The organism is Altibacter lentus, assembly GCF_000746845.1.
Taxonomy (GTDB): domain Bacteria; phylum Bacteroidota; class Bacteroidia; order Flavobacteriales; family Flavobacteriaceae; genus Altibacter; species Altibacter lentus.
In genome coordinates this window covers 2,933,531-3,048,873 of the sequence record NZ_KN050846.1, presented here as the reverse complement: position 1 = coordinate 3,048,873, position 115,343 = coordinate 2,933,531, and the positions used below count along the sequence as shown (strand labels likewise).

The 115,343-nt window shown below is 44.3% G+C and carries 112 protein-coding genes (2 of these 112 running past the window's edge); 39 read left to right on the top strand and 73 right to left on the bottom strand.

Annotated features, from left to right (window positions below):
* Positions 1-542, top strand: partial view of a thioredoxin family protein gene (locus JS40_RS14220; RefSeq protein ID WP_034261628.1) — the 3' portion only. It extends 16 nt beyond the left edge of the window; 542 of the gene's 558 nt are visible here — the last part of the coding sequence; its start codon lies beyond the left edge, outside the window; it ends in the stop codon at positions 540-542.
* 5 nt (positions 543-547) lie between these two features.
* Here the strand turns inward: JS40_RS14220 and JS40_RS14215 are convergent, their stop codons facing one another.
* From JS40_RS14215 to recQ, 3 genes are all read right to left on the bottom strand, one after another.
* Positions 548-1,084, bottom strand: coding sequence for a YfiT family bacillithiol transferase (locus JS40_RS14215; protein WP_034261626.1), 537 nt, complete (start codon positions 1,082-1,084; stop codon positions 548-550).
* Positions 1,085-1,167: 83 nt separating this feature from the next.
* Positions 1,168-2,106 (bottom strand): peptidylprolyl isomerase, encoded by a 939-nt coding sequence (locus JS40_RS14210; RefSeq protein ID WP_034261624.1) that lies wholly within the window; start codon positions 2,104-2,106, stop codon positions 1,168-1,170.
* Between the two features lie 101 nt (positions 2,107-2,207).
* Positions 2,208-4,400: a DNA helicase RecQ gene (gene recQ / locus JS40_RS14205; protein ID WP_034261621.1), complete on the bottom strand. Its 2,193-nt coding sequence runs from the start codon at positions 4,398-4,400 to the stop codon at positions 2,208-2,210.
* Positions 4,401-4,602: 202 nt separating this feature from the next.
* On the opposite strand from recQ, the gene JS40_RS14200 reads away from it, so the two are divergent.
* The 5 genes from JS40_RS14200 (at position 4,603) to JS40_RS14180 (ending at position 10,133) form a co-directional block, all read left to right on the top strand.
* Entirely contained in the window at positions 4,603-5,568 is a 966-nt protein-coding gene (locus JS40_RS14200; protein ID WP_034261618.1) for a KpsF/GutQ family sugar-phosphate isomerase, read from the top strand.
* 38 nt (positions 5,569-5,606) lie between these two features.
* Positions 5,607-6,413, top strand: coding sequence for a twin-arginine translocase subunit TatC (gene tatC, locus JS40_RS14195; RefSeq protein ID WP_034262611.1), 807 nt, complete (start codon positions 5,607-5,609; stop codon positions 6,411-6,413).
* Positions 6,403-6,756, top strand: a complete 354-nt coding sequence (locus tag JS40_RS14190) for a carboxymuconolactone decarboxylase family protein (protein WP_034261615.1) — start codon at positions 6,403-6,405, stop codon at positions 6,754-6,756. The genes tatC and JS40_RS14190 overlap by 11 nt, the downstream gene beginning before the upstream one ends.
* Positions 6,757-6,816: 60 nt before the next feature.
* Positions 6,817-7,557, top strand: a complete 741-nt coding sequence (lptB, locus tag JS40_RS14185) for an LPS export ABC transporter ATP-binding protein (protein ID WP_034261612.1) — start codon at positions 6,817-6,819, stop codon at positions 7,555-7,557.
* A gap of 308 nt (positions 7,558-7,865) precedes the next feature.
* Positions 7,866-10,133, top strand: coding sequence for a Periplasmic ligand-binding sensor domain-containing protein (locus tag JS40_RS14180; RefSeq protein WP_034261610.1), 2,268 nt, complete (start codon positions 7,866-7,868; stop codon positions 10,131-10,133).
* A 47-nt stretch (positions 10,134-10,180) separates the two neighbouring features.
* On the opposite strand, the gene JS40_RS14175 is transcribed toward JS40_RS14180, so the two are convergent.
* A complete protein-coding gene (locus JS40_RS14175) occupies positions 10,181-10,933 on the bottom strand; it encodes a CDP-alcohol phosphatidyltransferase family protein (protein ID WP_034261607.1) in 753 nt (250 codons plus the stop codon).
* Positions 10,934-11,058: 125 nt separating this feature from the next.
* Between JS40_RS14175 and JS40_RS14170 the strand changes: the two genes are divergently transcribed.
* Complete coding sequence (locus tag JS40_RS14170) at positions 11,059-12,126, top strand: putative type IX sorting system protein PorV2 (protein ID WP_034261604.1); 1,068 nt, start codon at positions 11,059-11,061, stop codon at positions 12,124-12,126.
* Positions 12,127-12,163: 37 nt separating this feature from the next.
* Positions 12,164-13,357 carry a lipoprotein N-acyltransferase Lnb domain-containing protein gene (locus JS40_RS14165; protein ID WP_034261602.1) on the top strand — a complete coding sequence of 398 codons (1,194 nt, stop codon included), beginning with the start codon at positions 12,164-12,166 and terminating at the stop codon, positions 13,355-13,357.
* Between the two features lie 30 nt (positions 13,358-13,387).
* Here the strand turns inward: JS40_RS14165 and JS40_RS14160 are convergent, their stop codons facing one another.
* From JS40_RS14160 to JS40_RS14060, 21 genes are all read right to left on the bottom strand, one after another.
* A complete protein-coding gene (locus JS40_RS14160; RefSeq protein WP_034261600.1) occupies positions 13,388-14,782 on the bottom strand; it encodes a sugar transferase in 1,395 nt (464 codons plus the stop codon).
* Positions 14,783-14,818: 36 nt separating this feature from the next.
* On the bottom strand, positions 14,819-15,838 hold the full coding sequence (locus tag JS40_RS14155) for a glycosyltransferase family 4 protein (RefSeq protein WP_034262609.1): 1,020 nt from the start codon (positions 15,836-15,838) through the stop codon (positions 14,819-14,821).
* On the bottom strand, positions 15,804-17,159 hold the full coding sequence (locus JS40_RS14150; RefSeq protein WP_034261598.1) for an O-antigen ligase family protein: 1,356 nt from the start codon (positions 17,157-17,159) through the stop codon (positions 15,804-15,806). The genes JS40_RS14155 and JS40_RS14150 overlap by 35 nt, the downstream gene beginning before the upstream one ends.
* Entirely contained in the window at positions 17,156-18,217 is a 1,062-nt protein-coding gene (locus JS40_RS14145) for a glycosyltransferase (RefSeq protein ID WP_034261595.1), read from the bottom strand. Before JS40_RS14145 ends, JS40_RS14150 begins: the two co-directional genes overlap by 4 nt.
* Positions 18,214-19,329: a glycosyltransferase family 4 protein gene (locus JS40_RS14140; protein ID WP_034261592.1), complete on the bottom strand. Its 1,116-nt coding sequence runs from the start codon at positions 19,327-19,329 to the stop codon at positions 18,214-18,216. Before JS40_RS14140 ends, JS40_RS14145 begins: the two co-directional genes overlap by 4 nt.
* Positions 19,326-20,456: a glycosyltransferase family 4 protein gene (locus JS40_RS14135; RefSeq protein ID WP_034261590.1), complete on the bottom strand. Its 1,131-nt coding sequence runs from the start codon at positions 20,454-20,456 to the stop codon at positions 19,326-19,328. The genes JS40_RS14140 and JS40_RS14135 overlap by 4 nt, the downstream gene beginning before the upstream one ends.
* Entirely contained in the window at positions 20,456-21,826 is a 1,371-nt protein-coding gene (locus tag JS40_RS14130; RefSeq protein ID WP_051957631.1) for a glycosyltransferase, read from the bottom strand. The genes JS40_RS14135 and JS40_RS14130 overlap by 1 nt, the downstream gene beginning before the upstream one ends.
* Positions 21,827-23,050, bottom strand: a complete 1,224-nt coding sequence (locus tag JS40_RS14125) for a hypothetical protein (RefSeq protein WP_152558197.1) — start codon at positions 23,048-23,050, stop codon at positions 21,827-21,829. It abuts the gene before it with no gap.
* Positions 23,040-24,158 carry a dTDP-4-amino-4,6-dideoxygalactose transaminase gene (rffA, locus tag JS40_RS14120; RefSeq protein WP_034261585.1) on the bottom strand — a complete coding sequence of 373 codons (1,119 nt, stop codon included), beginning with the start codon at positions 24,156-24,158 and terminating at the stop codon, positions 23,040-23,042. The genes JS40_RS14125 and rffA overlap by 11 nt, the downstream gene beginning before the upstream one ends.
* The gene (locus JS40_RS14115; RefSeq protein WP_051957630.1) at positions 24,155-25,027 is read right to left on the bottom strand and encodes a methionyl-tRNA formyltransferase; all 873 of its coding nucleotides are present in this window, start codon (positions 25,025-25,027) and stop codon (positions 24,155-24,157) included. Before JS40_RS14115 ends, rffA begins: the two co-directional genes overlap by 4 nt.
* Positions 25,024-25,950, bottom strand: coding sequence for a glycosyltransferase family 2 protein (locus JS40_RS14110; RefSeq protein ID WP_034261583.1), 927 nt, complete (start codon positions 25,948-25,950; stop codon positions 25,024-25,026). The genes JS40_RS14115 and JS40_RS14110 overlap by 4 nt, the downstream gene beginning before the upstream one ends.
* A gap of 3 nt (positions 25,951-25,953) precedes the next feature.
* Positions 25,954-26,652: an acylneuraminate cytidylyltransferase family protein gene (locus tag JS40_RS14105; RefSeq protein ID WP_034261580.1), complete on the bottom strand. Its 699-nt coding sequence runs from the start codon at positions 26,650-26,652 to the stop codon at positions 25,954-25,956.
* Positions 26,652-27,815, bottom strand: a complete 1,164-nt coding sequence (gene neuC, locus JS40_RS14100; RefSeq protein WP_034261578.1) for a UDP-N-acetylglucosamine 2-epimerase — start codon at positions 27,813-27,815, stop codon at positions 26,652-26,654. The genes JS40_RS14105 and neuC overlap by 1 nt, the downstream gene beginning before the upstream one ends.
* Positions 27,812-28,813 (bottom strand): N-acetylneuraminate synthase family protein, encoded by a 1,002-nt coding sequence (locus JS40_RS14095; protein WP_034262601.1) that lies wholly within the window; start codon positions 28,811-28,813, stop codon positions 27,812-27,814. The genes neuC and JS40_RS14095 overlap by 4 nt, the downstream gene beginning before the upstream one ends.
* Positions 28,814-28,886: 73 nt before the next feature.
* The gene (locus JS40_RS14090) at positions 28,887-29,909 is read right to left on the bottom strand and encodes a glycosyltransferase family A protein (RefSeq protein ID WP_034261576.1); all 1,023 of its coding nucleotides are present in this window, start codon (positions 29,907-29,909) and stop codon (positions 28,887-28,889) included.
* Between the two features lie 5 nt (positions 29,910-29,914).
* The gene (locus JS40_RS14085) at positions 29,915-30,811 is read right to left on the bottom strand and encodes a glycosyltransferase family 2 protein (protein ID WP_034261574.1); all 897 of its coding nucleotides are present in this window, start codon (positions 30,809-30,811) and stop codon (positions 29,915-29,917) included.
* On the bottom strand, positions 30,808-31,584 hold the full coding sequence (locus JS40_RS14080) for a glycosyltransferase family 2 protein (RefSeq protein WP_160172980.1): 777 nt from the start codon (positions 31,582-31,584) through the stop codon (positions 30,808-30,810). Before JS40_RS14080 ends, JS40_RS14085 begins: the two co-directional genes overlap by 4 nt.
* Position 31,585: 1 nt before the next feature.
* Complete coding sequence (locus tag JS40_RS14075; protein WP_034261572.1) at positions 31,586-32,500, bottom strand: class I SAM-dependent methyltransferase; 915 nt, start codon at positions 32,498-32,500, stop codon at positions 31,586-31,588.
* A complete protein-coding gene (locus tag JS40_RS14070) occupies positions 32,497-33,741 on the bottom strand; it encodes a glycosyltransferase (protein WP_034261570.1) in 1,245 nt (414 codons plus the stop codon). Before JS40_RS14070 ends, JS40_RS14075 begins: the two co-directional genes overlap by 4 nt.
* Positions 33,738-34,523 (bottom strand): glycosyltransferase, encoded by a 786-nt coding sequence (locus tag JS40_RS14935; RefSeq protein ID WP_051957625.1) that lies wholly within the window; start codon positions 34,521-34,523, stop codon positions 33,738-33,740. The genes JS40_RS14070 and JS40_RS14935 overlap by 4 nt, the downstream gene beginning before the upstream one ends.
* Complete coding sequence (locus JS40_RS14060) at positions 34,513-35,337, bottom strand: glycosyltransferase family 2 protein (protein WP_051957624.1); 825 nt, start codon at positions 35,335-35,337, stop codon at positions 34,513-34,515. The genes JS40_RS14935 and JS40_RS14060 overlap by 11 nt, the downstream gene beginning before the upstream one ends.
* 102 nt (positions 35,338-35,439) lie before the next feature.
* Here JS40_RS14060 and JS40_RS14055 point away from each other — a divergent pair, with 102 nt between their 5' ends.
* Complete coding sequence (locus JS40_RS14055; protein ID WP_034261568.1) at positions 35,440-36,114, top strand: sulfotransferase family 2 domain-containing protein; 675 nt, start codon at positions 35,440-35,442, stop codon at positions 36,112-36,114.
* Here the strand turns inward: JS40_RS14055 and JS40_RS14050 are convergent, their stop codons facing one another.
* From JS40_RS14050 to JS40_RS13960, 19 genes are all read right to left on the bottom strand, one after another.
* Positions 36,115-37,071, bottom strand: a complete 957-nt coding sequence (locus JS40_RS14050; protein ID WP_152558196.1) for a hypothetical protein — start codon at positions 37,069-37,071, stop codon at positions 36,115-36,117.
* 44 nt (positions 37,072-37,115) lie between these two features.
* The gene (locus JS40_RS14045) at positions 37,116-38,009 is read right to left on the bottom strand and encodes a glycosyltransferase family 2 protein (protein WP_051957621.1); all 894 of its coding nucleotides are present in this window, start codon (positions 38,007-38,009) and stop codon (positions 37,116-37,118) included.
* Positions 38,009-39,079, bottom strand: a complete 1,071-nt coding sequence (locus JS40_RS14040; protein ID WP_034261566.1) for a glycosyltransferase WbsX family protein — start codon at positions 39,077-39,079, stop codon at positions 38,009-38,011. The genes JS40_RS14045 and JS40_RS14040 overlap by 1 nt, the downstream gene beginning before the upstream one ends.
* The gene (locus tag JS40_RS14035) at positions 39,076-39,858 is read right to left on the bottom strand and encodes a class I SAM-dependent methyltransferase (RefSeq protein WP_201770365.1); all 783 of its coding nucleotides are present in this window, start codon (positions 39,856-39,858) and stop codon (positions 39,076-39,078) included. Before JS40_RS14035 ends, JS40_RS14040 begins: the two co-directional genes overlap by 4 nt.
* Positions 39,859-39,877: 19 nt before the next feature.
* Positions 39,878-40,675, bottom strand: coding sequence for a glycosyltransferase family 2 protein (locus JS40_RS14030; RefSeq protein WP_051957620.1), 798 nt, complete (start codon positions 40,673-40,675; stop codon positions 39,878-39,880).
* A complete protein-coding gene (locus tag JS40_RS14025) occupies positions 40,672-41,454 on the bottom strand; it encodes a glycosyltransferase family 2 protein (RefSeq protein ID WP_051957619.1) in 783 nt (260 codons plus the stop codon). Before JS40_RS14025 ends, JS40_RS14030 begins: the two co-directional genes overlap by 4 nt.
* On the bottom strand, positions 41,454-42,203 hold the full coding sequence (locus tag JS40_RS14020) for an FkbM family methyltransferase (protein ID WP_034261564.1): 750 nt from the start codon (positions 42,201-42,203) through the stop codon (positions 41,454-41,456). Before JS40_RS14020 ends, JS40_RS14025 begins: the two co-directional genes overlap by 1 nt.
* Positions 42,200-43,138, bottom strand: a complete 939-nt coding sequence (locus JS40_RS14015) for a sulfotransferase family protein (RefSeq protein WP_034261562.1) — start codon at positions 43,136-43,138, stop codon at positions 42,200-42,202. Before JS40_RS14015 ends, JS40_RS14020 begins: the two co-directional genes overlap by 4 nt.
* Entirely contained in the window at positions 43,135-44,154 is a 1,020-nt protein-coding gene (locus tag JS40_RS14010; protein ID WP_034261560.1) for a glycosyltransferase, read from the bottom strand. Before JS40_RS14010 ends, JS40_RS14015 begins: the two co-directional genes overlap by 4 nt.
* On the bottom strand, positions 44,147-44,851 hold the full coding sequence (locus JS40_RS14005) for a methyltransferase (protein ID WP_152558195.1): 705 nt from the start codon (positions 44,849-44,851) through the stop codon (positions 44,147-44,149). The genes JS40_RS14010 and JS40_RS14005 overlap by 8 nt, the downstream gene beginning before the upstream one ends.
* Entirely contained in the window at positions 44,848-45,717 is an 870-nt protein-coding gene (locus JS40_RS14000) for a sulfotransferase family protein (RefSeq protein WP_034261556.1), read from the bottom strand. The genes JS40_RS14005 and JS40_RS14000 overlap by 4 nt, the downstream gene beginning before the upstream one ends.
* 1 nt (position 45,718) lies before the next feature.
* Positions 45,719-46,792 carry a DegT/DnrJ/EryC1/StrS family aminotransferase gene (locus JS40_RS13995; protein ID WP_034261554.1) on the bottom strand — a complete coding sequence of 358 codons (1,074 nt, stop codon included), beginning with the start codon at positions 46,790-46,792 and terminating at the stop codon, positions 45,719-45,721.
* Between the two features lie 11 nt (positions 46,793-46,803).
* Entirely contained in the window at positions 46,804-48,006 is a 1,203-nt protein-coding gene (locus JS40_RS13990; RefSeq protein WP_034261552.1) for an ABC transporter ATP-binding protein, read from the bottom strand.
* Between the two features lies 1 nt (position 48,007).
* On the bottom strand, positions 48,008-48,853 hold the full coding sequence (locus tag JS40_RS13985; RefSeq protein WP_034261550.1) for an ABC transporter permease: 846 nt from the start codon (positions 48,851-48,853) through the stop codon (positions 48,008-48,010).
* A 1,145-nt stretch (positions 48,854-49,998) separates the two neighbouring features.
* Positions 49,999-50,973 carry an SDR family oxidoreductase gene (locus JS40_RS13980; RefSeq protein WP_034261548.1) on the bottom strand — a complete coding sequence of 325 codons (975 nt, stop codon included), beginning with the start codon at positions 50,971-50,973 and terminating at the stop codon, positions 49,999-50,001.
* A 280-nt stretch (positions 50,974-51,253) separates the two neighbouring features.
* Positions 51,254-52,540 carry a nucleotide sugar dehydrogenase gene (locus JS40_RS13975; protein WP_034261546.1) on the bottom strand — a complete coding sequence of 429 codons (1,287 nt, stop codon included), beginning with the start codon at positions 52,538-52,540 and terminating at the stop codon, positions 51,254-51,256.
* 32 nt (positions 52,541-52,572) lie between these two features.
* Positions 52,573-53,175, bottom strand: coding sequence for a sugar transferase (locus tag JS40_RS13970; protein ID WP_034261544.1), 603 nt, complete (start codon positions 53,173-53,175; stop codon positions 52,573-52,575).
* 28 nt (positions 53,176-53,203) lie between these two features.
* Positions 53,204-55,675 (bottom strand): GumC family protein, encoded by a 2,472-nt coding sequence (locus tag JS40_RS13965; RefSeq protein ID WP_034261542.1) that lies wholly within the window; start codon positions 55,673-55,675, stop codon positions 53,204-53,206.
* On the bottom strand, positions 55,676-56,467 hold the full coding sequence (locus JS40_RS13960; protein WP_034261540.1) for a polysaccharide biosynthesis/export family protein: 792 nt from the start codon (positions 56,465-56,467) through the stop codon (positions 55,676-55,678).
* Between the two features lie 106 nt (positions 56,468-56,573).
* On the opposite strand from JS40_RS13960, the gene JS40_RS13955 reads away from it, so the two are divergent.
* From JS40_RS13955 to JS40_RS13910, 11 genes are all read left to right on the top strand, one after another.
* Complete coding sequence (locus tag JS40_RS13955; protein WP_034262578.1) at positions 56,574-58,445, top strand: ABC-F family ATP-binding cassette domain-containing protein; 1,872 nt, start codon at positions 56,574-56,576, stop codon at positions 58,443-58,445.
* 261 nt (positions 58,446-58,706) lie between these two features.
* Positions 58,707-59,519, top strand: a complete 813-nt coding sequence (locus tag JS40_RS13950; protein ID WP_051957688.1) for a class I SAM-dependent methyltransferase — start codon at positions 58,707-58,709, stop codon at positions 59,517-59,519.
* Between the two features lie 71 nt (positions 59,520-59,590).
* The gene (locus JS40_RS13945; protein WP_034261538.1) at positions 59,591-60,292 is read left to right on the top strand and encodes an ABC transporter ATP-binding protein; all 702 of its coding nucleotides are present in this window, start codon (positions 59,591-59,593) and stop codon (positions 60,290-60,292) included.
* A 90-nt stretch (positions 60,293-60,382) separates the two neighbouring features.
* A complete protein-coding gene (locus tag JS40_RS15495; protein WP_160172979.1) occupies positions 60,383-60,547 on the top strand; it encodes a hypothetical protein in 165 nt (54 codons plus the stop codon).
* A 111-nt stretch (positions 60,548-60,658) separates the two neighbouring features.
* Positions 60,659-61,231 carry a cob(I)yrinic acid a,c-diamide adenosyltransferase gene (locus JS40_RS13940; RefSeq protein WP_034261536.1) on the top strand — a complete coding sequence of 191 codons (573 nt, stop codon included), beginning with the start codon at positions 60,659-60,661 and terminating at the stop codon, positions 61,229-61,231.
* Positions 61,232-61,374: 143 nt separating this feature from the next.
* Positions 61,375-61,596 carry a DUF2795 domain-containing protein gene (locus JS40_RS13935; protein ID WP_008272287.1) on the top strand — a complete coding sequence of 74 codons (222 nt, stop codon included), beginning with the start codon at positions 61,375-61,377 and terminating at the stop codon, positions 61,594-61,596.
* Positions 61,597-61,794: 198 nt separating this feature from the next.
* Positions 61,795-65,148, top strand: a complete 3,354-nt coding sequence (gene secA / locus JS40_RS13930; RefSeq protein WP_034261532.1) for a preprotein translocase subunit SecA — start codon at positions 61,795-61,797, stop codon at positions 65,146-65,148.
* A 154-nt stretch (positions 65,149-65,302) separates the two neighbouring features.
* A complete protein-coding gene (locus JS40_RS13925) occupies positions 65,303-66,871 on the top strand; it encodes a helix-turn-helix domain-containing protein (protein ID WP_034261530.1) in 1,569 nt (522 codons plus the stop codon).
* An 85-nt stretch (positions 66,872-66,956) separates the two neighbouring features.
* Complete coding sequence (locus tag JS40_RS13920; RefSeq protein ID WP_160172978.1) at positions 66,957-67,985, top strand: tetratricopeptide repeat protein; 1,029 nt, start codon at positions 66,957-66,959, stop codon at positions 67,983-67,985.
* Positions 67,986-68,217: 232 nt separating this feature from the next.
* Positions 68,218-70,329: a T9SS type A sorting domain-containing protein gene (locus JS40_RS13915; RefSeq protein ID WP_034261526.1), complete on the top strand. Its 2,112-nt coding sequence runs from the start codon at positions 68,218-68,220 to the stop codon at positions 70,327-70,329.
* Between the two features lie 120 nt (positions 70,330-70,449).
* Positions 70,450-70,941, top strand: a complete 492-nt coding sequence (locus JS40_RS13910) for a DUF4199 domain-containing protein (RefSeq protein WP_034261524.1) — start codon at positions 70,450-70,452, stop codon at positions 70,939-70,941.
* Here JS40_RS13910 and JS40_RS13905 read toward each other — a convergent pair.
* Complete coding sequence (locus tag JS40_RS13905; protein WP_034261522.1) at positions 70,930-71,319, bottom strand: hypothetical protein; 390 nt, start codon at positions 71,317-71,319, stop codon at positions 70,930-70,932. The two genes, JS40_RS13910 and JS40_RS13905, sit on opposite strands and share 12 nt — an antisense overlap.
* Positions 71,303-71,890, bottom strand: coding sequence for an RNA polymerase sigma factor (locus JS40_RS13900; protein ID WP_034261520.1), 588 nt, complete (start codon positions 71,888-71,890; stop codon positions 71,303-71,305). Before JS40_RS13900 ends, JS40_RS13905 begins: the two co-directional genes overlap by 17 nt.
* Before the next feature lie 161 nt (positions 71,891-72,051).
* On the opposite strand from JS40_RS13900, the gene JS40_RS13895 reads away from it, so the two are divergent.
* Positions 72,052-72,402: a DUF6249 domain-containing protein gene (locus JS40_RS13895; RefSeq protein WP_034261518.1), complete on the top strand. Its 351-nt coding sequence runs from the start codon at positions 72,052-72,054 to the stop codon at positions 72,400-72,402.
* Between the two features lie 117 nt (positions 72,403-72,519).
* Here the strand turns inward: JS40_RS13895 and JS40_RS13890 are convergent, their stop codons facing one another.
* Genes JS40_RS13890 through JS40_RS13880 form a run of 3 tightly spaced genes read right to left on the bottom strand, consistent with a single transcriptional unit; the run spans position 72,520 to position 75,074 of the window.
* Positions 72,520-73,959: a YggN family protein gene (locus JS40_RS13890; RefSeq protein WP_034261516.1), complete on the bottom strand. Its 1,440-nt coding sequence runs from the start codon at positions 73,957-73,959 to the stop codon at positions 72,520-72,522.
* Complete coding sequence (locus JS40_RS13885; protein ID WP_034261514.1) at positions 73,931-74,545, bottom strand: hypothetical protein; 615 nt, start codon at positions 74,543-74,545, stop codon at positions 73,931-73,933. Before JS40_RS13885 ends, JS40_RS13890 begins: the two co-directional genes overlap by 29 nt.
* Positions 74,529-75,074: an RNA polymerase sigma factor gene (locus JS40_RS13880; RefSeq protein WP_034261512.1), complete on the bottom strand. Its 546-nt coding sequence runs from the start codon at positions 75,072-75,074 to the stop codon at positions 74,529-74,531. Before JS40_RS13880 ends, JS40_RS13885 begins: the two co-directional genes overlap by 17 nt.
* Positions 75,075-75,223: 149 nt before the next feature.
* Between JS40_RS13880 and JS40_RS14930 the strand changes: the two genes are divergently transcribed.
* Entirely contained in the window at positions 75,224-75,784 is a 561-nt protein-coding gene (locus JS40_RS14930) for a DUF2383 domain-containing protein (protein WP_051957618.1), read from the top strand.
* Between the two features lie 48 nt (positions 75,785-75,832).
* Here JS40_RS14930 and JS40_RS13870 read toward each other — a convergent pair whose 3' ends face one another.
* Positions 75,833-76,258 (bottom strand): organic hydroperoxide resistance protein, encoded by a 426-nt coding sequence (locus JS40_RS13870; protein WP_034262571.1) that lies wholly within the window; start codon positions 76,256-76,258, stop codon positions 75,833-75,835.
* Positions 76,259-76,349: 91 nt separating this feature from the next.
* On the opposite strand from JS40_RS13870, the gene meaB reads away from it, so the two are divergent.
* Complete coding sequence (gene meaB, locus JS40_RS13865) at positions 76,350-77,429, top strand: methylmalonyl Co-A mutase-associated GTPase MeaB (protein WP_034261510.1); 1,080 nt, start codon at positions 76,350-76,352, stop codon at positions 77,427-77,429.
* Positions 77,430-77,719: 290 nt separating this feature from the next.
* Here the strand turns inward: meaB and JS40_RS13860 are convergent, their stop codons facing one another.
* On the bottom strand, positions 77,720-78,658 hold the full coding sequence (locus tag JS40_RS13860; RefSeq protein ID WP_034261508.1) for an SDR family NAD(P)-dependent oxidoreductase: 939 nt from the start codon (positions 78,656-78,658) through the stop codon (positions 77,720-77,722).
* Between the two features lie 107 nt (positions 78,659-78,765).
* Here JS40_RS13860 and JS40_RS13855 point away from each other — a divergent pair, with 107 nt between their 5' ends.
* Genes JS40_RS13855 through JS40_RS13845 form a run of 3 tightly spaced genes read left to right on the top strand, consistent with a single transcriptional unit; the run spans position 78,766 to position 81,726 of the window.
* A complete protein-coding gene (locus JS40_RS13855) occupies positions 78,766-79,476 on the top strand; it encodes a glycosyltransferase family 2 protein (RefSeq protein WP_034261506.1) in 711 nt (236 codons plus the stop codon).
* Positions 79,473-80,105: a lipid-A-disaccharide synthase N-terminal domain-containing protein gene (locus JS40_RS13850; protein WP_034261504.1), complete on the top strand. Its 633-nt coding sequence runs from the start codon at positions 79,473-79,475 to the stop codon at positions 80,103-80,105. Before JS40_RS13855 ends, JS40_RS13850 begins: the two co-directional genes overlap by 4 nt.
* Positions 80,092-81,726 (top strand): ArnT family glycosyltransferase, encoded by a 1,635-nt coding sequence (locus JS40_RS13845; RefSeq protein ID WP_034261502.1) that lies wholly within the window; start codon positions 80,092-80,094, stop codon positions 81,724-81,726. The genes JS40_RS13850 and JS40_RS13845 overlap by 14 nt, the downstream gene beginning before the upstream one ends.
* On the opposite strand, the gene JS40_RS13840 is transcribed toward JS40_RS13845, so the two are convergent.
* The 3 genes from JS40_RS13840 to JS40_RS13830 are packed head-to-tail and all read right to left on the bottom strand — an operon-like array spanning position 81,710 to position 83,931.
* Positions 81,710-82,279 carry a phosphatase PAP2 family protein gene (locus JS40_RS13840; RefSeq protein WP_034261500.1) on the bottom strand — a complete coding sequence of 190 codons (570 nt, stop codon included), beginning with the start codon at positions 82,277-82,279 and terminating at the stop codon, positions 81,710-81,712. The two genes, JS40_RS13845 and JS40_RS13840, sit on opposite strands and share 17 nt — an antisense overlap.
* A gap of 5 nt (positions 82,280-82,284) precedes the next feature.
* A complete protein-coding gene (locus JS40_RS13835) occupies positions 82,285-82,515 on the bottom strand; it encodes a hypothetical protein (protein WP_034261498.1) in 231 nt (76 codons plus the stop codon).
* A gap of 9 nt (positions 82,516-82,524) precedes the next feature.
* Positions 82,525-83,931 carry an MATE family efflux transporter gene (locus JS40_RS13830; RefSeq protein WP_034261496.1) on the bottom strand — a complete coding sequence of 469 codons (1,407 nt, stop codon included), beginning with the start codon at positions 83,929-83,931 and terminating at the stop codon, positions 82,525-82,527.
* An 80-nt stretch (positions 83,932-84,011) separates the two neighbouring features.
* Here JS40_RS13830 and JS40_RS13825 point away from each other — a divergent pair, with 80 nt between their 5' ends.
* Complete coding sequence (locus JS40_RS13825) at positions 84,012-84,467, top strand: DUF1801 domain-containing protein (protein WP_034261494.1); 456 nt, start codon at positions 84,012-84,014, stop codon at positions 84,465-84,467.
* Here the strand turns inward: JS40_RS13825 and JS40_RS13820 are convergent.
* The 9 genes from JS40_RS13820 to JS40_RS13780 form a co-directional block, all read right to left on the bottom strand.
* Entirely contained in the window at positions 84,464-85,876 is a 1,413-nt protein-coding gene (locus JS40_RS13820) for a M20/M25/M40 family metallo-hydrolase (protein ID WP_034262569.1), read from the bottom strand. The two genes, JS40_RS13825 and JS40_RS13820, sit on opposite strands and share 4 nt — an antisense overlap.
* A 10-nt stretch (positions 85,877-85,886) precedes the next feature.
* Entirely contained in the window at positions 85,887-86,765 is an 879-nt protein-coding gene (locus tag JS40_RS13815; RefSeq protein ID WP_034261492.1) for a PPK2 family polyphosphate kinase, read from the bottom strand.
* Positions 86,766-86,770: 5 nt separating this feature from the next.
* A complete protein-coding gene (locus JS40_RS13810; protein WP_034261490.1) occupies positions 86,771-87,934 on the bottom strand; it encodes a sigma-54-dependent transcriptional regulator in 1,164 nt (387 codons plus the stop codon).
* 1 nt (position 87,935) lies between these two features.
* Positions 87,936-88,826: a DUF6268 family outer membrane beta-barrel protein gene (locus JS40_RS13805; protein ID WP_034262567.1), complete on the bottom strand. Its 891-nt coding sequence runs from the start codon at positions 88,824-88,826 to the stop codon at positions 87,936-87,938.
* 11 nt (positions 88,827-88,837) lie between these two features.
* A complete protein-coding gene (locus JS40_RS13800) occupies positions 88,838-89,764 on the bottom strand; it encodes a mechanosensitive ion channel family protein (RefSeq protein WP_034261488.1) in 927 nt (308 codons plus the stop codon).
* Between the two features lie 5 nt (positions 89,765-89,769).
* Positions 89,770-91,074, bottom strand: a complete 1,305-nt coding sequence (locus JS40_RS13795) for an ABC transporter permease (RefSeq protein ID WP_034261486.1) — start codon at positions 91,072-91,074, stop codon at positions 89,770-89,772.
* 8 nt (positions 91,075-91,082) lie between these two features.
* A complete protein-coding gene (locus tag JS40_RS13790; protein WP_034261484.1) occupies positions 91,083-92,009 on the bottom strand; it encodes an ABC transporter ATP-binding protein in 927 nt (308 codons plus the stop codon).
* Positions 92,010-92,260: 251 nt separating this feature from the next.
* Positions 92,261-93,376: a molecular chaperone DnaJ gene (gene dnaJ, locus JS40_RS13785; protein ID WP_034261482.1), complete on the bottom strand. Its 1,116-nt coding sequence runs from the start codon at positions 93,374-93,376 to the stop codon at positions 92,261-92,263.
* Between the two features lies 1 nt (position 93,377).
* A complete protein-coding gene (locus JS40_RS13780) occupies positions 93,378-93,941 on the bottom strand; it encodes a nucleotide exchange factor GrpE (protein WP_034261480.1) in 564 nt (187 codons plus the stop codon).
* 158 nt (positions 93,942-94,099) lie between these two features.
* Here JS40_RS13780 and JS40_RS13775 point away from each other — a divergent pair, with 158 nt between their 5' ends.
* Entirely contained in the window at positions 94,100-94,765 is a 666-nt protein-coding gene (locus JS40_RS13775) for a YceI family protein (RefSeq protein ID WP_034261479.1), read from the top strand.
* A 56-nt stretch (positions 94,766-94,821) separates the two neighbouring features.
* On the opposite strand, the gene JS40_RS13770 is transcribed toward JS40_RS13775, so the two are convergent.
* The 3 genes from JS40_RS13770 to JS40_RS13760 form a co-directional block, all read right to left on the bottom strand.
* Positions 94,822-95,724 carry a TIGR01777 family oxidoreductase gene (locus JS40_RS13770; RefSeq protein WP_034261477.1) on the bottom strand — a complete coding sequence of 301 codons (903 nt, stop codon included), beginning with the start codon at positions 95,722-95,724 and terminating at the stop codon, positions 94,822-94,824.
* Positions 95,725-95,977: 253 nt separating this feature from the next.
* Complete coding sequence (gene mnmD, locus JS40_RS13765; protein ID WP_034261475.1) at positions 95,978-96,646, bottom strand: tRNA (5-methylaminomethyl-2-thiouridine)(34)-methyltransferase MnmC2; 669 nt, start codon at positions 96,644-96,646, stop codon at positions 95,978-95,980.
* Positions 96,647-96,648: 2 nt separating this feature from the next.
* Positions 96,649-97,179, bottom strand: coding sequence for a DUF4920 domain-containing protein (locus JS40_RS13760; protein ID WP_034262564.1), 531 nt, complete (start codon positions 97,177-97,179; stop codon positions 96,649-96,651).
* Positions 97,180-97,289: 110 nt separating this feature from the next.
* Here JS40_RS13760 and JS40_RS13755 point away from each other — a divergent pair, with 110 nt between their 5' ends.
* Positions 97,290-98,357: a branched-chain amino acid aminotransferase gene (locus JS40_RS13755; RefSeq protein WP_034261473.1), complete on the top strand. Its 1,068-nt coding sequence runs from the start codon at positions 97,290-97,292 to the stop codon at positions 98,355-98,357.
* Between the two features lie 11 nt (positions 98,358-98,368).
* Here JS40_RS13755 and JS40_RS13750 read toward each other — a convergent pair whose 3' ends face one another.
* Positions 98,369-98,755 carry a pyrophosphohydrolase domain-containing protein gene (locus JS40_RS13750; protein WP_034261471.1) on the bottom strand — a complete coding sequence of 129 codons (387 nt, stop codon included), beginning with the start codon at positions 98,753-98,755 and terminating at the stop codon, positions 98,369-98,371.
* 473 nt (positions 98,756-99,228) lie between these two features.
* Here JS40_RS13750 and JS40_RS13740 point away from each other — a divergent pair, with 473 nt between their 5' ends.
* Together JS40_RS13740 and JS40_RS13735 are read left to right on the top strand one after the other, a co-directional pair.
* Positions 99,229-100,233, top strand: a complete 1,005-nt coding sequence (locus tag JS40_RS13740; RefSeq protein ID WP_034261467.1) for a hypothetical protein — start codon at positions 99,229-99,231, stop codon at positions 100,231-100,233.
* A 30-nt stretch (positions 100,234-100,263) separates the two neighbouring features.
* Positions 100,264-101,439 carry a hypothetical protein gene (locus JS40_RS13735; RefSeq protein ID WP_034261465.1) on the top strand — a complete coding sequence of 392 codons (1,176 nt, stop codon included), beginning with the start codon at positions 100,264-100,266 and terminating at the stop codon, positions 101,437-101,439.
* A 71-nt stretch (positions 101,440-101,510) separates the two neighbouring features.
* On the opposite strand, the gene JS40_RS13730 is transcribed toward JS40_RS13735, so the two are convergent.
* Entirely contained in the window at positions 101,511-103,550 is a 2,040-nt protein-coding gene (locus tag JS40_RS13730; RefSeq protein ID WP_034261463.1) for a dipeptidyl-peptidase 3 family protein, read from the bottom strand.
* A 92-nt stretch (positions 103,551-103,642) separates the two neighbouring features.
* Between JS40_RS13730 and JS40_RS13725 the strand changes: the two genes are divergently transcribed.
* Together JS40_RS13725 and crcB are read left to right on the top strand one after the other, a co-directional pair.
* Positions 103,643-104,710, top strand: coding sequence for an SRPBCC family protein (locus JS40_RS13725; protein WP_034261461.1), 1,068 nt, complete (start codon positions 103,643-103,645; stop codon positions 104,708-104,710).
* A complete protein-coding gene (crcB, locus tag JS40_RS13720; protein ID WP_034261459.1) occupies positions 104,711-105,082 on the top strand; it encodes a fluoride efflux transporter CrcB in 372 nt (123 codons plus the stop codon). It begins immediately after the preceding gene.
* Here the strand turns inward: crcB and JS40_RS13715 are convergent.
* Positions 105,079-105,687, bottom strand: a complete 609-nt coding sequence (locus JS40_RS13715; RefSeq protein ID WP_034261457.1) for a DUF1684 domain-containing protein — start codon at positions 105,685-105,687, stop codon at positions 105,079-105,081. The genes crcB and JS40_RS13715 overlap by 4 nt on opposite strands.
* A gap of 253 nt (positions 105,688-105,940) precedes the next feature.
* Between JS40_RS13715 and JS40_RS13710 the strand changes: the two genes are divergently transcribed.
* Positions 105,941-107,167 (top strand): MFS transporter, encoded by a 1,227-nt coding sequence (locus JS40_RS13710; protein WP_034261455.1) that lies wholly within the window; start codon positions 105,941-105,943, stop codon positions 107,165-107,167.
* A gap of 9 nt (positions 107,168-107,176) precedes the next feature.
* Positions 107,177-107,944, top strand: a complete 768-nt coding sequence (locus JS40_RS13705; RefSeq protein WP_034261454.1) for a DJ-1/PfpI family protein — start codon at positions 107,177-107,179, stop codon at positions 107,942-107,944.
* A 3-nt stretch (positions 107,945-107,947) separates the two neighbouring features.
* Here the strand turns inward: JS40_RS13705 and JS40_RS13700 are convergent, their stop codons facing one another.
* Entirely contained in the window at positions 107,948-108,160 is a 213-nt protein-coding gene (locus JS40_RS13700) for a DUF1328 domain-containing protein (protein WP_034261452.1), read from the bottom strand.
* A gap of 105 nt (positions 108,161-108,265) precedes the next feature.
* Positions 108,266-108,709, bottom strand: coding sequence for an Lrp/AsnC family transcriptional regulator (locus JS40_RS13695; protein WP_034261450.1), 444 nt, complete (start codon positions 108,707-108,709; stop codon positions 108,266-108,268).
* Between the two features lie 129 nt (positions 108,710-108,838).
* Here JS40_RS13695 and JS40_RS13690 point away from each other — a divergent pair, with 129 nt between their 5' ends.
* Entirely contained in the window at positions 108,839-109,234 is a 396-nt protein-coding gene (locus JS40_RS13690) for a hypothetical protein (protein ID WP_034261449.1), read from the top strand.
* A gap of 95 nt (positions 109,235-109,329) precedes the next feature.
* Here JS40_RS13690 and JS40_RS13685 read toward each other — a convergent pair whose 3' ends face one another.
* Complete coding sequence (locus JS40_RS13685) at positions 109,330-112,761, bottom strand: methylmalonyl-CoA mutase family protein (RefSeq protein ID WP_034261447.1); 3,432 nt, start codon at positions 112,759-112,761, stop codon at positions 109,330-109,332.
* Positions 112,762-112,925: 164 nt separating this feature from the next.
* Between JS40_RS13685 and JS40_RS13680 the strand changes: the two genes are divergently transcribed.
* The 3 genes from JS40_RS13680 to JS40_RS13670 all read left to right on the top strand — a co-directional run bounded on the left by JS40_RS13680 (position 112,926) and on the right by JS40_RS13670 (position 114,902).
* Complete coding sequence (locus JS40_RS13680; RefSeq protein ID WP_152558192.1) at positions 112,926-113,807, top strand: T9SS type A sorting domain-containing protein; 882 nt, start codon at positions 112,926-112,928, stop codon at positions 113,805-113,807.
* 76 nt (positions 113,808-113,883) lie between these two features.
* The gene (locus JS40_RS13675) at positions 113,884-114,597 is read left to right on the top strand and encodes a DUF4197 domain-containing protein (RefSeq protein WP_034261444.1); all 714 of its coding nucleotides are present in this window, start codon (positions 113,884-113,886) and stop codon (positions 114,595-114,597) included.
* Between the two features lie 125 nt (positions 114,598-114,722).
* On the top strand, positions 114,723-114,902 hold the full coding sequence (locus JS40_RS13670; RefSeq protein ID WP_034261442.1) for a Lacal_2735 family protein: 180 nt from the start codon (positions 114,723-114,725) through the stop codon (positions 114,900-114,902).
* Here JS40_RS13670 and JS40_RS13665 read toward each other — a convergent pair whose 3' ends face one another.
* A protein-coding gene (locus tag JS40_RS13665) for an ABC transporter substrate-binding protein (RefSeq protein ID WP_034261440.1) crosses the window boundary here: on the bottom strand, positions 114,903-115,343 show its 3' portion. The gene runs 333 nt beyond the window's last position; only the last 441 of its 774 coding nucleotides appear in the window; its start codon lies beyond the right edge, outside the window; its stop codon occupies positions 114,903-114,905. It abuts the gene before it with no gap.

Here is a 115,343-nt window from a genome sequence, read left to right as displayed (position 1 = left end):
CGAATATGCTCCCGCTAGGCACCCAAGCTCCGGACTTTACTCTTTTGAACACGGTAACAGCAAAACCGGTCCGATTGGCAGATGTTCGCGGAGAGAAAGGTACTGTGGTCATGTTCATCTGCAACCACTGTCCCTTTGTTAAGCACGTTAATGAGGAGATCGTTCGTGTCGCAAACGATTACCGGGTTACTGGCTTCGGATTTGTTGCGATTAGCAGTAACGACGTGGAAACTCATCCTCAGGACGGCCCCGCGGAAATGTGGCAAACAGCACGAAAATACAATTATCCCTTTCCATACCTGTACGACGATACGCAGGAGGTCGCTAAAGCCTATGATGCCGCTTGTACGCCCGATTTCTATTTATTTGACTCTGACTTAAAATTGATCTATCGCGGACAATTGGATAATTCGCGCCCCGGCAACGGTATCCCCGTAAATGGCAGGGACCTTAGGGAGGCTTTGGACAATGTCCTGAACAACAATCCGCAGCGAAAAGATCAAAAGCCCAGTATTGGCTGTAATATCAAATGGAAATCGTAGTGCGCCTACTTCCAACCTTCCCGCAACAACAGATTCTCTATATGAGCATAATGATGGTTGGAATGCCAGGCATAGATTCCTGTCGCTTCAGCTAAAGAAATATGCCTGTTCCCATCCGGATGTATAAACTCTTTTTGAAATTCAACATAGGAGAGTCCTTTCAGCAAAAAAACCAGTTTCGCATGTAAAGCAGTGAGCGCATCAAGAGATAAGGAAATGGGCGCCTGCTTATAATCGAACTGCTCTGCCCAGCGCTTTTCATCATAGGCTTTTATCAATGGAGTGTTCTCGGTAAGGGCCCAGCGAAAACGACTGTAACTGTTGTGATGACTGTCGTATACATGATGAATCACCTGTTTTACGGTCCAGCCCTCGGGACGATACGGGGTACTGAGTTGTTCTTCGGAAAGTGCCCGGACCAGATTCGACAACCGTGCCGGAAAATGCTCTAAAATAGAGATCCAAGCTTCTAATTTCTCGTGTGTAATATTCGACGGACAATCGAATTTGCCGATGGGATACCTTAGTTTTTCCAATTCCATCCTATAAAAATACAAAACGCCCCAATCTCTTGGAGCGTTATGCCTTGTTATTTTTTACTTTTCGTAAATGCTTCGGAAGGATTCTAAGAGCCCTTCACGTTCATGAGCTCCACATCAAATACAAGGGTTGCATTGGGAGGGATCACGCCTCCGGCACCTTGCTTTCCATACGCCAAATGCGACGGGATCACAAAACGGGCCTTGTCCCCTACCTGAAGCAGTTGAATTCCTTCATCCCAACCGGCAATCACATTTCCCATGCCAACAGGAAATTCAATTGGATTGCCACGCTTATAAGAGTTATCGAATTCACCGCCATCGGCAAACATTCCTTTATAGTGTACTGCCACGGTCTTTCCTTTTTCAGCTTTAGCACCATTCCCTTTTTGAATGATCTTATAGCGCAAACCGCTGTTTGTCTTTTCAAAACCTTCCGATAGCGAAGAAATGAGATCTTCCTGTGTTTTTTTGGCTGCAGCTTCCCGCTCGGCCTTTGCCCCTGTGAATTGTCTAAAGTGCTCTACCGCATTCCATTTTTTTGCTGCATCTCCTTCACGAAGGATCTCTACTTTTTGCATGGTGTCTCCCTGTTCAATGCTGTCGACCACATCCTGCCCTTCGATCACATGACCAAACACCGTGTGATTGTTATCGAGCCAAGGCGTGGGAACGTGCGTGATAAAGAACTGACTTCCGTTGGTTCCCTTTCCGGCATTCGCCATAGAGAGTACACCGGGTGTGTCGTGTTTTAGATCGGGGTGAAATTCATCATCAAAATTGTATCCGGGCCCACCGGAGCCGGTTCCGTTGGGATCACCTCCCTGAATCATAAAATCGGGGATCACCCTGTGAAATGTAAGTCCGTCGTAATAAGGTTGGCCTTGTGGTCGCGCCTGGTTCTCCAGATTGCCTTCGGCGAGTGCCACGAAGTTTCCAACAGTACCGGGGGTCTTGTCGTGAGTGAGCTTAATGAGGATCGTTCCTTTCTCGGTGGCGAATTTTGCGTAAATTCCGTCTTGCATGTTTGTTCTTTTTTGTGAAGGTGCAAAGGTACGTAATGTAGTTTAGTTACGAATAGAATACGACCTATTTTCAGAAGAAAGGAAACAAGAGATGGGAGTAATTAGTTGGCAACTTCACTAATGAACTTGATTCTATACAAACGCAGCTCCTCCACATCGTATTCTCCGTCAAACTCATCCATAGCATCTTCGATCTTGTCGGTTTCGGCCTCTAAGAAATAGTCGTGGATCTCTTCCTGCTGATCCTCATCCAGAATATCATCGATCCAGTAATCAATATTCAATTTTGTTCCACTGTACACAATGGCTTCCATCTCTTTGATGAAGTCGGCCATTTCCAGTCCTTTTGCTGAAGCAATATCATCCAAAGGCAGTTTGCGGTCTACATTCTGTATGATGTACAATTTTAAGGCGCTGTTCGTTCCGGTCGATTTTACAACAAAATCATCGGGCCGGATCACGTCGTTCTCTTCCACATACGTATTGATAAGTTTTACAAAGGAGGCTCCGTATTTCTTCGCTTTACCTTCACCAACACCATGTACATTGGAGAGTTCTTCAATAGTGACAGGATATTTTAAGGCCATATCCTCCAAAGAAGGATCTTGAAAGATCACAAATGGTGGTAGATCAAGCTTATCTGCAACTTTCTTGCGTTCCGCCTTTAGAAGTTTGAACAATTGCTCATCTGCCGTTCCACCGCCTTTTTTTGAAACGACAATGGTTTCGTCGTTGGCTTCATTAAAGGAATGGTCTTCCGTCATCATAAAGGAATGAGGTGAGCGTAGGAACTCCTTGCCTCGCTTGGTAAGGTGAATGATCCCATAGGTCTCGATCTCCTTCCGAAGATAACCTGCTACCAATAACTGTCGCAATAATGCCATCCAAAAGGAAGGCTCTTTATGCGATCCTATGCCAAAATAGTCCTGTGCATCGGTACGGTGGGATTTGATAAGGGCATTGACCTTGCCAACCAGCACGTGCACAATTTCTTTGCTTTTGTATTGCTCATTCGTCTTTTGGACCACACTTAATAAGGTCTTGGCTTCATCTTTCGCCTCGTGTTTCTTCTTGGGATGGCGCATGTTATCGTCCATATCGCCCCCTTCTCCGGTCTCATTGTCAAATTCCTCTCCGAAATAATGCAGTATGAACTTGCGTCGCGAGATGGAGCTTTCAGCGAATGCGACCACTTCCTGTAAAAGGGCATGCCCAATTTCCTGTTCGGCCACAGGTTTGCCGCTCATGAACTTTTCCAGCTTCTCTATATCCTTATAGCCATAGAATGCCAAACAATAGCCTTCTCCTCCGTCACGACCCGCCCGACCGGTTTCCTGATAATAGCTTTCGATACTTTTGGGCATGTCATTGTGAATAACGAAACGAACATCGGGTTTATCGATCCCCATACCAAAGGCAATGGTAGCTACTACAACATCCACATCTTCCATAAGGAACATGTCTTGATGTTTTACCCTTGTCTTGGCATCAAGTCCCGCATGATAGGGTACGGCCTTAATTCCATTTACCTGAAGGATCTGTGCGAGTTCTTCCACCCGCTTTCGGCTCAGGCAATAGATGATACCACTTTTCCCTTCGTATTTCTTTACAAAGCGTGTAATGTCCGAATCGATGTTCTTTGTCTTGGGTCTTATTTCGTAATAAAGATTAGGACGGTTAAAGGATGCTTTAAAGGTATTGGCTTGCTGTATACCTAAATTCTTTAAGATATCTTCCTGAACCTTGGGCGTGGCCGTGGCAGTGAGACCAATAATGGGAATGTTGTCGCCAATGCGTTTGATAATGCTTCGAAGGTTTCTGTATTCGGGGCGAAAGTCATGTCCCCATTCGCTAATACAATGTGCTTCATCGATCGCTACAAAGGAGATGTTGACCGAATTGAGAAAAGCCACATTCTCCTCTTTGGTCAGGGATTCGGGAGCCACATACAAGAGTTTTGTTACCCCGTTGGTGATGTCGCTCTTTACTTTTTTTACTTCAGATTTGTTGAGAGAGGAATTGAGAACGTGTGCGATCCCTTCTTCCGAAGATAAAGCGCGAAGTGCATCCACCTGATTCTTCATGAGAGCGATCAATGGGGAGACGACTATGGCCGTTCCATCTTTGATTAAGGCCGGAAGCTGATAACATAATGACTTGCCCCCACCGGTGGGCATGATAACAAAGGTATTGTCATCTTTCAGTACGCTTTTGATCACTTCCTCCTGGAGTCCTTTAAACTTAGTAAATCCAAAAAATTTCTTGAGGGCTGCGTATATGTCGATCTCGCTCACGCTGCTATGTTCTTTTATTTAATGTGTATAAGGTTTTCTTATTATAATTGTGAATACAGGGGAACAATTGTAATTTTGCAACCTATTTTATAAAACTGTATCTAAAATATGTTGCGAACCCTACAAATTGTAGTAATTTTCGGTTCGCTATCTAAATATACTAATTTCTGCAACAGTTGCAAACTAATAAAAGTGTAAAATTTTGAAGGAAGAAACCCGAATTATTTCCGTAGCAAAAGAAACCATTGAAACAGAAAGTAAAGCGATCCTTCACTTGGCCGAACTGGTGGATGAAGAATTCGCCCGGGCGGTACAATACATTTATCATTCCAAAGGGAGAGTGATCGTTACCGGAATTGGTAAAAGCGCTAACATAGCTACCAAGATCGTGGCTACTCTTAATTCCACAGGAACTCCTGCGATCTTTATGCATGCGGCCGACGCGATCCACGGCGACCTGGGAACCATTCAAGAGAACGATACGGTGATCTGTATCTCCAAGAGCGGAAATACTCCGGAGATCAAGGTATTGGTTCCGCTCATAAAGGCGATTGGCAATAAACTTATTGGAATTACCTCCCACAAGGAATCATTTCTGGGACAGCAAGCCGATTTTGTATTGAACGCTTATGTAGAAAAAGAGGCCTGCCCCAATAATTTGGCTCCCACAACCAGTACTACCGCTCAATTGGTGATAGGTGATGCGCTGGCTATGTGCTTGTTGGACCTGCGAGGCTTCTCCAGCAAAGATTTTGCAAAGTTCCATCCGGGCGGCTCTTTGGGTAAAAAATTATATCTTAGAGTTAGTGATCTCACTTCCTTGAACGAACAACCCAACGTACACCCCGATACCGATGTGAAAAAAGTGATCGTGGAGATCTCTGAAAAAATGCTGGGCGTGACTGCCGTAGTGGAAAATGACCGTATCGTTGGGATCATAACCGATGGAGACTTGCGTCGAATGCTCACACGCGTCGACAACTTTAGCGGCTTGACTGCCAAAGACATCATGTCCCGAAATCCTAAGATCATTTCCAACGATGCCATGGCCGTGGAGGCTATGGAATTGATGGACACTCACGGCATCACTCAACTCCTTGCCGAAACCAACGGTAAGTACAGCGGCGTAGTGCATATTCACAACCTTACTAAAGAAGGTATTATTTAATGGGACTCCGAAAAAAAATAAAAGGCGTAACTAGGGAAATGTCGTTCCTGGACCATTTGGAAGAACTCCGCTGGCACCTTATTCGTTCTACCATTGCGGTCACCGTGTTGGGAGGGATTGCTTTTCTGGCGAAGGATTTTATTTTTGATGTACTGCTATTCGGACCCAAGAAAGCCGATTTTCCTACCTACAAACTATTGTGCCGGGCGGCACAGTCCCTTGGTTTTGAAGATAGCTTTTGTTTTACGGAACTTCCTTTCCGAATCCAAAGTCGTACGATGGCAGGGCAGTTCTCTGCACATATTTGGACATCCATCACCGCCGGATTCGTGGTCGCATTTCCCTATGTCATCTGGGAATTCTGGCGTTTTGTAAGTCCGGGATTACACGATAACGAACGCAGCACCAGCCGGGGATTTATCATTATCGCATCGCTCCTCTTCTTTACCGGCGTGTTGTTTGGCTATTATGTGGTGACCCCGCTGTCCATCAACTTTCTTGGAAGCTATCAAGTGAGTGAGCAGGTATTCAACGATTTCGACCTTAGTAGTTATATCTCACTGGTGCGTGCTTCGGTATTGGCGAGCGGACTGATATTCGAGCTCCCTATTATTATTTATTTTTTAACCAAGATTGGTGTAGTCACGCCGCAAATGTTGCGAAAATACCGCAAATTCGCTTTAGTGATCGTATTGATCATCTCGGCGATCATCACACCCCCGGACATTGCCAGCCAGATCATCGTAGCCATTCCGGTACTTATATTATATGAGGTGAGCATCTTCATCTCAAAAGGGGTCATTAGAAGACAAAATAAAAAAGCAAAAAAACAACATGTCAAATAACATCGTAGACGAATTCAACGCCTATCGTTCCCGTATGAACGAAAAAATGCTGGAGGATAATAACAAGATCATTAAACGCATCTTCAATCTCGACACCAACGCCTATATGGAGGGAACCCTTCCGAAGAAAACCAAAGAACTCTTAGGGCTTGGTAATTCGCTGGTATTGCGTTGCGACGACTGTGTGCGCTACCATTTGGAAGAGTGCCATAAGCTTGGCATCACCAAAGAAGAGGCGGTGGAAGCCATGAGCATCTCCTTATTGATCGGCGGTACCATCGTGATCCCGCATTTACGCCGTGCCTTCGAATTTTGGGAAGCATTGGACCAAAAGAGCTCCTGATTTTTCAATCCTGAAATTATATAGTACTTTTAACGTTCCTGTTATCAAAGCATATCCTTCATGAAACTAAGAGCAGAAAATCTCATTAAATCGTACAAAGGCCGTAAAGTGGTGAAAGGGATCTCTGTGGAGGTAAATCAGGGAGAGATCGTCGGACTGCTGGGACCCAATGGCGCCGGAAAGACTACTTCCTTCTACATGATCGTGGGTCTTATAAAACCCAACGGGGGTCAAATATTCCTGGAAGGAAAGGAGATCACCAAGTACCCTATGTACAAAAGGGCGCAAAATGGTATTGGATATCTGGCACAGGAAGCTTCGGTATTCCGAAAGTTAAGTGTGGAAGACAACATTCTTAGTGTCCTTCAGCTCACTAAGCTTTCCAAGAAAGAACAGCGTGAAAAGATGGAGACCCTCATCGAGGAATTTGGACTGGGACATATTCGCACCAACCGCGGTGACCTGCTTAGTGGCGGGGAACGAAGACGTACCGAGATCGCACGCGCACTGGCCACCGACCCGCATTTCATCTTACTGGATGAACCTTTCGCAGGGGTCGATCCTGTCGCCGTTGAGGACATCCAGCGTATCGTGGCGCAATTGAAGAATAAGAACATCGGGATCCTTATCACAGACCATAACGTACAGGAAACACTGGCCATCACAGACCGCACCTACCTCATGTTTGAAGGCAGCATCTTAAAACACGGCGTCCCCGAAGAACTCGCTGCCGACGAAATGGTGCGAAAGGTATATCTGGGTCAGAATTTCGAACTTCGAAAGAAAAAGTTATTGTTTTAATTTTTGGGGGAATCCGCCAAAGGCGGACCGGGCTTTTGTGACTCGCTTTTTGCATTCCCAAAAGAGCTCAAACAATTCACGCAATCCCTTTCCCGAGATCTTCATACTAACGAATCTTTTACTTTCCCAAGGATCTTCAAGGTCTGCGATCAAATGGTCTCGTCTTCTTAAAAACAGCCCCCTCTTGACGCGTAACGTCGTTTTTTGTATCTTTAAAAAGAAGGACTTTACCACAATGTCTTTTAAAAAAGCGATTCCTAAGGTAGGGTCATTCCTTTCTGTTTTGTTATAATATAAACCTTACCGTCATGAAGAAAATAATACTCCTAAGCCTTTTTCTAATAATCACAAGCATAGTACAAGCACAAGATCCCAACTGGACTTACATTCGCCGTGATAACACCGGTGTTGGAGACCTTTCACATACCACCATCGTAGGAGATGCATTTGACAATGTCTGGACCGGGGGCTACTCTTCCACTCACGACGAAGGCAGTCTGGTTCGAATTAGAACCAACGACACCATATACACCAACTGGGGAACCTACAACGAGAACTATTTACCCAACGGCCTCATTCTCGATATCGAATTTGACAGCACCGGTATCATCTGGGTTGGAACCGAAGTAGGTCTGGCCACTTCCGAAGATGGATTGAACTGGAACCTTTACGACACTTCCAACTCACCCCTTTTGGCCCACCAGATAGAAGGTATTGGGATCGATACAAATGACGATGTATGGGTGGTGACCTCGGGAGACCCCTCCCAAGCAGGAGTAGGCTATTTAAATGCTTCCACTTGGGACTATTATACTACGGCCAATTCCGATCTTCCTGCCGGTGAACTCCGGGACATCGCCATAGATGCCAGCAATACGGTATGGATCGCTTCAGATACAGGCCTTATTCAATATGACGGAACTACTTGGACCCAACATACAACCGCCAATAGCGACCTCTCTTCCAACGATGTGCGAGAGGTTGAGATCGACGACCAGAACAGGATATGGGCATTGGTAGGCAATGCGATAGACATTTACGACGGCACCGCTTGGACACAGATCAATCAAAGTGACTGGCCTGCTTCAAATTTTACGGCCTATACCATGGATATTCGCGGAGACCGGGTACTCCTGGCCGGTAGCAATACGACCATTGTTTATTTTGATGGCTCCAACTGGCATGAAGAATATACCAGTTTCTCCATGTTCGACAGTTTTATAGACAGTGAAAACAATTACTGGGTTTCAGGATATGGGATCGTAGCACGATTCGATGGTACGGAATACACAAAATACACCCAATACAACACCGGACTTCCTACCGATTTCAACAACGATATCTTTATCGACAGTCAGGGCAGAAGATGGTTCGCCAACGGGAACGGAGGCATTCAAGTGTTCGATTGCCCCAACTGGGAAGTGTACGGCCCCAATAACGAAGGCCTTTATCCCAACCCCCAGCCACTCTTTCAGACAACCATCGGGACATCCACCACAGAGGATGGCGACGGCGATATCTGGTTCACGTACGATGGAACTTCCGGGTACGCCATTCAAATCCCCAACGGTGACTATCAGGACTATGATGCCTGGGTGATCTGGGACAATACCAATTCGCATCCCGCACTTCAGTTTCCTGAAGAGATTGAGGCCACTGCAGACGGGCACGTATTTATTAGAGGTTCTAATGTCAATACCTTCATGTACGACAAAGTGGATAATACATGGACCCTGTTCGACCTTTCCAATGGGTTGACAGGCGCCCCTAATTGTCTGTCGCGGCATGGGAATCAAATGTACCTGGGTCACTACCAAGGAATCGATATCTACGAAGATGGTAACTGGACCACCATTGATCTCACTCCGCAAGGTATCGAGCATGTTCGGGATATTAAGTTCGACAGCACCGATGCTATGTGGCTGGCAACAACCACAGGGCTTTGGAAATATGACGGCAGCACCTGGACCAGCTGGGACACCACCAACAGTAACATAGCCGCAGACTATGTAACCGCAATCGCTATAGACAGCAACGACAATATTTATATCAGTGCACATAATACACAGATCTGGCCGTATTATGGAGGCATTTCCTATTTTGACGGGACCGGAACGACCTTTACAACCTTCCTTGCAGCCGACTCCCCCTTGGCGCATAAGCAGGTGGAAGATATTGACGTGGATTCCTTCGGAAATATCTGGGCACTCACCCAAAGTGAAGGCTTCAGTATCTATAATCCGAACGGGATCGCCGGTTTCGAATGTGTGGACCGTTCTTTAGAACGTCTGTTGAGTGTCCAGGACCTAACGGCAACGGAAGAACTGCAAGGAATCAGTTTCCCAAATCCGTTCGAAAAGACAACTACACTTTCTTTTAGTGTCCCGGATGCAAGCCCGGTAACGATAGTGGTGTACGATATTTTAGGCCGAGAGATGCAACGTTTGGAACCCAAAGAGATCATTCCCGGGGAAAACAGCGTGATCTTGGACCTGTCAGGCAAAAGGAGCGGTATCTACTTTTGCACCATTACCTCCAATAAACGTAGTACGACCCTTAAACTGATAAAGGAATGATGAGACTCCGCGGTGTGCCTGCGCATCTTTGAAAAAGCGTTATGGATTTATTGGATTGCCCGAGGGTTTTTCCAAAGGAGCGACAGCAGAATATACCACAGTATGATCACCGGGATCGCAATAAACCGAAGCATTACTATCGCCAACAGACAACCCACCAGGAAAACGAGCCGAAGCGCATTCGATTTCAGGTCCCAAGTCTTGAATTTAAGAGCGAACAACGGCAATTCGGCATTCAATAAAAAGGAACTTACAATGGTAAGTCCAATGAGAAACCAAGAATTCAGGAGCACGGAAGCAACAGCTTCGGTGAATTGAAAATGAAGGATCAAAGGAATGCTTAAGATCAATAACGCATTAGCCGGAGTGGGCAATCCAATAAAACTTTCTGACTGCCGGGTATCTACATTGAATTTTGCCAGGCGGTAGGCCGATGCCACCGCAATAAGCAACCCCACAAAGGGCATATAGCTGCGTAAAGAACTGTTCCAGGCGGCATCATCGAACATCGAGTCTATGGAAAGTTCGGTGCCGAAATAAGACAAGTGTAACAGTTGGACCATAACAACAGCCGGAGCCACGCCACTGGTCACCACATCGGCCAGAGAATCGAGCTCCAGTCCTATCTTGCTTTGTGCTTTTAAGACTCGTGCGGCCAGACCATCGAAGAAATCAAAGAAAATTCCGAAGAAAACAAAGAAAGCTGCCGTAACCAAGTCGCCGGAAACCGCAAACAGGATAGCAACGCAACCACACAGCAAATTTAGCGATGTGATGATATTTGGGATCTGTTTTACCATAATTTTGATCAATACTGTAAAAATAGGAAAGTATTTGCGTCTAACCCTATAATTGTACAATATGTCGCCAAAAATATAGTTTAGTATTCTGTAAAATAGTGAGATATTTGCCCAAAATTAAACGCTTGAAAAAGAAGGCCCTTTTCATTTTATTTTTTATTTCGCTCTCCACGGTAGCTCAAACGGTTCGAAAGTATTCTAACGAGTTTATGAATATTGGGGTCGATGCGGCCGCCTTTGGAATGGCAAATGCCGTAGTGGCTTCTACCAAAGACGTGAATTCGGTCTATTGGAACCCTGCGGGACTTGTAAATTTAGAAGAAAAGGAACTTTCCCTCATGCATGCTTCTTATTTTGCCAATATCGCAAACTACGATTATGCGGGCTTCGCTATGCCCCTTGACAACGAAAGTGCCGTTGGCTTCTCTGTGATCCGCTTTGGGGTGGACGACATCCTGAATACCACACAATTGATCGATGAGCAGGGGAATATCGATTACAACCGAATAAGCCTCTTCTCTACGGCCGATTACGGGCTTACTTTTTCTTACGCCCGAAGGTTGCCGCTGGACGGTCTCAATTTTGGAGTGAATGCAAAGGTGATCCGCAGGATCATTGGCGACTTCGCCTCTTCCTGGGGATTTGGCCTTGATGCCGGGATACAGTTTGAGAAGAACGACTGGAAATTTGGCCTTATGGCAAGGGACATAACCACCACCTTCAACGCCTGGTCCATAGATGAAGAAAAATTCGCCGACATCGCCGGGGCGGTGGAAGGACAAAATCAGGAACTTCCTGAAAATACTGAGATCACTATTCCCAAACTACAGTTAGGGGTGGCGCGTACGTTCATTTTTCACTACGATTTCTCATTGTTAACGGAAGTAGACTTCAATTTCCGCTTTGCTGAAACCAATGACATTGTTTCTACCTCTTTTGCGAGTATCGATCCGGCCGTTGGGTTTGAGTTTGGGTATATCGACATGGTCTTTGTACGTGGCGGGGTTGGCAACTTTCAAAATATAACACAACTGGATGGAAGTGATTCGGTTGGGTTTCAACCCAATATTGGTGTGGGCTTCAAATACAAGGGAATACAAGTGGATTACGCCCTTACCGATATTGGCGATCAAAGTGCTGCCTTGTACAGCAATGTGTTTTCAGTAAAACTGGACTGGAGCATCTTTAGATGATCCCTTCCGAAGTAACCTAAAAAAGGCCTCTTCCTTTATGAAAAAACTCTACCTCCTCGCGCTTTGTTTGTGTCTGAAAAGTGCTGTATTCGCACAATCTTTTACCCTTTCTGAAGCAGCAGAAGTAAGTATTCTAACGATTGGCCCCGGAAAACAATTGTACGATAAGTTTGGCCATAGTGCCTTTCGTATCAACGATCCGGCCAACGGATTGGACATTGTCTATAATTACGGAGTTTACGACTTCGACACCCCGAATTTCTATACAAAATTCGCACGCGGGAAACTTCTTTATAAACTGGGGGTAAGCTATTATGAGCCGTTCCTCAACATGTATATCGCTCAAAACCGATGGGTGAAAGAACAGACGCTGGACCTGCCTTACGAACAGAAACGCGCTGTATTCAACTACCTTCAGGAAAACGCTCTCCCGGAGAATCAACATTACAAATACGATTTCTTTTATGATAATTGCGCGACGAAGATCAGGGATGTTCTGGTAGCATCTTTGGGAGACGCCATCACCTACCCCGATTCCTATGTGGACGAACCACATACCTTTCGTGAACTGATACAACAAAATGTGCACTGGAACAGTTGGGGGAGTCTGGGAATGGATGTAGCGATTGGTGCCGTGGTGGATGTGGAAGCTTCTCCCTGGGAACATCAGTTCCTTCCCGACTATATCTTTAAAGCCGCATCAGCCGCTACTATTAGTAATCCCGGCGGAATCCAACCGCTTGTGGCAGGAACTGAGACGCTTTTTCAAAATACCCCACAACAGGAAAGCACCGGTTTTTTTACGAGTCCGCTGTTTGTTTTTATCCTTATAGCCTTGTTCATTCTTATGATGACAGTGAAAGACATCCGCAAAAAATCACGTTGCAGAAGGCTGGATGCCATAGTATTCTTTAGTACAGGTTTAATAGGATTCTTCTTGCTGCTATTGTGGCTGGCAACAGATCACACGGCAACGGCAAACAATTATAATATGTTGTGGGCCTTTCCGGTAAATCTTCTGTTAGCTGTTTTTATAGCCAGAAAGAGCCCGCCTGTGTGGCTTCGTCGCTATATCATTTTTCTGTTATTGCTGCTGATCATGGTGGTGATACACTGGTTCACGGGTGTCCAGGAATTCGCCTACGCATTTATCCCGCTTTTTATCGCCATGGCTGTACGCTATGTATTCGTGATCGGCTATCTGAAGAGAGTACAGGAAGCGACAGAATAACCTCCGGGAATGCTTCATGTTTTTACGTCTCTACTGCCCCCTGTAGAAGATGATGGTACTCAGTGTTTTTATCACGATACTGATGTCCAGGAACAGACTTCGGCGTTTTATATAGTAGAGATCGTATTGCAGTTTTTCAAGAGCATCCTCCTGTGTCATCCCGTATTTCGCATTCACCTGAGCCCAACCGGTCACGCCGGGCTTAACTAAGTGTCTTACTTCATAGAAAGGGATCTTTTCAGAGAGTTCCTTGACAAACACAGGCCGCTCCGGTCGGGGACCTATCACACTCATATCCCCTTTTATCACGTTGATGAATTGTGGGATCTCATCGAAACGGGATCGGCGTAAGAAACGTCCGAATTTTGTGACCCGGGTATCCTTATGTTCTGCGAATTGCGCACCGTGCTTTTCGGCGTCACGCACCATACTGCGCAATTTATAGATCCTGAAATGCTTTCCGTTCCTCCCTACCCGCATTTGGGTGTAGAACAAAGGGCCCCTGTTTGCAAATATGTTTCCAACAAGAATGATGGGAAAGATCACCAGCCCGAAAACAAGTCCGATCACAGAGAAAAGAAGATCCAGGATCCGGTGAAAGAAGAGGTATAACTTGTTCTGATTGCTTCGACTGAAAGGAAAATAGCGATAGAAGTCCTTATCTACATGCTGCACGGGAACGCGGCGGTTGATCTCTTCGTATACCTGGGTGTACTCCCGTATGGCTACACCGTTCTCTAATAACAGGATCAACTGGTTGTAAAGTTCTACGGTCATCCCGGACGAATGCGGTGTGGCGACAACGATTTCAGAGATTCCCAGATCCGATAAGGTTTCAGCAACATTTAAAATTTGAATATCATGCAGGCCGGGGTATCTTTCAGAAACATAACGCGTCGAATCTGTGTTGATATACCCTATTACTTTATAGTTAGGGTCCGATCGTTGTAAGGACGTAATAATTGTGTCCAGTTCGCGTGCATTCCCGACCAGAACAACCTTTTTAAAGAATCGGGGTGCCGAGATCAATACGATGTACGCGTACCTCCAAAGAAATAACGACAGATTAATAGCTATATAGAAGTATATGATCTGTAATCGGTTCGCCGGTAAGGCAGGTGTGAAGAATGGTGTGAGCAAATAGAACAGTACGGTGACCGAAGAGGTAAGGATGATGTTTTGGACAACGACCTCAAACCTGCTGGCCTTTTGTAGGTTGTACAGCTCGAAAATAGTTGCAAATATGGTAAGATATACCGCCAGAACGATGGACCACACCCAATGGTCGGCGTTGATCTTAAAATAATCGAAATTGAACACCAGGCCCACCAGATACAGGGCAGACAGCACCGCTGTGATATCGAAGAGGCGGAGCAAGATCTTACGTTCGGAAATATCAAAATGGATATTCGACTTTTGGGACATGGGGTTGGGTTTAGCTCGATAAATGTAGCTATTTATTTACTGGTTTAAAAGAGTAACCCACGCTTGTTTAACAACTTGCCAGTCGAAGGCCGCTACTTTCTCTCTTCCGTTACGGGATAATTTAGATGCCAAAGTTGCGTCGCTAAGCAGCTGCACTATGGCATTGGTAAAGGCATTTGGATCCTTAGGTGGTACCAACAGTGCATCTTCACCCTGGGTGAGCAGGTGTGGTATCCCTCCTACATTTGTCGACACGACCGGCAGACCGAGTGCCATTGCCTCCAGAACGCTTACCGGGGTATTGTCGAAATTGGTGGTGTTTATGAAAACAGCATAATTCTTGGAGCGTGCGATCCATTCCTCTTTCTGCAATATCCCTGTAAAGATCACCGGCAGATCCTTATTGTTTGCTATGGCTTTGCACCGGTCCAGCGACCCGTCCTTATCCGGGCCTACCATACAAAGCTGTGCGTCATACCCTTTGGCAATTAATTGCTCTAATACGTCCAGGGCAAGCTTCGGATTATATATTTCTGAAAAAGAACGTACCCACAACAATCGGGGTCGTACCGCTTCCCGGAGTACAAAAGTGTACTTTTCCAGTTCGATGGTGTTCGGTATATACGTGAGGTTTTCGAATCCGGTAGCGTTAAAGGCTTTGAGGAGATAGGGTGACGGACAAACATTGGTCTTGGCAGCCCGAAAGAGATTCCTGGACAGGCGAGGGCTTTTTGCAAGGCGTTGTGGCAGATCGCCACCCCGCAAGATGGGAATATAGGGCACTTGCAATAAGCGGCACAAACGGGCAACCGCTACGGCATAATAAAAGTTCTGGGTACTGTAGGTATCGATCAAGACAACAGAAGATGTTTTTGCGTAACGTAAGGTTGTGAACAGCATATCCAGCATCCGAAGCATTTTATTAGATACCGAAGAGGCCGTTCGTACAACAAAACCTTCCTGTTCCAACAGGGTGCCCAGCGTCTCAATGGACGTTACCGTGCTGCCTTTTCGGGACAGTTTATTTCCTATGTAGAGCAGGTTTTTTCTTGACATCGATGATCGAGATTAGACATAGTCCGTAAATGAAGGCCGGCGCTGCTATTCGCATAGAGGAATGGTTGATGGTAAGGAACCAAAAAATAAAAAAAGCAAAGAAATACAGGTTCGTTCGGTTCCTGACCCGGAAAAGTAACGGAGTGAACACGAGGACCATGAGGGCAAACAACCCAAAGACACCATGTTCAGACAGGATACGACTCACCTCGCTGTGCGTTGCAACAATACGCCCTGTTTTCTCTTTTCGGAATTCACGTATCTTCCCAACGCCAATACCCGTAAAGGGGTGTTCTAAAAAGGTCTCCACCTCGCCGGTGACCAACTCTGCCCTTCCTGTGGTAACATCTTCTTTTTCACGGCCGGCCGCATCCTGATTGGCATAGCGTTTGTCGATGAGTCCAAAGGTGGAGATGGAAGTAAAGATCCAGGTCACGACAATGCACCCGGCAATTATCGCTACTTTAGGAAGTAAGGAAGTTCGTTGCCGGAGATCTGCTTTGTAAAAATAATAAATAAAGAAGATGAGCGCACACACGCCTGCCGTGATCACGCCTCCTCTGGAAAAAGTTACGATCCCTCTGTAACTAACAAAAATCAATAAACAGAGATCAATGATATTGACAACCCGGCTCTTTATCGTGAGCAGCCTGCTGAATAATATAAACATTCCCAATCCTAAGATGGTCGATACCTGATTGGGACCAAAGCCACCGGAGGCTTCAAAATTCGACTGGGTTCCGCTCAATACATCCCGGATGTTGGGTGTATAGACATACAGGTAGGCCGCCATAGCGATAATAGGCAACAAAGCGGCCAACAGGATCTGGTTGAGCCGTTCCGCCGGCATCTTCCGGTTGTAGCAATACAGTGCGGAGATCGCCAGACACAGCGGGCCGCTCAAATTGAAACTGATGGCGTTCATGAAATCGGTAGAATAGTTGAGATTGATCGCCGAAAAAAGAATGCCCGGTACCAGAAAAAGGATGTAGAAGACATAGGGCCAGGACCGTCTGGTGAATCCTTTAAGGAACATGCCAATGACCAAAAACCCGATCACGGCAAACTTGGCGAACTCATAGGTAAAAGCCCCGCCGGTCATTCTGGAAAACACCTCAAATCCCATGATATAGGCCGCGGCTAACAGTACCTCATCCTTCTTATTTCCGCTGGAAAAGATGCGTACCAGAAAATAGACCACCGCTGCGAAAAGAAAGAATTTGGACGTAGCCTCCACAAGGTAGATCGCAAACGCCATTCCAATATGCAATAAGAGCAACTGGATATACGTGATCTTCTTAATGGGTTTTATCTTTCTCATGTAGTGTAAATACGCAACAAGATAGGCAAGACTGCCTCAAAACTATAGGTTTTTTTTATATGATGCTGAAATTTCTCTGCAAGATCACGGCGCTTCTCCGGGTTACCCAAAAGCACGCGGATCCCTTCGGCCAATGCTTCAGGATCCCGGGGTGGTACTACAATACCACGGTCTGCTACCACCTCCTGGCATTGTCCTACGCGGGTACATACCACGGGAAGCCCCGCCATTCCGTACTCCAGTAATGCTACCGGAAGCCCTTCAGAACGTGAAGAGAGGATGCCCACATCGGCCATCCGAAGTAATGACAATACCTTGCCTTGTGATCCATAGAAATAGACACCGGTCAATCCGTTCGTTTCAATAGAGTGTTCCAGGGATCGTACATAGGATGCTTCTTGAGGAGCTCCTACCAGATGCAACGTGGCTTCTGGATAGTGTTCCAGCACACTCTTAAAAGCCTCTAATAGATTTATATGGTCCTTTTGCGAACGTAGATTGGCCAGACAGACTAATCGATACCCTGTCGGACCTTGTAAGCGGTCCTGTGAACTTTCCTGTACATCCGTTCCCGCAAAATTCTGTAGATAATAGACGTTTTTACAATGCAAGTGCTCCAGGGCCCATGTTTTCAAGACCTCATTCACCGATATGATGGCGTCAAAACGACGAGAACAGTATTTTAATACCTTGAACCTGCGTGCCGACAAGTGCTCACTGTCGCCATAGTGATCATGCCATATCAAGCGAACTTTGGGTAGTATTTTCTTTACAAGCGACGCAAAGAAGTAACTGCTGGAATGCGCATGGACCACTTCTATCTTGTGACGTTTTATAAAAGACACCAGTTTCTTTAAGGCTAGCACATCGTAAGCATTTCGCTTGTTGAGAAACAAATAGGCTACCCCGGGATCCAGTGTTTCCTTCAACAGTCCTTCTTTCCGGGTGGTACATAAAAAGGCTTCATGGGAGCTACGGTTCAAGGCATTGGCCAGTGTCACGGCCATACGTTCTGCACCTCCTGCATCTAAGGAATCGATCAACTGAAGTACTTTCATCCCACTATTTTTTTAAGTTCAGCTTCAAAGGCATCCAGGGTATATTGGTGCGACCATGCTTGGGCCTTTAACGACATTTCCTGTAGTGCCTCGGGATCGGATAAAAGGGTTCGCAACCGCTGGATATCGCTTTCCGGCTGCATCTCTAGGAGCAGCCCTCTCCTCCCCTCGCCGAGCATCCATGGAACACAGGAAACCCGTGATACTACCGGAACCACCCCCCAGAACATGGCTTCGGCCACAACCTTGGGCCATCCTTCAGAACGGGAAGGTAAGAGCAGCAGGTCACTTTGTTTGTAAGCGTTTTCCACCACAGTGGGCGGCTGATTCCCGTGGAGAAAGATCACGGCTGTAAGTTGATGCGAACTAATATAATCGATAATGCTGTTCCGTTCGGCCCCGCCCCCATAGATATCCAGACGACAGTCAACCCCGCTCGCTATAAGGGCTTCCACAAGTTTTACGGCATACAGCGGACGTTTCCCGTGGGTGAGTCCGCCTACGAACAGCAACCGATACGGTGGTTTGAAATGAGGAGTACGCAAGGACTCGATCTTTTGTTCGGGGTAGCTTGCCGTAAAGAACGGCTTTACATTGGAGGTCTGTCCGGGCCAGTCTCCATAGACCAGTACCTTCATGTTACGTGTAAGGAAGGTATGTTGTAATATCCATTTTTGAATGCGGTAGCTAAGCGGTTGTCTTGCCCGAGGATCCCAGTTGCCGGCATATTTTGCAGACTTCGGTCGCTTCGGGAAGAGCGGCTGCATCATGCATCCCACAAGGCCGATCGTCCCCGGACATCGCAAATGAATGTGATCTGCCTTTCGCATGGCCTGAAAGATCTTCCATTTTATAACCGGCAATCGGAGCAAGGCCAGCAATCCTTCAGAAAAAGAGATAAAGGAAATAGAGGGAATGTCATGAAGTGCTACATCCTGCGAGGTGTAAGCCTCATGTATGGTACCCGGCCCATCGTTATTTAATGGGGCTACAACTACTACCGCATCGGCTTGTTTGAACCACAGATTCATCTCCCGTACATAAGGTCCGTAGGCAAAGAGCTTGCCATCCTTCTTAAAATGCGGGGTATGTGTGATCACGACCAGCTTCATGATAGCAAGGTTGAATAAAACGAAAGGTTCTCCTCTAAAATAGTGTTCTTATTGTAGTGTTCCCGTACCCGTCGTGCGGCATTGCGCCCAAGTTCTCTGGCGGCATCGGGATGTTCGATACACCAAAGGATCTTTGCTGCTATATCGCCGGGGTCATAGACATCACATAACAATCCGGTATTGCCGTGGTCTATGGTTTCGGGGCCGGGACCGTATTGCGAAAAGACCACCGGCTTTCCCTGTGCCATGGCTTCCAGCGTCACCAGCCCCTGTGTCTCCATGTGTGAAGGAAAGACACAAACGGATGCTTCGGCATAGCGCGTATGTAATTCTTCACGCGGAATGCTTCCGTGAAAGGTCACTTGTTCAAAAAAGGAAGCGTCATAGGTCTCCTTCAAACGTGCTATATACGAATCGCCGTTGGGATAGTACCAGTCCCTTCCGAAGAGATCCAGCTGATAGTCGGGATAGCGTTGACGAACCAACGCAAACGCTTCTATAAGTTGCCGCACTCCCTTTTTCTCACAGATCGTACCGGCGAACAAAAGACTGTTCTTTTTAGAGCTGCCCCCGGGAACAGCAGAAGGAATATCTACCGGATGATTGATCACGGTTACGGGTTTATTGTGATAGCTGAGATATTTGGCCGTATGAGACTGTACGTAGTTTGAAACAGCAATAAAACCATCTGCCTTTCGAAAGGAGCGTTTTTCCAGCAATCCTTTACGCCAGTGGATACCTCGTTTTTCGGCTTCCGAAAAGAAGTGGTGCCCCCCGTGTAAACGGATCACTTTCTTGGCCGGATGATGGGCGTAGAGCAATGCCAGGCCCAGTTCGGCCGATTCGATGATGTCAATGGGTTCTTGGGCATGGATCGCTTTTAGTTTCTTATTGAGACGGATGCTGTTATGAAGGAATTCCGGCAACAGCCCTTTTTGTTGCTTCGGAAGGCGGTACAAATGCACTCCTTCATCCTCCAGATACACCTCGGTGAGTGCTGTCCCTGCACCTACCACAGTAACTCTGTGACCTCGTGCAACCAGGGCCCGTCCAAAGGTTTGCAGGAAGCTCCCAATGCCTCCGGCCGACCATAAAGGATATTCATGAGAAAGAAATACAATGTGCATTACAGTAACACTTTTCTAATTCGTTCGGAAGCGGTTTCAGGATAGGCAACGACTGTTTCGAACCACTCGTTGATCGCGGTCTCCGGCTGTTCCAGAGCCGTACGGACTACCGAAGCGATCTGCTCCCGATCATGGAGCCAAAATACGGCTTTTGGGGATGGCATGCTCCTAAAATGCTGATATTTATAGATGGTATCGACCGACCAGTTGGGATCCTTCACGGTGTCATAGTTGATATAGGCACAGGGTTTCCCGAACATCCCGAAGTCAAAAGCCATGGTTGACCCCACGTTTATAACAAGATCGGCATAATAGGCAAGACTTACCAGCAGCTTCACATCTTGGTAGGCCGGGTAGACCGCCGACCATCCTATGGCGCGTTGATGCCAGAGGGGAGGCATGGCTACAATAAGGCTCTTATATTTTGTAAGGACGGCATCGTAACGACCGGAAAGATCAACGGGACAACGTCTAAAAATAAGTTGGGTGGTAGCGGCCATACCGCTTTTTGTAAGTGCTTCGGCAATATCTTCCAGATACTGTGGATCGTGAGGTGACGTGCGTACATCATCTCCTGAAAAACATAGGAGTCGTTTCCCGGGATCCAGACCATATCTTCCATAGAATTCCTCCTTCGGAAGGATATTGGCGGCATCCCTGTAGAATTCGAACTGTGGGGTTCCCGTCACTTCGATCTGTTCGGAAGCGATCTCCGGATAGAATTGTTGTAATTCATTCTGCATGTGCTGTGACCATACCAGATAGCGATCGGCCCGTAAAGCAAGGCGAGCTTTCGGGATATTATCCCAGGAATAGATCACCGTAGTGGTGGGGATGCCCAGGTCCCTGGCCGCCGCGAAGATGGTAGGAGCGGGCAACGCTCGTTGATGGGTACAGAAGAGGAGGTCGGGTTTTTCCCGCTTCAGGATGGCTGCTATCGAATGGTAGTACGGGTTCTTCCGAAGGGCTTTTGCATATCGGGCTTCGAGCTTTAGGATACTGTTGTAAGAACGAACCAACCTAGCCGCACCTTTTACCAGGGTATAGAACATCTTTAACTTGAGACTTCGTACCGAAGTTCTAGAGAATTTTAAAATGGTGGGGTTGTTGGCCTGTTTTGCATTCCATTGGATGCGACTTAGATGTATAAGCTCTCGCAGAAACTTTTCCCGTACACTTTCTTTGTACGTTGGGATTCGTACTGTAGACGCAAGCGGAACGTGCTGTTCCAGTTCCGAAACCGTTTCGGGGTCGAAATTATGGAACAATACCAGAGAGGCTTCCCGGGTAGCGAACACCTTTGAATACAGATAATTCTTCACCCCGGTACCATCGGGAACCAGCAATATTATTTTTTTTGAAGCTGCCAATTAACTAAGTTTTTGATAGAAGCCGTACAATCCGTACAAACTTATAAGAATTATTACAAACGATTGCAAGGATACGATCATTCGTGGCAGCTCTCCTGCCTTCACGGCGCTGGTATAGGCCAGAATGGCGAGCAGGAACAAGGCGCCAAACCATCGCAGTTCGACAAATGAAATGATGATAAGCGCAAAGATAAGGATCATACAGGCGAGCAGCAGCGAAACGTACACCTGGGAGGTGACCGAACGGGTTCGTCTCCATTGGCGTATCCCCAGCAACAATAATATGGGTATCAGCAACCCTATTTGTCGTGTACTGAAACTAAGGATGTATAGTAGGTCCTTACCGAACTCTTTTATCGTGAGTAGCGGATCGAACGTCAGCCCCGAAAGGATTCCCTTGGGCAGTGCATCCGGCCCTTTGGTTTCCAGATAGGCGTCTGTTTCTTCCCAGCTTGGATGATTATGATCGGGCAACGTTCCTTCATTTACCTGAAGTTGTGCCAGATACTGCCGCTGCACCCAATTGGACTGGACCCCTTCCGGAGGAAGCTTTGCATCGAAAGAGAGCTGTGAACCGGCTTGCAAAGACGGAAGATTCAGTACGATAAAGACAAGGATCAAAACCGCAGGCAGCATAAAGCTACGCCACGCGATAAGATTCCGACGAACCAGTAAAAAGACGGACAACAGTACCACGGGCGTAAAGATGATAAGAAGTTCACGGGTGAAAAAGGCAACGATCAAGGCGGTCCCGCCTAAGGCAAAAGAGGCTCGCTGTCCGGAGGCGAGCCGGAAATACGTTTCAGAATAGAATACCACCATCGAAACAATGAACAGGGTGTCGTTCACCCCCAATAGAAAATAACCTACCGTTGCATAAAAGAACAAGACCAGGGCATAGAAATGAAGATCACGGATCTTCCGATAGCTATAGAAATACAAAAGAAGTAAAAGGAACAGTGCCACATTCACCAGTCGCAATGCCACATAACCCTCGAACAACTGCGCAAACGGCAGCACAAGCAGCATATACGGGATCGAGATCCCTTTGCGTACGGCAGCATTCCACCCCTCTTGTTCGATAAGTCGGAGGTCCTTTAAGAACAAGGCTTCATCGCCGGAACCTATAGGGAGCTGTGAAAAATAGAAGATCCCTACAAGGACATAGACAGCGATCACGCCGTACAAGGTCAGGGAAAGGTAGTGTGCATATTTAGGAGCCATAAGCGAGGAGGGCATTTATAACGGCTTTCGTATCCAGTTCGTAAAAAAGCGGCAACCGTACTAAGCAATTGGAATACCGGTCGCTTTCGGCTAAGGCATCTCCGCTGTACTTTGCTTTGAAATACGGACTCTTATGCAGGGACTGATAATGGAAGACGGCAAGGATACCGTGCTTCTTTAAGTGTTGCAGGAGCGCGGAGCGCTGTTCAATATCTTTACATATCAAATAGTACATATGCGCATTGTTGGTAGTATGATCAGGGAATGTGGGTTGCGCTATGCCCAGGGATGCGGCCCAGTCCTTAAGAGCAGTATGGTATTGCTCCCAGATGTCTTTCCGGCGGTCCTGTATATCCTGGATGCATTCCAATTGCGCGAAGAGGTATGCGGCATTCAGTTCACTGGGCAGAAATGACGAACCTATGTCCACCCAGCCGTATTTATCGACCTCCCCGCGAAAAAAAGCGCTTCTGTTGGTTCCCTTTTCCCAAAGGATCTCGGCACGCTCCATAAATCGGGTATCGTTGATCACTAGCAAGCCTCCTTCCCCACACTGAATATTCTTGGTCTCGTGAAAGGAAAAAGCACCCAGATGCCCTATACTTCCCAGCACACGACCTTTGTAATAACTGTCAATAGCCTGAGCGGCATCCTCTACTACGAACAGCTCATGTGCATCGGCCAACTGCATGACCATATCCATATCGCAGGCAACACCTGCATAATGGACCACGACGATGGCCTTGGTCTTTGCATTGATAAGCGGTGCTATCTGGGAGACATCCATGCCGGGATGATCGGTTTGAGAATCTACAAACCGGATCACCGCACCACGCAGTTCAAAGGCATTGGCCGTAGAGACAAACGTAAAGGAAGGCATGATCACCTCATCCCCCGGTTGTATATCGAGCAAGAGGGCAGCCATTTCCAATGCATCGGTACAACTGGTGGTGAGCAGGGCCTTCTTGAAACCATAAGTGTTGGTAAAGAACCGATGGCACTGCTTGGTATAAAAACCGTCGCCGGACAATTTACCCCGCGACAAGGCATCCTGAATATACATGAGTTCCTTTCCCGACAGATATGGTTTATTGAATGGGATCTTCATATTCCGAAACGTATTCTAAAGAGGGTTTCAAATACGAGAGGTTCAAAATCCATATAGGCAATTTGATCTAAACGCAATAGACCTTCTCCGCATACCACCACAGGTTTTCCATTGTCTTTGAACAGCACCTTACCAATGTCTCTGTTCACAACAGATACATCTGCAACCGCAGTGGCTTGTATCAATCGTATCTGTTTTCCGTTGGCCCATGTTTTAGCACCGTCATAAGGTGGTCCTACGGCATCGATCATTCGCTGTATCTTAGACGCAGGCCAGTCCCATTGAACAAAATAATCCTTTTCATCTCGCCATAGACTATAACTCGCTTCTGTCTCATCTTGAGGAACAGCCCGCAGCTCGTCTGCCAGCACTTTTTCTAACACGTGTTGCAACAGCGTTCCATAACACTGACTTATCTTATGAATCGCTTCCGCAATGGTTATTGGATAGGTAACGGAGATCTTTTCTACTGCAATAATAGCACCTGTATCATAGGCTTCCGCGCCTAAGATAGCGGTGACACCTATCTCGGTATCTCCTTCTATTAATGCGGTGACCAGAGGATTAAATCCTCTGTATTTGGGTAATAGTGAGTCATGTAATACAATGAGTTGTTGATGAGGCAGCGGATGGATCAGTCTTCGCCAACCCATGGCTATTAATACGTTGGACGAGTCCTTGGGGACATCATCATAGGTCGCATTTAAATGAGAGGCCTCGCAATAGGCTTCGATCTTTTTGGAGTGATCATCCTTGAGAGCAGGATCAGTTCCTATGACCACCGTATCGATCACCGCTCTGGAGTCTCCCTGAAGGGCCTTTAAAGCGCTATATCCCTTTTCTCCCAGTACGTAGCAAGTAACTTTCATAGTCGTTCTTTTACGATATAAGTGGGTCTGTCCTTTACATTTTCGAAGATCTTTCCAATATATAATCCCACTACCCCCAGGATCAGGATGATGATGCCCGAGAGGAACCATAGGGAAAGGATCAATGAGGTATAGCCCAGGACCTCGATCTCTCCCTGATACCATTTATACAATTGTACACAGGCGAATACCGACGCCAATACGGTGATGATAAGTCCGAGTTTAATAGTGAGCCGCAATGGCTTATCGGAATAGGACAGTATGATATCCAACGACAGATTGAACAATTTCCGTAAGGTATAACTGGAGCGCCCTTCTTCACGCTTCGCATGGGGAACGCCTATGGCGGTTTGCCTGTAACCTACCCATTTCACCATGGAAGGAAAGAACCGGTTCTTTTCGGGCAAGGTGTTGATGGTTGCGATCACCTTGGAATGGTAGATCCCAAAATTAGCAACGGAGGCATCATAGCGCGCTCCCGAAAGATAACTTAGGAAGCTGTAGAACAACCTGGAAAAGAACTTTTTAAAGAACCCATCCTGGCGCTGCTCGCGTTTGGCCAGCACCACGTCATATCCTTCCCGGGCCTTTTGTAATAAGGTCGGAATTGCTTCCGGCACATCCTGCAGATCACAATCCATAACGACCACCCAATCGCCTGTGGCCGCTGCCAAGCCCGCTGAGATGGCATAATGCTGACCGAAATTCCGGCTGAAATTGATGCCGCGCACCTTGGGATCTTCCTTGTGCAAGTGCTTGATCACCTCCCAGGAAGCATCAGGGCTGGCGTCGTTTACCAGCAACAGCTCATAATCGGCCCCCAGCGATTGGCATGTGGCGATCACCCGTTGTGTGAGTTCTCCAAGCGTATGCTCCCCGTAATACACGGGTACCACTACCGATATTTTCTCCAGGTGGTCCATAGGTTAAAAATACAGTTTTTTATAAAGCTGTTCTGCTTTCGCCCAGTCTTCTGGGGTATCGATGTTCACATGCCGTTCGGGGTCCAGTTCGATCCAGCCCATTCGGGAACCGTACAGGGAATCCTGCTCCAGGATCACCCGGGTCTTCGTAATGTATAAAGCTCCGTCCCGTACATAGGCATCCGGGAGTTCTTGTCTTCTTTTAATGATGGTGGTATCACCGGTGGCGATCTGTAGCTGTCCTGCTTCGGAAGGGGTAAAAACCCAATGCGGATTGTATTGATGCGGTACCTTCTGAACAGAAAGCAGGGTGTCTACCTTGTCATTCTTGAATTTTTCTATGGCCCGGTCAATATCTGAAGCAGTTCGAAACGGGGTGGTCACCTGAAGCAAACACACGGCATCATAGTGTTCGCCTTGCTCGGCTAAAGTGTGTAGGGCATGTTGCACGACGGCTAAAGAACCCGAATGGTCTTCGGCCAGATGGGCAGGACGCTCAAAAGGGACCTCGACACCCAGGGAACGTGCAAGTGCCCTGAGGGTTTCATCTTCCGAAGAGAAGATCACACGGTCCAGCGTACGCGCTTTCAATGCGGCCTCTGCGGTGTATTGCAACAGCGGTTTCCCGCCCAGTTCCTTACGGTTCTTGTTTGGGATCCCCTTACTCCCACCTCGCGCCGGTATGAGTCCCAAGATACGCATTAGTAGGTAATGGTTTTATGAAAACGCAGATCGATGGTCGCCAGCAGGTCGGCGATCTTCTGTCCGCTGTTCCCATTCCCGTAGACAGCGCTTCGGCTGTTGCGGGGGTTTTTCATTTGCGATCTTATGGCATCCTTGATGGACGCTTCATCATAGGCCACATCGATCACATTCGTGCCCCGCAATCTGCGGTTCTGCCGGGTACCGATATTCACGACCGGGACGCCCAAGAAGGAACACTCCCTGATGCCAACACTACTGTTGCCCACCAGCACATTGCTGTGGAGCAGTAACTTTAAGAAATCGACGGGTTCCATGTTTTTCAGGAACCGGATGTGCTGCGGATTGTATTTTTCACGGAAGGAGCGGATACCGTTCGAGGTCCCGTCCGATCCGGCATCTACGTTGGGCCAGAACCAGAACGTGGGGATCTCAAGTTCATGGATCACTCGCAGGGTCTTCAGCACGTCTTCCTTGGACTGATGGTATTCTGTGGTGACGGGATGTTGCATGACGACCAGATAATCCCCTGTGGCTTTTACCGGACCTCCCACCCCGCCATATTTGGTTACCGGATCGAAATCCATGGCAGGATCCTGAAGGACCCGGGCGGCAATGTCAATGGACGGACAGCCGGTATTAAAGACATAATCGGCGTCCTCCCCCATCTTCTCGACACGTGCTTTGGCATCCTGCGAGGTCACAAAATGGATATCAGCCAGTTTGGTATTGGCGTGGCGCACCTTTTCGTCTATGTTCCCGGTGACCTCCCCGCCTTGTAAATGCACTAACGGAATGTTTTGATAGGCTGCTGCGATCGAGGTGGCAATGGTCTCAAATCGGTCGGCGATGGTGATCACCGCATCCGGTTGCAGGTTGTAAAAGACATTGGCCAGTTCCATCACCCCCAATCCGGTGGTTTTGGCCATGGCGGTCTTGTTCTCCCCTTCCAGGACCATAAAAACTTTTTCATGGATGGTAAACCCATCCTTCTCTATAAAATGAACGGCGGTTCCGTAGCGATCCAGCAAGGCCGAACCGGCCACCACCAGTTGTAGTTCTAATTGAGGGTGCTCCTTGATCGCCTGTAGTGCGGTCTTTACCCTGCTGTACGAGGGTCGGGCGGTGATCACGGCACATATCTTTCGTGGGGTCTTGTTCATGAATCCAGATCTTCTTCGGTTAAAAAATCCCAGGCGGCAAGGTCCCGGGACAAACTGCGTCCCAACACCGCTTCAAATCCAGAAGCTTCCAGTCCGTATCCCTTGGGCTTCTTTGCTTCCAGGTCGTCGAAAGTAAGTCGGTGTCCTTTCGACAATGGTTTATTAACGGCCAGTGATTTCTCAAAGATGGTCTTTAGGTCCCGGAAAGCATCCACCTTGGTCTTATCGATGGGATGTGCCAAGGCTGTGGCCACAGCCTCCGCACCCTGCACCAGTTGTTTGGCTTCCTCGATGGTGATGGACGCAGCCACATCGGGTCCAAACTGCTCCTTATGGAAGACCACATGGAATTCCAGAAGGCTTGCCCCCAGGGCCACGGCCGCAATACCGGCAGCGATCGTCCCGGAATGGTCCGAGAATCCCACCGGCACCTCGTAGCGTGTTTTTAGCTCTTTGATCATATTTAGACCGTATTGTTTGGGTTGAGTAGGATAGCTTGTGGTACATTGTAAGAGCGAGAAGTTCGCCTTGTGTTGTTTCAGAAAAGCGACCGTAGTATCCAGTTCGTCCAGCGAACTCATCCCGCTGGAAACCAGAATGGGCTTCCCGGTAGCAATGATCTTCTTCAGTAATAACAGATTGGACACTTCCCCGCTTCCTACTTTATACTGTTCTACGCCGGCCTGTTCCAGGACGTCCACTGCGGCATTGCTAAAGGGACTGCTAATAAAGGTGAGTCCGGCCTTTTTACAATGGGCTCCAATGGCCACCCACTCTTGAGGGGTGAACTCCATTCGTTTCCAATAGTCGTAGCGGGTAGCATCCTGAGTGGAAAACCGAACCCGAAAGGGTTCATGGATACTGCTTTCGGCATGGGCGATATGGGTCTGGAACTTGATGGCACGTACGCCTGTCTTGGCTACCGCATCGATATACGCATGGAGCATTCCTAAACTGCCCTCGTGGGCCTGACCTATTTCGGCAATGGTGAAAATCAAAGGCGTATGGTTTGGTATTCTCAAAGGTAACATTTAAAAACTTCCGAAGAAATCTTCAGAAAAATATATCCATTTAATTCGCATAGCATTTGGCATCACTTTTAGACAGTCCTTTATGTTGTAAGAACCACGTCCAAAGTGGTTTTCGCTGCAGGAGTTTCTCCACCAGCCAGCGTCCCAAACGCATGCCTCTGCCACGCTGCGATGTGCGAAGTTCCGGCTCAGCAACTTCTTTCTTACTGTCGTCGGTCAATTGCCGCAGTCGTTCCTGCATCCAGGATTCTGCCACATTCCCCATGTGATAGGTATAATTGGTTTCGGTTGCCAGACGCCAGTAGCCTTGATCGGCTACGGGCTGGTCGAGGTACTGCCGTACACTCAGCCCTCCCAGTTTGAATTCTGAATAAGCCCCGCTCTGTTCGGTTAGTAAGTGCCCGCGATAGGTCGCTACAAAATGTCCGGCACCCAGCACTGCATGAGTCTCTTTCCCCTCCAGTCGCAGTACAAATGACTTATGACAGGGTTTAAAGAAGTCGGGCGTTCCAATACTTTCAGCAAAATGGGTCAGTGCCTCCGGGTCCCGGGGTGGAACGAACCGCAACTTACTCGAAAAAAGATACTGCCCCATAATGCCGGCGGTATGGTATTTTAAGAGCTTCGGATTGGGCGTGGTGGTGACACAACCCGTCTTGGGGAATTCCTCAAAAACGGCATAGGTGGCTTCCTGCCATCCATTTAAAAAAAGGACATCGGCATCGGTGATGGTCACCAATGGAAACCTGTGGCCTGTAAGCCCCTTGAATACGGCATTGATCTTCCCAATGTTGTGGGTGTGGATCAGTTCGTGGATCTGCTCTTGCCGGCGCAAGGTCTCCAGATACTCCGAAACCCCGTCATGACTCCCGTTATTGACCACCGTAATAAAAGTGTGTGCATGCGCCGTTCTAAACAGGGATTCCAGACAGTATTTCAGGATGGTCACACTGTGTTCAAAATAGCCCTCTTCATCCGGGATATACACTGGCACCACTACCTGATGGTAATAGCTTGCAGCTGCTTCTTGCTGATCTTTCACAGGATTGAGTCCTACACGCATGGGGTCTAGTTTCGTTTCTTCAAAAGTACTCTGACGAATACCTTGAGATTTCCAAATGTAAGAAACCAAAAAGGATCCAGCCTAAAGAGTCGCAGAAAACTTCCCCCGGGATGTTCCCGAAACCCTTTCAACTGCTTGATCACCAGCTGCCGCTTTAACTGCTTATATTGTGCCTTTGCAAGTAGACCTTCGGCGTATGCCCTGGTCACACAGGCCTGCAAATGGAGCGGTAATTCTATATACTGTTTTCTGTTCGTAACACTACTGCCGGTATGCTTCCGGTAATAGGCCAGTGATTCATCCAGATAGTAGAATAGGGTGTGGAAGGAGCAACGGGTCCAGTACTCGGTGTCCTCGCCGGCCTGCGCCATCTGTGTGTTGAAATAACCAACAGCGGCCACCACTTCCTTCCGAAGCAATACCGTAGGTGTCATCAGGGTCCACTGCCCGGCCATACGACCTTTAACATCCCCGTGTTTTACTTCGGGACTTCCGGGCCGACCAATAACGGCTCCCGTAGGGGTTCCCGCCGCATCGATCACGGTACAGTAGCCATGCACCAGACCATAGTCCGGATGGGTTTCCAATAGTGCGACCTGCTGTTCCAGCTTATGGGAAGGCCAAAGGTCGTCGTCATCCACAAAAGCGATGTAGGTGCCCTTGGCACGATCGATCCCTACGTTACGCGGATGCGCCGCACCACCGCTGTTTTCTATCTTTAGGTAGTGTACCTTCTTAAAGGGTGCACACACCTGTTCGTTCGCCTCACCCGGGGAGCCGTCGTCGATCACCCACACCTCATAGTCCGTAAAGCTTTGTGCCTCGATACTTTGCAAGGTAAGCGTGAGGAGTTCGGGACGCTTATAGGTGGGAATGATGATGCTAACCAGCGGACTGCTCATGATCTTCTAAGTTTTTTGAGGATCCTTTTGAACAGTCCTGCCACTGTATTCCGTTTGGCGCGATTGGCACGTTGTTCGGCAAGGACCATGGCTTTATAGTGATCGTACTGTTCCCCGTAATGCTTTCGGAAAAGTCGCTCGTCCTCTTCTTGCTTCTTTTTAACATGATCTGGATCATTACTGAGTCCCGAACGGTCGAACAAGGTGAGGAAGTAAGGAACGTGTGTAAAGAGCACATCCCCTCTCAGATAGCATCTTAAGTAGAATTCACGGTCGGCAGCGATCGTATAGGATTCATCATAGGTTCCCACCCTGTCAAAGACATTGCTTCGGAAGAGGGTGCTCTGATGCGGCAGGGAGGTCTTCATAAAATACCAGGGGGTCAACGTATCGGGATACCGCTTCTCGCCATCCTCAAAAAGATAATCGCCGTAGATGATATCGCCCTTAAAGGAGGGATGGGAAAGGAACTCCCGTAAGGCATGTGGAGAGGTCAAGACATCGCCGCTGTTCAAGAACAGCAGGTAATCTCCCTTCGCTTTCGCAATGCCTTTGTTCATGGCGTCGTAGATACCGCGGTCGGGTTCACTTACCCACTGGTCAATCCCGTCTGCTGCTCGTTCTATCACTGCGGTACTGCCGTCGGTGGAACCCCCGTCGATCACAATATATTCTATTGGCTCTAATTGCTGTTCACGTACCGATGCGATGGTCTTCTCAAGGCCTTTGGCATTGTTGTAGTTGATCGTGATAACGGAGACCGGATAGTTCATCTTAGTGCGCTGTTTTTTCGATCCACAGATTCCCGCCGGCATTCTGTTGTGCCAGTGGTAACGCACCAAAAAGATCCTTGTGGTGCGTATGCAGGTAATGCGAGAACAAGGTAATGCTGTACGTGTTATTATGCATCAGAAAGGCACGCAGCAGGTAATTCTCGTTCCAGTTCCTTCCGCCGTACACCCAGCCCTTGGGATATTCGAACGGATAGAAGATATCGTGAAAATGAATAAAGACCCCGGGAGCAAGCACCGGAAGGATGTCGAACAGGATGTAGTTCACATCGCTGCCGCACTTTGAAACATGCGTACTGTCTATAAAGAGGATGTCCCCTTTTTCAAGTGTTTGGAAAAAGGATACCGGCACCTCTTGTACCTTCTTTTCCAATAAAGTGATGTGCGACGCATCCTCCTTCGAGATGGTATCCAAGAGACGTTTGGGGTAAGGCTCAATGAAGGAAAGCTCCATTTCATTGGAAAAGAACAAGGCATTCACATCCAGCATAAGAGAGGAAGAGAAACCCGATTCTACTTCAATGACCCGCTTGGGTCTAAGGTGTCGTAGCATGCTGTACAGAAAGATCCCGTCGGTATAGGTATACATGGAGTTGTCGAAACGATACCGCAGCCCTTCTTGGGCAGACGACCCGTAGGGCATCTCTGCATAATACGGATAGAATGATTGGACCAGGGCCCGCTGGGCTTCGGTGTTCAATGCGATACCGGAAATACCGTCTGTTTGAAGTCCTTTCCATATCTCCGCTTCCCTGGCCTTCACCTCCGCCACCGATACAATAGGAGAATAATAATGCGCGGGGGGATAGCAGGCATTTTTTTTATAGGATGTTACCTGTGCGTGCAGGCCCCGAACGTATGGCAACCGGTTTAATACGTGTTGTAATGCTTTTTTCATGAGGCGCTCACTAGTTTTTGGTAGAGGTTATAATACCGTTGGCCTTGTTGCACCGGATCGAAATGTGCTTTGGCATACGCCTGAACGGTCTTAGCGTCATACCCATCGTGTTCCCCATACATTTTCTCGATCTCCTTGGCCAGGGACTTTGCCGACACCTTCTTAGCGCGCCGACCTGTACTTTTGTGGATCACATGTTCCTTCATTCCCCCTACGGCAAATGATATAACAGGAGTACCACATGCCATTGCTTCCAGTAGTACATTGGGCAGGTTGTCCTCGGTACTGGGCAACACAAAGACATTGGCGGCCCGGTAATAGTCACGTAGTGTTTCAGGAGACGAGATCATACCCAAAGAATGGACGGTATGGGCTTCATGGGTGAGCTCTAAGCTGCCTTTTCCTACGGTCAGTACCGTAAGCGACAGTTGTGGAAGTGCTTCCAGAGCATCTATGAATATTTGTATTCCTTTCCGCGGAATGTCCAGACTCCCCGCTACAAGCAATACTACGAATGCATCGGGGTCGATCCCCAGGGAATGTCGGGTGTCATCGGCCTTGCTTTCGGCGAAGAATAGCGGATCTACCGCATTGGCAATGCATTTTTGAAGGGGGATATGATCGAAGACGCCGCTGTCGTGTGCGGCTTCAAGCAGCCACTGCGAAGGTGCCACAATGGCTCCTTTCGCGATCTGCGCCACTGCCTTTCGCTTTTGGACCCGTACCCGTGCTTCCAGACGGGGAATGCGCGGCGCATTGAGGGTTTCATCTCTTTTATAGTGGAAGAGGCCGGAGAACGGATTGCGATCGTGCAGGGTCCACACAAGGGGCTTGGTATTGACCCCAAAGAAGCGCTCGTAGTCCAGGATCCCGGTCACCCAGTGCAAATTAAGGACATCGGCTTCCTGTACCAGCGGATGCTCCTGAAGCTCGAATTTTGAAAACGGCAGGCTTAGTTGTTCGTACTGCAGCAGCTGTTTTCGGTCCCGCAGGTTCGCTTCCAGCAGATGGCCTTCGGTAGGATACACCCAGTGCCCCAGCTTTCGCAGGATCCTTTTGCTCAGCGACGCACGGTGGTAGGCAAAGAAGGGATCGGCGACGGTCTCTCCTTCAAAGTTCACACAGGTATCCTTGGCCAGGAATGCCGATGCGATCCCCTGCGAACGCAAAGCAGTATGCAGGCGCCAGGCTGCGATCCCGGCCCCGCCTCGGGACGATGTGGTGATGTGCAAGACTTTCATGAGGACGATCTATGACGTAAACGGTGGTACAATTTGCGACTGAACTCCCGTCCGTACCGCTGAAAATAAGAAAAAGGATAGTCATACCCAAGGTAATCGGTGAGTACCATACTTAAATTCTTCAGCAGCCTTTGCGAGGATTCGTCCTTTTCCTTCGCCCAGGAGTGGTCCCAGAGGTGCACGGCAATGGTACGCGGACTAATAAAATCGGTGTAGGGTGCGTCCTTTTGCTCATAGGGTAAGGGATAGAACACCTCGGGTTCGAACAGTATTTCACGCTCCCTAAGTTGTTCGGTAGTGATGCGGTCCTTGAAGGCGTGTGTGATCACCGGCGGATGAAACGAATCGAAGCGCTTCTTACTATAGAAGTCGGTCATTGCGGCAAGGAACCGATGTCCGGGCACAGCCCCGAAGAACCCGTAGGCCACGCGGCCCGGTACTTCAAATCCGGAAAAGAAATCGTTGGATCGCAGGATCTCGGGAGATTGCAATAACAGCATATCCATATCCAGGTACATCCCGCCATGCTCGTACAAGGCTTGCACGCGAACGGCATCGGCCGCAAAGGCATACTGCTTTTTCCGCAAGGCATCCTTGACAAAAGGTTGCAGATAGGGCTTACTGCTGGTCTCGTTCCACTCTTTAAACTCGTAGTCGGGGCAATGGATGCGCCAGCTTTCCATACACTGCAGGGCCACCGCACTTTTGGGGTGTGGTCCGAACCAGCAATAATGTAGGATCTTTGGGATCATAGGAGTGGTTTCGAGTGTTTTACAGATCACTTGGTTTTTTACCGGTGAACAAAAATAACAGTACGGTTAAGACTGCGGAAACGATCTTTCTACCCGGACCTGATCGTTCCAGCGCAGTGAGCATCTTGAAACGATTCAATTGTAATTGGTCCAGTGCCCGGTAATCATCCAGAAATAATCCGTACGACTCCTTCAGCACCTTTCTGCGCTCCTGTTTCCGAAGATTGGTCCCTTTAGCGGTCGCACTCATGCCATCTAGATAATAGACACTTAAAATAGAATGTACGGCGGTATAACTGCACTGTTTACGAACAAGCGCATCTAAAAAGAACTTCCAGTCGGCGGCTATGGCAAGAGAAGTGTCGTACCCTCCAACAGCTTCCAGCAATTCTCTTTTTATAAATACCGATTGGTGCGCTAAGGTCTTGTGATAGAGATAGGAAAACTGAAGGTGGTCCGGATGTGCTTTTACATAATCGGTCGTTTCGCCCTTCACCTGTATATCAAAAGCGATCAGGTCTGTTTCTGTAAGAAAAGGCAAGGCTTCTTGAAGTACCTTATCATGATAGAAATGATCTCCACTGTTCAGGAATAGCACATAGGCTGCTGTGGCTTTTGCGATTCCCTTGTTCATGGCGTGATATACACCGGCATCGGGTTCACTTACCCAATACGTAATGTGTTCGCTATGCTTTTCCAAGAGGGCCACACTGCCATCGGTGGAACCTCCGTCAATGACGATAAATTCTATACCGCTGCATTGCTGGGCCACAACACTCTCGATGGTTCTTTGTAAGCCTGTAACATTGTTATAATTTACCGTAATTATAGATAATGCAGTCATAAGTATGGAAACCTAAATTAAATATTCAACAACTACGTATTGTCATAATTCAATTAGCTTTGTAAATATAGCCTTTTCAAAAATGGTTCTTAATCTATCTTTATGATTTCAAAAAAACATCAATGTGTGTTCATACACATTCCTAAAACCGCAGGTACCAGTATCGAAAAGAAATTAGGCCATTTTGAGGAATTGACATTTGGAGCACAGGATCATAGAACCTTACAGGAAATTAAAGAGAACACCAATAGAATTCTCCATTTGAAAAAATCCTTATATACTGCTAAAAGAGGGAATTATAATAGAATTATTCCGCACCTCAGGAATGCAATTGACCCGGAGATCACCGCTACACAATTCAAAACATATTACAAGTTCACGTTTGTCAGAAATTCCTGGACACGCGTATTTTCATATTACACCATGGTGATGAAAGATGATTTTTTTCACAAAAAAAAGTACCAAATGGATGTAACCCCATTATCATTCAAGGAATTTGTAAAACAAAAAATAGACGTGAAACATCTGTCACAACTTCGGTATATTGAAACCAACAGGGGAATGAACGATATTGATTTTATAGGTCGTTTTGAGAACCTGAAGGAGGATTTCGCGCATGTATGTGATACCCTTGGTATCCCGGACAGTACCTTACCTAAACTGAATTCGTACCCCTACCGGGATTACAGAGAAGTATACGATAAGGAAACCAAAGATCTGGTCTACAAACTTTTTAAAGAAGAGATCGATTATTTTAAGTTTGAGTTTGACACGTAATTATTTCCGGATTCTTAGCATCGCACCTATCTTCTTCCACAGCTTTTTCAATAACAATGTATAATCGATAGGTAAGTGTTGCCACTTCTCTGCCACGAATCGAATCTCATAACGGGGATCGACTTCCGGACTGCAGTCATCCAGTGCCTCAATATCGATCGCAGACAACTGTAATTGCGTAGGGCTTAGCCCGTCCATATTCTTGGTGTGGGTCGCTGCTTCGTTGAACCCTATATTGCTCACCAGGTTCACATTGGGCCTTATGGCATATTTCTCTTGCTTAAGGCAGGTATAGACCCATTGGTAGTCCCAGGTATCGATCTTACCGTTCAAGGTATTCTTAAAATGACCGCGCCACAAAGCATACCATTCCTCCAGCGGCCAGATAGTCTTGAGCTTTAAGGAGGCGAGCAAGGGAGAGCCATGCTTGAAATCGGACTTTAACGGCACGGCATCCCAGGATTCTTTCACCAGTATGTGAGTGCGTCGCCAGGTGGCCCATCCCCACATATTGAAGTATCGGGTGAGACCGTAGGGCTGTGTTTCGTTCTCATAACCTATGTTACAGCCATTGATGGAAAAGATATCGGTATCGTTCTCATGTTTGTGCAGCAGTCGCGTGGCATACGGGAAAAAAGAGGGATGCGGGATCACATCGTCTTCCAGGATAATGCCCATGGGTTCCGCATTAAAGAACCAGTCCAACGCCCCCTGTACCGCCTTGCGGCATCCCAGATTCTCTTCCCTGAACAAGGTCTTGACCTCACAATCCCAGTCGATATGGGTCAACACATGGTCCCGCACCTCCCGGCATACCGCCGCCTCCCCTGCTACGCTCTTGCGCGGACCGTCGGCGGCGATGTAGAGTTTTTTGGGTTGCACCTTCCGAAGCACCGCAAAGCTCTCCCTCGTTTCCGGGGGTCTGTTAAAGATCAAATAGAGGACGGGTGTTTGCAATGTTGTTTTCTTTTATTGAATATATCGGTTGTTCCGGGGCACCTTTATGAGCCTGCTCTTTTTAGTTTTCTTACGACCCTTCGGAATAGATTGATATAGAAATTCGGCTTAAAAGTATCATTTATTAATGTGAACAGCTCTTGCTTGATCGTTTCAGATAACGCAGAAGACCGTACCAGATCACTGTAAAACCGTATCGCCCTTGCATTATGGTGGTAATAATTCCCTAAGGCATGTATACATACTTTCGCTACGCTAACGGCTTCTCTGTAAAATACCTGATTATTGTACAGCCCTTCGGTCGTTGCACTTTGATGCTTCCTGTAAAAGGCCAGCGGTTCTTTTACGAAATACACATTGGCTTTGGTAAGGATATGATTCCACAGGGACCAGTCGCCGCAAATTTTAAAATCACATATTCGGTTCAATTGCTTCTTGCTGATGTATGTCTTATTGAACAGCACACAGTTGGCATTGATAAATAAATTACCGGTGATCATATCTGTACTAAGTAGCTGTGTCCCTTTATGAAAGCCTTCTTCCAGTGCTACATAGTCTGTACTCTTGTCATGTTCAACGATGGTCAGTCCTGAAAAGACGATACCCACATCCTTCTTAAGGAACGGGACCAGTCTTTCAAGGAATGTCGTGTCACTGTAATCATCACTCTCTGCGATCCATACACAATCGCTCTTCGCCAATTCTATTCCTTTCTTCCATTGTTTGAAGGGCCCCCCGGAATTCTCCTTATTGATGATCAGGTGAGACACCTGAGGCCTTTTTGCATATTCTTGTAAGATGGACACGCTGTTGTCTGTGGAGCAATCGTCCAAAAGGATCACTTCGAAATCGCGGTAGGTCTGGTCAAAAATAGAATCCAGACGCTTCCGCAGATACGGTTCATGATTGTAATTTGGGACTATAATGGAGACCATCATTAAGTATAATTTTCTAAAACACGCTTTGTCGCTTCCAAATAAGAGAGCCCGTACTTCCGGCAGGGCTCCAGGTGATTCCCTTCGGCCCATTCATTCATGGCATTGATAAAGATAAAGTTCTCATCATCACTGTATACTTCAGATCTTGAAAGCGCTTCTTTCAACCATTTTGTGTACAGCTCGGGACTGCTCCCTAAGGCTACCACCCCATTAACGCCCTTTCTTGCGGTATTGTCCCAGGCAGGTGTTACCGACCGGAAGAATTTATAATCGGGTTGCGCTCTTGAAATGGAGACCTTTACTCCCTTTTCAAAGTCCTTGAACGCTAGATTATGCTTTGGCTTTTTTAAGAAGGATCTCTTGTGCTTAGGAGTACAATCATATCCCAGTATAGCGTGGGCAGAAAACTCTACGGCGGCATCAAAACCAAAGGCAGTAGGATCGTCCTGTGTGTTAAAACTTTCTGTCATACACAGGTATAGACCCGGAAAACCGTATTCTTCAACGGCTGTGGTACGCCATAAGGCAAGGGTCGCTTGTATGTCCGGAAACAGACTATGACGATAGATCATAAAGACCGGAGCACCATTCACGGTGATATATCTTTTATCCGGGAACACATGTTCACATAACCATCGTATATGGGCTTCATCATCTTCTTCGGAGTAAGTTTGTTCAATGAGTATATCATGCTCTTGTCCATCCCATCGTCTGGTCCAGTTCTCGTTTGCCCAGCAGTACATAAAGGGCATATCAGGGGTTCCCAAACGCAGCATCTCGTCCAGCGGCTTATGCAGCAATCGTTTTCCGTTGAACCAGTAGTGATAGTAACAGAACCCATGGATATTATGCTCCTTTGCCAGGGTTGCCTGAGCTTCTCTTGCTTCGGGTAAACGCAGATCATAGAATCCAAGATCGGCCGGTAATTGTGGCTGGTAATGGCCTTCGAACAAAGGACGCGCCTTGGTCACATTGGTCCATTCGGTAAATCCTTTTCCCCACCACGCGTCATTTTCCGGTATAGGGTGAAATTGTGGCAACACAAAGGCTATGGCTCTTCGTTTACTCATTGTTCTGGTTTTTTGGCAACAATAATTTCTCTGAACTCTGCTCTGATCCCGTGATCCAGATCATCGTAATATACTATTTCACAAACTGCGCCCGTATGCTCTTTAATAAAATCGATAATATCATACCCCCAGTGCATGGTCACAGGAGATCCTTTTTTATCCACAGGATTCCCATGCCATTCGGGTTCGTAAAGGAATACAGGTTCTCCGTTTTCCCCTTTGGTCGCCCAGCGCTGCGTGGGTTTGAACCTGTTGATCAACGGTACCGAAAAAATATGCGCCCCCCCGGGTTTAAGGGTTCTATGGATCTCTTTAAAGGCTTTCTCGGGATCATAGATGTGCTCCATGACATCGGAGGTGATAACTAGGTCGAAACTTTCGTCGGGAAACGTTTGCTCCTCCAGATCTTCGTTGCGTACGCCCTTGATAATGGCTCCCGGGGTTTCACCGTAGAAAAACTGTGTTTCCAGATACTGCGATGCTTCTTTTTTAAGCAGCCGGCTATGTCCGCTGTTTCCCGGTGAGGATTCATGGATCGTTAGTTGTTTCCATTGCGGATACTGCGTCTTGATGGTGAGCATCAACGCGCGCTCTCTTGGAATAGAACCGCAATTATTGCACTTGAAAAAATCCCGCAACCATTGGTGACTTGCTATAAACAGCACATCCTGTTCACAACAGGGACAGTGTCCTTTTTGCTTGAAAAAGAAAGAACCTATACGATCCTCGTAGAGCGATCGTACTTTCTTTCGTATATATTTCTTTAGACGGTTCTTCAAATGGGATATAATTTACGGGTTATTTCTGTAACATCTTGCTAAAATAATAGCGCAAAGGCGCCTCGGCTCGTTGCTTTTTTTTGATATCGTGATAACATTCAAACAGGGGTGTATTTACCAGTTTATTGAACACACCTATGTTAAAATAGCGCAGGATATTATCGATCCTGTCCTTAGCGAACGCTTCATCGTTGCCATCGGTAGAAACGCCTCCTGCCGCAAAATACGCAATGGTCAGGTCTGCGTATTGAAAAGGGGATCTGGCCCGGCACCTCAAATTGAGATCCCAGTCCGATACTACGGTATAGCGTGTATTGAACAGACCGATCTCGTCCTTTATAAAAGCCGATCTGTACAGCATTGCCTGATGGCAAATATTCCTGTTGAGTAATTTTGGAAGGTCGAACGGACCATCATAGAGGGTTCCGTCCTTCGCCCAGCCGGTATTTCCTGCAATTTCTACATTTCCGTACACTACATGGGCTGTCGTTTGAGAAAGGGTTTCGTACAGTTTTTGAAGTATCTCGGGGCTGTGCAGTCGATCGTCACTTCCCATAAAATACAACCATGCGCCTTCGGCTTTAGCAATGCCTTTGTTCATGGCATCATAGATGCCTTCGTCTTCTTCACTGTATACGGTTAACTTCGGAAGGCTGTCTTTAAAGGCAGCGGCTACCGCTACGGTACCATCGGTGGAAGCACCGTCCATGATCAATACCTCAACATCCCTGAAGCGCTGCCCGGCAATACTCGCTAAGGAAAGGCCCAGGGTCTCTTCAGAATTATAGGTGGGTATGATGATGGAAAAAAAGGTCATGGATCTATATACGTTACAGGGGTGTTGTGATTAAAATGTGTACGGTACCATAAAGTTAGCTTTTTATAAAATGGTAGTGATGCATAATAACGATCCACACAGGCTTCGGCTTCTTTGCTGTATCGTTCGGCATTTGCGGATTGCTGTCCGGCTCGCACTCTAAAGGCACCCAGTTGTTGTCTTGTGGCGTGTAATGTTGCATGCTTAAAAAAACGCATCCACAATTCAAAATCATTGGCCAGAGTATATGTTTCACTCACATGCCCGCCCGCTTTCTCCCAAAGTGCTTTGGTCCAGAAGGTGGATTCCTGCTGAATATAACGGCCGTCCTCCAGAAACTTCTTTGTATAAAAATGTTCGGGGGACACCACCGGGTCTCTTTTATAGATCATTTCTCCGGTTTCATTGATCACCGTGGGATAGCCCTGAAGCCATTGCACATGTGTATGTTCGGTAAATAGCCTGGCTACATGGGTAAAACTTCCCTCCCAGAAAATATCGTCGCTGTTGATCCAGCACATTATATCTCCCGTGGCCACCGAAAATCCTTTGTTAATGGCATCATACATCCCCTTATCCGGCTCGCTTACAAAGTACGCTAGTTTGTGTTGGTACCGCGCAATGATATCAAGGGAGTGGTCTGTACTTCCGCCGTCTATAATGATGTATTCCAGGTTCGGGTACTTTTGGTCCAGGACCGAAGTGATCGTTCTCTCGAGAAAAGCGCCTAAATTATAATTAGGGGTCACGACTGATATTTTAGGGAAACCTGCTTGCATTAGCGGTATTTAGTATAACTGAAGATGGGATCCTCCTTCTTAATAAAAAAGATGTCCATTTGCCAAAAGGCGCGGTCTACTTCTCTGGCCATAAGATCCACGATCTCCAGCGGACGAAAACCCTGCTGTTCCATATACGCGCAAAGTTCCCAGAACCGAAGGCTGTGCGCCTCAATATTGAAATTGTACGCTTCAATAATGATCAGGTTGGCCTTTGAAATGACCTGCCTGGCACCTTCCAGTATGGGCACTTCAAAACCGTGGGTGTCCAGCTTTAGTAGAAAGGGCGGTTGTAAATTTCTTTTTTCTATTTCAGAATCCAAAGAAACGACAGGCACTTCTATGGAGTTTTCTTTAAAAGGCGTATCGGAAGCCACCCCGCCAAATAGTTCGCCGTTATTAAAATAGATCGTACCGTTTTCACTCCCGGCAGCGGCCAAGACAAACGAGGCATTCTTATGGGCGGCAACAAATGTTTGTAGCCCCGGCAAATGATCTTGCTGCGCCTCGACCAGAAAATAATGTGCCGACGGGTATGCGTCCATACAGTTCCCGGACCAGCGACCATCGGACGCCCCTACGTCAATAACAGTATTGATTTTTAAATTTCGGTTCTTACATCGAACCAAGGCATTTTGAGTGGTAAAAAAGTCGGAGCTTACCACAGGTTTTTTCGCACTGGGTTTCCTTTCAATTTTTGAAATCTTATAGCCCGCCTTTCTAAATAATTTTTTTACCAGCTTTCTCATAATCTGTTAAATAACCCCAAGAATTTCTTTTTTATTGGGGAGATCGCATCATGCTTCCAATGATGATCTTCATGTTGCAAGGTTTTGAAATTTTCAAAGGCTAAAGATCGTATCCTTTTGGTCTTTTTAACGTTTGTATAGCCGTATCTACCTAAAAAAGTACCGCCAAGAAAATCAAGATAGGCGTGTATAAAATTCATTTGTTTTTCTGAAAGTTGTTCTGCTGATTTTTGTGATGCTAATGCGGCATATGATGTTTTGCTGTTTTGATATGGATCCCCAAATACACCCTTTATTTTCGTATTTCTTTCGATATCAAGTACGTCTTTATGGTAAGGTATATTAAGCCAATTGTAAATGGCTTCGGTTTCAGTAGCTAAATTCTTTTTTAGATCTTCATACCTAACCTCCAACACATTCTGATTCTGGGAATGTGCATCAAGAAAATGTTGAAGCCTTTTTGGAGCAACTAACAGATCTCTGTGAAAACGACTAAGTTCTTTAACGCTATTTAACTGCCAGGTTCTCATCATAGAAGTGAGAACTGTCTCGGGGTTACGCTTAAGAACAATAATTTTGGCCTTGGGGAAGACATCCGGTATTTCATCAATAAGCTCCCAATATCGAGGTGTTTTATCAATAATATATTGATAGTCCTGGGCTAATGGTTTGTATAAAGAGAGAATATATTCCTTTTCAATTTTTTGAAAATCAAAGTTGGGAAAGCTCTTTTTATATTCATCATAAGCCCATTCGGTGAGTGTATTGCTAAACGTAGCATTCAGTAATTCTGGTTTTAAAATAGCAGCACAATGCAGTAATATCCATGGTTCACTGGTAGTATTTACATGGTTGTTATTGGATAACAAACGTTGCAGGAACGTTGAGCCCGCTCGTGGTTGTGAAATAATGAATATTAATTTTTCTTCACTCATGAAGCTTTCAATTTCCCTTTTAGTTTAGCCTTAAACTTTTTACTGTAATAAAACACAATCCATTTTAGTGAAGAGATCTTGCGATAAAAAGGAATATTGCGCTTAAACAGATCGTAATATAAAACTTTAAAAAAAGAATGCACAGTCCTTGGAAGATGGGTGAACATAGTTTTATAAAAACCAATGATCGTTTCGGTCGCTTCTTTATGATATTCATAACCATAAAATTTGTCTGCATAATCCCAGATCTCGATCCAGTTTTTGTAATGTTGGACCATGAATTTATTATAACCTAACTCTTTTAGACCAAGTTTAGATACTCCCGCATCTGTTTGTCGATAAACCGCCATTTCTTCATCTATAAAACCGAAGTTACCATATTTACCCAGTACAAAACTTAAGGGGACATCGGTAAAAGCTGCTTTTGAAAAATTATCTAAGATTTCAGAAGTATTAATAATATTACGAAACATTACCGTACGCGTTTTAACTCGCATTTTATTTTCAAAAATTGACTTTACATCTGCTTCGTACGGATAATATCCGTATCCATCTTTAGGGGCTTCTATTTCGGTATACCCATGTTCAGTTTCTATCGCTAGTTTTTGCCAGTGATGACAAGCTACCAATTGTGGATTGGCTTCTAATATATCTACTTGCTTTTGTAATTTGAGAGGATCAATCCAGTAGTCATCTCCATCTAATAATGCAATGTACTTGCCTTGGCAATTTTCTACTATATCAAGAAAATTAGTACGCACGGACGCATTTTTCTTTTTTCTCTTTAGCCAATAAGCTCCCCCTTTTGGCCTGTCCAAAATTCTTACAGTAATCTTTTCTGTATCCATGTAGGATTTTATAACTTCCAAAGTATTATCACTTGAGAAATCATCACCTACCACTATTTCAGCAGCAAAATCTGTTTTTTGCATTAAAATGCTTTCAATAGTTTTTTTTACAAATGGTTCGTTATTGTAAACCATTAATCGAATACTTACAAGTGGTTTTTCATTCATCCTTTTTTCCTATAACATAGAGAAGCTGACCCTCAAAAAATGTTTTTTCTATTTTCCCGGTTTCATAGTTCACATAGAGCGTCTTTAATAGATGTAACGAAGTGTTCTTCAAATATTCACTTATATCGAAAGGACTATGTATATAAACTTTAGTTCCAACATTTTTGTCGCCAATTGAGAACCAACCAACATCTTCCGTATTACTTCTTTCAGCTATCAAATTTTTCATCACATTCTCAGATCCGTAGTGAGCTATATTTAATCTATTATTAACATCGAATATTAGGATTCCTCTTTTTGTAAGCATTTTTTCAGCCTTCCTGAAGAATTCTAAGCGGTGTTTTTTAGAAGGAAAATGACCTATCACATTCCATAAACAGGTAATTAAATCGTATTTTTTATTTGTATTAAAATCAAAATAGGAAGTCTCATGTATTTTGACTTCTTTATCATCTAATAAATTCAACATTCCATCGCTATCATCTAATAACGAAAGTTCTGCGGTATTCAAGCTATTTGCTATTTTTAGAGCTCTTCTTCCATCACCTGAACCTATATCTAAATAATGTAAGTTAGAAGTATTCTTCATCGTTTCAATCACATGATCGTCTATAGCATTTAAATATGACAATCTTTCATTAGATTGCGCTTTATAGGTTTTTGAAATACTATTATAATATACCTTAGAATTCATCATATATAATTGTATTTTGACAAGGACTGATAAGCAATCCTATTAAATTCATTAATCTCATTTTGGGACAGCATATGAAGGTATTTACCAGCGTTATTTATATCAGGAGGTTGAACTAATTTTTCTTTCCAGTTAAAAAATTCCGCAGGCTCTATATCGTTTTTGTCTTTGAGATAGTATTCAAGTTGTGCCTTTTTCATTTCCAAACCTAAAGGGTCCAATATTTTTTGCAAGGTAGATTTAGGCGAGCTTAACAATTCCTCATATTTAATCTGTACATGCTGCTTTTCAGGAAACTTTTTTAAAAATTTTTCAATTGAAATATTATTAACATTCCAATTTTCAGCTACTTCAGCAATCTCATTTGGAAGTTTAGGAGCATAAGTGGTATTTATATTTTTTTTATATATTTCTTTATATGAACAAGCTACATCTCTTCCATCACGTATTAAATGAACAATAAATGCATTAGGATAGTACGCTTTAATTTTATCCAATTTCTCTATCCAAAGGCTATTTTTATCTCCCCAATAGCAGGGTTTCCTCGCCTCTTTAACAGCGTAAAATTTATAAATAAGACTTACTAAATATTCGTAGGTTTGCGGTGAATATCTATCTATGAAATTCTTTAGTTCGGTTCGGTCAAGTCCCCAAGTCTCGAACTTAGTTGAATTATATAAATCGTCTAGATAAGTTTCCAAGAGTTGACTATCCCAGTTTCTATACTTTCCTTCCAACCAAAGAAAAAAATGAGATTCTGGTGGAATACAAATTTCCGGATGACTATGAAGCATGATTCTTAATAGCGAAGTACCAGATCTTGGATTCCCTAAAATGAAAATAGGTTGATTCCACAAAAAATTAGACATTTTATGAGACTCTTTTATTTACTATTTCAATAATTTTTAGCTGTTCTGTTTCAGATAAGTCCATATAAACCGGCAAGCATAAAATACTGTTAGAAATTTGTTCTGAAATTTGCATTTCACTTCTTGCTACGTATTTTAAAGTATTTAGCGAAGGATAAAAATATCTTCTCGTGTTTATATTTTCATTTAATAAAGCTTTTACTAATTCCAACAATTCTGTTTCCGATTTTAAAATAATTGGATAATAACTATAATTCCATTTGCTTCCTTCACGGATCTTAATACTCTTGATATTCAGACCATCAAATGCCGTTCGGTACCTACTTATCACTGTTTGTCGCCCATCTATTATTTTGTTTAAATAAGGCAACACTGCTAACCCCATTGCTGCTTGAAGTTCGCTCATTTTTGCATTTATACCTACAGCGCTAAATTCACCCGGACCGTTGTGACCAAAATTGTGGTGGAAATACATAGAATCAAAATACTCCGGTTTACAAAATAATGCTCCACCTTCGCCAGTATGAAATATTTTGGTTGCGTGAAAACTACTTGTGCTCACATCTCCATATTCAAAAATACTTTTGCCTTTATAAGAAACCCCAAAGCAATGAGCTGCATCATAAATAACTTTTAAATTATGCTTGTAGGCAATCGCTTCAATTTCTTCTACCGCACACGGATTACCAAAGACGTGAGTTGCTAGTATTGCCGAAGTTTGGGAAGTTATGGCCGCTTCAATTTTGGTCTCATCAATAGTTAAATAATCAGGGTGTATATCGACAAAAACAGGTGTACAGCCCTCCCAGACGATACTACTTGTAGTGGCAACATAACTAAATGGAGTAGTGATGATCTCACCTGTTAAACCCAGAGCTTTAATAGCAATTTGGATTGGCAGAGTACCATTGGTCATCGCAATGATATTAGGGACATCGAGATATTCTATTAATTTTTTCTCAAGTTCTTTAACCAAAACACCTCGGTTGGTAATCCACCCTGTATCCCAGGCGCGTTTAAGAATAGCATTGTATTCTTCTTGCGGGGGTAAAAAGGTTTTGGTTACATTAATCATTACAAATTCTTTTACCTAACAATATCATAAGAGGTCTTTAATAAAAATGGCTGCCAATGTTGTTCATCATGGACTATTTGAAAAGTAGATAAATTATTAATACGTAATAATGGCTCTAAGTTTACTTGTTTTAGCACGGCAATACTTATAAAATATATCCCTTTAGATAGCTGCACATTTGGATGAGTAATTGTAAATTCAACTTCATTTTGTGCCTCAACGGTTCTCGATTCAAAGTACTTTCTTTCCAATATAGCAACAGGTCGCTGTTCTTTGTCCATAATAATAATATTGAACACGGGGATTTCCATTGATGCCTTTACTTTAAGCTTTAGTTGTAATCGAAGATCTTCTCCCCAATGCAATATTTTATTTTCAGAACTAGCCTTTTCATGAATCAAATTGACCTCCACCTTCTCTATACTTCCATCATCAAAAACTACGCTGCTTTCATTGTCTGAAAATCTTGAATAATATTTATCAATTGCTTTACCCACATCTGTTCCCTGAAAAACAGCCTCGCCTTGGTCCATTAATATAATTTGATTACAAATGCGCGAAACCATTGGCATACTATGGGACACAAAAACAATAGCTGTCTTTGGCAAGATCCTATCAATTTGTTTAAAGCATTTTAACACAAAACCCAAATCCCCAACCGCCAATACTTCATCAATAATAAGCACATCGGGTTCCATTTGGGCAGCCACAGCAAAACCCAGTCGTACCTTCATCCCGCTGCTGTAGTTCTGTACAGGCATATCAATGAACTCCCGTAATTCGGCAAAATCAATGATCTCTTCTACTTTGCCATCGATCTCTTTTTTTGAGAATCCCAGCACCGCCCCGTTGTTATAGATGTTCTCACGACCGCTCAGGATAGGATTGAATCCGGCACCCAGTTCGATAAGAGCACCCACACGACCCCGCATCGTGATCTTTCCCGCATCGGGATTGATAAGGCCGTTCAACATTTTTAATAAAGTGGACTTTCCGGCGCCGTTATGGCCTATAAGTCCCAGACATTCCCCGCGGCGCAGTTCGAAGTTGATATCCTTTACCGCCCAGAACTCCTTGTTGCGCAAGCTGCGTTCCGAGGTATTCCCGGACAGACTGTAGAACAGGTCTTTCACCCCGTACAACAGACTCGTCTTAAGATCCTTGCAGAACTTTTTCGACAATCCTTCTACTTGTACCAATACTTCCTCACTCATATCAGGCGCTTAATCGTTCAACAATGATTGGAATAGAGATGCGGTAGATCACCATGGCGATAAAGAACAAGGGGACACATACCGCCACCACAATAGAAAAATACAGCAAATAGTGAAAATCGCCGCCTACCAGCGCATCCCTCGCTACGGTCACGATGGGCGTGATGGGATTCAACTCCATGACCCACTTCAAAATACCATCCTTAGGCACGGCGTAGACCACCGGGGTGGCATACATTACAAACCGAAGCACAAAACCAATGGTACGGTTCACATCGGTATAAAGCATTCCCAAAGGAGTTAGAAAGAGTCCTATGGTGGTGCCGAACAATACAGCGGCCAGTAGGATCAACGGAAAAAGCAAGAGGGTCCAGTGAAAACCAACCCCAAAGGCGAAAACGAACACGAACAATAGCAGTACTTTAATGCCACTATTGAATAATAGTTTATACAAGCCTGTAATAATAAGGGCTTCCTTCGGAAAATTGATCTTGGACAGAATATTTCGTGCGCTGTTGGTATTGTTCATGGGCGCATTGATGGATTCGGTAATGATGGACCAAAGCAAGGTACCTGAAAAAGCAAAGACCGGATAAGGGATTCCGGTATCGGAGATACGCAGGGTTCCCGAACTGTTCAGAAAGATCCAGATGGCCGCTGTGGCAAGGGGTGTGATAAATGCCCAGATAAGACCCAGATACGATTGCCGGTATTGTCCTTTGATATCCCGTATGGCCAGTTGCTTGGCGAGGAACCGGGAAGCATACATATCACTTATACTCTCCCTTATTAACTTCCCTAGACGCAGGTTGTTCTCTTTTTGGTAAATTTTGGTTTGCAAAGCCATAGGCCAGGGATACGACTGGGGTTACGTTGTGGGGACTAAGATACTAATTATGAACCGATAGAAAAAGGTTTATGTTGTATTCTCATGTAGGGACGTAAGTCCTTGCACAGGGCCCTTCTAGACCTTCCGTTTTGTAATTATTTTATACCGCTACTACCTTCGGTTCCCCATACCCCAGGGCTTCTGCCGCTCAGGGTGGTTGCTGTTGTACCTCAGATTCAAAACGTCATCCCAGCACGCTTCGTATACAGCACTTCCGTTTTTGACCCTTTTCGACACAAAAAGGCACTTTTTGCTGAAATTGTCCGGTTTTGTCCAATTATGGCCATTTTATGTCACTTTATGTTCATTTGTGTCACTTTATGTCATTTTATGTTCCTTTGTGTCACTTTCTGTTTTACATACACTCTCCATACACTAGCCACTAAGTTACCACACTGTTACCAGCTAGTAACCTAGGCGTTCGTGACCAAGTGTTCTGGATTGGTTTTACCTCCTAAAAAAGTAAGAAAACTTCCCTAACATGTTAATATTCAAAATTTTATATAAAAAGAAGCGTTTATGTGCTATGCATGCATAATATATTGCGTTGTGAAAGGATAGGAAATAGGGGTTAGGAGTAAGCAAATTTCTATTCTAAATGCACGAAACGGTATCACGAGATTCCTCTCTGCGTTCGGAATGACAGTTGCCATGTCATTCAGAGCAAAGCGAAGAATCCAATCAACGCTTCTCGATACAATGCGCTTGCAGCGCATCACTCGAAGTGACACATGTTAGTAGTGATTGGTGAGTGGTGAATGGTGAGTGATGAATGGTGAATGGTGAATGGTGAGTGGTGAGTAGTGAAGAGTAAATAGCCAGTAATAGGATTTAGGACTTAGGAGTTAGTAATGAGTCAGCACTATAAAAGAGAAAGCCGCTTAGAATCAAAACACGGCCTCAGAAAACATCCCGTAAAATGCAAGAAGGTGCAGCGTTAAGCGCGTTACGCTGTCTGAGGGCTGCGCAAGCAGACCGAGTTCGGAACGTGTAGCGAACCGACGTAGCATTTAGGGATGGTTTCTGCAGCCTAGATTTTTTTGTTTCTTTTTTCATCAATGGAAAAAAGAAAAGAAGAGAAGAATAAAAAAAACAATCAATCACTAAAACTGCTTCCAGGTAACCTTCAACCCATCCGCTACTGAAAACCGGGGTTCGTAGCCCAGCAACCGTCGGGCCTTGTTGATATTGGCCAGGGAATCGCGTACATCCCCTTGCCGTGGCGGACCGTACACAGCAGGGAGCTCTTTTCCTGAAATGGCTTGTAGTTCTTTCCACAAGGTATTTAAGCTGATGCGTTCCCCATACGCTACATTGAAGACTTCATTTACCGCTGCTTCCGAAGCGAAGAAGGCTTTCACATTCGCCTGTACTGCATTCTCTACAAAGGTAAAATCGCGGGTCTGCTTGCCATCCCCGTTGATGGTGGGTGAGACCTCATCTTTCAAGGCTTGCATGAATAAAGGGATTACCGCCGCATACGCCCCTGTGGGACTCTGATTGGGCCCAAAGACATTGAAGTATCGCAGTCCGATGGTAGCGGTGTTATAGGTTTTAAAAAATACATCGGCATAGATCTCGTTCACCAGTTTGGTCACGGCATAGGGAGAGATCGGTTTCCCGATGACCCCTTCCTCTTTGGGAAGGGTCTTACTATCGCCATAGGTGGAACTGGAGGCGGCATAGACCATGCGTTTTACCGTTTCACTTTCTTTTTGTGCTACCAGCATATGGAGAAAACCGGACACATTCACGGCATTGGAGGTGATCGGGTCGTTGATGGAACGTGGCACTGACCCCAGCGCTGCCTGATGCGAGACGAAGTCCATCCCCTCCATGGCCTGTTTACAGGTCTCCGGATCCCGGATGTCGCCCTTGATAAACTCAAAAGCCGAATGGTCCTTAAAGGGAAGCAGATTGGTACGCTTTCCGGTGGAAAGGTCGTCCAGTACCCGCACCTTCTTCGCTCCGAACCGGAGCAGGTATTGTACGAGGTTGGAACCTATAAATCCGGCTCCTCCTGTTACCAGAAAGCTGTATTGGGAAAGATCTTCTTTATGATACGGTTTTGTGTACACCTTGCTATTGTTATTATAATTATTTTTTATTTATGAGATTCCTCACTACGTTCGGAATGACAGTTGCCATGTTATTCAGAGCAAAGCGAAGAATCCAGAGATTCCTCACTGCGTTCGGAATGACAGTTGCCATGTCATTCAGAGTAAAGCGAAGAATCCAGAGAATCCTCACTGCGTTCGGAATGACAGTTGGCATGTCATTCAGAGCAAAGCGAAGAATCCAATCAACGCTTCTCGATACAATGCGCTTGCAGCGCATCACTCGAAGTGACAATCCATCCTACAACCGCCCGTCGATGGTCTCTTTAGGCAAAAAGCTCTTCACATCGAATACCACGGCGTTTTCGGCCTTATAGTCTGCCAGTGAAAGCCCGCGGAACTTCTCGTGCGCCACCGTTAGGATGATGGCATCGTAGCTGCGCTCCAATTGGGACACATCGGTATGCAGTGTGATCCCGAATTCCTGTGCCACCTCATCGGCATTGGCCCAGGGATCGTAGACATCGATATTGAGATTGTACTTCTCCAGTTCACTGATCACATCGATCACCTTGCTGTTGCGAATATCGGGGCAGTTCTCCTTAAAGGTGATCCCAAGGATAAGCACCTTCCCGTTCTTCACCTTTACATCCTTCCGTATCATCAGTTTCACCACCTCATGGGCCACATAAGCGCCCATACCGTCGTTCATACGGCGTCCGGCCAGTATGATCTCCGGGTTATAGCCTTCTTCTTCCGCCTTTTGAGCCAGGTAATAGGGATCCACTCCAATACAGTGTCCTCCTACCAGACCCGGGGAGAACTTCAAAAAGTTCCATTTGGTCCCTGCTGCTTCCAGCACGGCCTGTGTATCGATATCCAGCAATCTAAAGATCTTGGAGAGTTCGTTCACAAAAGCGATGTTGATATCCCGCTGTGAGTTCTCTATGACCTTGGCTGCTTCCGCTACTTTGATGGAGGGAGCGAGATGCGTCCCTGCCGTGATCACGGAGCCGTATAGTCCATCGATATAGTGTGCGACCTTGGGGGTCGACCCGGAGGTGACCTTAAGGATCTTGGTCACTGTATGTTCTTTATCTCCCGGATTGATGCGTTCGGGCGAATACCCGGCATAGAAATGTGTGTTGAAGGTAAGTCCGGACACCTGTTCCAGTATGGGTACACAGGTCTCTTCGGTGACACCCGGATAGACGGTTGATTCGTAGATGACGATATTCCCTTCTGAAAGGACGTTCCCAACAGTTTCGCTGGCCTTGATGAGAGGGGTAAGCACGGGCTGATTGTATTTGTTGGTGGGTGTAGGCACGGTAACGATATAGATGTCTGCATCTGCCATGGCTTCCGCTTGATGACTGATGCGCAATCCCGTGCTCGCCGTACCCTGCAGTACCTTTTGCAAGTGGGGTGTCTCCACTTCCAGCGTATGGTCGGTACCTAATTGAAGCTCGGCAATACGTTTCTCATTGATATCGAAACCGATCACGCGATACTTTTCAGCAAAGGCTACCGCCAGGGGTAAGCCCACATATCCAAGTCCGATGATCGCAATGGTAGGTTGTTCTTTCATAGTTCGTTCCGCCGAAACGGGGTTTATAACGGTTATTTAAAAACGGAGACCCAAAGGTAATATATATCGCGCTTTAGGCTCCAGTTTTCAATGTATTGTTTATTGATGGCCACCTTATCCGGCCAGATCACCCGGTCATTATAATCAATTGGGTGCTCCTGTCGTGCCAGCAACTGGTCTTCGTCCCTGTATTTTAGTGTCGCAGGACCTGTGATCCCGGGACGTACCGTAAGAATGATACGGTCTTCCCCTTCCAGCCGATCGGCATAGCCTGCCACATCAGGCCGCGGCCCTACCAGGCTCATATCGCCTTTCAGCACATTGAAGAGCTGGGGGAGTTCATCCAACTTGCTTTTCCGAAGCCATCGTCCAAAACGAGTCTCACTTTGTTGTATGGCATAAATGTCAATATGGTATCGGCCCTTTAACGAGCGTATCTTATACAATGGGAAAAGGACACCGTCCTTCCCTACCCGTTGCTGAACGAACAGCCCCGGGGCACCCGTACTTATACGGGCCATACCAAGCAGCAAAATTAAAGGAATTATCACAAACGGCAGTACCAGAATGGAAATAGATAGATCGAACGTACGTTTTAGAAGCAACTGTCCTTTTGTGAGTGGCTGTAGGGTCATGATGCATTATTAAGAATGCGATGCAAGGCTACTGCTTGCGTTTAAAATACTGCTGAATGCGCTGTCGCAAAGTAGGTTTTCGGTCGTCTTCGTGATATCCGTTACCATAGCCTCCGTAGCCGTAGCCATACCCGTAACCGTAGCCATACCCATAGCCGTAGCCATACCCGTATTTTGCCTTGTCCTCGAAGAAGTTCATCACAAAACTGATGTTGGTGATCTCGCCTCGCTTGTACTTCTCATTTATCATTGCGAACATACCTCGCTTGGTGTAGTTCTGACGCACCATATAGAGCGTCGCATCGGCAAATTTGGATAGCGCCAGGGAGTCGGAAACCAGCCCCAGTGGAGGCGAATCCAGAATGATATAGTCGTAGGTTTCTTTCAGGGTTTCGATAAGTTCCACCATACGGTCGCTCATAAGGAGCTCGGATGGGTTTGGCGGAATGGGCCCCGAGGTGATCACATCCAGATGCGGTACCTGTGTCTTTTGAATGATACTATCAAGATCGCTGTCGTCAATGAGGTAGTTCACCACACCGCGGCTGTTGTCGATATTGAAATCGCCAAAGATCTTAGGTTTCCGAAGGTCTAGCCCAATAAGGATGGTTTTCCGTTCGCTTAAGGCAAATACCGAAGCAATGTTAATGGAGCAGAAGGTCTTCCCTTCCCCACTCACCGAGGAGGTGACCAGTACGGTCTTGGACCCTGTGAGCCCTTGTTTCTTATAGATGAACTGCAAGCTGGAACGCAATGCCCGGAAGGATTCGGAGATCGCCGATTTGGGCTTCTCTATCACCGCCAGGTTGTTCTCCAACCTGCTTTTACCGATCACGCCCAGTATAGGGATTTTAGAAAGCCGCTCGATATCCTTGACGGTATGGATCTTCGTATCGAAAAAGACCCGTAAGAAAACTAAAACAAACGGTAGGAGGAATCCGAAGAAAGCCGCCATCAAATAATTTAACTGCGTATTGGGACCTACCTTCCCTCCGCCCGTATCTTTCGCCCGGTCAATAACAAGTACATCACTCACATTGGCTGCCTTTACCAGTCCCGCCTCACTACGTTTGGCCAGGAACAGGTTGTAAGCCCCCTGGCTCAGGTTATACCGTCGTTCTATCTTTAATAGTTCCTGTTGTTCCTTCGGAAGTTTTCGGATCTCGTATTCATATTGCCCTATCTGCTGATCGAGGGATTGTAGTTCGCGTCGCTTCAGCCCTTTGGTGGAGAGGATATTCTCCAGCAACACCGACTTCACCGCATTGATCTGCCGGTCGATGTCTGCAAAGATGGGCGCTCCTTCCTTATAGGAGTACTGGAGCTTGTTTCGGTCTTCGGCAAGTGCCACGATACGTCCCACGCCGGAAACGATACTACTTTCAGAAATTCCGGCTACCGAGGGTGCCGGCACATTGCTGTAATCCGACCTGTTGATGAGGTATTCCTCCAGCGTCTCATAATAACTCAATTCCTTTTCGATGGCTTCTTTACGAAGATCAAGAGCGTTCAATTTATTATTGATCTCCTGTCCTTCCACACTTAAGTCGAAAATGGCGTTCTTATCCTTATAACGGTTCAATTCCTCCTCTACATCGCTCAGCTCTTCTCCCTTGATCGCAAGGCTGCTGTCAATAAATTTGATGGTCTTGGTAGCAAAGAGATTCTTCCGCTCCAGCATATCTTCGCTTAGCACTTCTACCGAAGTATTGAGGTAATCGACTAACTTGGTCTTGTTAAGACCTGTTAGCCGCAAGTTAAGCACCGAAGAGTTTTGGGATTCCGGTTGTACGCTAATACCGAGGTATTGCTTCACCGTGCCGTCAAAATTAGAGAAACGTATGTAATAGGGTTTTCCCGGTACCACGGTCATCTCCGGATTGGGATAAAGGGTGATCCCCACAAAAGGCAGATCGATCTTTTGACCCAGCTGATAATCTCTGGAGAAGTCCTGGGCCTCCATATAGACAGAAGAAAATTCCCGTGTACTGTAATTTTGTAGTTGTTTTGAACCGGCATCGAACTTTCTGCTTAAGCTAAAGTTCACCGAATCCTTGAAGACGATGGTGAGTTGTCTTCCTATAAGCTGTGGATGGGTGGTGTCCACTTCCACCACGAAGGGGGTTTGTCCGTAGGCATCCACCTGCTGGTATTCCCCGTCCTTCAAATAGGTAAGATAGTACCGGAGTCTGTCGACCACCTTCTCATTGTGCGACCGGGATTTCAAGGTAATTACTGCTGTATTCACCTTGTCGGTGGTCCCACCCCAGTTAAAGGTAAGGCTGGTGTTGGTGGTAAAGAAAGGGTTTTGATCGTCCTTGATGGAGATCATATTGCTCATCTGATAGACGGGTAGTTTGCGTACATTGATATAATAAGCGATCCCGAAACAGATGGCCAGTGAGATAAGGAACAAAGGCCAGTAGCTAAGAAGCTTGACCAAGAACCCTTTAAAGTCGAAGGTGGTGGAGACTTCCTGTATTTCGAATTCTTCGCTCATCTATAGTCGGATAAATAAAAGGATCACCGTGGTAAGGGCGGTGACCACACTTAAAATAGTGGTAAAAGACTGTAAGCCGGTGGTGCCGGTACCGATCGCCTTTTGAGGTAACGGATTGATTAAAATAAGGTCGTTCGGTTTTATCTGGTAATACGGTGAATGCATCGCATTGATGTTGGTAAGATCGATATGATGGACCTTTTGCCCTGCCGGGTACTGACGGATCACGATCACATCGGTAAGATCGCCAGTGATAGGCACCCCGCCACTGTTCGCGATGGCTTCCATAATCGTCACCTCATCCCTGTAAATGATATTGGAGCCGGAGCCGTTGATCTCGCCGGCAATGGTATAGCGTATCCCTGAAAGTTTTACCGTTACAAACACATTGGCCTCAGCCTTGAAGTAATCCCGTAACAAGCGCGCCTCAATATCTTTTCGAACTTCTTCCACGGTATGCCCCAGTACATTGATCTCTCCCAGAATAGGCACCCGAATATTCCCGTGAGGGTCTACCACAAAGCCATCGTAGTAAAGACGTTGCTCTCCTGTGGCATTGGCGTTGGTCTCACCCACCGGATTGAAAATATCCACCAGTTCCGGGTCCAGTGCCTTTACCCGAATGCTCAACAGATCATTGACCTGCAACCGATACGGTTCCTGTTTCTTTTGGATGGTGATAAGGCTATCCATTTGCGCGTCTTCCTGAAGGTAGGTGAGTTGTTTGGTCGATATACAGGAAGAAAGACATACCACAGCAAGCAATAGCAATAACAGGAAGGTAGATCTCATAGAAGGCAGGGTTGTAAGTGAACAAATATAACGCAACCAAATTAATAATAAAACATATTTTACGGGAAGTGATTAAAAACACTTTATTTTGCAAAAAAGTATCCCTGTGAACTACCTTTCAGTAGAAAATATTGCCAAATCGTATGGAGAGCGTGTTCTCTTCGAAGACCTTTCCTTTGGAATCAATGCCGGACAAAAGATAGGTTTTGTCGCCAAGAATGGAACCGGAAAGACCTCACTGCTCAATATCTTATCGGGTGCCGATGCCCCGGATACCGGATCGGTGATCTACAGAAAGAACCTGAAGGTCTCATTCCTGTCGCAGGAACCCGATCTCGATGGACGACTCACGGTGGAAGAGACCATCTTCGCATCAGACAATCCCATACTGAAGATCATCTCCAACTACGAAAAAGCGCTTGAAAACCCAACCGATACGGAAGCCTATCAGAAAGCCTTCGATACCATGGAAGCGCATCATGCCTGGGACTTTGAAACCCGTTATAAGCAGATCCTCTTTAAACTGAAGCTGGAAGACCTCTCTCAAAAGGTGGCCAATCTAAGCGGCGGACAAAAGAAGCGTCTGGCGTTGGCCAACGCGCTACTCACCCAACCCGACCTACTGGTCATGGATGAGCCAACCAACCATTTGGACCTGGAAATGATCGAATGGCTGGAACAACTCTTTGCCAAAGAGAACTTCACCCTCTTTATGGTCACCCACGACCGGTATTTCCTGGAACGGGTGTGTAATGAGATCGTAGAACTGGATGAAGGCAAATTGTATAGTTACAAAGGCAACTACAGCTATTATCTGGAGAAAAGAGACGCCCGTATCGAAGCACAGGCCAGTGAGACCGAAAAGGCGAAACAACTGTACAAATCGGAATTGGATTGGATGCGCCGGCAACCCAAGGCCCGAACCACCAAAAGCAAATCGCGCATCGACGATTTCCACGAGATCAAGGCACGTGCCAACCAACGCCGTAACGATCATGAAGTGCAGCTCGAACTGAACATGGAACGCCTGGGCACCAAAGTGGTGGAATTGCACAAAGTTTCTAAATCGTATGAAGACAAGGTGCTGCTGGACAAACTGGATTATAATTTCCTTCGCGGGGAACGTCTGGGGATCATTGGAAAGAACGGAACCGGAAAATCCACCTTCCTCAATATCATCACCGGAAGCGTACAACCCGATGCCGGAAAAGTGGTCATTGGAGATACGGTAAAATTCGGGTACTACACCCAAAAAGGGATCCACATTAAGGAAGGACAAAAAGTGATCGATGTGGTTCGTGAGTTTGGCGATTACATCCCTTTAAAAAAAGGACGACAGATCTCTGCACAACAACTGCTGGAACGTTTTCTCTTCGACCGAAAGAAACAATACGACTATGTTGAAAAGCTAAGCGGTGGGGAGCGAAAGCGATTGTATCTGTGCACGGTGCTTATAAAGAATCCTAATTTCCTTATCCTGGATGAGCCTACCAACGACCTTGACATCGTAACGCTCAATGTACTGGAAAGCTTTCTGCTGGACTTTCCGGGCTGTCTGCTGGTAGTGTCGCACGATCGTTATTTCATGGATAAGATCGTTGACCATCTGTTTGTGTTTCGCGGTGAGGGAGAAGTACAGGACTTTCCCGGAAATTACTCCGATTTCAGAGCGTATGAGGATAGTAGTATTGCTGAAAAGCGAGCCGATACGACCACACCGTCCAAACCAAAAACAAACTGGAAGGCACAAAACGACAAAGTAAAACTAAGCTATAACGAACAGAAAGAATATCAGAAACTGGAAAAGGAGATCGCAAAGCTGGAAATAGCGCGCGAAGAACTACAAAACAAATTTGCCACCGAAGGATGGGACGGGGAAGAGATCGATGCACAATCCCGCAAGTTGCAGGAGATCATGGACACCATTGAAGCCAAGACCGAACGATGGTTCGAACTCTCTGCGAAGTTGGACGAGTAAGGATTGGCTATTGGATTGTGGGGGACAAGAGTTGGAGAGTGCGTATTGAGATGTGCATAATTTCCCCTAAAATCATCTCAAACGAACCCAACTGTTAAAAATCTATTACTTCGGCTTTACTTCGGCTTTACTTCGGCTTTACTTCGGGTATACTTCGGCTTTACTTCGGGTATACTTCGGGTTTAGGTCTGCTGACATATAAAATTACCCCGTATTTTTTCACGATAAGCGATGCAACCCCTCCCAACTCACCAAGAAAAAATGCTTTCAACTTTCAATTTTTACCTTTTACTTTGCGAGGTGCTTCATCAATTAATATCCTTTCTATCGTTCTTGCTTCGTTCTACGAACCGGCATGGGGTGCACTCCCCTTTTGTGTATGCATTGGTGACCCGCTGCTTTTACGACAAGACCCCCTATCCCGAATACAAACATTTGCAAAGCTATCGGCAGCAGCTACTCGCTTCAAAAGAAACCCTAACCGTGACCGATCATGGTAGTGGCTCTCGTATCTTCCGATCTAATGAACGAACGGTAGCGGCGATCGCGCGGCATGCAGGCATTACACCAAAGCGACAGCGGCTTTTATTTCGTTTGGTTCAGTACCAACAGCCCCAACGCATGCTGGAATTGGGCACCTCTCTGGGGCTGGGCACCCTTGCCCTGGCACTGGGGAATCCTTCGTCAGAAATACAATCCATAGAAGGATGCCCGGCAACGGCACGATTCGCTCGTGAAGCACTACAAAGGGCAGGATGTAAGAATGCTTCGGTGCATTCGGAAGTCTTTGAGCACTTTTTTGCGGAAAAAGCTCAGGGAACCTTCGATCTGGTATATATAGACGGAAGTCACAGTAAAGAACAGACGCTTCAGAATTTCCAACAATTGCTTCTCTATAAAAATGAGGACACGCTCTTTATCTTTGATGATATCTACTTGAATACATCCATGACCGAAGCCTGGCGTGAGATCGTTCGACATCCCGAAGTGACCGTGAGCATCGATACCTTTCAATGGGGGCTGGTCTTTTTCCGAAGCGGTCAAAAAAAAGAACATTTCAGTATTCGATTGTAACAACAAGGAGCCCCTTGCGTCTTATGGTAAAATTGTATCTTGCAAACGAATTCTAAAACGACAGTCAGCGCATGAGTTTAGTCATAAAAATCAGGAACATCACACGGGATTTTCCATTAGGACAGGAAATAGTAAAGGTGTTGAAAGGCATCGATCTTGACATAGAACGCGGTGAATACGTGGCCCTCATGGGACCTTCGGGATCGGGAAAGTCTACCTTGATGAACCTGTTGGGCTGTCTGGATACGCCAACCTCGGGTACCTACGAACTCAATGGCCGGGACGTTAGCAACATGACCGATGACGAGCTGGCCGAGATACGCAATAAAGAGATTGGTTTTGTCTTCCAAACTTTTAACCTGTTACCCCGCACCACTGCTTTGGAAAATGTGGCGCTTCCGCAGATCTATGCCGGAATCTCCAAAAGCGACCGCACCAAACGTGCCGAACAAGTACTCACCGATGTGGGGCTGGCGGATCGCATGGACCACAAACCCAATCAGTTGTCCGGTGGTCAGCGCCAACGTGTCGCAGTAGGTCGAGCCCTGGTGAACAAACCGTCCATTATTCTGGCGGATGAACCTACCGGAAACCTTGACTCCAAAACATCGCTAGAGATCATGAACCTGTTTGATGAGATCCACAAAGCCGGTAATACGGTGATCATCGTTACGCACGAAGAAGATATCGCACAACACGCCCATCGTGTGATTCGTTTAAGGGATGGTATGGTTGAAACCGATGTTCGTACAAAGGGGTTAGTTAAGAGTTAGAAAAACTCCTTCATAACGAACCGGTTACACACGTGCTTTTTCAGAAACACACAATTTATGATTTGAACGACAGATAGCGTATCTTTGACTATGAAATTCTTCGACCTGTCCAATCCAATTTTTATCATTGTCCTCTTGCTGGTGGTGTTCGTGCTATTGATCTTTTGGAACCGAAGGAATACCCAGAAGCAACGCAACAGGAGAAGTCGAAGCTTTCGTTCGGGCTATTTAGAAAAGAAAAAGGAGAAGGAATGAGTGGGGCGTGGCTTCTTTTGGCAGTCTTTATAGGGGCTGTATTTGTAGCACATACCAACAGGAAGACATCAAAGCGACTACAGAATTTCGACACTAAAAAACAAACTGACCATGAAGATCTACACGAAGACAGGGGATGAAGGAACCACTGCCTTATTTGGCGGGACACGGGTTCCGAAACACCACATACGAATTGACAGCTATGGAACGGTAGACGAATTGAATTCCTACCTGGGCCTTATTCGCGATCAGGCCATCGACACACATTACAAAGAGATCCTGATCAAAATACAAGACAGACTCTTTACCGCCGGAGCGATCCTCGCCACCGATCCGGACAAAGCCGTAATGAAATCGGGAAAAGAGCGCCTTAACATCCCCAAGATCTCTGAAGCAAATATTACCTTACTGGAAACCGAGATGGACCAAATGAATGACAGCCTGCCGCCTATGACCCATTTTGTGCTGCCCGGAGGCCACACAACCGTGTCATATTGTCACATAGCACGCTGTGTATGCCGCAGGGCGGAGCGTTTGGCAACCCTGCTCCATGCCGAATCGCCCATCGATGCACAGGTATTGAAGTATCTTAATCGGCTTTCCGATTATCTTTTTGTACTGGCACGGAAATTGACTTATGACCTGCAAGCAGAAGAGATAAAGTGGGTACCCGAAAAATTATAACCGGTATCCGGACAGCTCTAATCAAACACTTGATAAACAGATTTTTACGCACGTTCTTTAAAATATAGCAGAAATAATTGCGATTTTCCTTGACTTTTTGATCTAAAAAATTATTTTTGCACAAAATTAAAACCCTAAGTGCTATGTACTGGACATTAGAATTAGCATCCTATTTAAGTGATGCACCTTGGCCGGCAACGAAAGATGAGCTTATTGACTACGCCATTAGAACAGGAGCGCCTCTTGAAGTGGTGGAGAACCTTCAGGCTATTGAAGACGAAGGAGATTCTTACGATTCTATCGAAGAAATTTGGCCGGACTACCCCACAGACGAAGATTATCTGTGGAACGAAGATGAATATTAACAACACCGGTGTTTTTGCGAACACCCTAACAATAAATTATTAATAAAAAAGTCTCGTAACGAGGCTTTTTTTTTGCTTGCATACGAACAATTAAAATCAAAAGAACTGCTTGCCAGTATGGTTTTTTTACAGTTTTTTTGTATACTCATTAGTGGCCCTTGCGCCACGTGCCATAAGCAATAGTTACAACAACAGATCATGGGATTACTAGACAGTGTATTAAAAGTTTTTGTAGGAGATAAATCAAAAAAAGATATTAGCGATATACAGCCGTATGTCGATAAGGTTAAGAAATACGAAGCTTCTCTTGAGAAACTAACGCTTGATGAACTTCGAGCCAAGAGCGATGCCTTCCGGCAGAAGATAAAGGAAGATCAAAAGGAGATCCAGCTACAGATCGACCAGCTTCAAATGGAAGCGGAAGCCATGGAAGATATCGATAAGAAAGAAGATATCTACAACCAGATCGATGCGTTGAAGAACGATCGCTACGAGATCGAAAAAAAGACATTGGACGAGATCCTTCCCGAAGCTTTTGCCGTAGTTAAGGAAACCGCCAAACGCTTTAAGGACAACCCAACTCTTACCGTAACGGCCAGCCCTTTTGACCGTGAGCTTTCAGGCCTAAAGGACTATGTTACCCTCGACGGGGATAAAGCCATCTGGAACAATTCATGGGATGCCGCCGGAAAAGAAGTGACCTGGGATATGGTCCATTACGACGTTCAGTTAATAGGTGGTGTTGCCTTACATCAAGGTAAAGTAGCCGAAATGCAGACCGGGGAAGGAAAGACATTGGTCGCCACCCTACCCGTATACCTCAATGCCTTGGCCGGAAACGGTGTACACCTGGTAACCGTGAACGACTACCTTGCAAAACGAGACAGCGCCTGGATGGCCCCTATCTTTGAATTCCACGGACTGAGCGTGGACTGTATCGATTACCACAGACCCAACTCTGAAGCACGACGTAAAGCGTATAATGCAGATATTACCTACGGAACCAACAACGAGTTTGGTTTTGATTACCTTCGGGACAACATGGCCCATGCGCCACTGGACCTGGTACAGCGACCCCACCACTATGCCATTGTCGATGAGGTGGATTCTGTATTAATTGACGATGCCCGTACCCCACTCATCATCTCTGGTCCGGTACCCCAGGGAGACCGACATGAGTTCAACGAACTAAAGCCTAAGATCGAACAGATCGTAGAAGTACAGCGTAAATACCTTACCGGGGTGCTGGCCGAGGCCAAACGTCTTTTAAAAGAAGGCGACACCAAGGAAGGTGGTTTCCAGTTGCTTCGGGTGTACCGCGGTTTACCAAAGAATAAGGCATTGATCAAATTTCTTTCCGAAGAAGGTATAAAACAGATCCTTCAGAAGACAGAGAACCAATACATGCAAGACAACAACCGGGAGATGCCCAAGGTAGATGCCGAGTTGTATTTTGTGATCGAAGAGAAGAACAACCAGATCGAATTGACCGATAAGGGAGTGGATTTCCTTTCGGGTAAAGACAACCCCGATTTCTTTGTAATGCCGGAAGTAGGTATCGAGATCGCAAAGATCGAAGCCAAAGAACTCCCCCCGGAACAGGAAGCAGAAGAAAAGGAAGAGCTCTTCCGAGAATTTGGTGTAAAGAGCGAGCGTATTCATACGCTTAACCAGCTATTGAAAGCCTATACCCTCTTTGAAAAAGATACCCAGTACGTGGTAATGGAAAACAAGGTCATGATCGTTGACGAGCAAACGGGACGTATCATGGACGGTCGCCGATACAGCGACGGACTGCATCAAGCGATTGAAGCCAAGGAGAATGTGAAGATCGAGGCCGTTACACAAACTTTCGCTACCATCACCCTTCAAAATTACTTTAGAATGTACCGCAAACTGGCAGGGATGACAGGTACGGCAGTGACCGAAGCCGGAGAGTTGTGGGAGATCTACAAACTGGATGTGGTCGAGATCCCCACCAACCGCCCTATTGCCCGTCATGACCGGGAAGATAAGATCTATAAGACAAAACGAGAAAAATACAATGCGGTGATCGACGAAGTGACCGATCTTTCAAAGGCCGGACGCCCTGTATTGATCGGTACTACTTCGGTAGAGATCTCTGAACTTTTAAGCAGGATGTTAAGCATTCGGAATATTCCACACAATGTCTTAAACGCAAAACTTCACAAGAAAGAGGCCGACATCGTTGCAGAAGCCGGAAAGAGTGGTATGGTAACTATCGCTACCAATATGGCAGGACGTGGTACGGATATCAAGCTTTCGGAAGAAGTGAAAAAAGCCGGAGGCTTGGCCATTGTAGGTACCGAACGCCACGATTCCCGACGAGTCGACAGACAGTTACGCGGACGAAGCGGACGACAAGGAGATCCCGGAAGTTCACAGTTCTACGTTTCGCTGGAGGATAATCTAATGCGTCTCTTTGGAAGTGAACGTATTGCGAAGATGATGGACCGAATGGGCTTGAAAGAAGGCGAAGTGATCCAACACTCTATGATCTCCAAATCTATTGAGCGTGCCCAAAAGAAAGTAGAAGAGAACAACTTTGGTATCCGAAAAAGATTGCTGGAATACGATGATGTAATGAACGCACAGCGTGAAGTGGTCTACAAACGCAGATATCACGCTCTTTTTGGTGAACGACTGCGGGTGGATATCGCTAATATGATCTACGATACTTCGGAAGTGATCGCAGAAACGAACAAACTGGCGCAGGATTATAAGAACTTTGAATTTGAGTTGATCCGTTATTTCTCTATGAGTTCTCCTGTTTCCGAAGCAGAATTCGAGAAATGGGATGTGAAGCAGATCGCCGGAACCATCTACAAAGCAGCCTATAAGCACTATCAGGAAAAAATGACCCGTAGCGCAGAGACGGCCTTTCCCGTGATCAAGAATGTGTATGAGACACAAAAGGACAAATACAAGCGAATTCTTGTTCCATTCACAGACGGTATTAAAACCTTAAATGTCGCCACCGACCTTGAGAAGGCGTATGAGACCGAAGGAAAGCAGCTCATCAATGATTTTGAAAAGAACATCACTTTAGCGATCATCGATGACGCCTGGAAGACGCACCTTCGCAAAATGGACGAATTGAAACAATCTGTACAGTTGGCGGTGCACGAACAGAAAGACCCTTTATTGATCTATAAATTCGAAGCTTTTGAGTTGTTCAAAGCGATGATAGAGAAGGTGAACAAAGAAGTGATCTCGTTCCTCTTCAAGGGAGAACTGCCACAGGAGAATCAACAGCAGATCCAGGAAGCCCGTGAAGTAAGATCCAAAGAAAAGCTAAGCGAGCAAAAAGAAGAGATCCCTAATATGGACGAACGGGCAGCACAGTCTCGCTCCGCCGGAAATACACAACGCCAGCAAATTACCGAAACTATTGTACGCGACCGTCCCAAGATTGGACGTAATGACAAAGTGACGATAAAACATGTTATGAGCGGTGAGAACAAAACAATGAAGTACAAACAGGCCATTCCCCTTCTAGATAAGGGCGATTGGGTGTTAGTAGATGAATAGCCTTTTGTTTAATAACAGCAATACCCCCTTAACAATAGTTACGGGGGTTTTTTTTGACCTCCCATCCACTGTTCCATCCCATTAAAAGTATACATTTGTATGGCTAGGTCATAAGGCAGATCACCATAAAAATGCTACATTTATAAAAAAAGTGATGTTATTTTTTCGTTTTTTTTGGCTCTTTATCCTTTTCTGTGTCACCTTATCGGCGCAGACCAGCAAAGATTTTAGTGACATGCTATCCGATGGACAGCAGGTTCTCTTCTCACAGCCCCAACAGTCCGTAAAGATCGCTCAGCATGTCATTCAAAATTCAGAAAGCGCCCCTGAGATCATTCAGGCACATCTTCTTAGTGGTAGAGCATACTATGTTACGGGCGAATTCGAAAAGATGGTAACGTCCACCCTGGAAGCTAAAAAACTGGCAGAAGCCACAAAGAACGTAGAGCAGCAATTGGAGATCAATGCCTTTGGTATTTACGCACTCAACCTATTTGGACTGGACCTGGCTGCCGAGAAGTACTTTGAGTTTACTGAAGCGATTTTGACTTCAGAAGACAAACAGACATTTACAAACTATCTGCAAGGCGGAAAAGCCTTACTTCTTGCCCATGATCTTATTGAGCAAGAAAACTATACCGAAGCGCTTTCCCGTTTATCTCTGGCAAAAGGCTTTTTTGAAAAGATCCCCAATCTGCCGTTGGTGAACCAAACACAAATCTTGCTTACCGAAGTATACGCAAAGGCGTTGCCTCCGTATACGGCGTTCGAACAATTGAACGAAGTACTCGGCCATGCTGATGATGCCTATCCCAATGATTTTCAAAAAATGATCGTTCTGCACCAGTTGGGGGAAGTTCATTTTATAAAAAAAGAATATTCCCAAGCAATTGAAAGTTTGGAGCAAGCGCTTTTCATTTCAAAAAAACTACCCAACAAACGCTATAGATATGCAATTGTAGAAAGCCTTGCGATCAATTATATGGCTCTTGAGGATTCCGACAATTTTTATTCCTTTAAAGAGACAGCTGCCATACTTTCCAACGAAGTGGAAACCGATGAAGACAACGCAGTAAACTCTGTATTCAATTACACCAATGCCAACCACGCCGGAAAAAGGGATCTTGTAGCATCGAATCACCAACGAAATCTGGTAATTGTAGCTGGCGTACTCCTCTTGATTTTGCTTACGTGGGGCACTTTAAAAGTAAGATATCGTTACAGAACCGATCAATATCAGAAATTTTTAGACTATTTCGAGAATCGGGAGAAACGTAAAGAGCAGAACGAAGAACCAAAGAAAGAACCTTCCAAGAGCACCAATATCCCCAAAGAAACCGAGCAAATGCTCATAGAGAAATTAGCTCAGTTTGAAAACTCTGTTCATTTTACGAAACAGGATATGTCACTGGCACTTTTGGCCTCGCAGTTCGATACGAATACAAAATACCTTTCAGAAGTCATTAATACGCATAAAGATAAAAACTTCAACAGTTATATAAACGAGTTGCGTATTAATTATATCATTGATAAACTAAAGCACAACAGCACCTATCTGCACTATAAAATAAGTTATTTGGCTGAAGAGAGCGGCTTTTCATCCCATAGCAGTTTTGCCACCGTTTTTAAGTCGGTGACAGGAATACCTCCTACGGTATTCATTGATCTGCTGAACGCCCAGCAACATTCATCAGACTCCCGAAAAGCATATGAAACTGTCTAATTATATCCCTATATCCTTTTGCCTGCTCTACCTATGCATGAGTGTTTCAGGATTTTCCCAAAAACAAGCGGACAGTCTTTTAACCATGGCGAATAAACTCGTGTATGAGAATCCGGACAAGGCCATTGAAATCGCATCGGGTGTATTAGAGCATAAAGAAACTCCTGTAAAATATAAGATAAGCGCCTTGCTTTCCCTCTCTACCTCCTATTCGTCCAAAAGAGATTATGAGAAGTCGTTGGAATATGTGCTTCTGGTTACGGATTATTTGTCCGAAATAAAAGACGACAAACAAAAGATGAACATCCTGAACCGGATCGGGGGACAGTATCAGGACCTGAAAATTTATGACAAAGCTATCGACTATCTGGATGAAGCATTGGTATTGATAGAAAGTTATCCGCGACAAGACTCCATACAAACCTATTTAGGATATAACGCTATTCTACGAGGGTTTATATATCGGGAGCAGATGAGTTGTGAGATTGCGTTGAAATATTTTGACAAAGCTATCGAAGCCTACCAGCAAACACTTTCCAATCCAATTATGAACGCCAACGTAAGCATTTGTTACTACAACCAGGGTAATTGTTTGTTATCATTGGACAACATGGAGGCGGCTGAAACCAGTTACGTTAAATCCATCATCCACGCCGATAGGATCGATGCTCCCAGTCTTATAGCATTCGCTGAAAAAGGACTGGCTGAAATAAAGACACGTGAAGGGAAGTATCCGGAAGCCATTATTATTTTAAACGGGGCCTTAGATAAAGCAGAACATGTTGGAGATCTCATCTTAAACCGGGGGTTGTATGAAGGACTCTCCAATAATTACCTAGCGCTTAATGACTGGGAGAATTACACCCTCTTTCGAGATAAGTATTTGACCCTTCAAAAAGAAACCAAGATCTCAGAGCGAAAGTCCATCAATCAATCACTCTGGAATATCACCGAAGAGCGAGCCGATGAAATCGAACAATTGCATCGATGGTATACCCCTTTGGAAATTTTACTAATCTGTTTGACCATCCTATCTTTTATTTTCCTCATCCGATTTATCATCAGATCGGAACGTAGTCTCAAAAACTTAGAAAACAAGCTAAAAAACAATTAAATCCGGTTTTCGGCACCGTATTTCGCACTTCAATAGAATTACGTTACTACCCCCTGTTTTACAGTTATTTACATATTTTTTTGTCTTTTAAAATTCGTGAATTCTAAAAGGTCTCTTCTTTTTATATAGACATTTCACACCTACATTGCGTCACATTAAATTACTAAGCAGTCTTCCTCACGGTCTGATTAAAATGCTTAGAAGAACTTACAATTAATTAAAAACTATTACAATGAAAAAAACTATGTTACTCACGCTTTTTGCTTGTGTCGTTGGCACAGGTAGTTTATTTGCCCAATTCGTGGTAAAGCCGACCTTTTTTGAAACCACCGGCGTTTCCAATGACGGATTGATCGTTGGTTATGAAGCACAGGGCGGTTCTTATTCCATTTGGGATGCTGACAACGACACGTTCACTCCCATAGGAGGCGTCGCTCCCGGCCTGGGTCATGGAGGCTCAGCGAAATTCTCGGAAGATGGTAATTTTATTACTGGTGCCATAATGGACACTTATCAAGGGAACGATTATTCCGTGATGGCAGTGTACGATGTCACCACCGAAACTTGGACACCACTTGGACATTTGAACCAGCCCGTGGATGCAGGTTTGAGCAGTGCTTATAACATTTCAGGCGATGGTTCTACAGTAGTGGGAAGTGCCTGGGTAACCCCTAATCCAAATAACACGGGACTAACAACCAATGCTTGTGTGTGGACAGCCGCAGACGGTATCGTAAACCTGGGAAGCCTCTATGCCGATATCAACCGCGGAACCCGGGCGCAGGCAGCAAATATTGACGGAAGTATCGTCGTAGGGTGGCAAGATTACAACGGTCCCTGGAAATCGGCTGTATGGCGAAAAGATGCTAATGGCGATTACTTACCTAATGAATATCTTCTTCTTGATCCAAATGGTGATCCAACCGATGAAAACAATCAACTAAGTGAAGCTACCGCAATCTCTGCCGATGGCAATTGGATTGGAGGACGCAGTGATTGGGTTACAAACGGAGAACCATGGATTTGGAGTGAATCGACCGGGGTCATTATGTTGGGAACGCTTGCCGCTAACGGACAAGGACACGTTACCGCTATCAATCATGATGCATCTATTGTAATTGGATACTTTCAAATTGGTCCGTGGGATCCGAATGTTCCCTTCGTATGGACTCCAAACGGAGGCCTGCAGGATTTTAACAGCTTTGTTACAAATACTTTAGGATATGATATGGGTGCCAGCCCTGTCTATGCTCCTAATGCCATGTCTCCCAATGGTGAATTCATAACCGGTTGGGGATATGATCCCACTATTGGGCCTTGGGGAGATCTTTTCACCTTCCGTTTACAGTTGCCGGCAACGCCAATAAATGATAGCTGTCAGAACGCCCCGGAATTAACCTGTGGCGATGTAGTAACCAATTCTACCATTTTTGGAACCGACTCCGGAGGAAACGGTTCGCCGGATGTATATTATTCCTATACCGGGAACGGAACACCGGAATTCATAACCTTGAATGCGTGTAGCCCGAATACAAATTTCCCAACGACCATACGAGTATTTTCAGATTGTTCCTTAAGCAATCAACTCGCCTTTAATGACAGTTCTTGTGAGAATCAACCCAATTTGATGTTTGAATCGGACGGGGTTTCTACTTACTATATCATGGTAGAAGGATATTCCAGTTCTCATGCGGGTAGTTTTGAGTTGGCAATAACATGTAGTTTTAATATTGTGAATGACGAATGCCAAGGTGCTCTTCCGGTTGCCTGTGGTGAAACAATTACCGGAACAACCGAATTTGCTACAGATTCTATTGGTGAAGCATCGAATGATGTTTATTATTCCTACGAAGGAACAGGAACACCAGAGCATGTTACAATTTCTCTGTGCGGATCGGGAACTACCTTCGACTCATTCATACGCGTATTCTCTGATTGCTCAGGTACCGAGATCGCAGTGAACAATGATTATTGTGGTGACCAATCCCAACTTACATTTGAATCGGATGGGTTTAGTACTTATTACATCATGATCGAAGGAAATGGAACTGCATTTGGAAACTTCATAATGGATATTTCGTGTGAAGCTGTATTAGACGTAGCAGAGAATGCCCTTAGCGCTACGATTCTGTATCCTAATCCGGTACAGGAACGCCTTCAGTTCTCTTCACAAGTTGAGATCGATACTGCGACAGTTTACAGTATTACAGGAGTTGAAATAACTACACAAACAGTAGGCACTATGAAAGGAGAATTAGACTTTTCAGCTTATGCAAGTGGTGTTTACTTTGTGAAGCTAAATTCCGGTGAAAACTTTGAAACCTTCCGAATTATTAAGCAGTAGCTAGTTAGTAATTTTTTTCAGGAAAAACCTCTGGAATTTTTTTCAGAGGTTTTTTTATTTTTCAGAATAAAGCTACCCATATCTTTTTAGTATCTTCGGGATGATTCAATCTAACTGTTCATGAAAAAAATTACGATCGAACTAAAATGGGCTTTTATCTTTACCATTATGGCCTTGGTCTGGATGCTGCTCGAAAAAACATTAGGATGGCATGATGAGAACATTGCCGATCATTACTGGCTCACCTTACTCTTCCTTCCTTTTGCTGCCCTTATGTATGTGCTGGAGATGCGCGAAAAACGCCGACGCTATTACAACAAGGTGATAAGCTGGAAACAAGCCTTTTTTAGTGGTGTAGTCATGGCGGTCTTCGTTGCCCTGCTTTCTCCTTTGGGACAATATATTACACACAACTACATCACTCCGGAATACTTCAATAATGTGATAGACTATTCAGTGACCAATAAAACCATGACCCTAAAAGCCGCCAATGAATATTTCAATATCACTAATTACATGATGCAATCGGCGATAGGAGCTTTGGTTGGAGGTATTGTGATCTCGGCGATCGCTGCTTTTTTTATGAAGCGGAAAGAACCCTTACCCTCCTGAAATGAACGTACGCTTCAGAAAAGGGATCTGCACTAAAAACAATACCAAAAAACCAATAGCGTAAGTAACCGTTTTTGAAAGTTCGAGCGTTGGAACAGAAAATTCAATATTGGATAATTTGACCCACTCCCAGCGGTCGAACAACGAAATTCCTTCCGAAGGGAAAAAGAACAGTATCAGGATACACGCTGCGACCATAAAACCCAAAAGAACCCATACCGGCTTAGCGATAAGGGGGCGATACACGGTTTTGGCAGCTGCGTTCTTGGCAACAGCGGTCATGACCCGTTGCGAAAAATCAAGAGAAGGTTTTAACAGACCCGCTTCCTGCACGCTCTTCTTTATAAATGCTTCTTCTGCTTTAGATTGCTTGTCCATTGTATTTCGTTATTTCGGGAATTACAAATTGTTTTAGTAAGGTATATAATTTTTTTCGGCTTCGGAAAAGTTTGATCTTCACATTATCCTCTGTAAGCGATGTGATCGCAGCTATTTCTTTCACCGATTGCGCTTCAAAATAATAGAACGTGATGATCGCCGCTTCCTCTTCCGGTAATTTCATGATGGCCTCCTGAATGATCTCACTGCGTTCCTTTGCTTCCAGATAGTGCAAGGCGTTCTCTACCAAAACAGCATCTCCTTCGGTGGCTTCCTCCACCAGTTGCGTGGTTCGCTTTCGTTGCTGCTGCCTTAGCCGGTCCAGTGCTTTTCTGTACGCAATACTGTACAACCAACTCGAGAATTTTGACTCCCCACGAAAGCTTGCTAAGGACTCGAACGCCTTGATAAAACTATCCTGCGCGACCTCTTCTGCTTCCTCCCTGTTCTTGACCATACGCAAAGTGATAGTGTAAATAAAGTCCTGATACCGTTCCACCAATACACCAAAGGCCTGCGTGTCGCCTTGCATCGTCTTTTCGATGTAATATTGGTCAGTGGTAAGGTTCATTTACAGATAAGACGCCGGAAGAATAGGTTTGGTTACAGGAATCCTTCAGAAATAAAAAAACACGAAATATGTAACCGAGCGGATAGTAAAGCCGTCTTACTTAAAAAAACGAACAGAACCAATAACCCTCTGCGGCAATCGCAGAACAAAAAAACAAAAGTATGGGATCAGAAGTTATTGTAATACCAATTATTTTCGGAGTGCTCTTCGGAATCTATTATTTATTCATTTCAGCAAGGAACCGAGAACGTCTTGCCTTGATCGAGAAAGGAGCGGACGCCTCTATTTTTTACGGAAAGGACCGCAAGGTGACCCCTATTTGGAAGGTCATCATTATCAATCTTGCTTTGCTTAGCATGGGGATTGGCCTGGGAATCTTTATTGCGGCAATTCTTAACACCCACTTAGGTGTGGAGGAAGAGGTCGCTTATCCGGGTACTATTTTCTTTATGGCAGGTGTTGGACTCTTTAGCGGGTTCTATCTCACCAAGAAACTGAACAGTGACGCTTAAGAACGTTTGTATTTAGTTGAAGGAGCCATCTTGAATGTTGTTTAGACAACCTCAGGGTGGCTTTTTTTATGAAGAAGAGTGAATTGTTTACAAGTAGGAATGGACGGGCCATACCCTTTATTGCATCTTTACGTTACTGTAAGTCGCATTGATAGTAACCGTTTTGGAAGCCGTATTCGATTTATTAAACCCCTTTACCAATACCCTGTCATTGTTCTTGGAACTTTTAAGCTGAAGTGATTTTGGATAGAGCAACGTAGATTTCTTACCATTATATAAAAATGAGAACGGACTGGAGGGGAGATCCAAGGTAGCATCGGTATTTTCTAAAACGATATTAAGGCTTGAGAAATCATTAGAAACCGCTTTAATAAGTAAGTTCCCGAAAGATCCCGAGAGATTGGCGTTATTAAAGACCGTATTGATAATTACATTACTTGAATTTGCATTTAAATGAATGTCTTCCACCAGATTGAGACTGCACTTATCCACAAATTTTAATTGTAAGACACCATCCTTCCAGTTCCCAACAGTTACCGGTGCATACGCAGCGCTGATGAGGGTCTTCCCCCCATCAACACTGGTTGCGGTAAACGGTGAATAGTTAAGCGTTGCTTTAATATTATAAGCATCGGCCATTTTAATCTCTCCATGACGAACATTGATCTCGGTCTTGGCGTTCTTCGGCATACGAATGATGATGGTCTTATTCGATTTTAAGGCTTTCGATTTAAAATTGCCGTCACTCTGTATAATGATCGACTTCCCATTGGGGCTGGTGATCACTTGCTTACTGAAATTACCTCCTTGTTCTTCGTGGTGTTTCTCTAGCTCTTCGGCCCATTTCTCCATTTCCTCGCCAAATTTCTCGCCCCATACTTCCATGCGCTTTCCAAAATTCTCACCCCACGCCTCCATCTTCTGTTCCCACGCTTCGCTAATACTGTCTCCGTGCTTCTCATTCCATTGCATGGCGAAGTTTTCACCCCAAGCTTCCATTTTCTTCTCAAAATCCTTTCCGAAGCGCTTCTCTATCTCTTTTTCCCATTTCTTCATATATCCTTCTTCATCTTTTTGAAATGCCTCATAATCGAATTGGAGGTCACCCATGCCCTTCATCACATCGTCCGGTAAAGGCGGCATTTTAAACTCCAGCATTAGCGGCATGTTCTCCATCATGGGTCCCAGGAATTCCAGTTCCTTTAAAGCGTCCATTCCCGACAGCGATTCCATACCCCGCCATTCCATTGTGGTTCCGGCATTAGATGTGATCACCACTTTTTTACTATTGCCCAGAATGTCGAACTTCCAATCTTTAAAAATCTTTTCCCGTTCTTTTTCTGAAAGCTTTTCACCATCTACAAAGGCTTCTACCTCTACCTTATCCTTATTCCAGGTCTCGAAGATGACATTGGTATGTGACGTATTAACAGTTACCAGTACATCATCACTTACACTGAAGGTTTCTACGTGCTTGGATTGTGCGAAGGTCATCACACCTATACCAAGACATACGAGGAAACTTATATTATGTTTCAATTGGTTTAAATTCTTCATTGTTTTGATTTTTTAGTTCTTTTAATTTGTTTTTAAGTTTGAACAGCAATTCCAAACGTAATTTCAAATTATCGATCAAAGCGGTGATGGTTGCCTCCGTTGGGCCCACTTCGTTCAATTCGGTGTTAAGAAGGGTGTATTCGGCATCCAGTTCACTTAAACGCTGCATATACCCGTCAATAAGTTCTTTGTTCTCATCGCCGGTGCGAAGAGAGGCTAATTGCATATTGATCCCGGTGAGATAATAGTTTTCTACCTTCTTCAAATCGGGAGAAATATCTCCTAAGGTCATCTGTGCCACGGCTTCTTTGTTTACATTCGCTGTCTCTACAGAGGTTTCGGCCATGGGGGCTGTTCCCTCGCCATTCCATTGCTGGTAGGTAAAGAAGCCTATTCCGAAGCAAACCACAACCATAGCTGCAATCTTTAACCAGAAAAAAGTTTCATTCTTCCCCTTACTTCCTGGCGTTTCTTCTTCCACAAAAGCTGTATCCAGCCTAGCTTCAAATCGCTCTTTGTGGCGTTTTGGCAGGACGGGGCCTTTAGGACGCTGCTCTTGCATCAATTTTCTAATATCCTGTGCCATAGTTTAAATGCTTTAATTGTTCTTTTAACTGTGTTTTTCCCCTATGGAGATTGGTGCGAGACGCGCTTTCTGAAATATCGAGAATTTCAGCGATCTCCTGATGGTCGTATCCTTCCAAAAGATATAATTGTACCACGGTTCGATAATTTTCCGGAAGCTTCTCAATAGCCTGCAGCACTTCTTCATAGGTTGTTTCGTCTGCCACCTGCCACCCTGTTTCCTCTTCTGTGATGCTCATTACCTCTTCGTTGATGGCATACATTTGCATCTTTCGTGCTTTAATACTGTCTAAGCAAGTATTGATCACGATCCTCTTTAACCAGGCACCAAAGGTGACGTCCCCTTTGTACTGGTGTAATTTCTGAAACGCTTTAATAAACGCTTCTTGCATGGCATCTTCTGCCGCTGCAGTGTCGCGTAAATACCGGTGTGCTACGATAAACATGCCGTCGCAGTATTGCTCATAGAGTTTAAGTTGCGCCTTGCGATTGCGTTGTTTACATTGCTCAACAAGTAATGAATTCGACAAACTTGATGGTTTTTTTGGTTGCTGTTCGGACTAAAGACGATTGATTTTTTTTCGCGTTGCAACTATTAACGAAATTTTAGCTTAAAATACTTATAAAGTAATTAGAAGCGTACTGAAATTGCACTATATTTGATTAATCACTTGCATGTATGGAAAAGAAATACGCTGACTTTAATAAACTTAACCGCCTTCTCGTAGCGAGCTTCGAAGCCGAGAAATTGTACTATAATGCTGCTCAGGATGCTCAAACGACCGAGTTAAAGCGATTTTTGAACTATATGGCCGTCGAACGAAACAGGATGAGTCATGATATTTCCAATGAATTACATTCCAGAGATATTGAACCTTTAAAAGAAGACGCCGATAAAGGTAATATAGACCGTACCTGGCACGAGATCAAGGACGCATTAGAACACTTCAATGCCGAAATAATCATCAATCAATGCATTGCGCGTGATAAGAACAACATTAAGCGCTATCAAGAATTGATCGACAACAATGCTTTACCGGAACCCATCATTGCGATGTTGGAAAAACAAAAAAAGCAACTCACATGGTATGCGAAACAGGCAGAACAGCACAAAGTAAATCCTTTTAAAAAGGAAGCTGCCACAAGAGAAGAAGCCATTACCGAAAAAGAGGACGCACCTGAGGCAGAGGAAAAAAAAAATAATGACTCCGGAAAAATAATTAATTTAAAAGCGATGTAAAAAAAGCCCTGTTCTCACAGGGCTTTTTTTTACAGACACTTTACATTGTTATTCATCCAATAACAAATTTAAAGTAACGGTTATATTGTCACGTGTCGCTTTCGAAAAAGGGCAGATCTTGTGTGCCTTGTTAATTAGGTCTTCCCCCGTCTTTACATCCACTCCCGGAATATAGCAGTCCAACGTTGCTTCAAGAAAAGCTCCATCCTCATCTTCGCAAAAACCAATGGTCGCAGTCACACTAAAATCGTCACTTAGTTCTATCTTTTTCTTTTTGGCGATCACCTGAACGGCACCACCAAAGCAAGCAGCATAAGCACACCCAAAGAATTGTTCCGGATTGGCACCATCACCCCCGTCACCACCCATGGATTTAGGCACCGAAAGATTCATGTCGATAGGTCCATCTTCGGTTTGCACGTGACCCGCTCTCCCTCCTACCGCAGTAGAAGTAGCTTCATATAAAGTTTTCATAGTAGTTGTTTTTAGTTTAAGAAGAGTCAATATACTATCGAAAAACCGGCTAAAAAAGTCGATATTCATAAAATTGTCATAAATTTCGGAAGTGACCAAAAAGCAAAAACATACCGGAGCCCTTTCAGAAAAAGAAGGGGTAACACCGCTTCCGGCGGTTAGTCCGTCTGTGGCAAAAAAGATCCAGGAAAAACGAAAAAGTGCTCCCTCTGTCACACAGCTTTCCGAAGCTATCCTACAGGGAGACAAAACCGCACTATCGCGTGGGATTACTTTAATTGAAAGTACGGCTGAAAAACATCAAGAAGATGCCAAAGCCCTTATCAAGGCATGTCTTCCGCATGCTAATTCCTCTATTCGCATTGGGATCACAGGAGTTCCGGGCGTGGGAAAAAGTACTTTTATTGAAACATTTGGCACGTTGCTCGTAGAAAAGGACTTTAAGGTAGCGGTCCTGGCAGTAGATCCCAGTAGCTCCGTAAGTGGCGGAAGTATTCTGGGGGATAAGACCCGTATGGAAGCTCTTGTACGACATCCCAATGCGTTTATTCGTCCGTCTGCCAGCGGTGATTCATTGGGAGGTGTGGCCAGAAAGACCCGTGAGGCGATCCTTTTGTGTGAAGCAGCGGGATTCGACACCATTATTATAGAAACCGTCGGGGTAGGACAAAGCGAAACTGTAGTACATTCCATGACCGATTTCTTTTTATTGCTGAAATTGGCCGGAGCAGGAGATGAACTCCAGGGGATAAAGCGCGGTATCGTGGAAATGGCAGATGCCATTGTTATCAACAAAGCCGATGGAGAGAATATTAAGGCAGCAAAGCTGGCAAAACTGGAGTTTAACAGAGCCTTACATCTGTATCCTCCCAAGGAAAGCAACTGGACCCCTAAAACACTTACCTGCAGTGCTTTAACGAATGAAGGGATCGATGCCGTTTGGGAGATGATCTCCCTCTATTTTGAAACAGTAAAAAACAATGGTTACTTTTCCGAGAAAAGGAATCAGCAAAATAAATTCTGGTTGCTCCAAACAATTGAGAATACCTTAAAAAATGAATTTTTCCGCTCTCCGAAAGTAAAAAAAGCGATGGAAGCTCAACTTGCACTCTTATCTAACAACAAAACCACTCCCTTTGAAGCGGCACTCGTGATTTTATCGATGCGATAGTACCTGCCTTTATTAGAAAAGTTCAAATAGTGTTCTCCTCAAAACCAGCGTACAATAATGATTTATCAAAATATTAAAAAGAGTATGTAAAGCCTAGGAGGAAGCCGCCTTCTGAACAGGAAAAGGTGCGCTTATAATAATCCTTTCCCTAGGAAGTTGAGAATAATAAAAAGATTGACAAATTGACACTCGATGCACAGGTGAATATAGAAACGTATAGTATCCAAGTACAAGCTTCAACAAGTCTATATTTTTACATATCAATAACTAGCAAATTGTCTTTTAGTATTTTAAAAGGAATTTCGAAACCATTCCACCTGTGCTTCCAGTCCTGATCTTAAAGAAGTCTTAGGATTATACTGAAGTATTTTTCTCGCTTTATCAATGTTTGCACACGTGCGAGATTGATCCCCGGGACGCGGTGGTTTATGCGCTATCTTTATTTTTTTCTGAAGGATAGCCTCTACGGTAGCAAGTCCGGTAGCGGTAGTGTTTTCTTCTTCGGTGCCAAGGTTGAAGATCTCGCCGTTACACACCGCCTCTTTGCCCAATACGCTCACGATACCATCTACAATGTCCTGTACATACGTAAAACTTCGAAGGTGTTCCAAGCTCCCTTCATACAAAGGAAAAGATTTATCATTCAAGCCGCAATCAATCAATCGCGTGTACAGTTTATCCGGGCGTTCCCTTGGTCCATATACCGAATATAGCCGAAGGGAACAGCCCTTAAGAAGGGTTCTCCGGGTATAGGCAAGTACAAGTTGTTCTGCCGCCAGTTTTGTAACGCCGTACCAAGAGGCCGGCATGGGTGCTTCATCTTCCGATAATGTGGCTTCCAGTCCATAAATGGACGAGGTTGCAATATTAACAAAGAAAGGAACTTCAGAAAGCGGCATCATGGCGTCGATCATTCGTTGGGTTCCGAAGAAATTATTACTGAAGTAATCTTCAAAACTACTATCACTTGAAATTCCGGGCTGGGCCGCAAAATGAAAGATATGAGAGATGGATTCATTGATAAAAGAACTTAGGTCATCGGTACGCAGATCTACCTTTTTTACCTCAATTCCTTTTTGGGCCAATGATTGAGCATTCTTACGTTTTAAAGAAACATCGTAGTAATTGGAAAAATTGTCAAGGGCCACCACTTCATATCCCATAGCTGCTAATCGTTCGGCTGTATGAGAACCTATAAAGCCCGCTGCCCCGGTAACTAAAACCTTCATAGAAATTATTTACGACTGCAAAATAGCATCTTTTTTACAGTTCTTATTTAATTTCTGCCCATTGTTCAAAAAAGAAATACTTTTGCAAAAACCTTTACGCACATTTCATGTACGAATTTACCATCATCGTTCCTGTCTATAATGAAGAGGATAATCTGGATCGGGTTGAAAAAGAACTACTGGCCTATACGCAAATCGCCATAAAAAAAACGGCTATCTTGTTCGTGAACGACGGGTCCAAAGACAAGAGTCAAGAACTAATTGAGGCGATCTGCGACCGAAATGAGGCATTCCATTACATAAATTTTAAAGACAACCGAGGTCTTAGTGCCGCGATCAAAGCAGGATTCGATCATGTAGAGAGTCCGTTGGTGGGGTACATCGATTCCGATCTGCAAACAGCCCCCGAAGATTTCAATCTACTGTTAGCACATATCGATACATATGATCTCGTGACCGGGGTTCGCGCCAACAGAAAGGATTCTTTTGTAAAGAACATGTCGTCCAAGATCGCAAATGGTATTCGCCGGGCATTTACTAATGACGGGATGGATGATACAGGCTGCCCGCTAAAAGTGATCAAAACGGATTTCGCCAAACGAATTCCTATGTTTAAAGGACTGCATCGTTTTCTTCCTGCCATGATCCTCTTGCAAAACGGCAAGGTGCTTCAGGTGCCGGTACAACATTTTCCCCGCATTGCAGGAACTGCCAAGTTTGGGGTCTGGAACCGTCTTATTGGCCCGCTCATGGATTGCTTTGCCTACCTTTGGATGAAGAAAAAGTATATCAATTACGAGATCAAAAGTAAAGGATGAGCAACTGGCTTATTTATGGCATAGGTTTCTTGGCACAGCTCCTCTTCTCGGGGCGGCTTATCGTGCAGTGGATCCTTTCAGAAAAAAGCAAACGCGTTGTCACTCCTTCTCTCTTCTGGAAATTAAGCTTGTTGGCTTCCTTCCTGCTGTTTGTGTACGGACATCTTCGGGATGACTTTGCCATCATGTTAGGACAAGCCCTCACCTACTACATCTATATACGTAATTTACAGTTGCAAGGAGAGTGGCGCAAATCTCCTAAAGCCATGCAATGGTTCCTGTTGGTCTTTCCAATGATCGTGGTGGTCTATGCGTACAATAATGGTGAATACGACCTTAATAAATTATTTAAGAACGAAGACATCCCGTTTTGGTTGCTCCTCTTGGGAATTGTATCTCAGGTCCTGTTCACACTGCGATTCGTGTACCAGTGGATGTATAGTGAACGCACCAAAACATCCCAACTCCCGGTTGGTTTCTGGCGAATGAGCGTGTTAGGTGCTTCCCTGATTCTTACCTATGCGATCTTCCGAAAGGACCCTGTACTCTTCGTAGGGCATGTAGCCGGTTTGATCATTTATATCCGCAATATTTTTATCTGGAAAAAACAATTACATGCGAATTCCTGAGAACAGATACGTCTTATTATTGGTCCTTACTTGTGTAGGGATCTTCTTTGTCAATCTCGACGCTCTGTACGTAAATATCATGGAAGCCCGTAATTTTACAACAGCACGAGAGATGCTGCAGGATGGCAACTGGTTGCTCACCACTTTGAATAGCGAACCCAGATACCAAAAACCTCCACTGCCAACATGGCTTACAGCATTGTCGGCGGCGATCTTCGGACTTAAAAGTTTGACCGCCTTACGACTTCCGGCTGCTTTGATAACGCTACTCTTAGTGCTATTTTCCTATCGCCTAGCACTAAAACTAACCCAACAAAAAACCTATGCCTTCGTGGGGTCGCTCATTTTAGCGACCTCTTTCTATGTTGTATTTGCCGGACGTAACGGTCAGTGGGACATCTTCACCCATGCATTTATGATGGTGTGTATCTACAACTTATACCGCTTTTTTACTGAAGAGAGAAGACTGTTTCAAACGGCTGTTCTGGCGGGTATTTTCTTCGGATTTAGTTTTATGAGCAAGGGGCCCGTTTCGGCCTATGCGCTGCTGTTGCCATTTTTGATCTCCTTCGGAATTGTATACAGGTACAAACATTTTAAAAAGAGGACACTTCCGCTTTTGCTATTCCTGCTAATAAGTCTGGTGCTTTCCGGGTGGTGGCACTGGTATACGTATACCTACGATCCCGAAGCCGTTGCCGAGATCACCCGAAGGGAAACAGAGAATTGGACCGGATACAACGTGCGTCCGTTCTACTACTATTGGAGTTTCTTTACTCAAAGTGGTGTGTGGACCATCCCTGCCTTTATAGGGCTGCTGTATCCATACCTAAAAGACCGGGTGTTTGATAAAAAAGCATACTTGTTCACTTTTCTGTGGACCCTGGTTTCAGTCGTGCTCTTATCTGTCATCCCCGAGAAAAAATCGCGCTATCTGCTACCGGTGCTCATTCCGTTAGCATTGAATACCGCATTTTATATAGAATATCTCTTCCGAAGGTTTTCAGAAATAAAGGATAAACGCGAAACATGGCCTGTCTACTTTAATTTCGGATTGATCGCAAGCATCGGTCTGATATTTCCAATTGCGGGATATTTTCTTCTGAAGGACGCCTTAGCCGGTAAATGGATATGGTTTGTGTTGCTTTCAGTTAGCTTGGCGGGGATTGGCGTGTTGCTATTCCGACATCTTTTCCGAAGAAAAATACGTCCCGTGTTTTATCTCACCATCTCCTTTATCGTGGCTGTCATCTGTTTTGGAATGCCATTGGCAAAGGCACTTACCGTAAATCCCGAATACAAGGGACTCTCCCAACTGCGAGCTTGGCAGTTGGAAGAGGAGGTGGTGGTTTATGAATATTCTTTTGTGACCCCTGAACTGGTGTGGGATTACGGAGCAAAACTACCTGTGATAAAACAGGAAGGCAAAATAGAAATACCCGACACAAAGCGTTTTGGTGTCTTGGTCACCGAAGAAGAACAAACTGCTTTTGAAGAGACTTTTTCTCACTATTCACTTCGGAAAGTGACCCGTTACGATATGAACGCAAAGGGTAAAGATGATTCCTCGCACAAGACCCGGTTGTGGCGGGACCTCTATTTGGTCACAAAGCTGAAGTAGTTCGCCTGCGATACCACCATTGAAGTTGGAAGAATAACCAACCTATCAGTCCGCCAAAAGCCATTCCCGTGATCACATCCAACGGATAATGTACACCTAAGTAAATTCGGCTATAACCTAACAATACTGCCCAAAAAAGCAGAAGAAATGGCATGTATCGATACCAATTACGCAACAGTAACCCTGCAAACACAGCCGTTGCCATAGAGCTGGCAGCATGGGCAGAGAAATAACCATAACGGCCACACCTCTCTGCCGCAAACCGAATGGTCGCTTGCAACTCCTCCACTTGACACGGCCGTGGGCGCTGAATGCCATATTTAAAAAGGTTTGCCAGTTGATCGGTCGCGGTGACCATAAGCGCTGCAGCAATTGCTATAACAACCGTTCCTTTTAAGCCGTGATGTTTGTAGATGAGGTATAGAAGAATAGTATAAAGCGGAATGGATGTCCACTTTAAAGTGACAAGTTGCCAAAAACCGTCCCATGGCTCACTTCCTAAGGAATTGAGAAATGTAAAAAATTCGGTGTCCCAGCGCAGGAGTTCTTCCATGTAGTTTAATTTTCTTCGTATCTGGCGATCTCACGATCGTAGAATTCGGTGGCTTCTTTGATGTAGTTTTCGGTCTCGGCCTCCAGTTCCTTTTGATCATGCTGATCGAATTCCTCCAACCATTCTACCTCATCATTCTCAAGATTGATTATGAACCGGGGAAATTCAGTATGAATCACAAATATCGCCGTAGGATAGTCTGTATTGTCGCCAAGCAAGTATTTAGGAAAGTCCATAGTTATAGTTTAAGAGGGTATCTGAGCTTGATCTTTTTCTGAAAGGATCAATTGTTTTGAAAGATAATTAAATCTGATGAATAATAACAACGCTGAAACCGTTAGTCCGGCCAACAAACCGATCCAAATACCCGAACTCCCATAATCACTGTACATACTCAAGTAAAATGAAATTGGAAAACCTACCAGCCAGTAGGCAATGAAAGTAATTACCGTTGGAATCTTAACATCCTGCATACCGCGGAGTGCTCCCAATGCAACTACTTGAACGGCATCGCTAATTTGAAAGACAGCGGCAATTAACATAAGCTTGGAGGCGATAGAAACCACTTCAAAATTATCTATGAAATTTGCCGGATCGTCATAGTCCAAATATAGTTTTGGCAATGCCGTATTGAACAGCATGAACAGCACTGCAAACACCACAGCCATAATCGTTGTCAATAGAAAGATGGAAAAAGCAATGCGTCTCAGCTCCCTAAATCTATTCATCCCTTTTTGGTTCCCGATACGTATCATGGCGGCCACACTAAAGCCCATGGCAACCATAAAGGTCATGGAGGACAAGTTCAAAGCAATTTGATTGGCTGCCTGTGGATTCTTGCCTAAAATTCCGGAAAGCCAAATGGCAGCCGTGAATATGGCCACTTCAAAGAACATTTGCATTGCTGAAGGAAACCCTAAATTAATCACTTTCTTGAGCATGCTCTTAGTAAGTGTGAAGAACTTGATATGGGTAACATAATCCCTCGCCTTGTAGTGTTTGGAGAGTAAGTACCACAAATAAGCCACCATAATAAGCCTGGATGCCAATGTGCCGATGGCAGCACCTACAACCCCTAACTCGGGGAATCCAAATTTTCCAAAGATGAATATGTAGTTCAGTAAGACGTTCACCACATTTGCTACAATGGTAGCGTACATGGGATAGCGGGTGAGGGACAGGCCATCGCTAAACTGTTTGAACCCTTGAAAAACGATGAGCGGAAGTAAAGATACTGCTACCAGATTGAGATATGGCATAGCCAGTTCCACTACTTCCGGAGGTTGGTTCATAGCATACATTAGTGGTTTCGCCACAAACACCATCAATACAAGTGCAATACCTAATGCCGTACATAAAAAAAGACCATGTTTAAAGGAAGATTTACCTTCAGCAAAATCTCCTTTACCATCGGCCTCGGCCACCAAAGGCGTAATGGCCGTTGAGAATCCTATCCCCAGGGACATAGCAATAAACATAAAACTGTTTCCTAAAGAAACCGCTGCTAATTCTGCAGTTCCCAATTGCCCTACCATGATGTTATCAACCAATGCTACCAAGGTGTGCCCCAACATTCCCAAAATTACGGGAGTGGCCAAGGAAAGGTTGTATTTAAACTCTTTGGTGTATCTTGAAAGCAATACAGGTATCATTTAGAAAGTGCTAAGGTAGAAAACACGTCTTTTTTAATCGCACAAAAGTGCCTTATATTTATCATCTAATAATCGATCCCATGCAATCGAAAGCAGCTACACCCGATCAATATATTGAGGAACTTCCCGAAGAGCGCAAAGAGGTCATTTCAAAGTTAAGGAGCACCATACTAAAGAACCTGCCAACAGGTTTTGAGGAAACCATGGCTTACGGGATGATAGGATACGTAGTTCCGCACTCCAAATATCCCGATGGATACCATTGCGATCCTACACAACCACTACCTTTTATGAGCCTTGCTTCTCAAAAGAACCACATAGGTTTTTATCATATGGGGATCTATAGTGACCCTGTTTTATTGGATTGGTTCACTTCGGAATATCCTAAGCATGTATCCGGAAAGTTAGACATGGGGAAGAGTTGTATCCGTTTTAAGAATACTAAAAAGATCCCTTATGATTTATTAGGAGAACTAGCCGGTAAAATGACCGCTGATGAATGGATCGAGCGGTATGAAAAGGCGATAAAAAATTAATTCTTTACTGTAGTCATTTCGGTCTTGGTGCCGTATTTATCCATTAGATACACCAGACTCGCCATGGCCGCGCCACCCAATTCCAGTTCTCGTTTATTGACCGCATCGAAGGTATCGTTTGCGGCATGATGATGATCGAAGTAACGTTGCGAATCCGGGCGAAGTCCTGCCAATACGATTCCGTCGTCCTTTAACGGACCGATATCGGCCCCACTGCCTCCTTTTTCAAAATAGTGAATGAGATAGGGCTTAAATAGCGGTTCCCAGCTTTTTATCTGTTCAAAGTTGGCAGCATCGGTATCAAAGGAGAATCCTCGTGGGGTAAATCCCCCGGCATCACTTTCTAGGGCGAATACATGTTGCTCTCCCTTAAGTTTTGCGTCTTCCGCGTACTTATTACCGCCCCGCAATCCGTTTTCTTCATTCATGAACAAAACCACCCGGATAGTGTGCTTGGGTTTATAATTGATCTTTTTGAATAAGCGCAATACTTCCATGGACTGCACACATCCTGCACCATCATCATGGGAACCGTCCCCCAGATCCCAGGAATCCAAATGCCCCCCTACCACAATATATTTATTAGGGTATACGCTACCTTTGATCTCTCCAATAACATTGAATGATTGAACATCGGGGAAGGTCTTACAGTTCTGTTTGAAATAAAATTTAAGGTCCGGTTTCAGCTTTAAAGCACTGCTAAGGTATTCGGCTCCGTTCGTGCTGATCGCACAGGCGGGGATACGCTGTTCTGCAGGAAGATCGCCGTAGGTCATAGTACCCGTGTGAGGCAGGTCGTCAAGGCGTAAATTCATAGAGCGAACCACAACGCCCACAGCGCCGTATTTTGCAGCCTCCATTGCTCCGGAATACCGTTGGTCCACGCATCCTCCATACGCTTCAAAGGTATGAATGAGGTCTGCTTTCATGGGTCGGTTGTAGAAAACGATCTTCCCTTCGATACGTTCTCTTCCATAGCGTGCCAGATCTTCAATGCCTTGCACCTCGATCACTTCAGCTTTAAGGCCTCCATCGGGTGTGGCGACAGAACCTCCTAATGCACAAATATCGGCTATAGATGTAATTCCCGGTGCTGTTTCAATGTATGAATATTCCGGTAGCCCTCGTGTCCATTTGGGAACCATTACCGGCTGCAACCATACACGGTCCAGACCCAGTTCTTTCAGTTCGTTTTCTGTATATTTTACAGCACGTTCGGCTTCGAGTGAACCCGATAAGCGACCCCCGATCTCATTGGATAAATGATCCAGCCACTCGTAACTTTTTCCATCCAACAAGGCCATGTCGAAAATAGAACGGATCTTAAGTGAATCTTGTTCAAAATTAGTTTGGGCAATACTTTCAGTAATAAAAAATAGGCTACATACGGCAAGTAGAAGCGTTCTCATAAAGGGCATATTATTCGGTTCGTAATTGTTCTTTGTATTCGGAGAGTTTTGCTTTCACCTCATCGTCCAGCTCGGGCTCTTTGATATCGTCATATTGCTTAAGTGCATTCAACAGAATGGTAGCTACCAACAAACGTGCCGTGGGTTTATCGTCTGCGGGAATATTGTACCAGGGTGCGTGTTCCTTTGAGGTGCGATTTAAAACGTCTTGGTAACATTTCATGTATTTGGGCCAAAGCTTTCGCTCTTCCAGATCGCCCGGGGAGAATTTCCAGTTCTTATTGGGTTTGTTCAAACGGCGGAGCAACCTGTTCTTTTGTTCTTCTTTTGAAAGATTCAAAAAGAATTTAAAAATAAGGGTGCCATTTTGAGCGATGATCTTTTCGAAGGCATTGATTTGTTCAAAACGTTTGTCCCAGAAAGCGGTATCGATATCTTCTTGAGATTCTATACCCGGAAGGTATTCCCCTAAAATATAACCAGGATGTACCCTGGTGACCAGAACATTCTCATAATGTGTTCTATTAAAGACCCCAAATTTACCGCGAGCGGGCAAAGCTATGTAATGTCGCCATAGAAAATCGTGTTTCTTTTCCAGTTCGGTAGGGACCTTAAAACTGTGTACCACAACGCCGCGCGCATTGAAATCCTTAAAAACTTCACGTATCAAACTGTCCTTTCCGGCAGTATCCATACCCTGTAAGCATACTAAGACGGCATATTTCCCATGGGCGTACATGGTATCTTGCAGATCGCCTAGTTTTTTTCGGGTGGTCTTCAGTTCATCTTCTATGGTTTTTTTAGAAGCTTCCAGGTCCAGATGTGTGGGAAGGTCTTCAATAGTTATGGATGTTGTGATCTTGTGTGCTGAAACATTTATATTCTTCATAATTTTTACTTAGAGGCGAACAATTTCACATCCTGTTCGCTTACTTCCGACCCCCCTAAGATAATCAATCGTTCGACAACATTCCGCAATTCGCGAATATTCCCTGTCCAGTCGTACTCTTGAAGTAGTTTCAAAGCTTTTTCTGAAAATTTCTTATTGGATGTTCCGTGTTCCTCGGCGATCTTCTTTGCAAAATAATCCACCAGCAGCGGGATGTCCTCCCTTCGCTCGTTCAGGGCCGGAACTTTAATAAGGATCACGGCCAATCGATGATATAAGTCCTCACGAAAATTCCCTTCCTCAATTTCTTTTTTCAAATCTTTATTGGTCGCTGCGATCACACGCACATCCACTTTAATATCCTTATCGCTCCCTACACGCTGCACCTTATTTTCTTGCAGTGCCCGCAACACCTTGGCTTGCGCCGAAAGACTCATGTCCCCTACTTCATCGAGAAAGATCGTTCCTCCGTTGGCTGCTTCAAATTTTCCTGCCCGGTCTTTGTTCGCGGAGGTAAACGCTCCTTTCACATGACCAAACAGCTCACTTTCAATAAGCTCACTGGGGATGGCGGCGCAGTTCACTTCGATCATGGTTCCGTTGGAACGATCACTCTTTTGATGCAGCCAATGGGCCACCAGTTCTTTACCGGTTCCGTTGGGTCCTGTGATCAAGACTCGGGCTTCGGTAGGGGCCACCTTCTCGATCATATCTTTTATGTGTGAAATGGCCTTGGACTCTCCCACCATTTCGTAGTTCTTGCTCACTTTTTTCTTGAGACGTGTATTCTCAACGACAAGTTCCTTTCGGTCCAGGGCGATTCGAACTGTATTAAGTAATCGATTGAGATCGGGCGGTTTTGATATATAATCGAAAGCCCCTAAGCGCATCGTATTCACCGCTGTATCCAGATCTCCATGGCCTGAGATCATTACAATGGGTATTTCGGGTTTTATTTTTTTTACGGCTTCAAGTACTTCCACCCCATCCATTTTCGGCATTTTAATATCACACAGTATGAGGTCGAAGTCGTCCTTTTTTATAAGTTCGATCCCTAAGAGTCCGTCTTCAGCTTCGGTGACCTCGTAGGTATCACTTTCTTCTGAAAGAATTTTAACAAGAACCCTTCTAATGGCGGCTTCGTCTTCTATAATTAAGATTTTTGGCATGTTAGTATTTGAATTTTATCCCACCCCGAACATAGAAGGTGTTTTCATCGTTAATAATATAAGCGGTCTCCCTGTTGTTATCCCGTAATCGGAATTCGTTATACACCGAATGTGCTCCATAGGCATAGAAAAGCAGGTGTTCTGTAAAGAAATGTTCGTAGCCCAAACCGGCGATCACGTTGGTCATGGAAATGTTCTCACCTACCACAGGATTTCCGGGAATGGTGATGTTATTTTGAACATTTCCGAAGAAGTTATCCAAGGTTACAAAAGCCTGCAACGCATCTTTATGGGTAGTATTTAGGTAGTGCCGCACATTGGTCTTTGGCACCCCCAAGGTGTAGGTCCAATTGGGGTGGAATTCCTTATAATAATTAATGAGTGGTAAGGGAAAATTCCTTCCGGGCGTTGTGGAATAGGTAAGCCCTAAGATCCAGCGATACGGTTTCTCGATAGAATCCTTTTTCATATCCTTAATGGCATATACGGCACCATGGTAGATAAAATCGTCACTCACAAGATCGCCTTCCAGATTTGACTGTATCTGTACTCCTGCTTTGAACCCCAATCGCCAATCGTTCTTCAGTTTGTAGGTATATCCAATGTAACCATCCATTTGCTGTACTGAACTTACCATGGAAGGGTCGAATGGTACTGGCTCTTCGATACTGATATCCACATAGCGGTATTCGAGGCCAATGACTAAAAATTTTCCGCTACCCACCTGTAAGGGTATGGGTGCTTGGACTAAGGCGCGGTACCTGCTTATAGAGTTGTTTGAATTACCAAAGGGAATGTAAAGATATTCGATACGGGCCAGATCGGTAGTCTGACTAAAAACAAGGGAAGTGAAGGTGAAAAAAAAGGCGCATACTACTAAGAGCTTTTTCATAAAATCGTGTGTCAATCTTTCCCCATATTGGAGGTTAGATCTGTGTTAAGTGAGTTTGTAAATATGTGAACATCTCTTTGCGGGAACGGAATGGTAATATTATTCTCTCTGAAAAGTCCATCGATTCTAAATCGAATCTCACTTTTAATCCGTGGGTCCACAAAGCTGTCGTTTATAAAAAACAACACACTAAAGATAAGAGCAGAATCCCCAAAATCTTCAAACATTACGAAAGGTTTAGGATTTTTTAACACACCTTTTTGAGTTGCGACACTCTCAAGTAATAATTTTTCAACCAAGCGCGTATCACTTCCGTAGGCTACGCCCACTCGCACAAATTCTCGGGTGGTCCGATGGTTTTGAGTATAATTGAAGATAGTATCGGAAATGAATTTATGATTGGGTATGATAACGATCTTATCATCTCGAGTGAGTGCTCTTGTGGTACGCAATTTTATGTCGATGACACGCCCTACCTTGCCATCAACCTCAATGACATCTCCCACCAGCAGTGATTTATCTACAATAATAAAAATCCCCCCAATGATATCCTGAAAAAGATCCTGTAATGCAAGCCCTACACCAACCAACAAAGCAGCCGACGCAGCCAGAAAAGGCGTGATATTTATACCTGCCACGCTAAGTACAGCAAACACCACTACGATGTAAGTCACATACTTGATGAACTTAAATACGCTTATGAATTTAAGTTTATCTGTTTCCTCCATCTTTCGAGTAAACAGAATACGAATCCACTTCAGCAAGAAACTGGCAATCACAAACGAAAAAACCACAAGAATTAACAACCCAACGGTTATATCGATCTGTTTTTCTCCTTCACCAAAATGAACGCCGAGTTCCAAAAAATCCTGAATGGCTCCCCAGATATCCTCTTTGACTACTTCAGAAATTTTTTCTGTTACTTTTTCTTCCTGCATGTATTTTAATACTTAAGCCACTTGATCAATTCTTTGTAGCTTGGTTTTTTGCCGTACATCAAAATACCGACGCGGTAGATCTTAGCAGCGAACCAAACTGTTCCAATAAATGTAGCAAATAAAATAACAACCGATACTATTTGTTGCCATACAGGCACACCAAAAGGTATTCGCATTAACATGACCACAGGCGAGGTGAATGGTATATATGAGAATACTTGAGAGACAGTTCCATGCGGGTTTTCGATCACCGTAAAGAATCCAACGTAAACGGCCAGGATCAACGGCATTAATATTGGAAGCATAAATTGCTGTGTATCGGTCTCACTATCTACAGCAGCCCCAATGGCAGCATACAATGAAGCATACAACAAATAACCCCCAATGAAGAATAAGATGAACATGATAACTAAATTGGCGATAGGCAGATTGGCAATCTCAAGGATCACATCTTGCGCTATACTTTCCACCCCACCACCGCTTTCGATCATTTCCTGTTGAGGACTTGGCACTGCAGACGGGTCAATGCCCAGTATGGATGTTACCACCGCACTAAGCACCCCTATAAGGATCACCCACGCCAAGAACTGAGTAATACCTGCCAGGGTTGTTCCAAAGATCTTTCCCAGAAGCAGCTTTATAGGCTTTACAGAAGAGATAATCACTTCAATGATGCGACTGGTCTTTTCTTCGATCACACTACGCATAATCATATTCCCGTATATAATAATAAACATGAAAAGCAAATACCCCGCTGCTCCTCCAAATGCCAGTTTTAGTCCCGATCCCAATTTGGAAGTTTCTTCTCCCTGAAAGGTTTCCAAGTTGGCGTCAATTCGGATACGCAGCTCTTTTATAGTTTGCGCATCGATACCAGCTTCACGCAGCTTCAGCGTATTTGTCTTTTCCTCAATGGCATCTTCAATATCGTCCATCACGATAAGCGAAGGAGAGTCTTCAGAATAAAAAGTGATCGATTTGGACAGATCATCGATTGTGGCCGTTTTTGGGATATACAGAAGACCATAATCGCTGTTCTCTTCGGAAGTGCTTTTCGCTTCTTCCAACGACACATTGGACAACAACTTGAATTGAAGACTGGGTGTATTCGTGAATTGATCTGTGAACAAACCGCTTTCATCAAGCACCGAAATAAGCTTCACTTTGTCGTTGTTGAGTTGCGAAAGATAAGCCACCAACGTAAAGATCCCTACCATAATAAGGGGACTTAGAAAGGTCATTATAATAAAGGATTTGTTGCGTACTTTATTGAGGTATTCCCGTTTAATGATGAGTGACAAATGGTTCATAGAGGTACTTAGTTTTTTTGTACGGTTTCAATAAAAATATCGTTAGCAGAAGGAATCACCTCCACAAAATGAGTAAGCTGCCCCTGTGTTGTGAGGAAGCTCGCTAGATCGTTTGGCGAAGCGTGTTCCGGAATTTTTATCTTATACTGAAGTTCGTTATTAATGCTTTTAAAAGTAGCCGGTGACACTTCAAACTTCTCGTGCAATTCGGCGGTGACGGCATCCGGATTTTGTGTGTGTAATCCCACTTCAAAAGTATTGGACTTATAGGCTCGTTTTATGTCGATAAGCTTTCCGTCCAAAATTTTATTTGATTTATGGATGAGCGCAATATGATCACACATCTCCTCTACAGATTCCATTCGGTGTGTTGAAAAAATAACGGTCGCACCTTGCTCTCTTAGGGTAAGGATCTCATCTTTAATAAGATTTGCATTAATGGGGTCGAAACCACTAAAAGGTTCATCAAAAATAAGCAACTTAGGCTGATGAAGGACTGTGACGACAAATTGTATCTTCTGCGCCATTCCCTTAGAAAGCTCTTGGATCTTTTTGTTCCACCAATCGCCTATATCAAGACGGTCGAACCAGTATTTCAAGCGGGTTTTGGCCTCCTGGTGTGACAATCCTTTAAGCTGCGCAAGATACAGTGCCTGCTCTCCCACTTTCATAGACTTGTACAAGCCCCGTTCTTCCGGCAAATAGCCTATGTGCTGAATGTGGTGCGGTTGTAACGGCTGTCCGTCCAAAAAGACTTGACCTGTATCCGGCATGGTAATTTGGTTAATGATGCGAATAAAAGTGGTCTTTCCTGCTCCATTAGGCCCTAGAAGCCCAAAAATACTTCCTTTAGGAACTTCGATAGAGACATCGTTTAAAGCTTTATAATTACCAAATGTTTTAGACACATTTCGTGCTACTAAGAGTTTTTCCATACACTGATTTGCTAGGCTATAAAGATATTGATTTGTTATTGAAGCCGTGGGCTCAGGAACTGTAAATTCCTATAGTTTGTAAACAAAATCATTGGTTCGTTACAGTTTTCGACCGACTATTATTAAAAACAAAACCCACCCTCTTAGAAAAAGAAGGGTGGGAAAAAAATTGCTATGAAAAAGAAAAATTATCGCTATAAGGAATAGCGATACTCAAATATATGTAAAAAAAATGAAATATTAACTTTTAGTTAAGAAAACATGTCTTTCACCTTTTCAAAGAATGATTTGTCTTCCTTCTCCGGCTTGGGTTGAAAATGTTCGTCTTTTTCCATCTTTTCGAAGAATTCCCGTTGCTCTTTGGTAAGCGATTTTGGTGTCCATACATTAATATGCACCAAAAGGTCTCCCGCCCCGTAACCGTTCACGCTCGGTATTCCTTTGCTTCGCAAGCGCAGGATCTTTCCGCCTTGTGTGCCCGATTCAATCTTGATACGCACTTTGCCTGTTACGGTATCGATCTCTTTGGAAGCCCCTAAGGCTGCTTCAGAAAAACTTATATACAAATCGTAATGCAGGTTATCTCCTTCTCGCTGAAGGGTTGGATGGGGTTTTTCTTCAATAGCTACTAAAAGGTCTCCGGCTATACCATTCCCGGGTGCATCATTTCCTTTCCCCGAAACTTTTAATTGCATACCGTCCACAACTCCTGCGGGTATTTTGATCGAAACAGTCTCTTCACTCACCAGCATTCCCTGTGCGTCGGCATTGGCAGGTTTCTTTTCAATTACCTGTCCGCTTCCGCCACAAGCACTACACGTGGCAGAGGTTTGCATACGCCCCAAGATTGTATTTTGAATGCGTGTAACCTGTCCTTGACCGTTACAGGTGCCGCAGGTAGTGTAGGTAGTCCCTTGGGCTACTTTCTTACGCTTTACTTTTATTTTCTTTTCCACACCATTGGCAATCTCTTCTAGGGTTAGTTGGACACGAATGCGTAGGTTGCTTCCTTTAACGGTGCGACGTCCGCCGCCAAAACCGCTAAAGCCGCCAAAACCGCCGCCACCAAAAGCGCCACCAAAGATATCTCCAAACTGACTAAAGATATCTTCCATGTTCATACCGCCTCCGCCAAAACCGCCACCTTCAAAAGCTTGATGACCAAACTGGTCGTAACGTGAGCGTTTGTTAGGATCACTAAGTACTTCGTAGGCCTCGGCAGCTTTCTTGAACATATCCTCGGCTTTCTCATCACCCGGATTTTTATCCGGATGAAATTCAATCGCTTTTTTCCGATATGCTTTTTTAATTTCGGCCGTTGTGGCTCCTTTGGAAATCCCTAAAATTTCGTAATAATCCTGTTTCATCTTATTGTCCTATAACCACTTTTGGATAGCGAATGATCTTTTCACCCAATGTATATCCCTTTTCGATCACATCTATAATCTTTCCCTTTAACGCTTCGGAGGGTGCCGGAATTTGCGTCACGGCTTCGTGAACTTCTGCATCGAATACATCTCCTTGTTTTGTCTCAATGGGTGTTAACCCTTTAGAACGGAGTGTCTCTTTAAATTTATTGCTTATTAGTTCAACTCCTCTGTAGAGATTGTCATCCTCAGATTTCTCTATCTCTTTCAAAGCTCGGTCAAAATCGTCCATGATAGGCAAAAGTGCGACCATCACATCCTGACTTGCAGTTTTGAAAAGTTCAATACGTTCACGACCGGTACGTTTCTTATAATTTTCAAATTCGGCAAAAAGTCGCAGGTATCTATCCTTCTCTGCCTCCAGATCCTTTTGGAATTGTTCCATAGAATCCAATGGTTCCACGTCTTTTTCGGTTTTATTCAAATCGTCTACGGACGCGTTGCGATCTTGTGTTTGCACTTCTTCTTCAGCCACAGCTTGTTTGTTCTTATCTTTCTTACTCATAGATGAGGTTCTTTTCAATTTCTTTCAGAAGGAATCAAAAGTACTGCCATTTGTGGTAAAATGTCAAAATGTCATCGTCTTATTTTAATAATTCCTTAAGACGGTTTGCCATTAGGATTGAATACTTTTGTGTATTAACCTATTAACAAGCTAAGAGAATGAATAAACTAGTTTTAAATTTCGCCGTTATAGCATTTACATTTATGGGCCTTGTGGCATGTAAAGGAAATGGTAACGAAACAACGACTTCAGAAGAGCAGGATGTAGCCGAAGCTACAACTGAAGCAACCGAATATACTGTGAACACCGAAAAATCGGTCATTAAATGGGTAGGTGCCAAACCTACAGGTTCGCACAACGGTACCGTAAAATTGTCATCGGGTACACTTTCGGCAAACAATCGTGAAATCCAAGCGGGTAATTTTACAATCGATATGAACTCGATCACCGATCTAGACCTTGAAGGTGAGAAAAAAGCAAATTTGGAGGCGCATTTAAAAGGAACTGCTGAAGGCAAAGAAGGAGATTTCTTTAATGTAACAAAATACCCTACTGCTACTTTTGAGCTTACTGATGTAAGTGGTGAAGGCGGAGATGTTACTGTAAGGGGAAACCTTACTATTAAGGATGTGACACACAATATAGAATTTCCTGCGGTGGTTTCGTTTCCAGGGGATGAGGTTTTCTTGAAAAGCAAACCATTTTCCATCGACAGAACCAAATGGAATGTAAATTACGGCTCCAAGTCGGTATTCGACAATCTGGGAGATCAATTTATCAATGATGAAGTAGAATTGGTAATTGAACTTCACGGGAGTAAGTAAATACTTTATATATCTTTCTATAAATATTCGGGCGGCCAAAGGCCGCCCGAACATCTTTATAAGAGGTCGTCAATTGCATTCTCAAGATTATAATACTGAAATATGTACCGATGTTCCTCGATCTTTCGGGAACTCACCAATTGGCCTTTTAGAACGATCACCGCCATTTCTCCCAACATGGTGCGAATGATGAATCCGGGGACATTAGGTAACCAAAGAGGCTTTTGGAGTTTGGAAGCGATCTGTTTCGTCAATTTTTTGTTAGTGACCGGATTGGGAGCTACTGCGTTAAAGACCCCTTCCAGTTCATTGGTGAGAATATGATAGTAGATCCCAACGATATCGTCAATATGTATCCACGATTGCCACTGATTCCCTGATCCCAAAGGCGCCCCCAACCAATACTTTACAGGTGCCGCAATTTTAGGAAGGGCACCATCTTCGGCAGAAAGAACTACGCCTGTTCGTACTTTGGTCACTTCCATGCCTAAACTCTTAAACTGATCGGCTGCGGCTTCCCATGCAACAACAACTTCGGCTAAAAAAGTATCATCGACCTCCTTGCTTTCTTCGGTATACAACTTTGTTTTTGAATTTGGGTAAATACTTACTCCACTGGCAGAAATGAAGTGTTTGATGTCATGAGAGATTTGCTGTAAGGTTTCAAATATTAGATTGGCAGTTTGGGTACGACTTTCCATGATAACCTTCTTGTAGCTTTTTGTCCATCGTTTGGATACTGTCGCCCCAACCAAATTTATAATGGCCGATACGCCTTGAAAGGCTTTTGTATCGATTTCGTTGTTTTCCGGATCCCAATAAAATCCTATATACCGTTCCTTATTTTCCAGTTTGTCTTTACTGGTGGTCAAATAATGCACGGTCATCCCTTGTTCTATACATTTCTCCGACAACCTGCTACCTATGAGTCCGGTAGCACCCGTGATCAATATTTTCATAGCATTTTTTATTTAAATTACGAAGAAGTAAAGGAACCTACAATGGGTTTAACGCAACATTATGAGTAAAAGCAAAGGGCTTCTAAATTCCATTACTACAAATGATTTTAAGCTGAAATGTTCCTCACTTCCCAGCTCGCAACATCTGAGATGAACTCGAATGTTCCTCACTTCCCAGCTCGCAACATCTGAGATGAACTCGAATGTTCCTCACTTCCCAGCTCGCAACATCTGAGATGAACTCGAATGTTCCTCACTTCCCAGCTCGCAACATTTCACGTTTACCCGGAGGGCCGGCAAGTCGCTCAACGGAGAATCCAACAGCCTGCATTGCTCTTCGAACGCTCCCTTTGGCTGCGTAGGTCACTAAAACCCCTTCGGGTTTTAGCGCCTTGTACATTTTTGAGAAGATGGATTCGGTCCAAAGTTCAGGTTGTACGCGTGCTCCAAATGCATCGAAATAAATTAGATGGTACTGTTGGTTTTCGTCTATGTCTGAAAACTTTTTTTGCTGCTTACATAAGGTAAAACCGTCTTCAATCTGGCTGCATTCTTCCCAAGCAGCCTTATGTAAAGCTTGAAAAAATTTTGTAGGAATGGAAAGGAGTGCCGGGTAATTTAGCTTGTCTGCTTCGGAAGTTGCCACAGGATACGCTTCTACGCCGGTATAAACGATGTCATGAGAAAGTGTTCTGGCCTCTACTGCGGTTAGTAAAGCATTTAAGCCGGTACCGAAACCAATCTCTAAAAGTTCGATCGTCTTTTGTTGTGGGTGTGATGCCGCATAATATTGCAGTCCTGCACGTATAAACACGTGCCGTGCTTCGGCAATGGCTCCGTGTTTGGAGTGGTATTGTTCATTCCATTCCGGCAGATGGATCGTTACCGAACCATCTGCCGTTGTAAGGAACTCACGCTTCAAAACTATTGATTTTCTACTTCGGATGTAGCTTCAGCAGGGATCAAGACTCCCGAAGATATAAATGATAACGTACGCCTAGGCTCTGTAATGGCCGCGATTTCTTCTTTGGACTTTCCGGCATCTTCGGCATAATGACGTTGTTCTTCAACGCTCATCTCTTCCACAAACGCTACACCATCAACAATCACTTGCTGTCCGGCTATATCTTTCGGCATAAAGAAACCATAGTCCTTAAATTTAACCATAGCCTCTTCTTCGCCCATGTTCATGCGCATCCAGCAACCTTTGTTCTGGCATACCTCTTTTACTTCGGAAGTGAACTTGACAGCAACTGTATCACCGGGCTTCAAGCTCTTATATTTTTCTACAATTTCATCCTTGGACATTACGTTGGCATCGGTTATCTCTTCCCCGAAGGAATGATACGCCATTTCCACTGTTTCGGTTTCGGCCACAGGAGTCTCTTTTTTCTTATCTTCGTTGCAACTTACAGCAGCAATGAGAAGTATTGCCAGAATCACTAAATTTTTCATGGTACTTGTTTCAGAATTGTATGAACTATTAATATACTGCAATTTTATTACTTTTTTTGATTTTTTATGGTCTAAATTTTCTATAATTTTGTGGCTTAAACATCCTACCCATGAATCATACCACCGAGGACAACATAACGGTTAAAAAAAATGCAAGTTCAAGAATACATGAAGTTGATTTTAACAATCTTGTTTTTGGAAAGACCTTCACGGATCACATGTTTGAATGTGATTACAAAGATGGTGCTTGGACCCAGCCTGTTATTAGACCTTACGGACCGTTAACGATCTCACCGGCTGCGAAGGTCTTTCATTACGGACAAGCTGTTTTTGAAGGAATGAAGGCCTATAAGGATGATGAAGGCGGTGTGTTTTTATTTCGTCCCGAAGAGAACTTTAAGCGTATCAATACGTCTTCCAAGCGTATGGCTATCCCCGAGTTTCCAAGACATCTGTTTTTTGAAGCCTTGCACAAATTAATGGAACTGGATCGTGACTGGATAAAGCCGGGGGCGGGTAACTCTCTGTATATCCGTCCGTTTGTGATGGCTACAGAGGCAGGCGTTTCGGCATCGCCCTCGACCGAGTACAAGTTCATGATCCTGTTGTGCCCTGTGAATGCTTACTATACGGGGGATGTTAAGGTCGTGATCGCTGAAAAATTCAGTCGGTCTGCCAATGGTGGAGTAGGTTTTGCAAAGGCTGCCGGAAACTACGGCGCACAGTTCTACCCTACCAATCTGGCGCGTGAAAAAGGATTTCAGCAAGTGATCTGGACCGATGCCAATACTCACGAATACTTAGAAGAAGCCGGAACGATGAATGTTTTCTTCCGCATCAATGATACCCTTATCACGGCACCTACAGGCGATAGAATTTTGGACGGCGTCACACGAAAAAGTGTGATCGCTTTGGCTAAAAAGGATGGTATTACCGTTGAAGAACGTCCATTAAGTGTTACTGAACTGGTGAAAGCAGCGAAAGAAGGTTCGCTGAAAGAAATCTTTGGATCAGGGACTGCAGCGGTGATAAGTCCGGTGAGTGCCTTTGGATACAAGGACGATGTATATGATATTGCGAAGGTAGAAGACTCGTACGCTGTGCGTTTCAAAAAAACACTCAATGACATTCAGTACAACCGCAGTGAGGACCCCTTTGGCTGGCGCTATAAGGTCTAAGGAAATCTTACCTAAGAATCGAGGATCGCTCGAATATCGGGCTTGAAATAACCCGGGCCCTTCAGCACTTTTCCATCTTCTCTGTAAATGGGTTTTCCATCGGCGCCAAGTTTGCTCATATTACTGCGTTGGATCTCATTGAACACTTCTTCTATTTTGTGTTGCATCCCGTGTTCGATGATTGTTCCGCATAAAATATAAAGCATGTCACCCAATGCATCTGCCACTTCCACAAGATCGTTACCGTTGGCTGCTTCCAGATACTCTTCATTTTCCTCGCGCATAAGTTCGTAGCGTAAAAGATTCTTTTTGATACCGAGATCGGCTGTAGGTTGTTGTTTAATTCCCAAGCCGAATGCTTCGTGAAATTCTTGGACAGCGGCAATTTTATTTTTCATAGTTAGGAAGAGTTAGGTGCGGTTTCTTACGTATTTGTATTGTATTTTTGCAATCGTAAAACTACAAATTTATGTTTACTACTAATCAGTTAATTTTTGCAGTCTGTTTTTTTATAGCCTTTGTGATCTTGATGATACTAAGTTATAAGAAGGATCGTAAGCTACATAAAAAACAGTATAAAGGTAGTTTTTGGATCTTGATAGGATTTCTAGTTTTTGTATTAGCATTAATAGCTATAAAGTCCTATTTGAAAGGTTAGATATCTCTTTCAATATAATTAATTGCTAATGAGCTATTGCTCATCATTTTCAAAACCTTCGCTGAAGCTCAAATAACTTCAACCATTTTATAAGTATCGCCAGCAATCCCTAACAATTGCTTGGTTCTTCCCGAATCAAAATACTACTATAGGAGTATTTCTAGGAAATAAATTTGTTCCTATAATTGATCTATAAAAATCAACCCAACTCTTATGAAAAAATTACAATTCTTTTTTACAATTTTATTACTTACATCTCTTTTTATCTCTTGTGAAAAAGAAGAGGACGATATAACAGGTTGCACCGATTCGTTAAGCTACAGTTACAATCCTGAAGCGATTTCAGACAATGGTAGTTGTAATTATTATTACGGAGGGAGAGAAAAAGGACAAATTGATATTGGTTCAGAAATCGATATGAATGATGAATTCAACATATATATAGACAACGTATATGTTGACCGTTTAAGTTATTATTTTCCTAGCGGATTAGAATGTGGAAACCCGAACGCGGTTGGTGGAATATATGCCTCCGGCAGCCATATTATCAAAGCCGTTGGAAACGGGGGTGGCACCGTTCGAGAAGGTACTATCATTCTTGAAGCCCAGCAATGTAAGGTTGTCCTCATCGAAAATTTAACTCTTACCAGTGGCGGAGGTGGCGGCGGCGGCAACGCAACCGGGGATGCTATATTTTGGGTAAACAGTGACTTTGGTTGTGGGCCAATCACAGTGAACCTTGCCGGAGTAGGTAGTTCCATAATTAATGGTTACTTCGGATCGGCACCGGCTTGTTCTGTTTCTAGTTCAGGAGGAAATTTTGACAATTTAAATCCGGGCGTATACAGTTTTACTGCCTCTTGTTCAAATCAAAACTGGTCCGGTACTATAACCATAACCGAAAACGGATGTTTTAGACAAGAATTAACCAGTTCCGGTGGCGGAGGTGGTGGTGGAAGTAATACCGGAGACGTAATTTTCTGGACCAACTCCGATTTGGGGTGTGGTCCTATTTCAGTAACTGTTTCCGGTGTGGGCAGCTCAACCATTACCGGCTATTTTGGCAGCACACCAAATTGTTCCAATACGAGTGCCGGCGGTAATTTTAACAACTTGAAGGTTGGAAGCTATTCCTTTATGGCTAGCTGCAATGGCTATAATTGGAGTGGAAATTTTACGGTGTCCGAAGACACCTGTCTAAGATATCAACTTTATTAATATTAAACTCAAATAAAAATTTATACAATCATGAAAAAAAATATAATATTTAGGCTTTTTTGTTGTCTATTAATCGTTGCTTGTTCAAAGGATGGTGGAAATGATGATCCTTCAGAAACCTTGCAATATGTATTCTCAGGCACTATGAGTACACCCGATATAAGCAATCCGATTGAAGGAATTATTACTGTAGAAGCCAGTGGCACGTTCAAGCTGGAATCTGTTTCAGGAAATATAACAGGAAATACACAAAAAGAAGGGACAGAATATACAATTTCTGTGACTTCAAGTAACGGACTTTTTGAAGGCACCACCAATTTTTCAGGATCTTTAAGTTCTTCTTCCGAAAATTTTTCACTCAGCGGAACTTATAAAGACGGAAAACCACTAACCGCAGGAGGATCAATTATCCCAGTGGTGGAAACTACTCCAGACGGCGGATTTTCAGCTCTGGACAAATCGACCGTACTATTTTCACATAATGAAAGTTGTATAGCTTCAATAACTATCAACGCTACCACATTAAGTCCTTTAAACGGGCACTATTATGAAGGTGCTTTATGTGCACCATTCTATTCACAGTATTTGTCTATCCCGGCCAACGTAGAGAATGAAACATCTACATTATTTTGTAATACCATCCGAATCTTAGACCTTAACGGCGAATATATTACTATTGAAGATTGTTCAACAGCTAAATTCATCTTAAACAAGAATACCAGCTATACTTATACAGTTACCTGGCAAAATGGAGAAGTGACAAACGGAGAGTTTACCTCTTTAGATGGAGGGCAAAATTTAGCTATTTGTCTGGAAACTAATGGCCCCGATTGTAGTGGACAAGGAGGAAACACAGGAGAAGGCACATACACTTTTGAACCGTTAGGCACTTATACCGGTCAGACCTCATGCGACAATGAAGGCACATTGACTATTAGTAATATTGGCATAACATTGAGTGTGTACTGGACAAATGTTTCCGGAGATATCAATTTTACTCCTGAATATTTTCAAACCAACAACTGCAATGATTGTCCTCTTATTATTATATACGATGGTAATAATGATAAAACTTACGTTTCGGAAAGCGGATCAGGGACATGGAGTGGTACTGATTTTTCTTTTGACGCTTCGATGCGTCTTACAGAAGGCACAGAACTGGTAGGTCCCAGCTACAATCTCAACGGCAGCCTTAATTGCGAATAAATATTTGAACGCCAATAAAAAAAGGCAGATCGTAACGATCTGCCTTTTTTTATTAAAACTATTTTGCTTAGTTAATTCTTCGCAGGAAGGTTGCTATATTCCTTCGCGTACATCAACATCTGCTCTTCAAAAGAAGCAGGTTGCTCGATGACAAAGCTCTCGATCTCTCCGGCATCATTCATCTTTGGGACGATCACAGGATTTACGAATCCGCTGTAAGGGGCCGATGTGAATTTCTTGTTTCGTTCTAATATCTCTGCATGTAAGGTCTGGTCCACTTTAACACCGTAGTCTTCTACAAGTGCTTCAACGGCAGCATAATCTCCTTCAGACTTAATACGTTGCGTTTCCCGCAATAACTGTCCGAATAGTTCATGCAACTTATCATAATCATTAATGTTATAATACGTTTTACCATCCCGGGTCACCTTTTCGATCACATTATCGGCTTTTCCTTTTTCATAGACCCAGGCCGAAACCCACTGGCGGTTTCGCATGTGTGCTTCTTCAACATCATCTCCTAGGTTCAAACGTATCAACTGGGTCATCAAGCCATTGCGGATATACCCATCGTAAGCGGCCATCCCAACTTTTTTCCAGTCGTCTACCAATCCTAATTCTTGTAATTTAGGGTTGTACAGATAGTAAAGTCCTACAAGATCGGCACGTCCTTCTTCTAAAGTTGAAGCATAATTCTTAAGGGTCTCTTTGGTCTCACCTACACCAGGATTCAATTGCCCTGAGGCATGACCGATCACTTCGTGCAAAGCCGTGTGTAACTTATCTCCAATTTGACCGTACTCTTTTTCCAAAGCCAGTTCTTCTTCGTCATGTACAAATTCCTCCAGACGGCCCGAGCTTCCGGCGTTGTTATAGGCTTCAATGATGTTTCCTAAAGAAACGGACTTACTTCCTACAGCAGCACGAATCCAGTTAGCATTAGGCAAGTTCACGCCAATAGGTGTACTTGGTGAGGCGTCACCTGCTTCTCCGGCCACATTCACCACCTTATAGGTTACGCCTACCACATTCTTCTTCTTATGTTCTTCCATTAAAGGTGCGTTGTCCTCAAACCATTGTGCATTTTCAGAAAGGACCGCCATCTTCTGTGACATGTCGAAATCCTTGATCTGAACAATATTCTCATAGGAACCGCGATAGCCCAACGGATCGTTATAGACTTCAATAAAACTATTGATATAATCGATGTTTCCTTCGGTAGCAGCAGTCCATGCCACGTTGTAGTCATCCCATGTTTGAAGGTCCCCTGTCTTGTAATATTCTATCAACAATCCAATAGCATCGCCTTGTGCTTTGTTCTCTGCAACGCCTTGGGCCTTTTCAAGCCATTCAACGATACGGTCAATGGCTGGGCCGTAAAGCCCGCCCGATTTGTATACACGTTCTTTAAGTTGTCCGTTCTCTTTAACCAGTTGAGAATTCAACCCAAAGGATAATGGTTTGTCAGGATTGGGAGATTTCTTTTTACTGTAGAAAGAAAACACGTCTTCATTGGTCACATTAGGGCCGTAAAAATTCACTGCGGAAAGTGCTACATTATCAACACCTTTGGCCTGATTCACCTTTTTGGAATCCTTATCGTTAAAGATCACGTCAAAAGCTTCACCTTCCAGGGTCGTGCTGGTTTCAGTTAATAAAGTACGTAGGTAGTCTGCCGAAAAGTCCGGCTTCAACTTATCATTTGAATAATGATGATGGATACCGTTCGAGAACCATACTCTTTTCAAATAGATCTCAAAATTCTTCCAGTCATCAGTAGTCTTATCACCTTCATAGGTGGTATATATTTTTTCGAGGGCATTCCGTATCGCAAGATTATGACGATAATTTTGGTCCCACATGATATCACGACCTTCCAGACCGGCCTGTACCAAATAATACACTAATTTCTGTTCTTTAAGCGACAACTGATCCCAGCCGGGAACCTGGTAGCGTAGAATTCGAAGATCTGCAAACTGATCTACATTATAGTCGAAATCGGTCGTTTCGACCTTAGCAACTTCTTGGGGTTCTTTCTTGTTCTTATCATCTGCACAAGAAAAAAACAATAACCCACTCATAGCCATAGCTATAAAAAAAGTATTCTTCATTTGAAAGTTTTATTGGTTTTCAGCAAATGTAGCAAAATATTAAACGTTAAAATTGATTATCTTAGCACAAATAACCAACAACACCCAACCCAATGAAAATAATAAAGTACCTCCTTTTCCTTCTCCTAATCGTACTTATAGGCGGTGCGATCTATTTTGGCACCAAAGATGGAAGTTTCGATGTTGCTGAAACGAAAGTGATCGATGCCCCTGCCGAAGTGGTATACAATAATGTGAAAGATTATAGAAATTGGGAAGAATGGGGTCCTTGGATGAAAATTGACTCGTCCATTGTGATCAATTATGCCGAAAAGACCGAAGGAGAAGGTGCTTCCTACTCATGGAGCAGTGACCACATGGAGGTGGGCGACGGTGCCATGAAAACCATTAAGGTCATCCCCAATAAGGAGATCGACCAAACCATTACCTTCAATACCCCTATTGGTGACAGCAAAAGCGATGTCTACTGGCGATTTGAAGAAACAGAAACGCCGGGGCAAACCAAAGTTACATGGGGGATGCGCGGGGAACAATCCTTTTTGGAAAAGGTATATATGGCCTTTCAAGATGGAGATATGGATGCTGCTATAAAAACTATGTTTCAGAATGGCTTGAACGACCTTTCCGCCGTAGTAAAAGAAAGCATGGAAACTTATAGCATTAATGTAGATGGAGTCACACAATACGGCGGCGGTTACTACATGTACAACACCACCGCAGCAAAGCAATCGGAAATAGGTGATAAGATGGGGCCGTTGCTGGGGCAGGTCATGGGGTATATGGAGGAAAATAATCTTGCCATGGCGGGACAACCTTTTACTATTTACAATACTATTGATGATGTCACAGGCACCGTGATCTTTTCGGCCGGAATCCCGGTTAAAGAACAAGTGATAACTCCAGACGGAAGCCCTGTACTGTGCGGATATATGGAGCCCTTGACCACTTTAAAAACCACGCTTAAAGGCAAATACGACCACCTTGGCAAAACCTACGAAAAGGCAATGGCATATATGGCAGAAAATAATCTACAGCCCCACCCCACCGCAAAGATGTTTGAGGTCTATAGAACAGATCCCGGGGAAGTTCCAAACCCTGCCAATTGGGTGACAGAGGTCTATATTCCTATTGTAAATCCCGTTGTGGCCGAAAACGAATAAATGAAACATCTGCTCTTGGTATTTCTTGGAGGTGGCTTGGGCAGCTCACTTCGATATTGGATTGGAACATTGCTTGCTTCGGAAAGAAATGGATTTCCAATGGCAACTTTTGCCGTCAATATGATTGGCAGCGTGCTAATAGGAATCATTTTAGGCTTCGCCTTAAAGAGCAATACGCTGTCACAAAATACTGTTCTTTTCTTAGCTACCGGTTTTTGCGGTGGTTTCACGACCTTTTCTGCTTTCGCATACGAGAATCAAATATTCCTGAAATCGGGTGATCTCATGAGTTTCGCCGGATATACACTGGGTAGCTTGATTATTGGTATTGCCGCTGTTTTCTTCGGAATATGGGTTGTAAGGTTGTTTTAAAGATGTTTTACATCCTTTATACCCGCCTCTATCCGAACCTGTAGATCGTTCTCCTGTGGCGGAATAGGACAGGAATAAAGCTTGTTGTAAGCACAATACGGATTGTAGAGTTTATTGAAATCCAGCACGATGGTATCGCCTTTCGGAATATGCGCATCGAGAAAACGTCCGCCTCCGTAGGAGCCGTCACCGCTGGTTAGATCGGTCAACGGCAGAAACAGGTAATCCTCATCCCCTTCTTCGTTCTTACTACCAGTATTTTGGTAGAGTGATAATACCAGCTCCTTCCCTTCTAATTGAAAGTGCGCCTCGCCGTATTTTACATACTCAGGGAGTCTGGAAGTGGTTGTACGCATTAGGAAAGGCACCTCGTCCGGGGTACGTACAAAACGAGCTGTCACACGGTATTTAAGATTTATTGGATAGAAGTCCAGGCTGTCAAAAAGTTTCAGGTCCTTGGGTTCCAGAATGGTTGTTTCAGGATTACTGAAACGCTCATTCTCTGAATTTCTGTAGTTTTCTATTTCACTAATTATAGCAGCATCGTTCTGTGCCAGGAGACTGCTTCCGAAGCAACAGAGGACTAAAAGAATGCGTAGATACATATCGATACGTTTCAGTAAATATAAAAGGAAAGATAATGACCCGGGGGAAATCAATTCATTTTTTTACTACATTTGTTCTATTCGAATAGAAAAAATGAAAACCAGAACATACGTCATTTCACAAACTTGTGTCGTTTCACAACCGAAACCCAGGCGATGTATGTAGTTATTATAGCGAAATAAATTTATTCAATATAAAAACGTCCCGCCTTTGAGCGGGACGTTTTAGATTTATACCACCACCAACCAACCCATGAAAAAACTATACACAAATTATCTAAGTAACTTTCGAGGACTCTCGAAAGAAATATGGCTACTGTCTCTGGTGACATTCATTAATCGCGCAGGTGCGATGGTTATTCCCTTTTTGTCCTTGTACTTGGTAAACTCTAAAGGGTTTACCCTACCGCAGGTTGGCTGGATCATGACCAGTTTTGGTCTTGGTTCCCTTACCGGCACATGGATAGGTGGAAAATTGACGGATGCCATTGGCTTTTATAAAGTGATCGTCCTTAGTTTGCTGCTGGGCGGTATTGGCTTTGTGTTCCTTCAGTTTATAGAAACATTCTACGGATTTTGTATGGGTATTTTCGTACTCATCCTACTTGCTGATGCGTATCGACCTGCTATATTCGTTGCGGCAGACACCTACAGCAAGCCGGGCAATGTGACACGCAGCATTACCCTTATTCGTTTGGCCATCAATCTTGGGTTTTCCATTGGGCCTCTCATTGGCGGGATCATTATCGCAAATATTAATTATTCCTCGCTTTTTTGGATCGACGGAATTACGTGTGTGATCGCTGGAATAGGTTTATTTGTATGGCTAAAACCAAAAAAACCGATAATAACCGATACCGAACCAGTTATAAAACACAAAGAAGGAGTTGCTCCCTATCGCAACGGACTCTTTATGCTGTTCTTTATTATCATGGTAGCGAACAGTATTACTTTTGTACAATACTTTAGTGTGATGCCTATCTATTATGAAAAAGCACATTTTCTAACCGAAGACCTTATTGGATGGCTGTTCTTTCTCAATGGCGCGGTGATCGTGATCTTCGAAATGCCACTTATTTCGTGGTTGGAGCGAAGAAAACTCTCTAAAACCATGGCAACGTTTTGGGGTATCTTCTTTTTGGCACTGAGCTTCATTGTACTTAACCTGACCTCCTGGAGCGGTATCCTGGTGATAGCTATGTTACTTATGACGCTTGGCGAAATGATAGGCTCTCCCTTTTCGAATGCACTGGCCTTAGAGATGGCGCCCAAAGGAAGAAAAGGAAGTTATATGGGGCTCTATAGTATGAGTTTTTCTATTTCTCATATTATTGGTCACAACAGTGGTATGAACATGGTGGATAGTTTGGGCTTCGATGCCACATGGTATTATATTTTTGCCTTCCTGATGATCATTTCGATGCTAACACTGTGGCTGGCGCAATTGCTAAAAAAATCGACTACTTTTGTTTCTGCTTAATTGAAAGGTATGGAGAAGATACGTAGGTTTTTGTTGCTTTTGCTTTGCTTCGGAATGGTTTCCTGTGGAGAAACTGCTTCAGAAAGGACAAAGAAAGATGTTGGATCGAATCCTTCAGAAGTGAACCAAGAAGCCCTTCCGAAGCTACCTTCCGGAAGATATAATGTGGCTTTTTTGATCATGGACGGCGTTTACAATACTGAGCTTACGGCGCCGTATGATATTTTCCAACATACTGTTTTCCGCGAGAACATCAAACCTATGAATGTTTTTACAGTGGCGAACACAAGGGGCCCTATCACCACTTTTGAAGGACTTCGCATTCTTCCCGATTTTAATTACGTAAAAGACAGCCTCCCGAAAATTGATATTCTGGTAGTTCCCAGTGCCGAACATCATTTGGATAGTGATCTTGAAGATAAGGTGATGATCGCTTTTGTGCAGATGGCTGCTAAGCAGGCTCGTTTTGTCACTTCCCATTGCGACGGCGCCTTTGTTCTCGCAAAAGCCGGTCTCTTGGACCACGTAGTTGCAACTACCTTTCCCAGCGATATCGGCACCATGCGCAACATGTTCCCCGAGCTGGATATTCGTGAGGATGTACTGTTTGTTCACGATGGAAAGTACATCACATCGGCCGGTGGGGCAAAAAGCTTTGAAGCCGCATTGTACCTATGTGAATATTTGTACGGCAAAGAAATAGCCCGCTCTTTGGCAGACGGGCTTGTAATCGACTGGAACCTTGAGAAGGTTCCACATCTCATTATAAACCAATAAAATCTATTTACGTACGTCTTCGCGTTGTTCTTTTAATTTAATGCGTTTGATTTTTCTGGACACCAGCACAGCGTCAAGACAAGAGATCATAAGTCCAACGGCTGCAACCAGACAAATAAATCGTACGAAGGTAGCTCCCGGGTATTCTAAACCTGTAAAACCGAGTGCTCCGCTTATAAGTGTTATGATAAGAAAATGTGAGGTGTAATTTTTCATGGCGGTTATATTTTTCTTCTAAATTACATCTCTTGTTGAGTCCACTCTATTAAAGAACCCTTAATTGACTTTAGTTTAACACACCCTAAGAATTCCTTAACGCAATCATTGGACAGGCCGAATAGCATTATTGGCAACCACATGCGACAGCACGATCTGGGTTTTCGTTTCTCCGTAACTAATAAGTTGATCGATAAACGACTCTAGGTGCTTCTGGTTCTTGAGCACCACTTCCATCACGATGTTCTCATTGCCGGTAATGCGATAACAATTAAGTACCTCATCATAGGTCTTTACTTTCTCCAAAAAGGGCTTTAGTTTTCCCATAAAAGCACGTAATGTTATGATAGCTTTTAATTGGTACCCCGTTTCAAATGGTGAAACTACGGTCTTATAACTATGTATGATTCCCGCATCTTCCATTTTTCGTATACGCTCGCTTACCGCAGGAGAACTTATCCCGACTTGTCGTCCAATGTCTGCGTTAGACTGGCGTGCATTGGTTTGTAAGCATTTTAAAATTTTCCAGTTTAATGTGTCGATTTTCATTTTTACAAAAAAGAGCTTAAAAAAATTAATATTTAAAGCTAATATACATTATTACTTTATTTTTTAAAGAAGAATGTGTTGATTTGTGCTTAAATTTGGGTGTTTTGTGAAACCCCACACATACATACAATGATACCACATATTCCACATGGTCTGCCGCAATCGCCTATCTATAAGAAGGCTATGGAAATTCTTATGCTTTCGCGGCACATTTCCAATTATCTGGTACAGGACTTATCGGCTATTGGGCCTCATGGGGAAGAGGATCCGCACATCTATTTTACAGGAGATATCGTTCAACAATCGGTCTCTCTGGCACCGGAAATTTTAAAAGCGGAACAGCAGGCCTTTTCTGAAGAAAAATACAAGTATGCTGCTTCGGTGAATCGATTGGCCAATGCCTTGTATAAGAATTGTGAACGTCTGGAAGGAGCCAACAGCAATGGAAAGGAATTTTTACCCATTCTTCGTAACGAGCTGAAAAAATTCAGAAAGCTGCAACGTACCTGGATGATGACGCTATAAGGTGTTTCTTAGTCTTATCATTTAACACCAGTATGATTGGAATCATTTTGATGCGTCCAAATCATTACAACCTCTTTCTGTAAAATTTTCTCTGCTTACATATTTCGACGATATTGTCCGCCCACTTCAAAAAGTGCAGAAGTGATCTGCCCTAGTGAACACACCTTGGTCGCTTCCATAAGCTGCTCGAACATATTTTCGTTGTTGATCGCAGCATGTTGGATCCTCTCAATGGATTCATGGGCTCTATCTTCATACATCTTGTGCAGATTTTGAAGTGTTTTGATCTGTGCTTGTTTCTCTTCCTCTGTCGCACGTATCACTTCCACAGGCAAGACCGTTGGTGAGCCTTTGCTACTTAAAAAAGTATTGACTCCAATAATAGGAAACTCTCCATTGTGCTTTAAGGTTTCATAATAGAGACTTTCTTCCTGGATCTTGCTGCGTTGGTACATTGTTTCCATGGCACCCAGTACCCCTCCTCTTTCAGTAATACGATCAAATTCCTGAAGCACGGCCTCTTCGACAAGATCTGTAAGTTCTTCGATAATGAAAGATCCCTGTATTGGGTTTTCGTTCTTCGCCAAACCAAGTTCCTTATTAATGATAAGCTGGATGGCCATGGCTCGTCTTACACTTTCTTCGGTAGGGGTCGTGATTGCTTCATCATATGCATTTGTATGCAGAGAGTTGCAATTATCGTAAATGGCATATAAAGCCTGCAAGGTCGTTCGAATATCGTTGAAGTCGATCTCCTGCGCATGTAAGGAGCGTCCGGAAGTTTGAATGTGATATTTCAACATTTGCGCTCTAGGGTTTGCTCCGTATTTGTCTCGCAATGCCTTAGCCCATATTTTGCGCGCTACTCTACCTATCACAGCATATTCGGGATCGACCCCGTTACTGAAAAAGAAAGATAAATTAGGCCCAAACTCATTGATATCCATCCCACGTGATAGATAATATTCTACGTAAGTAAATCCGTTAGCTAGGGTAAACGCCAATTGCGTGATTGGATTTGCACCTGCTTCGGCGATATGATAACCGCTAATAGAGACCGAATAGAAATTTCTTACTTTCTTTTCAATAAAATATTCTTGCACATCACCCATTAATCGTAAAGCAAATTCAGTAGAAAAGATACATGTATTCTGCGCCTGATCCTCCTTAAGGATATCTGCCTGGACGGTTCCCCGTACCTGTTGCAATGTTTCAGTTTTGATCTTATTATACACTTCTTCAGGCAATACTTGATCTCCCGTAACACCCAACAGCATCAATCCCAGACGGTTATTACTTTCGGGAAGTTCGCCCTGATATGTAGGACGATCTATGCCTTTTTCAGAATAGATCTTCTTAATCTTGGCCTCGACATCCTTTTCCATGGAATGTTCTGTAATATACTTCTCACAGTTTTGATCGATAGCAGCATTCATGAAAAAGCCAAGTAACATAGGCGCAGGACCATTGATGGTCATACTTACCGAGGTCATGGCGTGACTAAGATCAAAACCGGAATATAATTTCTTCGCATCGTCCAAACAACAAATAGAAACCCCTGCATTCCCTATTTTCCCATAGATATCCGGTCGCAGGTCCGGGTCGTTCCCGTATAGGGTGACACTATCGAAAGCAGTGGACAATCGTTTGGCAGGCATACCGGCACTCACATAATGGAATCTGCGATTGGTTCGTTCAGGACCTCCCTCACCGGCAAACATACGGGCAGGGTCTTCACCGGTTCTTTTGAAGGGGTACAATCCCGCTGTATAAGGGAATTCGCCCGGAACATTTTCTTGTAATGTCCAACGCAGGATGTCTCCCCAAGCCTGATACTTTGGTAATGCAACTTTTGGGATCTGGCTATGTGAGAGCGATTGCGTATGCGTATTGATATTGATCTCTTTGCCGCGCACCTTGAAAGTATAAACGGGTGATTTGTATCGGTTCACCTTTTCATCCCAAGCTGTAATAATTTCCCAATTATACGGATCCAGGTCCATCTTGACACGGTCGAATTCTGACCTCAATAATTTAATGAAATCTTCATTTTTATCGGTTTTGACCTCTTGAAAACCATCCTCGTCCAAACCGTGTTTTGATAATTTAATGATATTGTTCGTAGCAGATTCTAAAGTTTTATAAATCCCGTATAATCTTTGTGCTACTTCGGTCTGCTCTGCCACTTTCTTATCGTAGCTTCTGTTATTTTCGGATATTTCAGAAAGATAGCGTGTTCTGGCGGGAGGGATCACAAAGATCTTTTCGGACATCTCATCGCTAATTTCATAGTTACTATTGAGATCAGCTTTGGTCTTTTCTACAATGGCATCCATAATTGCCTTGTAAAGTTTATTCATCCCGGGGTCGTTGAACTGTGAAGCGATGGTTCCGAACACCGGCAAATCATGTTCGGGAGTTTCCCATAATTGGTGGTTTCTAACGTATTGTTTCTTTACATCCCTAAGAGCGTCAAGAGAACCGCGTTTGTCGAATTTATTAATAGCAACCAGATCGGCAAAGTCGAGCATATCTATTTTTTCCAGTTGTGTTGCTGCGCCAAATTCGGGTGTCATTACATATAAGGACAGGTCGCTATGATCAAGGATTTCGGTATCACTTTGTCCAATTCCGGAGGTTTCAAGTATGATTAGATCATATTCTGCAGCTTTTAGTACCTCAATGGCTTCGGAAACATATTTTGACAGAGCCAGGTTACTTTGGCGCGTCGCAAGACTGCGCATGTAAACTCTGGGTGAATTGATGGCATTCATACGAATTCTATCGCCCAGCAAGGCACCCCCCGTCTTTCGTTTTGATGGGTCCACAGAGATCAACCCGATGGTTTTTTCAGGAAAATCGATAAGAAATCTTCTTACCAGTTCATCCACCAAGGAAGATTTTCCGGCACCCCCGGTTCCCGTGATCCCCAGCACAGGCGTGGTAATCTTTTCATTCTTTTTGTGAATCTTTTGAAGTGAGTCTTTCGCAACTTCCGGAAAGTTTTCTGCAGCAGAGATCACGCGGGCAATAGCGCCCGGTTCCTTTTTACTTAGTTTATCTACCTCGCCGTTAAGTCGATCACCAATAGGGAAATCGGCAGTTTTCACGAGATCATTGATCATGCCCTGTAATCCCATTTCACGACCGTCGTCCGGTGAATAGATACGTGTGATACCGTATTCCATAAGTTCCTTTATTTCTGAAGGCAGAATCACACCGCCGCCCCCTCCAAAGATTTTGATATGATCGGCTCCCTTTTCCTTTAGCAAATCGTACATATACTTAAAATACTCGTTGTGTCCACCTTGGTAAGACGTCATGGCTATAGCATTCGCATCTTCCTGAATGGCCGTATTGACGACCTCTTCTACGCTTCTGTCATGCCCTAAATGAATCACTTCCACACCTGTGGATTGTATAATTCGGCGCATGATGTTGATGGCAGCATCGTGCCCATCAAATAAGGATGCAGCTGTTACGATTCGAACTTTATTTTTTGGAATATAAGGAGTTGATTGTTGCATAGATATTTATCGCTAAGAATGAGCTTACAAATTTACGAAAAACACAGTGAAATTACCGTCTAACAATATAAAATACAATCCTAAAAAAATGTAAATATTTGTTTTCCTAATAAAATATTTTGTATATTGGCACTTCAATATTAAACAACAAAATAATAAACATTATGAAAAAAATTTACTTTTTTGCAATCGTAGCCTTTGTATTTTCTATGGCACCTGCAAACGCTCAGTTTGTAGATGATATCGAAACGTACAACCTTGGCGCTTTATTCACTCCAAGATGGACTACTTGGGATGGAACAAATACCAACAATCAAAATGCTATTGTTAGTGACGCTCAAGCGTTCGACGGATCACAGTCAATCTTTATTGGACCAGCTTCTTTAGGTCCTCAAGATGCAGTACTTGATTTTGGTGGTGTTGCAACGTCTGGTGTTTGGACAGTATTCTGGAGAATGTATGTTCCTTCTGGAAGTACAGGGTATTTCAACCTTCAAGGAAATGTATCTCCTAGTGCGAATGACAACCTACAGTTCTTGTCTGGTAACATTACATTAGTTGCTGGAACTTTAGCTGATGATGGTGGTAGTGCTGCACTTACATACCCAGAAGATACTTGGTTTACCATGAGAGCTGAAGTTGATGTTGATGCTGAAACTTATGAGTTGGTTATCGACGGTGCTAGTGGTGGTGTAGTTGGTTACACAGGTGCTGATTTCTTCGGTGGTGTTGACTTTTTCTCAGACTCTGAAACAAACACTTACTTCGTTGATGATGTAAGACTTGTACAAGGTGTTCTTGGTGTTGACGATTTCTCTGCTGATGTATTCAGTGTATATCCAAACCCGGTTAAAGATGTATTGAACATCAGCTCTAAAGCTGCTGTTGATACTGTAGTTGTGTTTGATGTATTAGGAAAGAAAGTTCTTGAGGTTCGCCCAGGTTCTGTTTCTCCAAAAATCAACATGAGCAACTTATCTTCTGGAGCGTATCTAGTACAAGTTACTATTGATGGTGCTTCTAAGACGATCAAAGTTATCAAGTAATTAAATACGTAATAAGTATTACTGAAAGACCCTTCATTTAGAAGGGTCTTTTTTTTATCTTTAAATAAATCATCATATGTCAATCTTTAAGAAATCCCTTCTTGTACTTTCCTTGTTTATTCTCAGTGCCTGTGCCGAGCTGCAAAATGTAGTTAACACATTACCGGGCGGAGGAATTGGCACCGACCCGACTTTGATCGCCAATGGCTTGCGACAGGCTTTGGATTTCGGTATCGATAAGCAAGTGAGCAAATTGACACAAAAGGACGGTTTTTATAAAAATCAGCTCGTAAAAATACTCCTTCCTCAAGAATTACAGAAGGTGGACCGGGCATTGCGAGACCTGGGACTAAACGATCTGGCCGATCAAGGTCTATTGTTGCTAAACCGCGCCGCCGAGGATGCGGTAAAAGAAGCTACACCTATTTTTGTTTCTGCTGTACGGGACATCACATTCAATGATGCTAAAAATATATTACTCGGTCCGGATAACGCCGCCACTTCCTATCTAGAAGGTAAAACAAATCAGGCATTATATTCTAAATTCAACCCTGTGATCAAGAACTCTTTTTCAAAAGTAGGCGCTGATGACATCTGGACGTCGATCATCACACGTTATAATAGTATTCCTTTCGTAAATCAAGTCAACCCGGACCTTACAGATTATGTTACAAATCAGGCCCTGGATGGTGTCTATAAAATGATAAGTATAGAAGAAAAGAACATCCGCACGAAGATTAGTGCACGTACGACACCGCTATTAAAACAGGTTTTCGCGCTTCAGGATTAACAGAAACGTTAACGTTTTAACGCAATTAGAATCTAGCAGTATCTTATTAGGATAGTATTAACCTATCATTAATACATCTTTTCTATTGAGTCTATTAATTTTGCACTGTAAATGTAGAAGGAAAGATGAATTTGTTCAGAAAAAAAACAAGATTAGAAAAACTTAAAGAAAAATATCGCTCGCTAATGAAAAGGTCATTCCGCAGCGCGCTAAATGATAAAGCTCAAAGTGAACGGCTGCATCAAGAAGCCGACAGGATCTTTGAAGAGATACAATACATCACCTTAAAGTACGGCGATAAATAATTAGTGAAGCTTTTTAAAGTATTGAAAAGCCTTTTCCAAACGTGAGCCGTACCAACTAAAGTATTCTCCATCCACCAATAGCACTTCTTTTTGAAGTGCTTTTTTTAGAGCTAAAACATCATTTTCTTTAAATGGAAAAGGTTCTGAGGAAAGCAAAATCAAGTCGGCACCTTGCATCTCTTCCAGCGAGATCACAGGATATCTTGAATGTGCTTCTGTAAATATATTCTGAAATTTATTGAGCCGGAGCAATGAGTTAATAAACGTCTTTCCTCCCGCTACCATATACGGATCTTTCCAAATAAGGTAAGCGACCTTTTTAAACTCCTTCTGCTGAAGTTGTTTTGAAAATTGATATGCTTCCTCTTTAATCTTTCGAATTATCGCTGAAGCTCTTTCGGTGCGATCAAATAACGAACCCAATGCGTCTATCATTCCATA

Bases quoted from the DNA above. Each gene is read 5' to 3' on its own strand.
- JS40_RS13800 (WP_034261488.1), bottom strand. From the start codon at position 89,764: ATGCAGGAAGAAAAAGTAACAGAAAAAATTTCTGAAGTAGTCAAAGAG.
- JS40_RS14155 (WP_034262609.1), bottom strand. From the start codon at position 15,838: ATGTCAAGAAAAAACCTGCTCTACATAGGAAATAAACTGTCCCGAAAA.
- dnaJ (WP_034261482.1), bottom strand. From the start codon at position 93,376: ATGAAACAGGATTATTACGAAATTTTAGGGATTTCCAAAGGAGCCACA.
- JS40_RS13855 (WP_034261506.1), top strand. From the start codon at position 78,766: ATGTACGAATTTACCATCATCGTTCCTGTCTATAATGAAGAGGATAAT.
- JS40_RS13690 (WP_034261449.1), top strand. From the start codon at position 108,839: ATGATACCACATATTCCACATGGTCTGCCGCAATCGCCTATCTATAAG.
- JS40_RS13830 (WP_034261496.1), bottom strand. From the start codon at position 83,931: ATGATACCTGTATTGCTTTCAAGATACACCAAAGAGTTTAAATACAAC.
- JS40_RS13970 (WP_034261544.1), bottom strand. From the start codon at position 53,175: ATGACCCTACAGCCACTCACAAAAGGACAGTTGCTTCTAAAACGTACG.
- JS40_RS13790 (WP_034261484.1), bottom strand. From the start codon at position 92,009: ATGGAAAAACTCTTAGTAGCACGAAATGTGTCTAAAACATTTGGTAAT.
- JS40_RS13815 (WP_034261492.1), bottom strand. From the start codon at position 86,765: ATGAAGAATATAAATGTTTCAGCACACAAGATCACAACATCCATAACT.
- JS40_RS14060 (WP_051957624.1), bottom strand. From the start codon at position 35,337: ATGACTGCATTATCTATAATTACGGTAAATTATAACAATGTTACAGGC.
- JS40_RS13920 (WP_160172978.1), top strand. From the start codon at position 66,957: ATGGCGAATAAACTCGTGTATGAGAATCCGGACAAGGCCATTGAAATC.
- JS40_RS13730 (WP_034261463.1), bottom strand. From the start codon at position 103,550: ATGAAGAATACTTTTTTTATAGCTATGGCTATGAGTGGGTTATTGTTT.
- JS40_RS14105 (WP_034261580.1), bottom strand. From the start codon at position 26,652: ATGCGTATCTTGGGACTCATACCGGCGCGAGGTGGGAGTAAGGGGATC.
- JS40_RS14140 (WP_034261592.1), bottom strand. From the start codon at position 19,329: ATGAAGCTGGTCGTGATCACACATACCCCGCATTTTAAGAAGGATGGC.
- JS40_RS13995 (WP_034261554.1), bottom strand. From the start codon at position 46,792: ATGATTAATGTAACCAAAACCTTTTTACCCCCGCAAGAAGAATACAAT.
- JS40_RS14215 (WP_034261626.1), bottom strand. From the start codon at position 1,084: ATGGAATTGGAAAAACTAAGGTATCCCATCGGCAAATTCGATTGTCCG.
- JS40_RS14040 (WP_034261566.1), bottom strand. From the start codon at position 39,079: ATGAGTAAACGAAGAGCCATAGCCTTTGTGTTGCCACAATTTCACCCT.
- JS40_RS14165 (WP_034261602.1), top strand. From the start codon at position 12,164: ATGAAAAAACTCTACCTCCTCGCGCTTTGTTTGTGTCTGAAAAGTGCT.
- JS40_RS13915 (WP_034261526.1), top strand. From the start codon at position 68,218: ATGAAAAAAACTATGTTACTCACGCTTTTTGCTTGTGTCGTTGGCACA.
- JS40_RS14125 (WP_152558197.1), bottom strand. From the start codon at position 23,050: ATGGCTCCTAAATATGCACACTACCTTTCCCTGACCTTGTACGGCGTG.
- JS40_RS13775 (WP_034261479.1), top strand. From the start codon at position 94,100: ATGAATAAACTAGTTTTAAATTTCGCCGTTATAGCATTTACATTTATG.
- JS40_RS14135 (WP_034261590.1), bottom strand. From the start codon at position 20,456: ATGCACATTGTATTTCTTTCTCATGAATATCCTTTATGGTCGGCCGGA.
- JS40_RS13895 (WP_034261518.1), top strand. From the start codon at position 72,052: ATGGGATCAGAAGTTATTGTAATACCAATTATTTTCGGAGTGCTCTTC.
- JS40_RS13885 (WP_034261514.1), bottom strand. From the start codon at position 74,545: ATGGCACAGGATATTAGAAAATTGATGCAAGAGCAGCGTCCTAAAGGC.
- JS40_RS14080 (WP_160172980.1), bottom strand. From the start codon at position 31,584: ATGAACTATCCGGTCTCCGTTATCACGATCAACTACAACAATGCCAAA.
- JS40_RS13835 (WP_034261498.1), bottom strand. From the start codon at position 82,515: ATGGACTTTCCTAAATACTTGCTTGGCGACAATACAGACTATCCTACG.
- JS40_RS14000 (WP_034261556.1), bottom strand. From the start codon at position 45,717: ATGTCTAATTTTTTGTGGAATCAACCTATTTTCATTTTAGGGAATCCA.
- JS40_RS13890 (WP_034261516.1), bottom strand. From the start codon at position 73,959: ATGAAGAATTTAAACCAATTGAAACATAATATAAGTTTCCTCGTATGT.
- JS40_RS14160 (WP_034261600.1), bottom strand. From the start codon at position 14,782: ATGTCCCAAAAGTCGAATATCCATTTTGATATTTCCGAACGTAAGATC.
- JS40_RS13695 (WP_034261450.1), bottom strand. From the start codon at position 108,709: ATGAAAATCGACACATTAAACTGGAAAATTTTAAAATGCTTACAAACC.
- JS40_RS15495 (WP_160172979.1), top strand. From the start codon at position 60,383: ATGAAATTCTTCGACCTGTCCAATCCAATTTTTATCATTGTCCTCTTG.
- JS40_RS14090 (WP_034261576.1), bottom strand. From the start codon at position 29,909: ATGCGTGTAGGACTCAATCCTGTGAAAGATCAGCAAGAAGCAGCTGCA.
- JS40_RS13975 (WP_034261546.1), bottom strand. From the start codon at position 52,540: ATGAAAGAACAACCTACCATTGCGATCATCGGACTTGGATATGTGGGC.
- tatC (WP_034262611.1), top strand. From the start codon at position 5,607: ATGTCGTTCCTGGACCATTTGGAAGAACTCCGCTGGCACCTTATTCGT.
- JS40_RS13905 (WP_034261522.1), bottom strand. From the start codon at position 71,319: ATGGACAAGCAATCTAAAGCAGAAGAAGCATTTATAAAGAAGAGCGTG.
- JS40_RS13685 (WP_034261447.1), bottom strand. From the start codon at position 112,761: ATGCAACAATCAACTCCTTATATTCCAAAAAATAAAGTTCGAATCGTA.
- JS40_RS14930 (WP_051957618.1), top strand. From the start codon at position 75,224: ATGGAAAAGAAATACGCTGACTTTAATAAACTTAACCGCCTTCTCGTA.
- JS40_RS14210 (WP_034261624.1), bottom strand. From the start codon at position 2,106: ATGCAAGACGGAATTTACGCAAAATTCGCCACCGAGAAAGGAACGATC.
- JS40_RS13715 (WP_034261457.1), bottom strand. From the start codon at position 105,687: ATGTATCTACGCATTCTTTTAGTCCTCTGTTGCTTCGGAAGCAGTCTC.
- JS40_RS14145 (WP_034261595.1), bottom strand. From the start codon at position 18,217: ATGAAAGTACTTCAGTTGATCGATTCCTTAGATGCAGGAGGTGCAGAA.
- JS40_RS13840 (WP_034261500.1), bottom strand. From the start codon at position 82,279: ATGGAAGAACTCCTGCGCTGGGACACCGAATTTTTTACATTTCTCAAT.
- JS40_RS13670 (WP_034261442.1), top strand. From the start codon at position 114,723: ATGAATTTGTTCAGAAAAAAAACAAGATTAGAAAAACTTAAAGAAAAA.
- JS40_RS13710 (WP_034261455.1), top strand. From the start codon at position 105,941: ATGAAAAAACTATACACAAATTATCTAAGTAACTTTCGAGGACTCTCG.
- secA (WP_034261532.1), top strand. From the start codon at position 61,795: ATGGGATTACTAGACAGTGTATTAAAAGTTTTTGTAGGAGATAAATCA.
- JS40_RS13725 (WP_034261461.1), top strand. From the start codon at position 103,643: ATGAAAATAATAAAGTACCTCCTTTTCCTTCTCCTAATCGTACTTATA.
- JS40_RS14175 (WP_034261607.1), bottom strand. From the start codon at position 10,933: ATGGTAAAACAGATCCCAAATATCATCACATCGCTAAATTTGCTGTGT.
- JS40_RS13780 (WP_034261480.1), bottom strand. From the start codon at position 93,941: ATGAGTAAGAAAGATAAGAACAAACAAGCTGTGGCTGAAGAAGAAGTG.
- JS40_RS14030 (WP_051957620.1), bottom strand. From the start codon at position 40,675: ATGACCTTTTTTTCCATCATCATACCCACCTATAATTCTGAAGAGACC.
- JS40_RS13750 (WP_034261471.1), bottom strand. From the start codon at position 98,755: ATGAAAAATAAAATTGCCGCTGTCCAAGAATTTCACGAAGCATTCGGC.
- JS40_RS13965 (WP_034261542.1), bottom strand. From the start codon at position 55,675: ATGAGCGAAGAATTCGAAATACAGGAAGTCTCCACCACCTTCGACTTT.
- JS40_RS13935 (WP_008272287.1), top strand. From the start codon at position 61,375: ATGTACTGGACATTAGAATTAGCATCCTATTTAAGTGATGCACCTTGG.
- JS40_RS14110 (WP_034261583.1), bottom strand. From the start codon at position 25,950: ATGGACCACCTGGAGAAAATATCGGTAGTGGTACCCGTGTATTACGGG.
- JS40_RS14020 (WP_034261564.1), bottom strand. From the start codon at position 42,203: ATGAGAAAGCTGGTAAAAAAATTATTTAGAAAGGCGGGCTATAAGATT.
- JS40_RS13950 (WP_051957688.1), top strand. From the start codon at position 58,707: ATGCTTTCAACTTTCAATTTTTACCTTTTACTTTGCGAGGTGCTTCAT.
- JS40_RS14180 (WP_034261610.1), top strand. From the start codon at position 7,866: ATGAAGAAAATAATACTCCTAAGCCTTTTTCTAATAATCACAAGCATA.
- JS40_RS13770 (WP_034261477.1), bottom strand. From the start codon at position 95,724: ATGAAAATATTGATCACGGGTGCTACCGGACTCATAGGTAGCAGGTTG.
- JS40_RS14015 (WP_034261562.1), bottom strand. From the start codon at position 43,138: ATGAGTGAAGAAAAATTAATATTCATTATTTCACAACCACGAGCGGGC.
- JS40_RS14005 (WP_152558195.1), bottom strand. From the start codon at position 44,851: ATGATGAATTCTAAGGTATATTATAATAGTATTTCAAAAACCTATAAA.
- JS40_RS13860 (WP_034261508.1), bottom strand. From the start codon at position 78,658: ATGAAGGTTTTAGTTACCGGGGCAGCGGGCTTTATAGGTTCTCATACA.
- JS40_RS13850 (WP_034261504.1), top strand. From the start codon at position 79,473: ATGAGCAACTGGCTTATTTATGGCATAGGTTTCTTGGCACAGCTCCTC.
- JS40_RS13925 (WP_034261530.1), top strand. From the start codon at position 65,303: ATGTTATTTTTTCGTTTTTTTTGGCTCTTTATCCTTTTCTGTGTCACC.
- JS40_RS13900 (WP_034261520.1), bottom strand. From the start codon at position 71,890: ATGAACCTTACCACTGACCAATATTACATCGAAAAGACGATGCAAGGC.
- JS40_RS13910 (WP_034261524.1), top strand. From the start codon at position 70,450: ATGAAAAAAATTACGATCGAACTAAAATGGGCTTTTATCTTTACCATT.
- JS40_RS14190 (WP_034261615.1), top strand. From the start codon at position 6,403: ATGTCAAATAACATCGTAGACGAATTCAACGCCTATCGTTCCCGTATG.
- lptB (WP_034261612.1), top strand. From the start codon at position 6,817: ATGAAACTAAGAGCAGAAAATCTCATTAAATCGTACAAAGGCCGTAAA.
- rffA (WP_034261585.1), bottom strand. From the start codon at position 24,158: ATGAAGATCCCATTCAATAAACCATATCTGTCGGGAAAGGAACTCATG.
- JS40_RS13795 (WP_034261486.1), bottom strand. From the start codon at position 91,074: ATGAACCATTTGTCACTCATCATTAAACGGGAATACCTCAATAAAGTA.
- JS40_RS14085 (WP_034261574.1), bottom strand. From the start codon at position 30,811: ATGAGCAGTCCGCTGGTTAGCATCATCATTCCCACCTATAAGCGTCCC.
- JS40_RS13820 (WP_034262569.1), bottom strand. From the start codon at position 85,876: ATGAGAACGCTTCTACTTGCCGTATGTAGCCTATTTTTTATTACTGAA.
- JS40_RS13680 (WP_152558192.1), top strand. From the start codon at position 112,926: ATGAAAAAAATTTACTTTTTTGCAATCGTAGCCTTTGTATTTTCTATG.
- JS40_RS13700 (WP_034261452.1), bottom strand. From the start codon at position 108,160: ATGAAAAATTACACCTCACATTTTCTTATCATAACACTTATAAGCGGA.
- JS40_RS13810 (WP_034261490.1), bottom strand. From the start codon at position 87,934: ATGCCAAAAATCTTAATTATAGAAGACGAAGCCGCCATTAGAAGGGTT.
- JS40_RS13675 (WP_034261444.1), top strand. From the start codon at position 113,884: ATGTCAATCTTTAAGAAATCCCTTCTTGTACTTTCCTTGTTTATTCTC.
- JS40_RS14025 (WP_051957619.1), bottom strand. From the start codon at position 41,454: ATGCAAGCAGGTTTCCCTAAAATATCAGTCGTGACCCCTAATTATAAT.
- JS40_RS13705 (WP_034261454.1), top strand. From the start codon at position 107,177: ATGGAGAAGATACGTAGGTTTTTGTTGCTTTTGCTTTGCTTCGGAATG.
- JS40_RS14045 (WP_051957621.1), bottom strand. From the start codon at position 38,009: ATGATGGTCTCCATTATAGTCCCAAATTACAATCATGAACCGTATCTG.
- JS40_RS13985 (WP_034261550.1), bottom strand. From the start codon at position 48,853: ATGGCTTTGCAAACCAAAATTTACCAAAAAGAGAACAACCTGCGTCTA.
- JS40_RS13825 (WP_034261494.1), top strand. From the start codon at position 84,012: ATGCAATCGAAAGCAGCTACACCCGATCAATATATTGAGGAACTTCCC.
- JS40_RS13945 (WP_034261538.1), top strand. From the start codon at position 59,591: ATGAGTTTAGTCATAAAAATCAGGAACATCACACGGGATTTTCCATTA.
- JS40_RS13990 (WP_034261552.1), bottom strand. From the start codon at position 48,006: ATGAGTGAGGAAGTATTGGTACAAGTAGAAGGATTGTCGAAAAAGTTC.
- JS40_RS14115 (WP_051957630.1), bottom strand. From the start codon at position 25,027: ATGAAAGTTACTTGCTACGTACTGGGAGAAAAGGGATATAGCGCTTTA.
- neuC (WP_034261578.1), bottom strand. From the start codon at position 27,815: ATGAACAAGACCCCACGAAAGATATGTGCCGTGATCACCGCCCGACCC.
- JS40_RS13960 (WP_034261540.1), bottom strand. From the start codon at position 56,467: ATGAGATCTACCTTCCTGTTATTGCTATTGCTTGCTGTGGTATGTCTT.
- JS40_RS14070 (WP_034261570.1), bottom strand. From the start codon at position 33,741: ATGAAAGTCTTGCACATCACCACATCGTCCCGAGGCGGGGCCGGGATC.
- JS40_RS13805 (WP_034262567.1), bottom strand. From the start codon at position 88,826: ATGAAAAAGCTCTTAGTAGTATGCGCCTTTTTTTTCACCTTCACTTCC.
- JS40_RS14010 (WP_034261560.1), bottom strand. From the start codon at position 44,154: ATGAATGAAAAACCACTTGTAAGTATTCGATTAATGGTTTACAATAAC.
- JS40_RS13755 (WP_034261473.1), top strand. From the start codon at position 97,290: ATGAATCATACCACCGAGGACAACATAACGGTTAAAAAAAATGCAAGT.
- JS40_RS13940 (WP_034261536.1), top strand. From the start codon at position 60,659: ATGAAGATCTACACGAAGACAGGGGATGAAGGAACCACTGCCTTATTT.
- JS40_RS13740 (WP_034261467.1), top strand. From the start codon at position 99,229: ATGAAAAAATTACAATTCTTTTTTACAATTTTATTACTTACATCTCTT.
- JS40_RS13735 (WP_034261465.1), top strand. From the start codon at position 100,264: ATGAAAAAAAATATAATATTTAGGCTTTTTTGTTGTCTATTAATCGTT.
- JS40_RS13870 (WP_034262571.1), bottom strand. From the start codon at position 76,258: ATGAAAACTTTATATGAAGCTACTTCTACTGCGGTAGGAGGGAGAGCG.
- JS40_RS14055 (WP_034261568.1), top strand. From the start codon at position 35,440: ATGATTTCAAAAAAACATCAATGTGTGTTCATACACATTCCTAAAACC.
- JS40_RS14150 (WP_034261598.1), bottom strand. From the start codon at position 17,159: ATGAGAAAGATAAAACCCATTAAGAAGATCACGTATATCCAGTTGCTC.
- JS40_RS14075 (WP_034261572.1), bottom strand. From the start codon at position 32,500: ATGAAAAAAGCATTACAACACGTATTAAACCGGTTGCCATACGTTCGG.
- crcB (WP_034261459.1), top strand. From the start codon at position 104,711: ATGAAACATCTGCTCTTGGTATTTCTTGGAGGTGGCTTGGGCAGCTCA.
- JS40_RS13845 (WP_034261502.1), top strand. From the start codon at position 80,092: ATGCGAATTCCTGAGAACAGATACGTCTTATTATTGGTCCTTACTTGT.
- JS40_RS13760 (WP_034262564.1), bottom strand. From the start codon at position 97,179: ATGAAAAATTTAGTGATTCTGGCAATACTTCTCATTGCTGCTGTAAGT.